Genomic DNA, 113514 nt, shown 5'->3' on the forward strand with positions numbered 1-113514 from the left:
TTCATATGCCTGCCTTCATCCTAATTTCTGGATATTTTTCTAAGGGGTTTCAAAAGAAAGGTTATTTCTTAAAAACCATTAAGAAGATATTATTACCTTATTTGATATTCCAAGTGATTTATTCTATTTTTTATTATTTGAGCGGACAGGAATCTACACTTAAATTTGACCTTCTAGAACCTCATTGGACTTTATGGTTTTTACTTAGCTTATTCAGTTGGAATGTACTGCTATATTTCTTTGCGAGATTAAAATGGTTTGGATTAGCCATAGCAGCCGTTATCGGGATAGCCATCGGTTATTTTGATCATGTGGGAAGTTATCTATCGATCTCCAGGACTTTTGTATTTTTCCCTTATTTTCTTTTAGGATTTTTAATGGAACAAAAACACTTCAAACTAGTTAAGAAAGTAAAGTATTCAACTTTCATTGGGTTTGTGGTTCTCTTGAGTACCATGTTTTTAATTGGTACTTTATTTCCAAAGGATGCGATACCATGGTTACTTGGGGATACTTCCTATGCTGATATGGGTTCGAAGGAAATTACAGATGGAATAATTCGGGCTTCTCAATATGTAGTAACAATCATTGTTATTTACGGTTTCTTGGCCATCGTTCCTTCACAAGGATTTACAATGACAGTGATTGGTCAAAGGACCTTATACGTGTATCTTCTTCATGGATTTATTATTAAAACGATTCAAACAATTGTCTCTGACGATACCTTGAGTGGTATATCCGATCATTATTTAACATTAATGGTATTTTCATTAGGGGTCTGTGTATTATTAGGTAATTATTTAATACAAAAATATACTCGTCCATTGATTGAATTAAGACTATAACGAAAAAAAAGAGAGTTGGGTTCGCTAACTCTCTTTTTGCAATGTTTATTAAAAATATTTACTCTTATTTATACAAACATTTCATAAACTGTATTTGGCAATTAAGAAATGTCGCTAATGGCAGTATATTTTTTGAATAGAAAATAAGGTTTAATATACAAATTATGCATAAACTCTTGTATATTAAGCCCTATTTAAATACATATCCTTATTCCATTAACGCACCCTTTAGTTTAAGTACAAACATTCACAAGGTTTAAAGATTTATTGCCTTATAAATTTCCCATTTCGATAATCGGCATATGCCTGTACTATTTCTTCCTCTGAATTCATAACGAATGGTCCTCTTGCAAAGACAGGCTCTTTTAATGGAACTCCAGCAAATAATACTATGCGTAATTTATCGGTTGCTGATACCTTGATAAAACTTAGTTCTGACTCATCAGCAGCACCTAACCATAATACTTGTCCTTTTTTCGCATGGAAATTATTTTCTCCGAAAGAACCACTACCTTCCAAAACATAGATATAACCATTGTAGTTGCCTGGTAAGTCTTGACTAATCGAAGCACCACTTTCGATAATCATTTCCACAAATGTTACGGGGACATAGTTAAGAGTGTTTGACACTACAGAACCCGATGAACCGGAATATACTCGAATTAGGGCTCCTTCTTCTTGACGAACAGGGGCATCTTCTTTATGAATGTTTTGGTAACGTGGCTTTACCATTTTATCCTTCCGTGGTAGGTTAACCCAAAGCTGTAGGAGGTGTACACTTTCCCCTTCCCCTGGAGATTCATTATGGACAACGCCACGTCCTGCGGTCATAAATTGAAAATCACCTTTTTGGAGTTTTCCACCTTCACCAGTTACACTATCATAATGATTAATACTACCGTCTATAACATATGTGATTGTCTCCATACCACGATGTGGGTGAATATCAAATGCTCCTTTTTCAAATTTATCTTCCATTAGCAATAAAAACGGGTCATAATCTTCCCAATATCCAGGTTCTAGGACTGCCCCAGCACGATGAACCGCACTTATTTTTCTTTCCTGGACTATCCAATCCTTTTGTATATCACGAGAATGAACTCTGTTCATGCAATTTCCCCCCTGTGTTCTTTTTTAATAGCAACCAGAACTACTTGATGAATCACTGTTCCATTTTAAAAATTATATTTCTCTTCTTTTTCCTTGCGAATTTTTGTATATGTTTCCGTTAACAAGACGGTATCCTCAACTAAACGGTCTATTCGAAAGAGGACATCATCATTTACAATTTCCTTACGGTGAAAGTCTTTTTCCTCAATAAATACATAAGTTTGAACAATTTGCGCTTTCATATAAGCCAAAATAGGCTTTAATTGTTGTTCTGCTATTAAGTAATGCTTTGGAGTCCCAGCAGTCACAAGCATACTGACAACTTTATCGCGAAATGCATTTACAGGCAGTAAATCAAATATATTTTTTAATGTAGCTGGTATTGATGCCTGAAAAACAGGTGTTCCAATAATGATGGCATCAGCTTCCATTATCGTTTGTGCTATATATTTTGTATCTCCTTCATATTCCCTATAGTTACGACCATCACTGAACTGAACGTTATATTCAGCTAAATCAATTAATATCACATCAGCCTCTGGATAATTTTTTGTAAGGGCTTTTACTGTGTAATTCATAGCTGTTCTTGTTTTCGAGCCGACTTTTGAACCAGATAAACCGACAATCTTCATTTTCTAACCCTCCTAATTTTTTGAAGTATATTTTTTTATTGCTGGTAAAATTTCAGTTGCAATAAGTTCAATATTCTTCTTTAAGTTATCAAATGTCACACCGCCAAAATCCATTTGTGCAATATAACGCTGATGACCAAATAGTTCGTACTGATAAAGTATTTTTTCAATAATTTGCTGTGGACTACCGATATTCATTACATCTCGTGGGTCTGCTCCCTGGGCAAATTGACGCTTTGGATAGCTTTGACCGTTAATCAATTGTAGTCCCTGATTAACGTGGGGATAGGCTTCTTTCTGAGCCTGCTGTGTCGTTTCAGCTACATAAAAGAAACCAGCAGTTGCGACAGGAAGCTCTGATGGTTCAAAGCCGCTCTGTTTGGCTGCCTCACGATAGGCATCAATAGAAATTTTAAAAGTAGATGCTGGACCACCTAAAGTAGCTAGAAACATCGGTACTCCTGACATTCCAGCCTTAATTGCACTAGCCGGCGGTCCACCCACTGCACGCCAAATTGGCAGGGAGCCGTTAAGCGGACGTGGGATGACCTTTGCATTTTTCAAAGGAGCCCGAAATTTTCCACTCCAATTGACAACTTCCTCTTTATTAATTTTCAATAATAACTCAAACTTTTCTTCGAACAATTCTTCATAATCTCGAAGGCTATAGCCTAATAATTCAAAGAGACCTACCCTTGATGCCCGTCCTGCAATTACCTCAGCTCGACCATTCGATATTAAATCGATTGTTGCAAAATCCTCATATACACGCACTGGGTCCGATGTACTGAGAATCGTTGAAGAGCTTGCAATTTTAATTTTTTCTGTTGCCTGAGCAATTGCTGCCAAAACAACCGAATGTGCCTGCGTAGTAAAATACTCCTGATGACTTTCACCGACACTAAAAAAATCAATACCTGCTTGCTCGGCAAGCTTAGCTAATTCAATGATTTCCTGAATTCTTTGTCGAGCTGAAATACGCTCTCCTGTATAAGGATTGGGTATATGGTCTCCTAGCGTATAAATTCCAAATTCTAGACCCTTACTTTGGTCGATTCGATATTTTTCCATATTAGTAAACCACCCTTTATATATATAGTTGTTTTCTTTCTCTATTTATAATGTTATTATTACTCATAATCACCATTTTAAGAAGTACGCACTTTAAAGTGGTATAGTATACAAAAGGATACTAAAGGAGTATAAAGGATGGAAAAAGAGCCAGAATTATGTCGGGTGGATGATGCTTTAGGTATTTTAGTTGGGAAATGGAAACCAATTATTTTATTGCATCTATTGAAGAACGGTACTCAAAGATTCAGTGAATTAAAACGAAGTATGCCTGGAATTACCCAAAAGATGTTGACTAACCAATTACGGGAATTAGAAGATGAGGATATTATTCAGCGTGTTGTATATCCCCAAGTACCTCCTAAAGTGGAATATTCCATTACTGACTATGGAAGGAGCTTGGAACCAATCTTAGAAGCAATGCACGAATGGGGAACAAAGCATACTTTGCATAAAATGGTGAAATTGAAACAAAAGAAAGGATAACAAAAAGCTACCTGTATGGTAGCTTTTCTTCTTAAACTATTCTGCCCCGTTAGTGCAGTAAGCATCGCTTCACAAATATGAATAAATATTAGTGTTTATACGGGTTTACCCTTAAGTAATGATTCATAAAGATTAATAAACATACTGCCAAAACATACATCAGTTAATTGCCAGAAACACATAAACACCAATCATTATTAATAGGAACCCAGCGACAATATTCGAGTATTTGCCAATTTTTTTCCCACAAATCTTATTTCCAAGTTTTAATCCACACCAAATGGAGATTACCGAAAACAATCCAATCGGAAATGTTGTTAAAGCTGTGGAAACTCCTGTTATTCCTGCCCCTAACCCCATTGCTAAACAATTTATAGCTAACGCAAATCCTAAAAATATCGACTCTTTTAATGAGATGATCTTATCATCATTTACATCCGCTAAAACGGAATGAGTTATCACTTATTCCTAGATTATCAAGATTGGAGGCAATATCAATTAATAAAACAGATAAAAGGTGCATATTTTCCTCCTATGGCTTGTAGTGTAGCTTCAGTACATTCTTTTACAATCTAATTATGAAGTAAAAAAAATATCCCTTGTTAAAGCCTCCAGGACACAAAAATCCATCCTTTGAGGGGGAGTTCCCTTATTTTATATAGCCAAACATAAACAAATAGAACAATGTAAAGATTATGGATAAGATAATTGCCCATATTGGCTTTTTATAGTGAAGTCTTAGCATTATGAACATAGTTAGATCAAACAAAGCAGTCCATCCCAAATTCCATCCATGATAATAGCTAACCTGATTGAATTTAAGCAGCGCTACTTCAACTGCAATAAAAAGTGCGACCCATTTTAGAATATAAAAGCATTTTTTTCTAAGCTGTCCCTCTGGAAAATTAGATAAATAAATAAAAGTAAATAATGTATTAATGATAAATATATGCCATAAAAAAATGCCTATGTGGCTTTTAAAGAAAAAATCCTGTGAACTAAATTCCCATAAATGAAATTTGCTTAAAGCGAAATATTTGTATAGAAGGTTTGAAGCAACAATATACATCATTGTTGGATAATAATTTTGCCATTCTTTCCACTTTGCCCATATCAAAGAAGCTGCTATAAGTAATAATCCAATCGTAAAATGCATATTAATTTCTTCCTTCCTACCAACTCTTAACAAAAAATTCCTGATATTTTTATAGATTCTAGGTTGAAGATATTTATATTCACAAAATGCTTATGAGGAAATTATACCAAATGGAAAACGTTTTCCAATTCATTTTCACAAAATTGTAATAATATTGGATTTATTTACCACATATGTTATATGTACATTAGCCTGCTATTTACTGATTAAAGACCAATAAAAATGGACTGCCCTGGAATATTAATATAAGTATCTCTCATAATGGAAATCAATTTTCGTTGATGAGTTTCTTGATCATAATGGGCAATCATGATTGAATCTGTTCTTGCATGTTCTTCCCCACGTGTATCACTACCTAAGAGGAGCACATTTATTCTACGAATATCGGCTTATTGTGATCCCTCTAGTTTTATTGAATAACCTGCAACCAAAAATAACTCTGATATAGGGACATTTAGATAGTCTGCAAATTTTTGTAAATGTCCAGGATTGGCCTTGCGTTTGCCAATTATAATACGTGAGATAGTGGCTGTGTCAATATCCGTGAGTTCACTAAATTTTTTGTCAATGAATTTCAAACATTAATTAATGGTAAAAAAATAATCCCTCTTAAAAAAGAGGGATTTACAGTTAAGCGTGTGCTTCTTGATTTGAAGTTTTTACAATTTCTAATGACTTAATATGGTAGCCGTCTACCTCAATCATCTTAAACTCATAATCGCCATGATAAAGTTTTTCACCTTCGGCAATATCCATTTTTTGTGTCAATATCCAACCACCGATTGTATCAATTTCCGTATCATCAAGTTCAAGCCCGAATAAATCATTCACTTCTTCAATTAGGACCTTTCCATCTAAGATGGTCTTATTTTCATTAATCTTATTGATTTCAGGGACCTCATCCGCATCAAATTCGTCTCGAATTTCCCCTACAATTTCTTCAAGAATATCCTCGACAGTTACTAATCCTGCTGTTCCTCCATATTCATCCATTAGGATGGCCATATGAATGCGGTCTTTCTGCATTTTAAGCAACAAATCGTGTATGGCAATTGATTCAATCACCTGGATGACAGGGCGTACATAATGTTCGATTGGAGTTTCTAGATTTTTGTTGATAATATAATCCGTGAGAACCTCTTTCATATTAACCATACCGACTATATTATCTTTTTCACCATCGATGACTGGGTATCTTGTATAATTTTCATTTTTTACGATTTCAAGGCATTCCGCTAACGTTTGGGATTTATCAAACGCAACAATCTCCGTACGTGGCACCATAATTTCCTTTGCAATTCGATCATCAAATTCAAAAATGTTGTTCACATATTTAAATTCTGATTGATTAATTTCTCCACTCATATAACTTTCATTGATAATTAATTGAAGTTCTTCTTCTGAGTGGGCAACTTCGTGTTCTGAAGCAGGCTTCAATCCAAAGATGCCGACAATCAAACGAGCTGAGCCGTTTAACGCTTTAATAAAAGGATACATAATTTTATAAAAAAGAATCATGGGTTTAGCGAAAAACAATGTAACCATTTCTGCTTTTTGAATAGCAGCAGTTTTGGGAGCAAGTTCCCCTACCACCACATGAATAAATGTTACGGAAGCAAAAGCAATAATAAAGGAAACAATACTTGATACTGATTCAGGCAAGTTTAAACTAACCAACAATGGGTGAAGGATATGTTCTACCGTTGGTTCACCTAACCAACCTAAACCCAATGCAGTTACCGTTATACCTAATTGACAAGCTGATAAATATTCATCTAAGTTAGATATAATTTTTTTAGCTGAAATGGCATTTTTATTGCCTGCACTAACCAGTTGGTCAATTCTGGTACCACGGATTTTTACAATTGCAAATTCAAAAGATACAAAAAATGCTGTTAATGCTATTAGAATTGCAATTACCATCAAATTAATGACTATCAATTAGTCTCCTCACTTTTTGTTATAAAGTGAGGAATACACCTCCTGGTTGTTAAAAAAATTTAGTTATTACTTTAAATGATATTGTTAATCTTCCTGTTCTTCCTTATTTCCTTGACAGAAAATCATCACAAATTTTAATAGTTCAAAAACAGAAAACAGTGCTGCTGCCACATAAGTTAAGCAAATAGTAATAACAATGATTGAGCTAATGTAACTCCCTGTAAGGATAGTTTATTTACGAGCATTTCTTTTTCATTACTGTTTAATTTTTGTAGAACAGGCTCCATCGCCTTTATTTCCTCTTTAAGATGCTCCATGAGAACAGCAATCTGTTCACAATGTTTTTCCACTATCTCTTTATCTATTGACTTTTCTGAATGAATCATTTTAATGTAGAATTTAATTTCCTCAAGTGGAATATTAAGAGTTTTATAGTGTTCAACCAATTCCAAGATATGAATGGAATCTTCTCCATACATCCGATAATTTGATTTTGTCCTTACAGGGGTTAGTAAGCCTATTTGGGTATAGTAATCAATAGTTCTTTTTGATATGTTCATTAAACTGGCTATTTCTCCAATTCGATACAACTTCCCAACTTACTCACCCCTTCCTAATTAATTGTTAACTATAACACATCCCCAACCATACAGTCAACGTTACGGTTTATATACCCTTAAACATGATATTAGAAAACTAATATCCAATAAAATGATAAGAAATCTTTTAAAATAAAAAAACTCTACTCGTTTCATGCTAGGCTTTGAGAGAATGTTATAATGATATACGATACATTTTAAAAAAGGTTTCAAATTACTGCACGAACACCATTTTTACTATCCTCGAAAAAAATTAGATGGAGGCTTCAATGAATATTAGCAGAAGAAAGAAAATCCTAAATATTTTCCTATTCTTTTAGTTTTCTGCTCAAGGAATTTTTTGGCTATATAGCACAAATATGCAAAAAGCAACTGATAAACAACTTATTCAATATGAGCCTGAGATTTCGAACGAGCTCAATAATTCAGTATTTACTTATTTTTAAAAAATAGTTAATAAACAAAAAGACCGAAATGTTCAGGATTTATCCTTAAGTACACTCATCGCAGCAATAAACAGTATTACCTTTTAAATCCTTTTCTACATATAAGAAATAAGGTTCATTTTGATCTATCGGAAGTCCACAGTGTACACAAATAATGTTGTCTTCATAAGGTCCATTGCTTAATTGCTCCAAAATATCACCTCTTAAATTGGTATTTATCCATTAGATTCAGTAATTAAAATGAGTTGAAAAGTGGTTGTCCTAAATTTCCATCTCTAAATAATAAGAGGAGCTCACTATATTTACTATTAATATAATCTATGTAAAAAACACAGCATAGAGAATAACATATCTCCTAGTTTTTCTATTATATTTTACATATGTAGAGGTTGTGAAGGAGTGTACTTTAACTCCTTCAGTTTAATATGATTTTCTCTTAAATACTCCATAATTTACTAATCTTTCTTCAAAACGAAAACTCTCTTCTTTGCTTTGCTTTGCTTTACTAAGTTATCCAAATCAAAATTTAACAGATTATCTATATGCTTTACCTGATATTCCCCATCCTCTTCCCCTCCGAATTGCATAAATTATTGTTAAACTTTTCTGCCATTCACTTTAATAAGGAAAAAACGATATTTAGCTGCAAAATCCATTCATGTCAAAGAGGTATCTTTGTCCATACAACTGACTCGAGACAAACATATACTGAATAAAACCTTTGATTATAATAGAGAGGAGAAATCAGCTTTGACAAGATATCGTATTATCTCCTTTGATGGAGGTGGCACCTTAGGTGCATTAACTTTACAACTTTTGAACAGACTGGCTCGACAAAAACCACAATTAATTCGTCAAACCCATGTTTTCGCGGGGAATTCAATCGGTTCATTCACTGCCCTTGCGTTAGCAAGTGGAAGATCGCCGAAGGAGACACTTCAGTATTTTAGGGATAAAATCCTACCGGCATACAGCGTTTCCCGACCAGGTGGACCTGTTTTTAATCAACAATTACCCTATTCCGGTTTTATCGAAGCGGTAGAAGCATTCTTTCCACCAGATCTTCGTCTCAAAAACTTAAAAAAACGAATTGTTGTCCCTTCATTTCAACTATTCTCACCGGAGCTGAATCGTTGGACTCCTGTGTTATTCCACAACTTTCCTGGCTCTCCCTATTTAAATGAGAAAGCAAGTGATGTGATACTACGGAGCAGTGCTGCTCCCGCTTCGCAACGAGCCTATCAAAACTACGTGGATGGGTTTGTCATAACCACAAACCCTAGTACAGCTAGTATCTCGTTTGCAGTGGATAAAGCCAAACAGCCGTTGGATCAAATTGCCGTTTTATCAATTGGAACAGGTGAAGCCCCACTTCAGTTAAGAAGAGATACGAAGGGTTGGGGGATGGTTAGTGCAGATAACCTACGCCCCGAAAATCTGAACGACCTTCCTCCAAATTGGGGAGTCCTTTTCGACCGATCGCCCAATGAACCCTTACTGCCATTTCTTCAGCTTGTCAGTAATGGAACCGGTTACTATGAATCTATTGTCAGCTCCCAACTTTTAGGAGAACGTTTTTTTCGGTTAAATCCAAGAATCCCTAATTTCTCCAAAACAGATCCTTCCGTGTATCCCGCTCTGATTGAAATTGCTAACAATACCCATTTATTACCTGCAATTCAATTTATCGAGAAAAATTGGAACTAACTTTTCGTTGAAGAACAAGCATTTTTGTTTTACGTACTCAAAAAATGGTGAAAATCATCAGACAGTTTGTCCACCTCAAATTATAAAATGTCACATAAAATATTATTAGTTGGAAATGGAGGTGAATATATTTTGTCTGAAATTTTTACCACTGGCCCAATTATTGTTCCAGCAAAAATAACAGGTGACCCCGTTGGCGGCCCTCCTGATGTAGTTCGTGTTACCATTGTTAACCCAACCACCAAAGTTTTTAAGATCCGATTAGTTGGAGAAGTTTATGATCGTGTTCAAGGAACTGTGGAGATTGTTTCTGATTGTGAACAAACAATCCCTCGAAATAGTTTTTTGAGAAGAACATTTATTTTTTCTGCACAGCCAGGGGATTTTCTTCGTTTTTATGTGAAAGGAGACCTTGATGAAGAGGCAGAAAAACTCGAAGTCGCCTTCATCGGTCAAAGAAGTAGTGATCAAATGGATGAACCAACAATGTTCTTCCGGCACGCAGATCTTATTGAAGTAGAAAATCTACGTATCCATCCTATCGCTGAAGAACCTGATTGTAGCAGCAGTTCATCTACATTATCTGCATCTACCCATTTATGGGAAGACTAATCGTGAAATGAAAAATGTCCAAAAGGAAACGAACAGGGTTTAATAGAATCTGTTCCTTTCCTTTTTTAATAGATTTAAAAAATTGTTAGTCCTGTTAACTCAATAAAAACAACACCCAAAATTGCAACTGTTAGACGAAGAACAATCATTAATGATTTTGTAGCTTAAAAGAATGTATTCAATGCCCCTTTATTTTAGTACTAACAAGTTTGCACTTAATCAATCAAATTGCTCCTTCTTTAAACAACTGCCAGTTACTTTAATAAGAAAAAAACGATTGTATTTATTCAAGTAATGCCACCGTTACTTTAAGTAAAATATTTCACAATCTTTCTTGGAACATTAGAGCTTTATATACTTTTCAGTATCTTAGCTGGATTTCCCGCCACTATTGAATTATTAGGTACATCTTTCGTCACAACAGAACCAGCAGCAATAATTGAATTATTACCAATAGTGATTCCAGGTAAGATAACACAACTGCCACCAATCCACACATCATTTCCTATTGTTATTGGAATCGCATAACCACTCTTGTTTCTATCTTTAGGTTGAATTGAATGACCAGCAGTGTATAGTCCAACATTAGGACCAATCATACAGTTTTCACCAATCCTTACTACTGCCATATCTAATATCGTACAGTTATATCCCGCATAGAAGTTGTCTCCAATGTGGATGTTGTATCCTAAGTCACAGTGGAAATTATGCTCAATACTCGGATTTACTCCAACACTTCCGAATAACTCCCTTATAATTTCCTCTTTTCTTTCTGAATCTTCGATTGGACAATTGTTAAACTCTTGAACAAGTTTATGGGCAATCATATTTTTCAACCTTAGTTCATCCTTACCACGTTCATAGTAGATTTTCTCTTTATCCTCCATATCTAGTCTCCTTTCTTCAGTTATTTATAAAATACCACAATTTCTTAAAGTAACCTGCATCTTTAGTTGATCAATAAGAACCACTGTATTTAATAACCACTTTCGATTAAATGTTTTAATAGTTCTTTTTGAATACGAAGTAAAGATTGAATATCCTCATCAGACATATTTTCTAATGCAGAAAGCATAGCTTTATAAGATATTGAATTCCTACTTGATTTCTTTGACACTTCTTCCCCTCTGAATGTTAACTTCAACTTTACCTCTCTTCGGTCTTCATCAGAAAATTTTCTTTCTACCAAACCCATATTAACTAATTTATCAACCCCAACGCTTATAGTACTCTTGGAAGATATAAGCCTTTCAACCAGTTCTTGCTGTGTTAATTCAGGAAATGCGAATAAAGTATTAAGTATTGATAATTGTTGTAATGTCAGACCAAAGCTTTCAGCATTTTTTTTTGTAAATTTAGCTGTGGTTTTGTTAATAGCCCATAATGATTGATAAACTTCCTGAACTTGTTTAACTTTCGGGTCCTTGAAATTCATGTCCATTTACGTCACTCCTTAATAAAATAGTTCAATTATAAACTGTTCGATAATAAACTATTTTATCTTAGAAAATAAAAAAAATAAACTATTAACTGTTCAATAAACCTCCCCTTTAGCAGTTCTTCACAACCTTAATAGCGAGAGCCTATTAAGACACAATCCAAACACCTACAAAAATAGACTTCATAATGTCTCAAATGTCTTGTATCAGAATGCTTATCGTTGTAAGTTTACTTAACGCTATATTGTAAAGAAATGTACTTAAAGTAACAGGTAGACTTTTTATTATTTATTTATAAAGAAAAAACGCATCGAATCAAATGACTCGATGCATTCGTTTTATAAATTATTATTCGTGTCATCATTAACAGGTTCTAACCATTCAGTTTCGCCTGGTGTCAATGCTAAGTGTACAAACCAACTGTCTTTTGTGGCACCATGCCAATGTTTTACATTCGGCGAAATGTTGACCACATCTCCCGTTTTGAGTATACGAGCTGGTTTTCATTCTTCTTGGTACCAACCCTCACCACCAGTAACTAACAAAACTTGTCCAACTTTATGGGAGTGCCAGTTATTGCGAGCTCCTGGAGCAAAGGTTACATTACCGATTGCAGTATTAAGTGGCGTTGGATCGTTAAACACCATTTGTAAGTATGCATCACCGATAAAGTTTGCTTCAACTTTTTGTCCCAATGGGAAGATGGTGCTATTACTCAATTGTTCACTTTTCAATTTTAATACCAACCTTTTTTATTAATTGTCTAGAAAAAAGGAGCTTAATCCCGTTTTGTTACATACTTCAACCATAGCCCACCATCTTCCAGTTTTTCTATGTCCTTTAAATAGAAATTTGCTGGTTGTGTTCTATTTAAAGAAGAACTCGTTTCAAATAGTGTCACAGAGTTAGATGCAGCATCTGCAATTGGGACTAAAATCAGGCTCAATTCATCAATTAATCCTTCATTTAAAAAGGAGCCGTTTAGAAAACCTCCACCTTCTAACATTAACTTATCAATGGAAAATAGCTTTTTTAGCTTCTCCACTACTAGACTAAAGTTTATTTGTTCTTTTCCGCCGAAAATATAAGAAATACCTATCTTTTTCAGATGAGCTAAGTATGCATCGGATACTTGTTCTGTAAGGACTTCTACTATGTGGTCCTCCGTTCTGTACTCATTCCATGGTTCTATTGAATTTTCAGTCCATCCTAATTTTCCAGACGGGTCTAATGCTATGACATAAGTTTTAGCATCTTTATTTGCTACGTAATCAATTCTAGGGATCGTCTCAATGTTTTCTTGTGCTAAATCTAATTTATATCCGAAAGTAAAGTGTTCCTCCATGGTAACCCTGCCACACATCCATGCTTTACAATCGTATTGTCCATGAATTTTTTCGTATTCGTTTGTAAAATATGCTGCTCGTTCCACTTTCAAATAATCTCCAATGATTTTCCCATCCAATGAAGTTAGCATGTGACAGATTATATATGGTCTTTCCAATGTCATTACCCCTTCTTCAGCTTTCCAACTAGTGATGGTTAAAAGCTCACACCATAATAAAAGGTTGATTGAAATTTACCTTATTATTCTGGGGCCTTAAATGCCTGATTTCTATTTGAGACAGCATTTTGAGATTCCTTTCATTATTCTGCTGGTTTTAGTGGTCCGTAAAAATAGGAAGCCGTCGCTCCACCGTCAATAAGGAAATCAGACCCTGTGATGAAAGCTCCCTGAGGCATCATTAGTAGCTCAGCCACATTTGCAACCTCATCAGCTGTTCCTGGCCGTCGGGCAGGGCACTTGGCAAACATATTCTTATAGAACTCTCCTCTTGGACCATTGAACTCGTCTATAGCTAATGGCGTTACGATAATTCCAGGAGAAATGGAATTGATCCGAGCGTCTTTTTCTCCCCAGCGTATAGATTCAAACATAACACGCTTTACATTGCACCGTTTAGCGATTTGATAAGCGTGCAACGTATCCTTGATATTTTCTGGCCGAAGGACTTCCAAACTAAGGAGTTCTTCAGTTGGTGTCGTTGCTAGTTGTTCATCAATTTCAACTCCCAATTGAGGCATTCTGTGTCCAGACTGACTGGAAATTGTCACACCAACGCCTCCAGGAGCTATAACCTTTCCTACTTCCTCCAGCAATACTGCCGTTCCATACAAATCCACCTTCAAAATGGTTTCAATAGGTGCCTGACTAGGTGATACGCCAGCTGCATTGATAAGAACAGCGATTTCACCATACTTCTGACCTTCCGCAATCAAATTTAAAACAGATTCTCTGGAAGAAATGTCCGTTTCTACAGGTACCACATCAAATCCAGCTTCTATCATAATTTTTGCAATAGCCTTGGCATTATCTAGGTTTTTATCACCAACAATAATTTTCTTGCCAAAACCGATTCTTCTGGCTATCGCCATGCCAATCTGCCCTGCACCAGTCCAAAGTACAACTTCTTTCATTGTATATCCTCCTTATTTTTATTCTAGGATCAAATTACTTTAAAAATGTCTTACCGTTCCTGTGATGTTGGACGGATGATCATTTCATTTATTGCTACATCAGCTGGCTGTTCAATAGCAAAAGCAATGGCACGCGCAATCGCATCAGCATCAATCGCACCTTCATAGATTTTATCTATTCCTGGTTTTAGATCCATATCTGTAATTGAATTGGTTAATTCAGTCGTTACTGCTCCTGGTGAGATAATGGTGGAACGAATATTGTTCCCAGCCTCTTCTTTACGAAGACCTTCCGAAATCGCACGTACAGCATGCTTCGTTCCAGCATAGACAGTACTACCAGCTCCTACAACGTGTCCTGCTACAGAAGAAACGTTAATAATATGACCTGATTTTTGTTCCCTCATCGTTGGAAGAACAGCAGCAATACCATAAAGTACGCCTTTGATATTTACATCTATCATCTTGTTCCAATCATCCACTTTTTTCTTATAAAGAAACGAATGTGGCATGACTCCTGCGTTGTTTACTAACACATCTATTTTTCCAAACTCTTTAAGTGCCAATTCGGCAAGCTCTTCCATTTGTTCATGAGAAGTGACATCTGTTACCTTATAAATTGCTTGACCACCACCATTTTGAATCTCTTCTTGCAATTTATTTAAACGGTCTTCACGACGAGCTACTAAAACCAATTTCGCACCTTTAGTTGCAAGTTTCTTTGCTGTAGCCTCGCCAATCCCACTAGAAGCACCAGTAATGATAACAACTTTTTCTTGAATATTAGACATATTACTTACCATCCTTTCAACAAAAAATAAATATTAATACATTAATGAACTCGCGTCTATTATAAATTGATATTGGATACTTTCAATTGTTAAATTACCGCATTTTGTTAATTAATGAACAAAGCAATTGAAATTGTTAAGTATCTTATTAAAAAGTTAAAATTAACTAGCTAAAAGCACCACATGATTACGTGAATAAACCGCCTCTACTGAAGCGGTGAAAATGGTACCTCCCACCGAATTATATTACGCAAGGAATGGAATAGATAAACCAGTAATCATTAGATAAGTATTTGCACTTCCTGCGTACTTCATCGGGAATCTCTACCAAATAGTCCATTTAAAATTATTGGTTTGATTAGATAGGTAATCAGCATGATGATAATGGAAATTAAATATTGATTCATTAATGAACAACTGTATATAATTATAAACGGATATAGGATGCCTACAATTGTTAATTCAACTCAATATGACTAGTAATGAACAAATCAATTAAAATTGTTCATTATCTTTTAAGAAAGTTTGGTGAACCTTAAAATGCCTAAAGTAGATAGAAGAATAGCCAAAAGCCAAGAAGCCATAAAAAAAGCCTTAATTGAGCTAATGGCTGAAAAAAATTTCGATGACATAACCATTCAAGACATTTCCGACTACGCAAATGTTAGCCGAGGAACCATCTATCTTCATTATCTGGATAAGTTTGATCTGCTCGATAAGCTTATTGAAGAACATATTAACGAAATGGGAGAAATCTGCGAAGCAACCTCCGCTGCAGAATATAAAGATGCAAATCTGCCTTGGTTCGAATACCTTGAAAATCACTTTTTATTCTTTTCAACCATGTTAAAGAGTAAGGGAGCTCCTTCTTTTCGTAATCAGTTCCATGAGTTTCTTATCGATGAGTTTAGGGATGAAGTTGATACTTCACAAGGAAAGAACCATGAATTAAATGAAGATGTTCTTCTTCAATTTATTGTCACTTCATATGTTGGGATTGTGGAATGGTGGATCACTAATGGGATGCCTTATCCACCTCAAGTCATGGCAGAACAGGTGGGAATTTTGTTAGAGAGGAATCTATAATAAGCATTGAGTAATTCCCCCTAAAAAATGACTATATCGAGTTTTTTAAAAAAGAAAAACCTAAATCACAAAATAGGAGACTTCAAAAGCCTCTCTTATTTAGCGATTTAGGTTTTGTCTGAATGACCAGTAACAATCGATTTGGTTTTGCCTGTGTCGACTCAGTATTTTGAACTTCTGTATATAATTATAAACAGAAAAAAAATGCATGCAATTGTCAAATAATCTTGATTCGTTAAATAATGTACAAATCAATTAAATTTGTTAATTATCTTTCAATTAGCTTATTTTTATTTAGAAATGTGTTTCGTCAATATCGATCTTAGATAAAGCTAAATTCAGGCTATCTAATTCTTCTTTTGTTAATTCTATGTCAGCACCGCCTAAGTTTTCTTCCAGTCTGTGTAATTTTGTAGTACCTGGAATTGGAATGATAAATGGTTTTTGAGCTAATTCCCAAGCTAATACAACTTGGGCAGATGTAGCATTCTTACTTTCTGCAACTTCTGCAATTAAATTTAATAACGCTGGGTTTTGGTCAATGATTTCAGGTTTAAATCTTCCCATGAAGCTTCTAAAGTCGCCTTTTTCATATGTTGTATCTTTTGTATATTTACCGCTTAGGAAGCCGTTTCCTAATGGACTGTAAGCGACAAAAGCGATCCCTAACTCTTCACATAGTTCAAATAATTCCTTTTCTGGTTCACGCCACATCATGGAGTATTGATTTTCAATGGCAGCAATCGGACATACGGCATGTGCACGTTTCATATAATCAATGGGTGCATTCGATAATCCCCATGCTTTAATTTTTCCTTCTGCCATTAATTCTTTCATCGTTGCTGCAACAGCTTCTGGTTCAACATTAGGGTCAATACGATGTTGATAATATAAATCTATGCAATCTACTTTCAATCTTTTTAACGAACCCTCGACTTGTTCTTTAATCGATTCTGGTGTGCTATTTAAAATATGTTGAGGACGATCATTTACAATTTCTGTTCCAGTAATTCCAAATTTAGTGGCAATCACAACTTGATTTCTTACTGAAGCAAGTGCTTCGCCCAGTAATTCTTCATTGGATTCTCCATAAACAACAGCCGTATCAAAGAAATTGCAACCTAGTTCAACAGCTCTACGAATTAATTTGACCATTTCAACACGATCAGCTGGCTTTCCATAAGCATGATCCATTCCCATACATCCTAAGCCAATCGCAGATACTTTTAAACCACTTTTTCCTAAATCTCTCATTTTCATTCTACTAATCTCCTAAAGAAAGAAATATTTTCTGCATGCTTCCTATTCTTAACCTCACTAATGAAAAAGGAAGCATATTTGCCCCCTTTATCTAGGATCTATATGGTTTATCTGACGAGTCCTGTTAAGAATTCAACCGTTTCTGGATTGTAATGAGAGAAGAATAAGCTTTGTTCTTGATCTAGTTTCGCTATTTTATCCATGTCTTCGTTTGTTAATGCAAAATCAAAGACATCAAAATTTTGAACCATTCGTTCTTTCGTTACCGTTTTAGGAATGACAACAACATTCCGTTGAATGAGATAACGTAAGGCCACTTGAGCAACCGATTTACCATGTTGCTCACCAATCTCTTTTAGGGTTTCATTGTTAAAGAAATCATTTCTTCCTTCTGCAAAAGGTCCCCAAGATTCAATTTGAGTCCCGTATTTTTCCATTATTTTTTGTGCTTGTTTTTGTTGGTTAAATACATGTGTTTCGACCTGGTTCACCATTGGAGGGATTTCACTAAACTTAGCAATATCAATGAAACGGTCAGGGTAGAAATTACTTACACCAATTGCTTTGATTTTTCCCGCCTTATAATACTCTTCCATCGCACGATAAGTACCATAGTAATCATTGAATGGTTGATGAATTAACAGTAAATCAATGTAGTCTGTTTGCAACTTTCGTAAAGACTCTTCTATTGATGCTTTAGCTTGCTCATAGCCAGCATTAGAAATCCAAACTTTGGTTGTAATGAAGAATTCCGCGCGGGGTATGCCACTTTTACGAACTGCATTCCCTACAGCTTCTTCATTTCCATAAGCTTGAGCAGTATCGATAGAACGATACCCCACTTCAATGGCTTCACTCACAACACGTTCACATTCTTCAAGCTCAGGAATTTGATACACTCCAAAACCTAAAATTGGCATCTTAATTCCATTAGATAAAGTAACAGTTTCCACGTAAATTCCTCCTTATGAATATACCCTTTGAAGCATTAGGTAACAAATGTGTATAATTTTAATCAATAACTGAGATGTTACAATGATTAAATGAGTACGGTTTGTTTATTAATTCACAAATCCAATAAAATTGTGTAATAAATTCTTTATATTTAATTACTTGTTGCTATTGCATTTACTGGACACCAATCGACTCCACGTTTCTCAAAATGCATTTCCATCCTCATACCCCAAGTAGTTCTAAAACCATAAATTCTAGCATCAAGTTTAGTACCACAAATAAGAGTAGCAGTATTTCCTTCTATTGTAATTGTGGTTTTTTGCGGCATGGTTTTGTAGTATTTCATTTGTTCATTATCTATTTGTTCAAGCCATTCTCGCTTAGGTTGATGATAACCAGTCATGTGAACTAATACATAATTGTCATCAAGGATGTTTTCCAAGCCTTGAGTATCTTTATTAACCATTGCAGCATCAATCTGTTGATAAATTGCTAGGATTTTTTGTTTATCTTCACTCATTTTTATCTTGCAACCTCCTCAATAACGTTTTTATATCTTTTAAGACACTTTAAAACAATAATTTGCTCAGCTATTTCCAGAAAAAATGACTGGATAGTATTTTACTATTCCCAGTCATTTTCAGGTACTGTTGGTACTGCAACCAAACATTAATCCTTAATCTTTAAACAACTTAGCATTGTGATTTTCGTTTATAATTAATCGTAGAGTGAGAAATAAGTGTCTTGACTATGCTTATTCAGGTTTATTTACACCCAAGCTGCTACGAACTTCCAATCCTGGTGTTACAGCCAATTTAACAATCAAATCTGCAATACTTTTTCGTGATACATCATGCCCTTTGAATGGTTCGCCTTTTTGAGTTGTCTCATAGTCAATTTCATCCGTATTGGTAAACCATCCAGGTCTCAAAATCGTATAGTCAAGGTCTGAGGCTTCAATGACCGCAGCTGATTTTCGATATGGATTTAAGATGCTACCATGACTTTCTCCTGGGACTTCATTATATATGCCCATAGAACTAACCCAAATGAGACGTTTAACATCTGTATCGCCCATTGCATCCACAATTGTTTTTGCCATTTGTTCCAGATTACCTGCAAGATTGGCATAGACAACATCCTGTCCAATCATCGCCTCTTTTAGTTTTTCAAGATCCATAACATCGCCCTCGATTACTCGAATACGATTTGAATCGATGTTTCTAAGTCTTCGTGAATTCCTCAAATAAAGCGTCAACTGTGCATCGGTTTCTTTAAGGAACATATCAATAGCTATACGAGCAAGTGACCCGTTTGCTCCAATGATTAAAACATTAGTCATGTATAAAACTTCCTTTCTTTTTAGTGTCCGTCCAACTAATATATTTTTGCTGGAGAATCCCTCAAGTAAAAATGAGGATTCCCCTTATTGATCTAGTGTCATTTTACTTATCTTATTTTTGCCTTCATAAACCGTATGAATTAGAAAGTCATACCTAGCACTGGATGTGGAACATATGGCTCTTCAAGCTTCGTAATTTCTTCAGGTGTTAATTTAAGAGAAACCGCTGCTACCGCATCTTCTATATGGGAAATTTCAGTCGTACCGACAATTGGAGCTGTTACTGGTTCCTTCTGAAGTAACCACGCAAGTGCGATTTGTGACATAGGTACACCACGTTTTTCAGCTATTTCAGTTAGACGTTCAACAACTTGTCGGTCAGCATCTGCTGTTACAGAATAAATAGCTTTTCCGATGACATCTACTTTAGAACGCTCGTCCATTTCACCCCAAGGCCTTGCCAATCTTCCTGCGGCCAACGGGCTCCATGGCATCACACCGATTTTATCTTCCTTACAAAGTGGCAGCATCTCTCTCTCCTCTTCACGGTATAAGAGGTTGTAATGGTTTTGCATGGTTACAAACTTGGTCCATCCGTTACGCTCAGCGACATTCTGTGCTTTTAAGAACTGCCAAGCAAATATAGTAGATGCTCCTATATACCTTGCCTTACCAGCTTTCACCACATCATGCAATGCTTCCATGGTCTCTTCAATCGGGGTATTGTAATCCCAGCGGTGGATTTGATAAAGATCTACATAATCAGTTTCCAGTCTTTTAAGTGTTTTATCAATTTCACTCATAATATGCTTTCGGGAAAGACCAGCACCATTTGGACGATCATTCACTGGGTAAAAAACCTTTGAAGTGATGACAATTTCATCCCGATTGGCATATTCTTTTAATATTTTTCCAGTAATTTCTTCGCTCGTTCCAGCTGAATAAACATTCGCTGTATCAAAAAAGTTGATCCCTAACTCAAGGGCTTTTTTAATCATAGGACGACTTTGCTCCTCATTAAGTGCCCAAGGAAAATCTCCCCGTTCTCCTATACCAAAGCTCATACAGCCAAGACAAATCCGAGATACATCCAAGCCCGTATTTCCAAGTTTCACATATTCCATTTAATTGTTCCTCCCTTTCCTATCCATGTAAAATTGAGTTAAGAACAGAAAATTGTTTCTTATTCCTCTATCATGATGCCATCAATAATTCTCATTGATGAATTATGTGACATCTGTATATAATTATAAACAGAAACAGAATGCCTACAATTGTCAATTAACCATGATTCGTGAAATAATGCACAAATCGATTAAAATTGTTCATAATCTTTTAGAAAGTTTGGTGACTACCTAATGTCTAAGGTGGATAGGAGAATACTCAAATCTCAAGAAGCGATAAAAAAAGCTGTTATTGAACTGATGTCTGAAAAAAATTTTGATCAGATTACCATACAAGAAATTTCCGACAGAGCAAATGTCAGTCGAAGAACCATCTACCTTCATTACCTGGATAAATTTGATTTGTTGGATAAACTTATTGAAGAACATATCAACGAACTAAAGGATTTGGCCGAATCAGCATCTGATATGGATTTTATCGATGGGAATCTGATATGGTTTGAATACTTTGAAAATCATTATTTATTTTTTTCAACAATGTTAGCCAGTAAAGGGGCCCCTTCTTTTCGTAGGCAGTTCCTTGAGTTTGTTATCGAAGGTTTAAAGGGAGAAGTAAATGTAACAGAAGGAAGAAATCACGGTATAAATGAAGATATAGTTCTTCGATTTATTGCAGGTGCTTATGTGGAATTAGTGGAATGGTGGTTTATGAATGGAAAGCCTTATACGCCCAAAATAATGGCGGAACAGGTGGGGATTTTAATAGAGAGAATTGATAGTTTAAAAAATCCAATAACATAAAAAACCCTAATCTCCTACTTTAGTTAGGAAATAAGGGTGTTTGCTTTTAAAAAAGCTATTATTGAAACAATATTACTTAGAACTTAACGCACCAACCACAGGATGTGGAACATAAGGCTCTTCCAAGTACGTAACTTCTTCAGTGGTTAACTTAACCGATAGAGCACCCACGGAATCTTCAAGGTGAGAAATTTTTGTAGCACCAATAATAGGAGCTGTGACTGGTTCTTTCTGCAATAACCAAGCAAGAGCAATTTGAGATCTTGCCACACCATGTTTTTCCGCCAATTCCGCAACTCGCTCTACAACAAGACGGTCGTTATTTTCAGTGGCACCATATTTAGATTTTTGAGTTTTATCTGTTTCGGAACGAAGAGTGTCTTCCGACCAATCACGAGTTAGTCTACCTGACGCAAGAGGACTATATGGGATCACGCCGATTTTTTCTTCCTTACATAACGGCAGCATCTCCCGTTCCTCCTCACGGTATATGAGGTTAAGGTGATTTTGCATGGAGACAAATCTAGTCCAACCATTTTTCTCAGCCACATGGTTCGCCTTTAAAAACTGCCATGCGTACATAGCAGAAGCACCTATGTATCTTACTTTACCAGCCTTTACTAAATCATGGAGGGCTTCAATCGTCTCTTCAATTGGTGTATTGTAATCCCAGCGATGAATCTGATACAGATCCACATAATCAGTCCCAAGACGTTTCAGACTCTTATCAATTTCTCTCATAATATGTTTTCGGGATAATCCTATACTGTTCGGACCTTTGCTGTTTAAGTCTTTGCCCAATGGAAAATAAACCTTAGTTGCAATGACAATTTCATCTCGATTTGCAAAATCTTTAAGGGCACGTCCGAGAAATTCTTCACTCGTTCCATCAGAGTAAGTGTTCGCAGTGTCAAAAAAATTGATACCTAACTCAAGAGCTTTTTTAATAACTGTACGACTGTTCTCTTCATCAATTACCCACGGATGCATCCAACGTTCCTTTTCTCCAAAACCCATACAGCCAAGGCAAAGTCTAGATACATCCAATCCTGTATTTCCAAGTTTCGTATATTCCACGTGAATAGTCCCCACTTTCCAATAGATATAACATATTTAATCTTTGATCTTAAGTATATAAATAAACGTTATTTTTACATATCAATCGATTGACATTATGATCATGTTTACATGTTCCAATCATTTCGCCAATTTTGAGGGATTTAAGTTTTCCAAGATTATCGCTTTAAAAAAAAATCTATTTTTTCAAACACTTTTACACCAGAATTAATTATGACCAACTATTGAATGAGGCACATACGGCTCTTCTAGAAAAGCAACTTCTTCAGGTGTTAACTTGAGTGATAGAGCACCTACCGCATCATCAAGTTGAGAAATTTTCGTAGCTCCGATAATAGGAGCTGTTATTTGTTCTTTTTGCAGCAACCATGCGAGTGCTACATGAATACGAGGCACACCATGTTTCTCTGCAATTGATGCAACTCGCTCAACGACTAATCGATCTAAATCCGCAGATGGTTCATATTTAGATTTTAGAATCTTGTCTGTTTCTGACCGATGAGTCTTTTCCGACCAATCACGTGTCAATCTTCCTGATGCGAGTGGACTATATGGAGTCACTCCTATTTTTTCTTCCTTACATAAAGGCAGCATCTCCCTTTCCTCTTCACGATATATGAGATTGAGATGATTTTGCATGGAGACAAATCGAGTCCACCCATTTTTTTCTGCTACATGTAAAGCCTTTTGGAACTGCCATGCGTACATAGCAGAAGCACCTATGTATCTTGCCTTTCCAGACTTCACCACATCATGTAATGCTTCCATTGTTTCTTCAATTGGGGTATTGTAATCCCAGCGGTGGATGATATAAAGATCTACATAGTCTGTTCCAAGTCTCTTAAGACTTTTATCAATTTCACTCAGGATGGCCTTTCGAGAAAGTCCAGAACCATTGGGGCCTTGATGCATACGCCCCCAAACCTTTGTAGCCAGCACAATTTCATCCCGATTGGCATAATCCTTTAATGCCCGTCCAACAATCTCTTCACTGGTTCCACCTGCATAAATATTTGCTGTATCAAAAAAATTAATACCATAATCAAGGGCTTTTTTAATAATAGGACGGCTGCTCTCCTCATTAAGTACCCATTGATGTCCTCCAGGCTGTACCTCACCAAAGCTCATACAGCCAAGGCAGAGTCTAGATATATCTAAACCCGTGTTTCCAAGTTTGGTATAATCCATTTGCAAGTCCTCACTTTCCAAATGTTTTTAATCTTCAATTATAAGTATAAAAATAAATGTGAGACTTACAATTGTTAAATGATCAAAATTTGTTAATTAATGAACAATTCCATTAAAATTGTTGATTTTTTTTTCAAAGGACAATTTATGAAATCTCCCCCCAAGTGGCTGAGCACTAATCCCTTCGCCAATCGCAAACTTCTCCGGATCTAAAATATAATTACTCCAAAACAATATAGAGAGAAACATCATTTTCTAGGAATACAAGATTGAAAACTTTTCCCTATCTACTGTTAAGTTTTACATATAAAAAATATGCAGTTTCTACTTAATAGAAACTGCATATCTTTTATATTAGTCAGAAGGTACAAATCCACCTAATACTTTTTCCTGTTCTTCTAGTGACATATTGAAAAATCTTACATTCATTACTTAGATAAATTTGATCTTTTGGATAAAATGATCGAGGAACATATTATCCATCTACGAAAAATGTTTGAATCATTATTAGAAACGGACATTATAACTGCTGGACAGGCATTTTTTGAATATTTTGAGAGCAATTATTTATTTTTTTCTACGATGATGGTTGGTGGAGGTGCGCCGCATTTTCGTGCTCAATACCTTGAATTATCCATTGAGTTGTTAAAAACTGAAGTCAATGTCGCCGAAGGGAAAAATAAGGGATTAAATAAAGAAATCATTCTTCGATTTGCTGCAGCAGCTTATGTTGAAATAGTGGAATGGTGGCTTAAGGAAGGAATGCCTCACCCTCCTCGTGTTATGGCCGAACAGTTGGGAGAATTAGTAGAGAGAATATTATAATTACTACAATAAAAAAACAGCCAGATAATAATTACGCTCATTAAGGAAAACAATATGAATTATCTAACTTTTTGCCGAGGACAGTGGAATTAGAGGGATATACTTCCCCAGTACCGCAACTACACAACCAAATAGTGACTGACTGCTCCACAACCCGCTGCACCTAAGCCAACCGTACATCCTAATGCAATAGATTGGAAATACCCTGGAAATACCCTGCAACCCTAGATAAATGTATTCATGTAGAGACTTCTGATTTCATTATCAAAATGTTTATTTATATAGGGGTTTTCAAAAGATAAGCAATATAGCCTAAGCATATTCTCGCTCTATATGGGAATGCTTAATTCAGATACAATCTTGGTTTTTGATTTATTAGTTTTAAGGAGTGTACCGTATGCAGGTGAAAAATAAAACCGTTCAGCAGCGTGATAAAGAATGCGAAACTAAATTTTGCCAAAAACGAATAAATATCGAAATGAACAAAGAAGAAGAACGAAAAGAAATTTTAGAAATGTTAAAACGAATATAAAATTTTCTTTAAAAAGTATATATAATAATTTAAAGAGGAAAAAGTAAATTTTATCTTAAACCAATAAAAGCATACATCAAAAGCCTGGTGGACATTAGGCTTTTTGTATGAAGAGATTTTCTAGTTTCACAAGGTCTTCCACTCGCTTATATTGTTTTTCACCTGGTTGATCTATTGGAAGAGATTTAATTATTGCTTCATCTTCAAAAAAATAGTACAGTTTCGTACCCTGCCTTAATTAAGTGGGATTGTAGAAACCCCCTTGTAGGAATATTCCAAGGGGGTTTGTCGAGTATATCTTGGTACTCAAAAAAATTTAAAATTCTATACATAAATTACTCATGGTACCAAATTCATAAGTTTGGTTTATCACCACTGGCTTCTTACTTTCGTCCGCGCTTCCCATTGCAATAAATAGAGGTACAAAGTGTTCTGGTCTAGGTACTGCTAATTGTACGTGCGGAGCTAATTCAAGATAATGGTCTAGGGAATCTAAATCTCTTCTTTGAACATGTTCAATGATCCAATTATCAAATTCTACTGCTTCCTTTTTTGGTTCAGTAGCATCAGGAAAAAACCATCGTAGATTGTGCACAGTTGTACCACTTCCAATAACCAAAATATCTTCTTTGCCAATCCCTTGTAATGCCTTTCCGATGTTATATTGTTCTTTAGGTGACAAGAAAGGATGAACAGATAATTGAATAACGGGTATGTCCGCTTATGGATACATATGGCTAAGTGCGACCCACGAGCCATGATCTAAACCTCTTTGTGCTTCTCTTCTCGTATTTATTCCTGCATTCTTAAACAGGTTTTCGAGAGTTTGAGCAACTTTAGTTGAACCCTTCGCTGGGTATTTAATTTGGTACATCTCCTCAGGAAAACCATAATAGTCATAAACAGTGTCAAGTGTAGCGTCTGTATAAGTTAAAGAAAGGGTTTCACTTTCCCAATGTGCACTAAAAATAGCAATCGCTTTTGGCATAAAGCGTTTACCCAGTTGAGATAAGAACTTAGAATAATCATTTTTTTCAATAGCTAAATATGGGGACCCATGCCCTATAAATAAAGACGGCATCATATTTCCATACTCCTCCTTTAAACATTATTTGATTCTTCCTTATATAGATTAGCGTCCATTAGTTCAATAATGTCAATTATCAAAGATAGGATAAGTTAACGAACTTTTTTTCGTTAACACTTTTCCTTACTACCTTAAAATATTTTTTATTAGCTTCTGATTATATGCTGCTCGAGTTATTGTTCCAAATTTATTAATCCATTATCAAAAGAAAACACATGAATTATTGTTTTACACATTAACACTCAAAACAAAAACAGAGTACTGCTGCACTCTGTTTAAAGGATAAATAGATATCACTTCTCTCTTTTACGGCTTCTTTTACTCTATTCTTAATAATGTACATGCATACCATTACCAACTGGTATTAATGGACCAGGATACGCATTATAATAATGATGGGTATAACCGTCTTCAAACATTACATAACCTGCTGTATAATGAATATGGTTTCCATTCTGAGTTTGGACTGGTGGAGACGTTACATCTAAACATTGATGAACATGCCCATCCGCTAACGAAGTGTAATCAACTGATCCATGAGTATGATGCGGTACAAAACCGTTTACAAAATCATCTGTACCTACCTTTAGTCAGTTGCACACTCCCCCACTAAAGTTGTTCCTAAATTATATTAAACCATATCTATTAAAATCTTGAATAAAATAAAATGTGATCTACTGCTTAATAAAGGCCCCGTTTGAAATAATCCTTCCTAAAATATTCTGTTTTACTTCAAAGTATGTTATTTCTGTTCCCATAAATATTGAACTACTGCATCATATTCTTCTTTCGTTAAGGAGCCAGGTGCTGACTGTGGCATATTCTGTGAAACAAATGATAAAAGATCATCCTTAGTTTTAAAATCTGAATGGATTTTCGTACCATTAATGTTTATTTGTCCCCCCGTAATGTCTCCTGAGCTGTGGCAAGTGATACAGCTTTTTTGAAAAATTTCACTTCCTGAAACAGGAGATGCCTTATCCACTCCATCTCCCTGCTCGGCTACTGGTGCATTTGCTTGATTTGCAGGTTCCTTATTATTGCATGCGGCCATTACAACTAACACTAATATGAACAAGGCAATTCCAAAAAATTTCTTCAAAGCGGCACCCCTATCGTAATAATGCTTATTCTTTTGTCCCTTTAACTCAAATTCCTCCTTTCTTTAGTACTTTTTCACTACTAATGATATTTAGTAGATGATGAGATTATGTTTTGAATGTGATTTGTATTTGGCAATTAAAAAATGCATGCAGTATGGTACTTTGAATGTCTAGATCTTCCAGTATCCACTACCCATGTAGCCTCTTGTTCCACTTTAGGTATAGGTTCTGCTAAGCGTTTTCGGGGTGTTAATTGGGGAGTAGCAAGAAGAATGATTGTTACTTGGGTCATCACATTACCTATATCTGCTGCTATTGCTGGCAGAGTCATATTGATAATTAAAATTTTCTCCTATTAAACAAATGGTGTATAAGTTGAGTCCTATGCGAAAATAACTTACTTACAAAATGAACATTTAACTAAAATTCAGAAATTATTTAGTGCGTTTTTCCTATTGATAATCATAATAAAATAATCGATAATGATAATCAATATCACTGATAATTATTATCAATTACTTAGGAGGTTCTACTATGTTTATTCAATTTTTAAAGGAAAATCGCTATGTATCGCTGCTACTAACTGTTTTTCGACTCTATCTTGGATGGCAGTGGATAAATGCTGGATGGGGAAAAATCTCTAGTGGAAAATTCGATGCAAGTGGCTTTCTTTATGGAGCTGTAAAAAACATGTATGGTGGACACCCTGCGGTTCAACCTTGGTGGGGTAATTTTATAAAAGATTTTGCAATACCATACGTAGATCTTTTTAATGTCATCGTTCCTTGGGGAGAATTTTTAGTAGGCCTTGGTTTAATTTTGGGAATCTTTACTTCATTTTCTATCCTAATGGGTATTACTATGAACTTTGCTTATATGTTATCTGGAACAACAAGTACCAATCCCCAAATGGTTTTACTAGGAATGTTTATTCTTGTGGCAGGAGTAAATGCTGGAAAAATTGGATTGGATCGCTGGTTCATACCAGTACTAAATAAATTGATATTTAAAAAAGGTGGCAATGAACAATTGTCCCAAAGTGCTTAGTGAAAATAGCCCTTCTCATAATCTGAGAGGGTTTTTTCTAATTTATGAGTAACCAAATGTTTAAATAGTAATAAACCAATTTCGTGACAGTTTCTCATATTAGTTCTCCTTTCAAAATTCACACTACATTATTTAGTGTAAAAATATATAAAAAACCTAGACACGGGATCTCTAGAAATTTATTATTAAATCGAAAAGCAAATAGTTTTTGACTTGCACTAATTAATCAATTACACTACACCTTGTAGTTATAAGATTTTTTTCGTGAAGTAAAACACCAATTTCAGGAAAGGAAGTCCTATTTTTGTACTATTTCTTTATTACTTTTGTTATATTGATCGATCAATTATCAAAATATTGGATTCGTACTCATTTAGAAGTCGGAAGTTCTTTTGAAGTCTGGAAAGGTGTTTTGAATTTTAGCCACATTGAAAATAGTGGAGCCGCATTTAGTTCTTTTCAAGGGTATGGACGATACTTTGTTCCTATTGCTTTTTTTATGGCTTTTATACTGATTAAATATCGTAATGATAATAAAAATAGGAGGTTTTTAATTAATTTAGGCACCGGCCTTATAATTGGAGGAGGAATCGGAAATGCGATTGATCGCATTTTATATAATCAGGTTACGGATTTTATAGCCTTTCATTCAAACCACGGTATCCTAAACTTCGCAGATTATTTCATTAATTACGGTATGATTATTTTATTAATTGATTTGATTTTTAACCATTTATTAAATAGAAGAGTTCATAAAAAAACTTAGCGGATTGTCCTTTATTGGACTTCCCGCCTTTTCTTTATTCACCTACATCTAATAATGCGATGTATATTTAGCATCAGTCTCCTAAGTAAAAAAGAATCTAAATAAAAATTTATGGAATTAAAATAAAATAGACCTTCAATAAGAAGGCCTAAATCTTATATTCAGTTAACGATATATAACCCAATATGTTATGGTTTAGAACAGACCGGCTTCTTTTGCAGCAGCAAAACTAGCTCTAGCAAACTCTTCCGGGGTCATACCAACATTCTCCCAGTGCATATACATTAACCGTGGTTTATCAAATAGCCAGTGGTTATGGAAAGCAGTAACCGTAAGTCCTCTTTTACGTAATGCAGTTAGCATTGGGTTAACTTCCTTTTGACGGAGTACAGATTCACCAAGGTTTAGGGTTCTTCCATTTACATTGTCTTCAAAAGAAAGCATAAATGGAAGTGCAAGAGGGGATTGGGTACGGCGTCCCAAAATGGTGGCGTTTATATCTTCTCGAAGGCGCATGATTACACATACAGGAGTCGCTTGAATTACTTCGCCCCCGATAATATCTGCAAGTCTTTGACAAGTTGATGACATATTTCTCCTACCTTTCATTAGTTTATCACTATAATTTATGAAAGATATGAAAGGCTTGTCTGGGTTAATTAAATGAAATTGTTTGAATACTGGAAAAGTTGTGCGCTAAGGATAATTTTGTATACAAAGTGAAAAAACAAGTGTATCCCTTTTAAGATAAATTGCCCTTTGAATTTCAAAAAAAGACCGCCGCAGCGATCACTTTTGTAACCTTGTACCCATTAGATTAATAAAAGAAAATTTATATTTTACCATTCTCTCCACTCTTCGGTGAGATCCTCCTCGGATTCTAAACCAGCTATCCTTGCCGCTGTATCGATAAACTCATAAAGGTCTTCTCTCTCCACCGTTTCAATGAAATAGTCGTATTCATCATTTAATTCATTTATGCTAATGCACACTTGTTTAACAGTTTTAATTATCTCGGCTTCAGAAGGATTTGCCCCTAGTTTCTTTAAATCATCAATGTAAGAGTCATGAACCTTATTTGTAGCAATGATATTTTCTTCAGTATAAAATTCGCCCTCTTCATCATTTTCAATCCATTGGATCGTAGGCTTGTTATTTTTCAATTCTTCAAAGTTCATATTATCCCTCCCGATATAATTTTTCTTGAATACTAGTAACTTCGCCTGTTTTCACTAAAAATCCTTCTTCAAGTAAACTGCCACGTTATCTCAATAAAACCAGTACCCAATATTGAAGCTGCATTTGATTTGTGAGCACTGTGATATAGTTCAAATTTAATTATCTTATAGCATCATTGTCATCAAGATGTTCAATTTGCTCTAATATCCAGGGATTATCTCCTATTTTTGAGTAACTTGAAAAATAAGTTTTCTTAACCTCAATCAAGTTCCAGACCATTGGTTCTTGGACCATTATTTTTATTTTCTTCTTTTCTGTAATCCTGTTAGGGTCATATGCTATTATCCAAGCTTCTTTATCATCCTTTGAATGTGCCTTTTTAACTACATACAAATCGGATGATGTTGATGTAAAAGGACCTCCACAAGCAGTCACAATCAATAGGAAAATAAAAGAAACTAATAACCAGGAGATCTTTTTCATTGTTCACCACCAATAAACAATCTTTGTGATCAAAATATTACAGTAAAATCCTTTCATTAATGATTTTGTAGGCTAAAAAAATGTATTCAATGCCCCGTTATTTTAGTACTAACAAGTTTGATCTCTATTCAATCAAATTGCTCCTTCTTTAAATAACTGACAGTTATTTTAAAAAGAAAAAACGATTGTATTTATTCAAGTAATGCCCCAGTTAGCACAATGGTTCACAATCTTTTTTATTTAGAGGGTTCCAACATAGCAGTATATTAGAGCAAAGATAAAAGTAAACGTTAAGACTGCTCCTAAAATATTTTGGTTATGAGTGCTTTTTCCATTCTTTAAGTTCCTCAAAAAAGTAGTAAAATTTAAAAACCATAAAACTCCTAATAACGGTACGACAAGTAAAAGCATAAATAACATAAATTAGTCCTCTCCTTCCCGTTTACAAAACCTTGTTCAACTCCCTCAGTTTAATACGATTTTCTCCCGAATGCTCGCTAACCTGCACCCTTAGTTCAACAAGTAAAAAGCAATGCAGTATTATCATTGACCCCTAATGCTTAAATTCTCCTTTAACTCTATGATTAATTTATGTATTTCAAAGATACTATCGTTATTCCAATTCTTATTCATGATTGCCATTACCAACTGAAGTAATAATTCCTTTCCTTCTTTATTTATGACTTCAGAATCACCAATAGAAAAATCATAACAATGTACCAACTGCTCAAAAGTTGGGTGACTTCCTGACAACAGAAAGTCCATTTTAACATCTAGAGCTTTAGCAATATCCTGTAGAATGAATACACTCGGATCTTTTCTCTGACCCAACTCGATTTTACCTAGATAACTAGCATAGATGTTGCTTTCTTTAGCTAACATTCGTAAGCTAGCACCCTTTCCCTCTCGTAATCTCTTGACTATACTCCCTAATTCATCCCTTCTCGCAATTGTGTTTTTTATCACTTTTATATGCTCCTTTTGTCTAAGATTATCTCAATTTGAATATTAGACATTAATTTTAAAAATTCCCATCATTATTTTTTAAAGTGTTGAACATTTTAAGACTTTTTAACTAAAAAGACCTATCTAATTGGATTGAACTATAACCCGAATAATGGACACTTAAAAAAAAGTCCATTATTCGGGTTTTTTGTGTCCCCCGGACTAAAACCCGTCTATAATCATTTAGAGGATATAACCGGAGGAAAGTTAAGATGAGTAAAATTATATTTAATGAGATACAGATTAAGTTATTAGAGAGTAATCCCAATGTGGATCATGTGTCAGATCGTTCCATTTCATTTACCCCCGACTTTAAAATCAGAGCTGTAAAGGAGAATTTTAATGGAAAAGGCCCTGTACTGATCTTTATTGAGCATGGGTTTGACCTTCAAGTGATTGGTTCAGAAGAACCTAATCAATGCTTAAAGCGATGGAGGAAAACTTTTAATCAGTTCGGAGAAGTGGGATTCCTTACGGAGCGCAGAGGAAAAGGCAGTACTGGCAGACCCTCTTCCAAGCAGCTTACAGTTGAGGAAAGCCTAAAGAAGGCTGAGGCACGGATTAAGTATTTAGAAGCGGAACTAGAATTCTTAAAAAAGTTAGACGAACTCGAAAGGCAGGGATCGAAGAAGAAAAAGTAACGAAAACAGAGAAGTTTATGCTTATCCAAAAGATTATCACAAAGTGTGGAAATACTAGGATGGTAAAATACCTCTGTACGATGGCAGGAGTTAGCCGGAGTGGATATTACGCATGGATTAAAGCTGAAAATCGAAGGAATTTAAGACAAGAAAATGATTGGAAAGATTATGAGTTAATCAAAAGAATCTTTGATGAAAAGAAGGCAAAAGCAGGTGCTCTTGTTATCAAGATGATTTTGGAGAACGATTACTATGTCGTAATGAACCATAAAAAAATTCGAAGGATTATGAGGAAATTTACTATGCTCCATAATAAAGCCTCATGTTTCTTAGGCTTTCTATAATCCTTCAACTTGTATCACTCAATTCAACATTTGATTGCGTTCTTCCATTTGAGGTGGTTCTTCCATCCAACCATTTTTAATCATTATTTTTGCACCTTTATGAGCATATTGAAATATATCTTTCATAAAAATAGTCATTTTAGCTGGTAAATCATTTCGTAAACTAAAAGCGGTACCCAATGAGCCACTACCCATAGAAAAACTGCAAAAAAGACTTGTACAATACATCATCAATTTATCAGAGAATGGGGCTATTGTAGAACGTGTTGCATTACCACCTGATGTTTGAGGAGCTTGTATATTGTTTTGAAGTAAGGTTTCACTTAATTCCTTTATAATACTTTTAGCAAGTTCAGCTCCATCATTAAAGTAGTTTTTAACTTCTCCTTCATTTGCACATTGAGCAAAACCTGTAACCATTTGAAGACCAAAGATATTTGATTCGATTGAATGATGAATTTGAGCAACTTCAACCGTATTTAATGAACGCTTTTCGCTAAATGGGTTTATGGAGAGTCCACCCAAGTAGTTGTTATCTTTAACAAATTCAACTGACTTTGGCATTGAAACATGAGGAGCTTTAACAAGAAACCCCTTTTCAAACAAATATTGTGTGCAAAGGTTGTAATACTTTTGAGTAATAGCAGTTAGCTCTTTAAAAATCATTACTTTATCTTCTCGATAAGCCATAGTTATATTTAATGAGTGAAGCCCCATACTAATTTCTTTTAATAGGCGAACAAACATGATGTCAAAACCATTATCATATAACTTTGGCACCTCTTTGTTAACATCTTGAGCAGTATATCCAACTAGTATTACAGCCCCTTCATTTTGTAAAGTTTCTGTGATAATTCCAACATAACTGTCAATTTCTTCATATAAATTAGTCATAATATCCTTGGCTTTTTCATCATCTGCTTTCTCTATAAAATATTCTAATATACGTAAAATCATCGTCTTTTCCTGATATGTAAGCCATAATACACCTAATTCAGATGAATAAGAAGTTCAATAAAAAGTGCGCTAATCCTAATTGGATCAACGCACCCGTTATATACGTTTAGCGTGACGCTATTGGCGGTTGGCACACGTCACATTTACGTTGGTTATTATTTTTAAATTTCGTAAATGTTTTTTCAAAGTTGCTACCACATGCACATTTAAACAGTAACTTTTGAGAAAAACCGTGATATTCCGTCGATAGCAACTTACTTTCCGAATTGTTCTCAACAAATTCTTTAATTTTACCAATCGTCCATCGTTTATTCATTCTCTTACACCCTCTATTTTTTCGCTAGTCGGAGGCTTACTTGCCATCCGTTCAATTATGAGTAAAAGTCGTAATTATCCTAAGTTCCTCATTATAACATGAGCAGGTAAACAATTAAACTAATGGAAGTATCTTATTAATACAGATAGGTAAGGCTTTGAAGTTATCGCCACCCTTTCCCCCTGTTCACACCGTAGGTACGACTTTCACCGCATACGGCGTTCCAATTCATTCAATTATATTACATCATATGGTAAAATGTGGAGTTCTTTATTACTCCTTTATTTCACTATGCCTTCACGAAGCCATATTGGTCTTAATTCATTACATTTAAACCGTAATCTACTACCAAGGGTTAAGAAATCCTGCGAATTAGCGAGCATTTGCGAGAAAATCGTATTAAACTGAGGGAGATTAAGTACAAAACTTCACAGTTTTAGCCACTTTCTACAATAACACTTTAAAATTGTAATTAGGAGAATTCGTCATTATGTGATACACTGTGTTTACCATTTGATTTACTTGTTTACATGTGCCCTACTCATTCGTGAGTGGGGCTCCTTGTTTTTAAAAGAATAATAATAAAAAAGCAGACTCTATAAAAGAGTCTGCTTTTTTATTATTATTACGAAGCTTTACGCACGTTAGCTGCTTGAGCTCCACGTTGACCTTGCTCAACGTCAAAAGTAACTGCTTGACCTTCGTCTAAAGATTTGAAACCTTCGCCTTGGATCGCTGAGAAATGAACGAAAACGTCTTCTCCGCCTTCACGTTCGATGAATCCGAAACCTTTTTCTGCGTTAAACCATTTTACTTTACCTTGTTCCATTTTGTTTCCTCCTGCTGTGTGCTTTGCACACAATGTGTTACTATCCTTGCACTCAGTGATCATCAAGACGAATAGTTAATCTTATATTATCCTTTACACCGAACAAAAATAATTCTTCTAAATTTTAACACTTTTGAAAAGTATTTGCAAGAACATTATTTTTATTTTCTTTTAAAATCGTTAGCACTTTTTAGTCTGATGTTTATTTTGAAAGCATTAAATATTTTTTATAACGCCGATTAATCCTTAAGCTATATTGTTCAAACATAGTTAAATCTAGAGGGAAAAAAAGGCTATTATGAGGACGATAGCTACTATAATCCTCCTTGCATTATTTTCACAATCCTTACTTTTTCTGTGAGGTCATGGAAGTTTTTTTTCGTTTACCATTTCCCGCCTTTCCCCCAAATTCCCTATTCCCTCTATAGTTTTTCCTTGATTTCTCTTGTACCCTTATTTTAGGCTTACTGGCATATCGCGGTGTTTCGGAAGTCAACTGAACAGGAATATCCCTCTGTTCCTTCGACAACAATTTCAAGGCAATTGAAACTAACGCGATCGAATCGAACTGATCGAGCAATTCACTCGCTGCATGTTTAAACTGTGAGTACTGCTCCTCTTCAACCAATTGAATCATCTTTTCTACTGCGTCTTTCTGTAAAGACTCCCTTGCCTCTGCTACCGTTGGTATTGACTTGCGCTGTATCTTTCCTTTCGAGGCTTGTTCAATACTGTGGATTTGTCTGGTTTCCCTCGGTGTAGCAAATGTAATAGCTAACCCTGACTTACCTGCTCTCCCCGTTCTGCCGATTCGGTGAACATAACTTTCCGGGTCTTGAGGAATGTCAAAATTGTAGACGTGGGAAACCCCTGAAACATCAATTCCCCTCGCAGCCACATCGGTCGCAACTAAAATATCTATGTTCCCCTCACGAAATTTATTCATCACAACATCTCGCTGTCGTTGATTTAAATCTCCATGCAATCCGTCAGCAAGATACCCTCTTTTATTCAATGCATCACTTAATTCATCCACGCGTCTTTTTGTTCTCCCAAAAATCACCGCTAATTCTGGGTTATCCACGTCTAGCAGACGGCAAAGCACTTCAAATTTATCTCGTTCATTAACCTCATAATAAACTTGCTTTACATTTGGAGCTGTGACTTCCTTCGCTTTCATCTTTACTAACTCTGGATCGTGCATAAACCTTTCGGCAAGATTTTGAATCGGTTTAGGCATGGTTGCGGAGAACAGCAAGGTTTGTTTTTCTTCAGGGGTCTCTTTTAGGATTCGTTCGATATCCTCCAGAAAGCCCATATCTAACATTTCATCAGCTTCATCCAAAACCACCAATGAGATACGGTCTAATTTTAGCGTTTTACGTTTAATGTGGTCCAAAAGTCTTCCGGGTGTTCCCGTAATGATGTGAGGTCCCTTTTTTAATGCCTTAATTTGGCGATCTATCGACTGCCCTCCATAAATAGGGAGAGAGGTTATACCCATGTATTTAGCCAGTCGATTGATCTCTTCTGAAACCTGAATAGCTAATTCTCTCGTAGGTGCGATTGCAATCGCCTGAACGTATTTTTTACTCGTATCCACTTTCTCCAAGATCGGTATGGCGAAGGCAGCCGTCTTTCCGGTACCTGTTTGTGCTTGACCAATAATGTCCTTTCCCGACAAAGCTATGGGAATGGCTTTCTCTTGTATAGGAGATGCTTCTTCAAATCCCATATCCGTAATCGCTCTTTTTATGGGCTCACTAATGCCCATTTCCTGAAATGTTGTCATACTCAAAAACCCCTCCTAAGCGTTTACTATTTTTTATATTGTCTATACCCTTGATTGAATGCACATCTGTACTGATTTTTACAAGCTAATTAGGTAATTAAGGCATCCACCCATCGGGTGCTAAGGGAAATACTGACAATAGGCATCACGGTGATATAAGTGTCGACTCATCCCACTGAAGTGACCTGCAAAAAAAGAATATTGTTTTCAGGACATATGATACACTGAGTTTACGATTTGATTTATCGATTCAAGTACCTCTTGAATTAGTCAGTAGGTTTTTTTGGTTTAAAATAAAAAACAGACCCTTAAATAAAAGTCTGTCCTTATTCGTTCTTCTTATAATTAAGCTTTATGAACGTTTGAAGCTTGGGGTCCGCGTTGACCTTGTTCTACGTCAAAAGTAACCTCTTGACCTTCTTCAAGTGATTTATAGCCTTCGCCTTGGATCGCTGAGAAATGAACGAATACATCGTCTCCACCTTCACGTTCGATGAATCCGAAACCTTTTTCGCTGTTAAACCATTTTACTTTACCTTTTTCCACTTTTAGTTGCCTCCTATTGTGTAAATTGCACACAATTGTTGATGGATTGTAACATGACCAAGATGTTTAAGGAATCTTGGTATGGTCATATTATTACCTTGATGAATGAAAGTTTATTCAGTATATATGTTTAATACGAAACCATCCAAGAATATGATTAAAAATATGGCTTGTTTTACTGCTTTTAATCCCCTAAAAAATGCTATAATAAAATAGGAGCTAATTAATACTTTGATGTAGAGTAGACCCTGCATCTAGTAATAAGCTTGGCTTTCTTTTACTTTATTCTGTATAAAAAAATTTAAATAACCCAAGTTAAAAGTACCAAGAGCGCCAAAAGCTTGGAACTTTTTACTGTCAACTGCCATCCTGTCCCCATAAGATGGTAGTTCTATTCTTTTTATTCCCTAAAAAAACACCCTTTTTTCATGAGCGCTTCTTCATATTTTCCTACAGCAGTTTTTCTTCTTCGATGAATTCTTCCATCCATTTTGACTTGCACTTACCCCAGGCAAACGATTGGTAGAACCTGTTGATGATTTCCAAATGTTGACGTCGGCTTTTTTTCTAAACTTTGTGAAAGGTTGTACTTAATCTAACCTGCTAGGTTATTTCAATAACCTGCAGGGGTATGCGGTGAATCTTTCTCATTTAACAGTTTGAAACAATACGCCATTCATCTGCTACAAATTTTTCTATATAGTCAATGAGACTAATTTCTTAGTATCTTCTTGTGGAGAGTGGGTGGTTCCTTTGTTCTTCTAGATGGCAACTTACTCGTTCGAGAAAAGTTGCTAGGGATAGAGTATTGGACAAATAGTCTCATGGGACAAGGGACCTGTTCCCTCGTCCCATTATTCGGGGAAAACATTGAAGTAAAAGGAAATGACAAAAGTATACTCAAGTACAAAGAGGTGATTATGCTGGGTCCCCCCTATGATCAGAGTTCATATTTACAAAGGGGTAGGAGATCAATTAAATTTTAGAAACGTTTTCTGCTTGAGAGCCACGTTGTCCTTTTAGTATATCAAATTGTACGCGTTGCATATAAAACCATCACCAGTAATCTTTACTATTGTTATGTAAATAAAATAAAAAATGGTTTCCTGTCTGGAAACCATTTTTGTAGTTGACGATATGGTGTTACCAATTCGTTTTTCTCTTTTACGTAAAGAAGATAAACAATTACTATTCACTGTCTCAGTAGATGTAAAAAATTCTTAAAGATAGAGGTGAGATTGATTATTTCTTCTTCTAGAAAATAATGACTTAAATAATAAATTGTATACCTAAAACAATGAAAGCCCTACCTCTCTTTCATCCTTACGGCTCCTTGTCCGTGCCAGTGTGAATCAGGACTATTTTATCGAGTTATTTGATAAAACTTCAAACGTTCGTAAAAGAAATTTAAATAATAAAAATGGATTAGGTTGTAGAAATAACAAAAGAGGTTAATGCTCTAAAGGTGAGTTGGAGAAGTTGAATGTCTTTGAAAAGATTTACTTTTAATAATATTCCCCCAAAATTCAGGATATTTTCGGGAGATGTAAAACATTATCATAAATTAACCTTAACAGAAACTTTTTATTTGATTTTCAGTAATCCCATTAATTAATCCCAGTTCACTAATCAAAAATTCATGTGCTGTATCTAACATTTTTTTTTCGCTTGTATTAAGTGCTTTTTCTTTCTTCATACGCATTAAATCACGTACAACTTCAGTGCATTCTTGTATTTTACCTGTTTTTATTTTGTCCGTGTTCACTCTATACCTTTGTTTCCACGGCAGTAATCTATCTGATTCTCCATGATGAAAAATGTTTATGATCTGTTTTAATGCAATTATGTCAGTAACAGGGCGTATTCTTGAACTCAATATTTTACCCGTAGGAATCATGACTTGCATATTACCGATTAACATTTTTATGACATAATACTGTTGTTTTTCCCCTGAGATTTCCTTTTCTTCTATCGCTTTAATTATTCCTACTCCGTGCATTGGATAAACAATGTTATCGCCAATTTGAAACAAATAATCCACCTCCATATATTATAACCTTCTTAACCTTAACATATCTATTGTTTTTTATCAAATTTTTAATAATATCATAAATTTATTTTCAGTGTCAACTACTTTTACTTTAAAAATCAAAAAAAGCAAAAACAATAGGAATCGTGTTGATTACCAATAAAGGGAAGGTTAATATTCCCGCGTATATTCTGAAACCTCTACTAACCTTAATAGTATTATTCTATATAAAACCTACTCCTCCTGTATGTTATCACTAAGGTTTAATTGCCTTTCTAATCTTTTTATCAAACACTCCACCATAACGAGCATAAACTCGAACAAACGATGGAAATAATTGAAATTTAGTGCAATTCTTTCATCTAAACCCCCAATAAAAATTTTACCCTCTTAACCATAAATAAAAACAGTATCGCCGCAGCGATCCTATCATTAACATATAAATTGCACCTTGATAGCTTGTTAATAATCTAAAACCGATTATTTCCCCTTATTTAATAGTTCACTAGATTGAAATGGAAGTTGAATGTGAAACGTAGTAGCTTCCCCTAAAACACTATCAACCTCTATAATTCCACCGTGTTCATGGATGGTTGTATAAACCTGGGTCAAAATTAAAGTGCATAATTTTTATGGTATATAATATTACGTTATATGGAGAAACGAAGAATAATACCCTTCAAACGTAAAATAATTTATTTGGGCACACTTAATATTCATTTAGGACAAATAAATCGGGTTTTTTGATAAATTAGAATCGAGAGTGGTGCAGCACCTTACTCTTCGAAGATCTGTATTAAGATCTCTTTATTTCCTTATTCAAATAAAACTGAGCATCCTATTCATTTGATGTTCATAAGTTATGAATGCAATTGGCTCAAACCTATTTTTCTTAATGAATTAAACAGCTAAATAGCTAACAAGGATTGATGAGATAAAATCAATTAATAATAAAAATTTTAATTAATTTAATCCTATGATAGATTAATATTAACGCTGTTTGCTTTAAAAGAAATATAACTCAGGAAAATAAGATGAAAACCAAATTTAGTGACCTTGGAAACGAAGGTCTTAAAAAATTCTTTAAGAACTTTATATAGTTTCCAGTTTTAAAATTCAACTAAATTAAGAGATTGAGGGTGTTGAAATTGAAGAAATGGTTTCCTCATGGGAAATGGACAAAGTATTATGTATGGCTTCACCATTATTCCATTATTTCTTTTTTGGGTCTCATGTTAACAGGACTTGTTCTTTATATCCCTTTTTTTCATGTAAGGCTTATACGGTATTTATCCTTCCTTTATGATGCTCATATTTTCCTTGGTATCGTGTTCTTTCTGTCGTTATTTTCTCCCATTGTGAAGAAGTTGCCAAAGATGAACCGTATACGAAAAGTCGATTGGTTTATGCCGATTTTTTTTGGTATGGCGATTGTTTTAACCGGATTTACTTTGTGGAAGGTCAATTGGTTTCCCGCAAGCATTAGAGAGGCAGCCTTCCCTTGGCATGGGAATTTGTCTTATCTACTAGGCATATGGTTTATCTTGCATGGATTCTTCAAAGCAACAGGAAACCAATATTCCCAAACAATCGTAACGAAAAAAATGGATTCAGAACGTAGACAATTTCTGCGTTGGGGAGTTTCAGGGTTTGTGATCGGTGCTATTGTAATGACTCCGTTTCAGAAGCTTTTCACTTTCCGTCAGACAGTATCAACAAATTCGAAACCGGGTGTACATGTGTTTCCGGAATATTTTACAGTGACTGACAATTATCCAAAAGTCTTGCTCGACAAGTACCAATTCATAATTGATGGTCTAGTGACTACTAAAAAATCCATGACTATTGAACAACTTAGGTCTTTACCTGTTACCAAACAAATCAAAAATTTCCAATGCGTTACAGGATGGACCGTAGCCGATGTTGAATGGGAAGGGATTCTCATCCGCGAGCTTGTTTCATTGGTAAAACCCACTTCAGAAGCTTCATTCATTACCTTCTATTCTGCCGATGGCGTCTATACAGAAAGCCTATCCCTAAAAGAAGCGATGGAATCCGATGTTCTTCTTGCTTATAAGATGGATCGACAGCCGCTTCGCGTTGAACAAGGTTTTCCACTTCGATTAGTGGTGCCAAGAATGTATGGGTACAAATCAATCAAATGGGTAAATCGTGTTGAATTTGCATCCACTCGTGTTCAGGGATATTGGGAACAACGAGGCTATCCGGCTGAGGCGACGTTTTAATCAAGTAAAAAGGAGGAAAAAACATGGGGGAGGTTCGATTAAACTGCGGCTTAATTGCTAAATTTGGTGAACGGGAAAAATGTAGTAAATATTTTATTAAATGCCTCAAAATCCCTAAAAAAACTTCCGGGGTGTGATATTTTTCATACTAAAGTTTCCAAAGAGATTACCTCGGTTGAATATTCCCTTTGATACAGTTCATTGATCAAGAATACTAAAAGTAAAAAAAAATGTGGCAACCTACATAATGATAGGTGCCACATTTTGTTATATAAGACTTTAAATCAAAGTTTTAATTTTCATAAAAATAGCTACTTATACTGTATGGTGGATGCTAAATACTTTAACTTTTGCAGTATCTAGGCTATCGGTTACCGCCTGTAAGATGTGCGTCAAACATATCAATGATTTCTAGGAACCTATCAGCTTCCCGGAAAACATGGTCTGCTAATAAAGGATGAATAATGCTCTTGATTTTACATTGCTCAATTAAATCACGGGCTGTTTTCTTGAAGTCCCTAAGAGATACGACCGACACCCGATTTTGATCAAGGAATTGATCTAAAAGTGGGACTGTTTGAGATTGTGGCTTCATAGATTCTAGATCCCTTGCTTGATACAGCAATTGATCAAAGTCATTGCTGAAATTCCGTGCTAGATCAACTAGTTTCCTTTCTGACGGATCAAGAAGATGACCAATAAATTTAGCATGGTCTGCCATAATCCTTAAGAAGAAGACATTTTCTTTAATAATGGCATCTGGAAGCGATTGTAACTTTCCTTCATTTAATTCAATTAATCGTTTTCTAAAATAATTAGCTTCCCTACTTATATGGTCAACCAATAGTGGGAAATTATTGGCACCTGGCAATTTGCATGTAAGAATTAGACCTAATACTTTCCGTTTAAATACAAAAATATTGGTTGCAGCTTGTTGTACCTCTGAATTAAATCTTCTTATTTGTTCGGGGTCTGTTTGATTATTAAAAGAAAGGGCCGTTTGTTCGATGTGTTCAAATAAGCGATAAAATTGATTAGCCTCTTGAATTAGTTGAGTATCCTCTGCTCTAAAACCCAATCGAAGAAATAAAGAATGTTCTTTCATGATCCTTGCCCAAAAACGAATTTCATTTAAAGAGCGCTCAACAAACAATCCAGATGTAACACCTGTATCAGCATGCAAAGGTGTATGATCCCCGTTCATTCTATACCCCCTCGAAATAGTCCTTTTGATATATTCATATTTACATTTTCATTTGAATATGCCTTAAAGTATACGTTCCGTTAGTGTGGAGCTCAATTAGAAAACAAAAACAAATGTTATAGAATTTCTTGAGTACCGTTTTTCTGTACTAATGTTCCTCCCTCCTATTAGTGTTCTAAACATATAGGTGACTCCTAGAATATGATATAATCATATTCTAGGAGGTGAATTATGGAAGGATTTCAGGAGGATACTGAAAAATGGTTTGATGACCCCCGAAACAAAGTCATTTTAAAAATTTTTGTCCCTATTATTCTTGCAATTCTTCTACTAATTGTTAAGGAATTTTGGGGTGACTCCCTCCTCTCCTTTACCCAAGAAAACAAGTGGTTTATCTTGACTGGTTTTGCCGCTGTCATTCTCTACATAAGTTGGGCCTTTAAAGATTTCTTTACAAACCATAAACAAAATTTGCGGAGAACCTGGTATTTCTTGTTTATTGTTGGGATCGTATTGCTGCTAACTCAAACAGGATTTACTGTGAAAGAATGGCAGCGATATACTTTGTTGGCAGCGATGTTTATCTTTGTAGATTTAGCCTTGTTTCTTACTCCATCTATAAAGAAAATCGGCGGAGCTGAAATGGAACAAATCAATGAAGTGGAAAGCGTCAATGACGAAATGAAGAAGGTTATTGTCCAAACGCAAAATAGAAGCTTACAATTTACCTATATATTGGACATGATGCAAATAGCATCCTTTAAAACCCAAGAATGGGATGAAATCGAAGTTTATCAGGAGAGTTTAGAGGATTTTTTGTTTTCATACGGGGAAACCTGCAGACAAGAGATTACGGTCTTTAAGAAAGACAATGATCATTTTTTTAAACAAGAAGTGGGCACCGTACTCGGAGTGAATCTTACCGAAGTACAAATGAATTTGTTAAATGACAATATCGTAGTTCATATTGATAAACAAACAGTTCTTATTCCCTACTTCGAAAAAGTGTTTCCTGTTGTCATTTCGATTCAATCGGAAAAGGAACATGTGTTGGATATAGATATTGACCATATCATTAACCTATGTTTGATTCATACTTGGTTAAAAAAGCCAGAAGATGAACAGCCAACTTGGCAAACCTTGTAGATAAAAAATTGTTAGTTTGGTAGAATAAGGGTAATACATAGGAAAGGAGTGGATCCAATGCCAGAGCGTACAAACAAAACAGATGGAAATGTAGTCACTATGGTTGGAAGACGCAAAGGTAGAGTGAAGTCGCCTTTTTTACAAGAGAAGGCTACTCGAACAGTTCCACAAACTTCTCCATCATTGTATACTAGGGAATTATTTAAGAGAAGTGATGAAGCTGTAGATCGCTTAAAGGATAGCCATTACGGTGAAGTGCGACGATAAGACAGGATTTTATTCCTGTCTTTTTTTATTGGGTGAAATAAACGATCATTCCCCCATCTTCTTCGGCTTAAATTTCAGACCTTTATTTTGAGCAAACTCTCAACCAGATCTTTATAGCTTTTTGATTAAAACCAACATAATTAGACCATACAGACAGTATATATGTACATAGAGACAGTATATATGTACAAGTAATTGTATGGGAGATGATGTTGTGGCTGTAAGAAAAAAGAAAAGCCCCTTTTTAATGGACCAGCCCTCAGGTTCCTTACCAAAGCGGGATAAGGATCATAGTTTACTTCTAAATTTGCATAAGAAAATGAAAGACAATATTGATAAATTAAAGAAAAACAGATAACCTTTGACTTCCCTTAATCCTCCTTTATTAAATACGTAAGCACTTGAAGGTCTTAGTGAATAGGTTACACTTAAGCCTTATCGATTAACAATTCACTATTTTTGATTTTTAATGCAAATGTAATTATAGTCCTTTTTGACATTTTACCATTATAAATTTAAATGGAGGTTTATTTTCCATATTCTTATGTGGTTCAACAATTTCCGAAAACTCTATCAGGCCATATTTTCCGAATTCTTGTTTTATCGAGTCAGAATCATAAAAAAACATTTTTACCCCTTCCATTATCTCATAATAGTCTTTACCTAATTGTTTGCCCTTTCCAAACATTGGGGCTTCTTTTGAAATAGTAGTAAATATCATATAACCGTTGGGATTTAATTGATTAAAGCAATCATTAATTAACTTAGCTCTCTCACCATTATTCAATAAGTGAATAAGTGCATAACAAAATATACCTTCATAAAGTTTGTGATCAAAAGGCATATCGGTTACTGAGCCATGAAAAATACTAATATTTAGTCCATTTTGCCTTGCCAATTCAATCGCTGTTTTTGAAATCTCAATACCTGTAACCTTTATTCCGTTGTCAATAAAAACCTTGGCATTTCTACCATATCCAATACCAGGAATCAATATATCCTTAACTTTCTTTTCAAGGAAAAAATCCTTTGTCAAGATTGCAGAGTCTGAAGGTTCAAATCCCCACATCATTTGATTTTTTAAAAAACTTGATTCCCAAAATTCAGTCATCCCACAATCTCCTTTACAAACATTGGCTTTCTTTCTTTAAAATCTACTGTTTTTGAATAAGTATAGGGCTTAGATTACATAGAACATCAAGTTCTACCTTTATTGTTTCGCCTCCTTACTTCAATAAAATCACCAAATCACAGTTAAAATTAATTGTCTCTCCCAGGCTTGTAATTATAAAGATCGCTTTTATGTGCAGTAACTTCATTATTATCTATGAACAGCTGTCCGTCTTCTTGGTAAGTTGCTAAGGTAATGTTCTCTATTTTTTCGCCCTTCTTTTCAAGTTCACCTATAAGCCAACTTCGGTCTAAGTCTAGATATTTTAAATTATGATAAACAACCTGACCGTCCATTATCAGCGGGATAGGAAGGTACTCTTTTTTTACATGTAAATTTAAATCGTTTGGTTGAACGGGACGATAATCCGACTTAGGGATCACACTAATACTTCCTGTGGCCTCCATCACTGCAATAGAGATACTTTGAATATCTGTGTACCCTTTTACTCGTAAATGTGATATTAATTCATTCATTGGCATACGTACCTTTTTTAACCCTTTTCTGTCTATGTCACCATTATGAATTAATACGGTAGGACTTTCATATAACATCCATCTTAGTTTATTATGTAACGATAAGCGGATAAAAATTTTATATAAAATGACGGTGATTCCAGCATAGGTAATCGCTTTTCCCATATTTGTTACTTCCACAGGGCTACTAATAATATTGGTAAGAATTAATATATACAATAAATCAAATGTGTGCATCTGAGCTACTGCCTTTTTTCCTGTAATCCTTAAAAACAAATAACCTACCACAAAAACGATGAATGTCCGGTAAAATGTTTCCAATTTGGCATCTCCTCTAAAACAAAGGTTTAACAATGTTAGAATTACCTTTAGTATTAGAAGTTTCACCCCCAACTAAACAATCCAACATATTTATTTAATTCATATATCGAAACAAACATATCATTTAATCCATAACTTTCTCAATAAAAAAACACGTAGATTTTTTAGATAAACTTTTTTGTGTAATACTTTTCAAATCAATTGTTTCCTCAAAGAAACTTTTTTTCACCTCTATTACTTAGTTAGCACAACGACAAAAGGTTTCTCTAGACCCACTTGATCCTTATGATTCATAATGTAAAAGGATAGAAACGTGGGGGAAGTAAAATGGAAGAACAAGCATATTTGGACTTGAAACGCGGAGAACGTGGCGCAGTAATAAGTATTATTGCTTATATTTGTTTGTCTGCATTAAAATTAATCGTTGGATATTTGGCAAATTCTGAAGCCCTAAAAGCAGATGGGTTAAATAATGCTACTGATATCATTGCCTCAATCGCCGTACTTATCGGTTTAAAACTATCTCAGCGACCTGCTGATGATGATCATCCATACGGCCACTGGAAAGCGGAAACGATTGCCTCCATGGTCGCTTCGTTTATAATGGTGGTAGTCGGAATACAAGTGACATATGAAGCGATTTCTAGTATTTTTCATGGCCGTAATGAATCTCCTGATTTAATCTCTGCATGGACAGGCATCATTTGTGCCGTAGTTATGTATTTTGTCTATCGATATAACAAAAAACTGGCCAATGAAATTAATAGCCCATCTGTTATGGCAGCGGCAAAGGATAATCTGTCAGATGCCTGGGTAAGCGTAGGAATATTCATTGGTATCATGGGTACCCAGTTTGGTCTTCCTTGGCTCGATCCGTTAACTGCCATTATAGTGGGTTTACTAATCTGTAAAACCGGCTGGGAGATTTTTAGAGAAGCATCCCATAACTTGTCGGATGGCTTCGATGAAAATGTAATAGAATTATACAAAGAAACCATCCATAATTGCTATGGCGTAAAAGGTGTAATGGATATTAAAGCCAGAAATTATGGTAATAACGTAGTTGTTGACATCGTCATCTTAGTCAATTCGCATTTAGATGTTCGTGGAGCTCACGATATTGCAACTGATGTGGAGCTGAAATTAATCGAAGTCCATCATGTTTATGATGTTCATGTCCATGTAGAACCTAATTAAGTATTTGTGATATAAAAGGTTCAAATATAAGAGAACAATTTAAATCACAGCAAAAAAGAGACCTTTTGAAGAGTCTCTTTTTTGCTGTTCCATTTCATTTACTTCGTTTTTTCATCCAATTCTTTCAACGCATCAGTAAGTTGGCCGTTTAAGTTTCCTAATGCTCCTTTATCTAACGTTGCTGCTTCTGAACCTGCAATGGTTGGGTCTAGATAAGTTTCAATTTTTTCGTATAAATCTTTGTTATCCTTCTTAACCTCATCTTCAAAAGAAGACCATTGATCCTCTAATTGCGGTCCAACTTCCTTTACCTTTGCCTGATCGCCGCTATCAATTGCTTTTGACAATTCTTCAGTTGTATCCAACATTTTATTGACACCATCGGAAACTTTATGGTCAGTTGAACTACAACCCGCTAAAACTAATGCACTTCCAAGACCAAGGGCTAAAACTAGAGATGTTATTTTTTTCATGACAGCTTCCTACTTTCAAAGTTTGTATTTTTTTCCGTAATCAGTTTTTTGTTTTTCAATCGTTTAGATAAAAGGATTATAACGGCAGCTACAATAAGGATTGCTTGTGGAATAGTGCTTTCCCATGAAGGATAGAGTGCAAAAAATCCTATACTTGGAATACTTGATGAATTCGTTGTTTGAATAAAACCTGCTAGCTGAAGACTGTGTATTCCCATACCGGTAAACTTAATACAAAGGTAAAATACGATGATACTAGAGACCATAAAGAATGGACGTAACGGCAGTTTTAAACCGATAAATACCATTAAGTAGGCCAAAATCCCAAGGATCACAGCTCCAATTAGAAAACCAATTAATAAGGACTGTAGATTTATTTGACTAGCCATTCCGATGTAAAATAGGACTGTTTCCGTTCCTTCACGAAATACCGCCAGAAAGGCAAGTACTCCCAAGGAAACAAGTTTACCCGTGGTTAAAGCGGTTTGGCTTTTTTCACGAATATATCGATTCCAATCAGCAATATTTGATTGACTATGAAGCCAATAACTCATGTACAGTAACATGACTGCTGCAAAAACCCCTGTCCATCCACCTATAAGCGCATTATTGTTACCAAAAGCTCCGGATGAAATAACGAATTTGACGATGATGGCAAGGATTACACTAACGGCAAGTCCTGATAACACTCCAGACCAAATCCAGCCTTTTCCTTTACCTTCACCCGACTTTTTCACAAAGGACAGAAGCGCAATAACGACCAATAATGCTTCCAAACCTTCACGAATTAAAATCATCGCTGCATCCCAGTAAGTGTAGTGAGATTTATTCGCTAGAGGTGTTAAATAATTAACCATGTTTTCTATGACTCTATTAGCTTGGTCGTAATTTGGTGGATTAGCAGATAGCATGGCCTGAATGGTAACCAAATCTCTCTCAGAATCACTATATACAGAGGCTGATTGGGCAACCACAACCCCTTCAACGCTTAACCAACTATCACTAGCATTTTTTATTCCCTCAAGTGCTTTTGATTGATTGTGTTCCTTTACTTCATTCTTTGTTTGTTGTAGAAGTAAAATAAAATCATCTAAAGATAGATCTTCTTTCTTAAATGCTGCTTCTTTTGGATAACCGCCGTTTGCAAATTTCTCGTTCACAGCTCTTAAATCTTGTAAAGCCACTAAAACTTGATCTGGTTTTTTAATGGTAAAGGCGTAAATGACCTTTCCCATATTCGATTCAATTTCCCGATAGGCAGTCGCCGAATCAGCTTTTATCCCTTCTTCGATTTGTCTCCAAGTTTTGTTAAATTGATCATAAGCCTTTTCAGCTCCCGAAAGGTCCCCTTTAGAAGCTAAATCAATGGCTTGATTAATTGATACGTTCGCCTTCTTCATCTCTTCTTTTGAATTTCCAACTGCTAACGCAGGATTATGTACCTTTATTCCAAAAATTAATAGAAGGATAGATATCAAAAGTAATAATTTCTTGCCCATAGGGTCCCCCTAATTGTCTAAGAATTTTAATTGATAATGAATTTCAATTTCAACTAAGTATATCATATTTCACGTGAGAATGATTGTCAATTAGTGTTTTTATTATTTTGACAATAATAATAGCTTTACCTATACAGGGTAGCTAAAAAAAAATCGCCGCAGCGATTTCTAGAGAGTTTAAACACTCATTAATACAAAAAAACACCTATTGTAATCTAGGCATAGAGACTGGAAAAACCATAGGCCTTTTTCCGAGACTGTTAAATATCTCCTGTCTGAATCTCCCCTTCATTCAGACAACCCTAAGAATTCTCTCTCAAGCCTCTGTCCGAATCTTTTCACCATATAGACAAACTACGCCCTTTTTCTGATGATCCAGTCCGAATCCACCCTACATTCGGACTACCATAACCCTCTTTCGGAAGCACCTGTCCAAATTAACAAGATCAAGTTAGAACGTGTCTTCTTTATTTTTTAAATGCCTGAACAAAGACAAATGAATTAAATGCAAAATTAAAAGAACTGGATAGGTTAACGCCGAGTAGTACAATTTCCATCCACTGTAATAAAAGAAACCACTCTTTAAAGCGGTCCATTCGTAGAACAAACAGAACGCCGTCCAAAGAAGAATATAGATGAATTGTTTCAGAATCGATTCTTTAGCAGGATAAAAGTTTAAATACAGAATACCTGCTGCGGGAAATAGACCAGCAATAGCTATAAAGCTTTTCATTTGAACTCCTGCCGCAAAATATCCATAAAGCTGGTATTTCAAAGCAATAATCACATCTATAGTGAGACCTAATAGAAATGAAAATAAGGCAGTAGAATATATTTCTTGTCTTCTCAAATGTTTAGGTACAAAATAAGCGGCTGAATTTAATATTAGGACTGAGCTCAATAAGTAAACCATAAATTACTCCTTATTAGTTTGTAATTGTGTCTCATTCTTTACTATTTCAAGGGAATGGAGTTAATGAAAATAAGAATAGTTGTAACAGGTATGGATAATAACATAGTCCATAATGGTTTCTTAAAATGCAGCCGCAGCAGTATAAACAAAAGAATATTAAACATAAACGAATGAAAGATGGTCCAGCCATGTTGATAAGAAAAAGTCCCCGTCCATAATAGGATTACTTCATTTACTGTATAGATCATCACCCATATAGCAGTCCACCGAATAGAAATAAAATGATTGGGTGGATACTTTCCCATATAGATTAAGATTGTACAGGCAAAAACGATAAACTCCCCTGCTATACAAGTCACTTCATTTTTAAGTGGCCAAGTCGGCTCAAGTGACCAAAGTCGATGTGTATAACTGACATAGTAATATAGTGCGTCGCCGAGAAGAAAATAAAGGATGGTCGAATAATATCTTTGCCAATTTCTCCAATCTCCCCACCGTAATGCTGCTATTAACCATGTACATACCCCTATTATTTCAGCCATTTTTTCTCCTTTTAAAAAAAATAAATTAAGCAAACCTTTATTAAGTAGTAATCCCCATTACAGGTAAAACTTAGAACATAAAAGATATTTCTTAATCAACAAAAATCAAGTTTTTGAGTTCCTGAATATTTAATTTCCTTTTTACACTTGTTTACCCCCAAAACTGTATCTCTTAAAATTTCAGAAAAAAAAATAAAAAGACCACCATAGTAAAGAAGCCCTTTTTTGAATAAACAAAAAAAGCACCTTAAATAAGTGGTCTCCTGACCTCCTTCGCTTTAGCCTACGAAGTTAGCTGACGGGTAGGATGGCGAAAAAGAGGAATATTAAAGCCACAAGTTAGGATCACTTGTGGCTCTTTATTTTTTTATCATTTTTCTCTTATTATTAATGTATTATTTGTAACTTCTTAAAATATCATCCACTGTGGTTTTCATAGCGTATATCACCGTTTTCTTGTATCGTGCAGCTATAAGTAAGACTTTAATTTGTTCCGAACGGGAAAGGTTTTTAAAGCGAGGCTCTTGTTTCAAAAAAGACCGAACAATTGACCAACTGGCTGGTATTAACGGAAAATCATCTAGGGGTTGTTTGTTTCGTATACGGGGAAGCCAGGATACCATCCGTGGGGAATTACTTTTATCAACTATACAAGGTGCATAGATGTTTTTGGTATGTTTTTTTATGGATTCAAATCGATCTTGACCGCTAACAATAATGTAACTGCCATCCTTCCTATTTTTTCTGACAACCAACACAAACATACAATCCCACATTAATCTCTGCAGTTTTTTTATGTGTTCTGTAATTTTCATTGATACATCAGGTTTGATTTTATTAAGAGGAATATACTGTATTGTGAATTTCATACTTAGTCCCTCCATATTTATACTTGTACCCTCTTCATTTCCATAAGAATTTCAAATTCGCGATGTATCAAAATTCTATAAATCCCTATTTCAGTGAATTATAAAGGAAACGACATATTTGTATATTTTTATGAAATAGACGCATGTCACATTCGAATTTATTACGAATCATGCATTAGAATTTAATTAAATAAAACACTTTAATGCAGCCCCATTGTGTCAAAGCGTTTCATGTGGACGTTTTTGTACTACTCCCCCTCTATCGCTTGAACTTATGCTAAACCACTTACCTGTTGATATTACTTTTATCGACCAAGATGATGTTGTCCGCTATTTTTCACACGGTAAAGAAAGAATCTTTGCTCGAACCAAAGCGGTGATTGGCCGAACTGTTCAAAACTGTCACCTGCCAAAAAGTGTGTATGTCGTCGAACAATTATTACAAGACTTTAAAACAGGTATCAAAGATTGTGAAGATTTTTATAGCCCTTACCCACTGAATTGGAAGTGGTGAAGTAAAAACCACTAATTTAGGCTATTATCCAATCATGATTAGGTGATTACTCATAATCTACTGTAACTTATAAATGAAAGGATGATATTTATGTATCCTTACATATATATTCATCACTACCATCCATGGTATAGCCATTTTGCAGTACCAATTATTCCTCCACCACCTGTACCGCCCGCTGCCGTTACCTACCGAACTTTATTAGTACCCTACTCAGGGAAAAATATATATTCTCTACGAATTTAAATCGCCCTTTTGAACATAGTAGTAGATAGGTTATCAAGGTAGGGAGAATCTTATGCTATTTATTATGTAATCACTATAATCATGAAGTAAAAGAAAGCCTATTCTTAATCAAATGACCTTACTTCAAATTTGAACTACAATAAAATAACAGGACAGCCACAGCCATCCTGTTTTTTATTCGTGTCCTATTGAGACAAGTTAGTTTCCTCTTGCTGAATGCTTAATAAATTTCCTGATTACTTTGAAGTTTATCACCAGTATTAGAAAAATAAGAGGATACAATAACGCTGAATACCACCATTTCCATCCATGGTAATAAAACAGCTCCGTCGATTGGGCTATTTTTTCATAGATAATAGCAAATATTGACCACGCTAGAATATAAATCATTTGCTTTCTGTTTCCCTTTTTAAAGGGAAAGTAATTTAAATAAAGAAAATTGACAGCGCTATATACAACGATTATGTACGGAGTTGTAGCCCATTCAACACCTTTGCCAAAGTATCCAAAAAGATCATATTTGAGGACTAAATAGACATCTGTAATTAAATCAAAATACAAGGCAAAGAAAGTGGAAGAGTAAATTTCGATCTTAGTTAAGTTTTTTGGAACAAAAATCATTGCTAAAATTGAAATAATCATTGTAATGATAGCCAGTAACATTTTAGGAGCCTTTTCGATTTAGTTGTTATTCCCTTTTATATTCACCATATACTCTTCACGATATACTAAATGAAGAACCCCATTTTATTAAAAATTAGTCAAACCGTATTGGCGGAGCTTTTATAGCTTCGCTTTTTAATTTTCGTTCTAAGGATAAGGTCCTTTATAATCTAATGAAATTTTTTCTGTTAGATTGCCTCTCAATATCAGATAAATCCATTCAATTATTATTTAGACTTAAGTTGATTTTTCCGAAAAAGGGTACAAACCTAAAGCCTGTCTCATTCGTGATACATATAAATACAGTACAAACTCACAAGATGGATAGATGGCAGGGAGGGATAATAGCACAGTAGCATGGGAGGTAGTGTCGTCTCAGGGATCATCCTGAATGAACAGCTAGATGGAAGGAGATTATCATGATTGATTTAACCGTTTGGATAACCATCATTACCTTTTTGGTTACCCTCGGATTTATTCTTTGGAGACCTAAAGGCATTAATGAGGCTATACCTGCCGCAATAGGGGCCTTTATTGTCGTGCTTTGTGGAGGTGTCTCGTTATCAGACCTGGGTATCATTGCAGAAACGATAAGTGGTGCCGCCATCACGATTATGGCAACAATTGTCATGGCGATTGTTCTAGAAAGTTTTGGTTTCTTTAATTGGGTCGCGGAAATATTGGCTGCCAAGGCAAAAGGATCAGGAATTCGTTTGTTTTGGTATGTCAATCTTTTATGTTTTCTTATGACGCTTTTTTTTAATAACGATGGAAGTATCTTAATTACAACCCCTATACTCGTCATGTTATTAAACAACATGGGCTTAAAAAATCATCAAAAAATCCCGTATTTACTTTCAGGTGGGCTAATTGCCACCGCTTCGAGTGCCCCAATCGGTGTTAGTAATATTGTTAACTTAATTGCCCTTAAAATTGTGCATATGAGTTTGTATCTGCATACAGCGATGATGTTTGTACCAGCAACACTAGGTCTGCTCTTGCTAGTTGGGCTACTATTCTTACGGTTTTACAAAGTTCTGCCGAAAACCATTCCAACGAAGATTACAGGCTTGTCGTTTAAATCTTACCATCCACTCAAACCAGTCCTTGAGCATAGTTCGGACAAAGACCGTTCAAGATTTATGCGAAATGTTCTATTATTCGTATTCGCTGTCCGAGTCAGTCTCTTTGTCGCCTCGTTTGTGAACATTCCCGTTTCTCTGATGGCCGTTTTCGGATCACTTGTCCTGTTAGCTTGGAGATGGGCTTATTTAAAAATACCGCCTGTCGATATGCTGAAAAAAACGCCTTGGTATATCATCGTTTTTGCTTTTTGTATGTATGTCATCATTTACGGTCTGAATAACATTGGGTTAACTGACTGGCTAATCACGTTTATGCAGCCAATTGTTTCCGGAAGCCTGTTGCATGCGAGTGTGATGATGGGTGTACTTCTATCGGTACTCTCTAATATTTTTAATAATCACCCAGCGCTCATGGTAGGAACGCTCACATTAACGCACATGCATCTAGATTTACTCTCTTTGAAAATTGCTTATCTGGCAAACGTGATTGGCAGCGATATGGGAGCATTATTGCTGCCAATGGGTACACTCGCTACGTTGATGTGGATGCACATTGTGAGAAAAGGAAAAGTGAAAATTACTTGGTGGGAGTATGTAAAAATTACCAGTGTAGTGATTCCCCCTACTGTATTATTCACATTAGTCGTTTTGTACTATTGGGTTTCATGGCTTTTTGGCGGTGTACTTCAACAATAGGACGATGGTGAAAAAAGGAGAATGAAAATGTTCAACATACAACTATGGTAAAACGAACAAAAAGTGAATAGAAAGAGTGATGTACATGTTGAATCAAAAAAAATCCACCTCGTGTGGCAAACGAGGATGGATTTCTGACTCACCTATTATGTTGGTTTTTGACCGTGTCGTTCCGAGACACGGTCTCTTTTTAGTGTTTCACCTATGGTTAGAATATGTTTTCTCGGAAAATTGGTTCAAGGTATAAAAAAATTTTGTGATATAGGCTTGTGTTTATACCAGTTCTTTTTGATCAACATTTAGTTCAATCAAATTACCATCAGGGTCGGCACAGAAAATTTGGGCGAATCCGCTTATTCCGTCTGGTTTTTCAAGGATTTCAACTTCATTCTGTTTTAACCAATTAAGAGTTTCAGCATAGTTCTCGACCCTAAGCGCAAAGTGACCTTCTCTGCTCGATATGCTTTTATCACTACGAATCGTCTGTGAAGTGGGATCGACTATCAAGTGGAGCTGCTGGCTCCCTATCCCTATTTCATACCAGGCACCTGGAAAATCAAAATCTGGACGTTGTATTTCTTTTAAACACAAAGTGTTACTGTAGAAATCTTTTGCTCTTTCTAAATCAGTAACTGTCAGACTTATATGATGGAGGCATTTATATTGAATCAATTCCTTCACTTCTTTCATTTGAACTTAATTAATTTTGAGTCTATTCTATTTTTGACTAATATATGAAAGGATTTATTTCTTTAGTCAAGTATTACCTAACAATTTAATATTTTATGGCAGCGGAGTTACGAAGGAGTTAAAATTTTTTCTTAAGGCTGAGCCTTTCTTCATAATGTCTGTTATTAGACTCACTGCCAAATACTCTCGATGGGTTCACTAGTTTTTGCCTTGCCTGCATGAGATAACCCGTAAATATCTTCTATAGTTCTTAATAAATTATAGTGATTAACATTTTCATTGTATACTCCTGGTTTTACCATTGGTCCCACAAAGAAGGTTGGTATAACATTTTTCTCTGATCCTTCATCTTCGTCCCATGTAACGATCAAAAGGCTATTATGTGTGTTTGCCCATTGCACATACGGATCAATGTTGTCTTTTAACCATTGATCTGCATCCTGGATAGTACCGTCATGCATATCATAGTCAAGATTTGGGATGACAAATGAGACGGTTGGTAAGGTAGAAAAATCCTTCGGAAAATTTTTAAATGGTTGATTAGACTCTTTAGGTACATTAGTGAAGTTTGTCCAAGGGTTGTGCTTCCGGGCATACCCGTTTCCAGCTGACTCCTTATCATAGCCGACAGAAGGCAGTCCCTCTGAATACCCCTTAAATGAGTAATTCTTCTCGATTAGCTCACTCGCTAAGTTATCGGCAGAGAATTTAGATCTTGGCATTTTATCATTCGTTACCCCTTGATTGGACCCTGAAAACAAAGCCAAGTAATTGGGCTGGCTAGGATGCTGGATCGCGTGATAATTGGTAAAATTAGCACCCTGCTTCATTAAGGAATTCATATAAGGCGCGGATGAGTTATTGGCAATCTGACTTTTAGAATGGTTTTCCTCAACCACAATTAAAATATGATCAATTTTCGGAAAGCTCGCTTTTTCTTCCTCTTTATGTACGGTTTTATCTTGAGTAGTTTCCTTCTTGTGCTCATTTTGATTACAAGCCGTCAATAACAGCATGATCCCAACACATAAAAGCTTCCAGTTCTTCCACAATGATTTCTGCATCTCCTTTCAGTTCTAAAAATGAAAATTACCCGTGGCCCCTCTTATCTATATTCTACTATATCACCAGGCTGGCAATCCAAAACCTGCAAACTGATCAATATTATCTTTCAAATCTTAATCTGACCTAATGTTCATACAGTATTTAAGTAAAAAAAGCTGTCCCAATGACCATTTTGATCATTGATACAGCTTTTTTTCCTTCCGTTTCACTGACTTGTTCTACCCTCGAATAAATCCACCTTCTGAATTTATAACTTGACCAGTTATCCATTTTGCTTCATCACTAGCAAGAAAAGCGATAATCCGCGCGACATCTTCTGGTAATCCAATACGTCCCATTGGAAATTTAGGCAGCAGTTGCTCTCTTATTTCATCCGTCATCCAAGTTGAATCTGTTGGTCCCGGATTTACAGCATTAACCGTAATTCCTAATGGTGCAAGTTCTTGTGAAATCGACCTGGTAAACGCTGAAATAGCACCCTTAGTTGCCGCATAGGCCAGCTCCCCAGGCATTGGTCCTAAATCTTGTCCTGATGTTAAATTAATGATTCTACCTGTCTCTAAATCCGATTTTTCAAACCGGCGGGCAAATTCCACAGATAGCAGAAAAGTGGATCTCATATTTACCGCATAATGTTCATCAAGTGTTTTCGCATCGAAGCCTAAATACCCATCACTTTTTGAATGGGCCGCATTATTTACCAAGATGGAAGGAAAACCTAGTTTCGTTTCCACTGAATCAAGGATTTTAAAGGCAGCTTCAGCATTTGATAAATCCATTTTTAAGCTTTCACAACGGACTCCCATATTGGTAATCGTTTGTACGAATTCTTCAATCCAAGCAGTCTCAGAATTCCAATAAGTAAAGAAAATATGTAAACCTTGTGAAGCGAATTTCCTGCAAATGGCTGTACCAATATCTCGTGGACTGCTTGCTCCTGTGACGAGTGCAATTTTATTTTGAACTTGTCCCATAACACCCATTAGAGTTGCCTTGTCTCCAGTTTAAATCCTTCAACGATCACATCTTCATCGATTTCGATTAATAGGCACCGTTTTCCATTGTAAGTAATATATTGAATATTTTTCAATTCCTTCGGGCTAACCGATAGATCTGCCACCTTTGTATTAATCTTAATCGATTTTGGAAGGATATTAGTGGCTTTAATTTCATGTTTTTCATCGTCTACGACACTTTTAAAGGCATGTTCCACTTTGGCGGTATCGACATCCTCCACACCACTGATTTCTAAAATATGTTCAATATCCCGAGAATCCAACATCGGCGATTCACTTTCATCGCTTTCTTCATTTTCTTCATATTCCTGGACGATCTTATCGATTTCTTCATAGACATTTGAAATGACCCTGGAATCCACTTCGTCACCCATGACGATCTTTAAAATTTGTTCGAAGCTGTCCTTATCCTCCACCGCAGTAATAATTTCTTCGCAGTTGAGAACCTGCTCGATAAAGGAATCATCCGGTTGATTTACTTTTCCTCCATAATAGAGAATATGGTTCACATCGGCAGAATTTTCATTAAAGGCAGGAAAAAGAAAACCAGATAACGGAGCAGTTAAATTAATAATCGGATCAACGGCGTTATTTGATTTGAATTCTTTCTCGATGTAATCAAACAGCAAAGCTTTTTTAGGCTGATCGGTTTTATTAAGACTGCAGAGGATAAACTCGCTGGAATAAACCTCATCATCCCCGCCTTCCTCCGATTCTAAATTCCGTTTCTTAGTTGCCATTCGATATTCACCGCGGATAAACGTCACTACGGTATCAAATTCATAAACCGCATGAGCAAACATTTTTTCGACGATCCGCAGCATGCTTTCTTGCCACTCATCAGGTGAATCTGTCCGTAATCCCTCGAACAGGATGGTCTGTGTGCTGTCTTCCACATCACGTCTGAATTTCAGCTCAAACAGTTTGGCATCAAGATGACCTGATAAAACCTTTTTAAAGTTTGTTAAAAACAATTCCTGTGCTTCATGCTCTAACATTTGAAAGGGCTGGCTAATTTGGTGGTAGATCTCACCGGTTTCTTTTTTTACATACACATTAAAGATTTCTTGAATTTGCAATTGATAATTGTCTAGTTTAAATTGTTTTCGGATATTAGCGATATCTTTTTTGTTCATTAGTTTCAACTCCCATTTCTGATTATACTGTTCAGTTAAGAAAATAGTAATACTTGACATTTATTTTACTAACAGAAGAACTAAAAAGGCTATTCTAAAAGTCCCCTAGTACCTGACTTTTGAATAGCCTAATAGACAACTAATCTAACAATGCTAGTTTTAATGACTCTAGATTTTTTCTCATCACATCTACATAGTCTAAACCTTGTTTTTGTTCTTCCTTTGTTAATCCTTCTAAAGGATTTAACACTTCTGTTTTGGCCCCTATTTCATTAGCTAACGTTTCTGCTACTTTTGAAGAGGTGAGCTGTTCGAAATAAATAATCTTTACATTTTTCTTCTTTGTTAAATCTGTTAATTCAGCTAATTTTCCTAGTGTGGGCTCCACATCAGGTGATAATCCAGCAATCGGAATTTGAGTTAAGCCATATTGTTTGGCCAAATAGCCAAAAGCGGCATGCTGGGTAACAAATTCTTTATTCTTTGCTTTGTCCATGGTCGCTTTATATTCGCGGTCTAAATCAGCAAGCTGCGAATTTAAAGACACAGCGTTTTTTTGAAACTGGTCTTTATTTTTGGGATCTGCTTGTTCCAAAGCTTTAGCGATATTGTCTACCTCCCGTTGAGCTAACACAGGAGAAAGCCAGACATGAGGATCTTTACTAGCGGCATGTTCGGAATGATGACCGTCGTCTTCCTCTGAATCTAGTGCATTCATCAATTTTATTCCATTTGAAGCCTCAACAACGTTTAAATTGGAATCATTAATACTCTTCATTACCTTTTCGGTCCAGGTTTCAAAGTAACGGCTATTGTAGATAAACAAATCGGAATCTTGAATTTTGGCCATATCCTGTGCGGTTGGCTCCCAATCATGTGGTTCTACCCCATTTGGTATTAATAGTTCAACGTTTGCTGAACTGCCAGCTACCTTTTTAGCAAAATAATACATGGGATAAAAAGTAGTGACGATATGCAGTTTCTTGGAACCTGCACTCGTTTTTTCACTATTTGTTGAAGCTGCGTTGGAACAGCCACTTACCAACATTAGAAAAATTAGTAAAGGAATAATAAGTCTTTTCATGATCAATTTTTACCTCCATTGGTATCTATAATTAGGAATTATTACGATTTAAAGAGGATAATTATTTTGCATTGTTGAAGATAATAAGTGATTAACAAATCGTAATTGTTACGACTTAAATCTTATAACGATTATAATTTTATGTCAATCATGAAATTTTTATGAAATCGATTGAACTATAAGTGCCTGTTAATAGATTGAAATGAAAAAATTTTTTTGAAGCCCGAATGTTCGTAACCCTTCTAAGCCAGCCTACCTAAAACTTTACGTGCAAAAAGAAAAGCTGCCACAAGGACAGCTCTCTTTTACTACTATTATACATATTGATAAATTAAGAGATAGTATACTCCACTTCAATACTAGCCCGGTACTAACTAGCACCTTATCATATTCAATGATTAAAAACCTCTGTTGTTGTCCATCCGAGTGGTAACTGGATCATTGTAAGTGATCCCCGTATTAGTTGGATCATCTGATGTCAGGTTTCCATCTGGAAGATGCACGTTGGTACCTTCATTAAAATGACCATCACCTACAAGGTTTTCACGTCGTTTTACTACAACAAGGATTTTACCTTCTTTCACATAGCCTTCATAACGGTCTGCCTCTTCATCAGGAATACCCATTCCAATTAAAGCGCCTGCTAATCCGCCTGCTCCTGCCCCGACAGCTGCCCCTGTTAGGGTTGCGGCAATTGGTCCTGCTGCTAAGATCGGCCCGACACCTGGTATCGCAAGGGCCCCTACGCCCGCCAGTAGGCCGACAAGCCCGCCAAGCGCGCCGCCTGTTGCCGCTCCGGCCGCCAGACCTTCTTCCGTCTTCGTACCAGTGGCATCATTAATATCGTTTACTGTGTCTTTGTTTTTCCCGATTACCGAAATGTCCTCGGGTGCATAACCCTGCCTTTTTAGGTCTTCGACCGCCTGGATGGCCTCATTTTCAGTATCGTAAACTCCCACCAGGTTCTTTTCATGTTCATACATTGAAATTCCTCCTTTGGACGAGTAGTCCTTATTAACAATACCCGCAAGGAGGAGCAATGAAACATTTGTTTTTTCAACATGCAATAAAGCAGATAACTGAAAAAACGAAAAAGCCCTAGAGGGCTTTTTCTCATTTCAGCGAGATGAAGTTGATTGCTTTGAATTAATAAAAGACAGTTGCTCCAATGATGATTAACAAAATGAACAATACTACGATTAATGCAAAACCGCCGCCGTAACCAAATCCGCCGCCGCCGTAGCCGAAACCACCGCCTCCACAGCCGCCACCAAATCCGCCGAATCCTCCGTAACCGAACATAAGAAAATCCCCTTTCTATTGTTGTTTTTTATTAATAAAATCCTCCGCCGTAACCTCCGCCCATAAAGGACGCACCAATAATAATTAGAAGAATAAACAGTACAACCACTAAGGCGAATCCTCCGCCGTATCCTGCTCCATCCATATTAAAAACCTCCTTTGCAACTACTCCATACAATGTATGAATTAATTCAAAAGATGTAAGGGCTTTTCCAAATGTGTCTTATCGTGTTTTTTGTATGAGAATACAATGGTTTCACCAATTTTTACCCCCGGATATCCTTAAAATAACGATGGCCCATTTTTCGAAAAGTGGAATAAAGTCTGAAAGTGGGCACTTAACTTTGAGTTTAGCTTAATTAAGATCAGCAAAATCAATCTCGTCCGACTATTCTTTTCAGATGCAAAAAAAAACTCCCAGTTATGGGAGTTCACTTTATAGTTTGATAAAAAAATAGTAAGAGGAAACAACAATAAGGACTACGCAAATGATAATTACGGACAAAGCATAAGTTGATTGGATGGCAGCTGGTACAACGGGGGCCAATAACAGTAATAAACCTGTTATCACAAACACCTTTCCCCCAAACCGGTGCGTTTTTTTTCAAACATCTTCATTGGCTAAGGTCCATGGTGTTCGGATCCCAACGAAATAATTAGGCTTGAATTTGGGGCTTAAGTTGCCAATAAAGATAAATAATAATCCTATAAGTTGGGGAACCACGTATTTTGGATTGACGATTCCTAATCCGCTGGTAATTTGCACAATCTGAACTAAGAACAGAAATAATAAAATTCCATTCATAATTCGAAAATAGGGACCTTGAAAGCGTTGAAAATTACTTTTCTTTGGATCAATTTTAGGTAAGACACTCGTCAGAAGATACAAAACTATCATGATTCCAGGTAATAGAAATAAACCGAAGGATTTATGATCATAGTCATCTGGTACACCTTTAAAGTTCCAATGCACAGCGATTTGGTCTGGTAAATAAGGATAAGAAATAAACGTTACAATGATGCTCATTAGTAAGACAGCCAATCCAAACCCGTATTTTTTCATTTCAAATCCCCCTCTTCATCCTTTCTAAGAAAGTCCATAAACCACGTGACAACATCTTCAAACACAGTTGTATTGAGAGAATAGATAACTTGCTGGCCCTTTTTTTCCGAATCGACCAGATTCGCTTGCTTTAATAAATTCAAATGGTGAGAAATGCTTGGCTTGGTCATATTAAAATGGTCAGCAATTTCTCCTGCAGATAAGTCATTCTTTTTTAGTAAGTGAAGAATTTTCCTTCTGCTCGGATCGGACAATGCCTTAAAAGCATCATTCATGTTAAAGCCTCTTTTCCTGTTAAAAATCCCAGCCCTACTTGTTAGGTATTTAGATAATTTTCTAAATATATAATATTCCTAGTGTTACAAAAGGTCAATATTTTATCTTCAATATTTAGATGAATTTCTAAATATTTATTTCTGTTTTAGGATACTAAAAAATAATGGCATACGGATTACCGTATACCATTAAAGAGTAATTGTTCAGTTCTTGCCCAAAGCACTTTTACCCTGCATAGTTTTCATTTTCTTCAATAATCGCTACACCATGAATGGTTGCGTTTGTTTGTTGTGCTTGAATCTGATTCCTCGCGTCTTCCTTGCTTGCAGCATTTACATTCTTATAAAAAGTGACCCCACCTAACTCATATTCAACAGAGAACGTCTTTTGTTTGCTTTGATCCATCTTACATCCTTCTTCCTAAAGATACTTTGACGAACGTTAGCTTATTTCCGGTAAACCATAATCACGTTTATTTCATAACCGTCTTAATTATCTCCATTTCTCTTTTATTTATGTGGCCTCCGGATATGAACTACACCGATAAAAATTATCTTCTTAATAACATTTAAATGAAACCTTACATCTAATGGAGCTACTCTAATATGTTAGGAAGAAGACTTTAAATAGAACGTTTTTTCAATTGATTAAACCGGCAGGAAAAATCAATTCGTATGTAGAAAGTTTATAACATTAAGTTTTAAGGGGAGGTTTCAAAAATATAGCCAACATAATTGTTATTAGCTAAATAACATTCACGGGAGAAGACTGAACATGAGAGTGAAAGACATTACAGTTAAAAAAAACCTATCGGTAGATGAATTAATCAAGTTTATTGAAACGGCCAATAAATTTGAAAGCGATATAAAAATTAAAAGAGCGAATTTCACGGTCGATGCCAAAAGTATTATTGGTGTCCTTACCATCGTTAGAGCGGGAATTGAAGTGACCATCACGACGACAGGTGATGACGATGAAGAGGCATTGAAGGCAATTGTAAATTTATTGATATAAAAAGTACAGCCAACTCTAGGCGATTTCTATGATTGTATACAATCTTTCCAATAAAATAGCAGAGGATTCATTGATGAATCAGCTCTGCTATTTTTTTATTTGCAGGAAAATGACCGCTCTTATTAGAATTACAGTCCATTAGGATACTTTCGGATGTAAATGATTAGATCTCCGTCTTTTCCTTAAGATTCGCTTTTCTAGATAGTAAGTCGGAATAATAATCGCTGCCCAAATGGCAAAATAGTTAAGAACAACGAGGAACGGATTGCTGTTGCCACCATGTCCTTCTTTTCCGCCTCTTCCATCATGATCGAACTTTTCCCTTTGGAAATCTCCGTTAGGTGGATTTTGGCTGGTTGTACCACTGCCCACATTAGTGGTTGACTGGCCGCTTTGCTGGATTGGTTCCTTAGGGAAATCACCCACGCTTGGAGTTGCTGTTGAAGCAAACCACTGTATTCCACCAGCTAAAATCGCAAGAGATAGAACAACAGATGCAAGAACACCCTTTCTAAATTTTCCTTCCTTCGACTTAAACGCTCTTTTACAAATACTCATGATCCATTGCCAATGGACCCCGATGTGAAGTCCCACTAACGCAAGTGTAGCGTCAGCTGAGAGACCATGGATACCGCGTATCGAGTGTCCCCCTTGAATCGCAAGGCTTGGAAAAACAACCCTTGAAATGAGAATTCCAGTTATAATAACGGTTGCCATCGAAATTAATAGCAGGATATTTAGCATAAAACTAAATCGAGTTTTTTTAGGCAGCTTCGGGTCAACGATCTTTTTGGTTGTCGTTATCACCCAGCGAAAGTTTAATCCGATGTGGACTAGAATGGCTGCCCCGATGATCACACCCGCGATTTCATGAAAGGGTAACCCGTCTAATACTCTTGGATTCATTAGTAGCACAAACGTGATTGCCATCATTAAATCGAGTACAATCTTTGTATAATTTTTTTTCATATCAATTCCTCCATATAATAAGTCACCTGAACTGTTTCAAATTTTAGGGGGAAAAGCTTAAGAAAACCTTAACTAATCGTTAAAAATGGCTATTATTTCGTAAATAATATCGTTAATATCCCCGTTCCTTCATAAATAATAGGTCCAGGTGTGACTGTCTAGTTAAACAACCATACAACAGACACGAGACAGACATATACTGAATCATACTTTAAATCAGATTAAGGAGAAATCAGCTTTGACAAAATACCGGATCATGTCCTTTGATGGAGGCGGCACAGCTGGTGCTTTAAGTTTACAACTTTTAAACAGGCTGGCTAAACAGGCACCACAATTAATTAGTCGGACCCATGTTTTCTCGGGTACTTCAATCGGTTCATTCATTGCTCTTGCGTTAGCAAGTGGAAGATCCCCGAAGGAGACATTCAAGTATTTTAAGGAAAAAATCCTACCGGCATACAGCATTTCTCGACCAGGCGGACCTGTTTTTAACCAGCAATTACCCTATTCTGGTTTTATTAAAGCAGTACAAACATTTTTCCCACCAGACCTTCTTCTCAGAAACGTAAGAAAACGAATTGTTGTCCCTTCATTTCAATTATTCTCACCAGAGCTGAATCGTTGGAATCCTGTGTTATTCCACAACTTTCCTGGCTCTCCCTATTTAGATGAGAAAGCGAGTGATGTAATCCTACGGAGCAGCGCTGCTCCCGCCACACAACGAGCCTATCAAAACTATTTGGATGGGTATGTAGTAGCAAGTAACCCTAGTACAGCAGCAATTTCGTTTGCAGTAGGTAAAGCCAAACAGCCGATTGATCAAATTGCGGTATTATCCATTGGGACAGGTGAAACCCCGACTCAGTTAAGAAGAGATACGAGGGGATGGGGGATGGTGAGTTCCAATAACATACGCCCCGAAAATCTTGAGGATCTTCCTCCAAATTGGGGGGTTCTGTTCGACCCAGGACCCAATGAACCCTTACTCCCCTTTCTCTCGGTTGTCGGTAATGGAAGCAGTTTCTATGAATCCATGGTCAGTTCTCTATTACTAGAAGATCGGTTTTTTCGGTTAAATCCACGGATCCCTAACGTCTCCAAAAATGACCCTTCTATAGCACCCGCTCTCATTGAAATCGCTAACAGAACCAATTTACAACCTGCAGTTGAATTTATAGAGAAAAATTGGGACTAAATAAAAATAATCTGATTGCATTTTGGGTTTTATTACAAGCATTTGGATTTTTTATAAAAAGCAGCCAACCTGGCTGTTTTATTTATTTATTTATTCAGTTCTTCTACAATACAATAACTAATAATACCGTTGAAAATACTAAAGAACCCTCCTTTCTCTGGATAACTTGTCTAATCATCGTCAGAAAACTCGCATACATTATAGTAATATAAGGAAGGGAGAAATGTTTACCTATGCCAGAGAACGATAAAAAAGATTTAAAAGAAGAATCTTCTGATAATCACGATAAAGAAAAAATGGTTATTAATATCAATATTGAATACAATATAAATTTTGGAAATAAGGAAATTCATATTGAACAAAGAGCAGAAGGCGGTGGACAGATCAATAGGAATGTGGGTATGAATGCCAATCAAGGTGGGCAAAACGCCAAAAACCATAGTCATACCGCAAATAAACAATCACAATTTGCAGATGGAAATGGAAGAAGTGGAATTGCCGGGCAAAACAATGATGAATTAGGGGGACAGCAAGGAATAAAGGTAAGGGACAGCGAAGTGAAAAACAGCATTATCGCTTCAGCTTCTGAACATGTCGAAGAGTCTGATAATGAGGATTCGGAGATTAATAAGGATTATTCAGAATAGAAGTTTCATAAGAGGTGCTTTGGGAAGGGCTAATGACACCACCCTTCTTCAGAGGAGGGTGAAAATCAGTGAACGCTAAGTACATCCTAACCCGCCTAAAACGTATGGATAAAGAACTCTTGATGACGTGATATTCGCGGATTGGAGTCTTTTTTTATTTATTCCTAAAAAAGGAACCATTTGGCTCCTTCTCCTTTAATTAGCTGGTTTTTTGACTGCCTTTACTTCGTATTTCCCAACTTCTGTATTTAAAATATAGGCTGGTTTTGGCTTACCGAGGTTTGCTTTATGGTTTGCGATATGGGCATCACTCTTTTCCCATTGTTTCCAGTATTCCTCAGATTCCCAGCGAATCAGGACGACGACTTCTTCTTCCCCTTTTCGGACCTTTTTCTCCATGACCGTTAAATCAATAAATCCTTCCTGTTCTTCGATCATCCCTTTTCCACCAAACTGTTTGATCACTTGTTCGGCATTTCCTTCTGCCACGGTTACTTTTCTTAATTGAACGAACATAAATACATCCCCATTCTTTTTGGTAATAACGACAATGGACAAGAATTAGTCCATTTTTTTCTCACTGCTATCTAAAGATTCTGTATCAGGTATGGAAGACATTTCTTCTTCCGTATGATGAGGTTCTGTTTCCGCTGCTTCTACTTCGTGAAGTTCAAATAATTGCGCAAATTCGCTAATGACCATTTCAATCGCTTTTAATTCACCGATTAAGATGGGCTTAATGGATTCAAATTCCGGAGCATCGAGTTGACTCTTTAAAGTAGATCGTTTCAAGTTCATCACCTCTAAGAACGCAATGGCTCTACCTCGCCGGAACGTTTTTGCACCACGATGGTGATGATCATGGTCTTTTCTACGACGTTTCCCTCTAGGGTGGAAGTCTTGATTAGGATCCTGAAATTCATCGTTTTTCATAAAAGCAGCTCCCTTCGGTGTATACAATCGTATACACAAGTTATATTTATAATGTATACGATTGTATACATTAAGTCAAATGAAACTTCAAAAAATTTTAGGCGGTTTATAACTATCTATCCTGAGAATTAAAAAAGCTACCAAATTTGGCAGCTTCAACTCAATCTTATTTACTTTCCTCCATATGCATCGATAGTTTCCTTGATTAGGATACTTTTTTGATTTCTATTGCTTTACCTTCTTTACGCCATTTTTTAAATTCAGCGGTTGCGGTAAATAGGACATCAGTAGAAGAATTTAAGGCCGTTTCAAAAGAATCCTGTAACACACCAATGATAAAACCGACTCCGACTACTTGCATGGCAACATCGGCTGGAATGCCAAATAAGCTGCATGCCAATGGGATCAATAATAGTGAACCGCCAGCAACCCCTGAGGCACCACAAGCACATACAGCAGATAAGACGCTAAGGATGATCGCTGTTGGAATGTCTACATGGATGTCTAATGTATGAACCGCAGCAAGTGTCAGAACCGAAATCGTAACTGCTGCCCCGGCCATATTAATGGTTGCTCCTAATGGAATCGATACCGAATAAGAATCTTTATCCAATTGCAGGTCTTCACATAATCGCATATTGACTGGAATGTTGGCAGCCGAACTGCGGGTAAAGAAAGCGGTAATGGCACTTTCCTTTAAACATTTAAATACCAGTGGATATGGATTCTGACGGATGTTCACAAACACGATGATTGGATTGACTACAAGTGCAACAAAGAGCATACAGCCAATCAATACAGCTAGTAATTTACCATAACTTAATAAAGACCCGATTCCATTTGCGGTAACCGATTCGATGACCAGCCCCATAATACCAAATGGCGCGAATTTGATGACCCATGTCACCATTTTGGATACGGCATCTGAAAAGTTAGCAATCAACGTTTTTGTTGTATCGGAGGCATTTTTTAAGGCCATTCCAAGTAGGACTGCCCAAGCCAAAATACCGATATAATTGGCATTATAGATTGCTTTAACAGGGTTATCGACAACGTTCAACAATAATGATTTAAGAACTTCGACAACACCGCCAGGAGCCGTTACATCCTCCGCACCCTTTGCAAGGGAGATACTGACAGGAAAGATAAAACTGACAATCACGGCAATTAATCCCGCTAAAAAGGTTCCTAAAAGATACAGGATGATAATCGATTTCATGTTGGTTTGATGCCCCTTTTTGTGTTGCGCGATCGCTGACATAACCAAGAAGAGTACGAGTACGGGTGCGATTGCTTTAAGGGCACCTACAAATAATGAACCAAGGATGGTAATGGGTTTTGCTGTTTCAGGAATGGTTACGGCTAGAATGATACCGATAATCAAACCGATAATAATTTGCTTAACTAAACTAATTTGATTCCATTTTTTGATAACATTGTTCAATGATGGTTCCCCCTAATAGTAGTAAAATTTTCATCAGTCCGTTGCCGATTTATCTATGTATATCGGCCTGCTTCACTGGTGTGTTCTTACCTGATGAAACAGAAATCTGAACAATTAAATGTAATTATGACATGAATGTTCGGATTTTGTGAATATGTTAAACTTCTTTTTTTACTATTATAATGAATATATATTTATATTACAATATTATTGTTGAATTCGTTATTTTGGATTATATAAGGTAAATAGTAAAATACGAACGTTCGGAAATAAATTCAATTCGTTTGATAGGGGGGTTACTCGGTATGGGGATTGGACTGATTGGTAAGGAAAACCACCTTTGTTTGTAACTCGGGAGGTGGATTCTGTTTGATAGGAGATTTTAGTCAATTAAAAAGCAAGAGGATGAACAGGAAATCCTGTACCATTCTCTTGCTTGTTTTTTGCATTTTTACTTAACAGCTGTAGGACGTTCCTTGGCTTTGTCGGATTCACCAGCAACCCGGTTGGCTGCTTCTCTGTCTTGGGCCATTTCCTCGACGGTCTTCACACGAAGTCTTGCCGCACCTTGGTTCTGCTTAGTCGGAATAAGATTTCCTGAGGCAAGCCTTGCTTTTGCTTTTTCAATAGCCTCTTTATATTGCGGAAGCCATTTTTCCTGAGCGACTAGCATTTCATCTGTTAGCTGCCAAATTTCCTTTGGATTACAAACCGCACCAACAAGCGGATCCATCATCATCGCTTGACGCAGGAGCATGTCATCCCCATTAACAGCTGCTTCCACGGCAAGCCGCTGAACGGAAATACTTACATTACAAACGGCTGCACAACCCATTGGCAGGTCACCCACCCTTGGGATGCTAATTCCGTTTCCATCAACATATCCTGGGGCCTCGATAATCGCATCATCAGGCAGATTCGAAATGACTCCGTTATTCACAACATTGAAATGTCCCCGATAGACTCTGCCCGTTTCTAATCCTTCGACAATATAAGAGCCATGTTCTTCACTGCGATTCTCTTGTTTATATTCAAGAGCCGGATCTTTCATCCAGTTCGGAAAGTCTGTTTCAAACCAGTTTCTACTCTCGGTACAGACTCGTAAATACCCTCCTGTTTCCCCGTTAATCCACACACCAAGGTCGATCCATTCGGCAATTTCTTCTGGACGTTTCCGGTACCACGGTAAATATTCGCTTAAATGCCCATTAGACTCGGTGCTGTAATACCCAAATCGACGAAGCATATCAATTCGAACCTTTTCGCTTTGACTGTAATCGGGATGGTTTTCAAAACCTTCCAGTAACTTACCGGTCAGATCCTCCCCGTTGTGTTTCACTTGAACATACCAGGTTTGATGGTTAATCCCGGCACAAACAATATCCACTTCTTCTTTGGTTAACCCAAGCACATCAGCTATTTGTTTATGGCCATGCTGGACACCATGGCAAAGTCCAATCGTCCTCACTCCGCCATATTTATTGCAAGCCCATGTCATCATGGCCATGGGATTAGCATAGTTCAAGAGCAGGCAATCTGGTTCTGCTACCTCGCGAATATCTTTACAAATGGTTAGCATTTCGGCGATTCCACGCTGGCCATACATGATCCCGCCTGCACAAAGCGTATCGCCAACACATTGATCAATCCCATATTTTAATGGAATATCCACATCGGTTTGAAAGGCCTCTAGTCCGCCAATTCTTACGACGGAAAAAATGTACCTTGCATCTCTTAAGGCTTCGCGCCGATTAAGGGTAGAGTGAATTTGGATTTCCAACCCGTTTTCATTAATATCACGCTGACATAGCTCGGTAACCATCTGCAAATTACGCTCATTGATATCCGTGAAAGCCACTTCGATCTGGTTAAATTCTGGTACAGCAAGCAGATCCCGTAACAGCCCTCTTGTAAAACCAATACTCCCTGCTCCAATAAACGCTACTTTAAATGACATCGGCTAACTCTCCTTTAATGATAGATTTATAGAAATTTTAACAGTTTCATAGGTGTAAACGTTACCAAAATCGTAACTTCCTTTGAAAGCGGATTTATAAAATCCTTACTTATCTGAACAAACGGACTTATACTCTTTCCCATGAAGCGAATTCCTTTTTTCGCATCGCCGCTTTTCGATATTCAACCGGGGTCTGGTGCGCATATTTTTTAAAAAGAGAACTGAAATACTGCCTGCTGTTAATCCCGATGTAATCCGATATTTCAATTAAAGGGATGTCCGTTTCCGATAATAGCATTTTAGCTTTTTCCATTCTGACAGAGGTAAGGTATTCCATCACGGTTAAGCCGGTATGATTTTTAAAAATTCTATGTAGATAACCTGGATGAAGATTCACATCTGCCGCGATATCCTTCATCTGGATATCACAATCATAATTCTCATGAATATAAGTAAGCACTTGTTTGACATACACATTAGCTTGCTGCTGCGGTTCATTTGCCCTTGTTTCATCCGCTAATCTTGCAATCCAATTAGCAGTTGGGAGAGCAGAAGATGCACCATTAATAGATTCTCTTTGCCCCTTTCATCCATCTCCAATACTAGGTTTTTTAAGACAAAATAAACCTCATTTGGATCCTTTAAGAGAAGATAAGGCGCATTCATTTTCAATAGACGAGCAAAGGCCTGGTCCTCTTCCGCAAAGTCTTTGATTGATGGGAAAAACCCTTTTCGTTCATGAAAACGAAATTCAATGTTTAGCATCCGGCAAGGGCTTCCCTTCTCTACTACCAGGCGATGGGTCACTTCAGCATCGATAATGATGAATTCCCCTTTTTTCATAGAAAGTGACTCTCCCTCAATTTCGACACAACCATGGCCCTCAATGACATACATAATTTCGACCTGATTATGAGCATGAAATGGCATGTTATAGTTATCCCATTGTTTATAATAATAGGCAACAACCTCTGGAAGAAACTCCCCTCGTGTCAACGCGCTCTCGTATAGACTGCTTGTCTTCATTTCGGCCTCCTCTTGGTCAAAAATCTTATAGTCAATTATTTGCCAGCACCCATCGTAATTCCTTTAACAAAATGCTTTTGCATAAAAATGAACAATAGTAAGATCGGTAAGGAGGACAAGATAATTCCAGCAAAACCAGTGTTAAAATCAGTACTGAAGGCAGAAAATAATTGCGATTGCATAACGGTTAAAGTTTTCATATTGTTTTCCGATAAAAACAACAGCGGCATGAGGTAATCGTTCCAGATTTGTAAGGATAAAATGATCGTTAGGGCAGCCGCTACTGGTTTTAACATCGGCAGGACAATCAGCCAGAAGGTTCGCAGCACTGAACAACCATCAATCGCCGCCGCTTCCTCCACCTCTTTAGGGATCGTCTTCATAAATCCAGTCGTAACAAAGACAGCAAATGGTAGATTTGTAGCCACATAAAGAAAAATAACTCCAGCAAAATTATTCATAAAGCCTAAATTACTGCCTAACGTAAACATCGGCACAAAGATGACTTGGTAGGGGATAAGAATCCCTGCTAAGAAAAAAACATAGGCAGAGTTAAAGAATTTCGTTGCTCCCCTGGCAATCGCATAAGCAGCCATACTGCTCAAAAGGATAATCAAGACAACGGAACAAATCGTCAAAAGGGCTGTGTTGCCAAGGCTTTGCCAGAAGTTTAACGCTTCTAACGCTTTTGAAAAATTTCCCCACTCAATATGGTTAGGCAATGAAAGTGGAAAAGATTTAGACGTTTCCTGTTGGGATTTTAAGGCGTACAGGAATACAATCAAGGATGGAATTAAATAGACGATCGCCACAATGGAAATAAATACTTGCAAAAGAATGGAACCGAACCGGTATTTACCAGCCATTATAATTCCACCTCTCTTTTTCTTAGTACTTTCAATTGAATAAAGGCAAAGACTAATAAGACGATAAGGAAGATCACCGACATCGCAGAAGCATAACTTGCTCTTTGGGAGGTAAAGGCACTGTTAAAAATATACATGACCAGTGATTGTGAAGAGTCACCTGGTCCGCCATTTGTGGAGGCCACAATTAACTCAAATACTTTCAAACTGCCCGTTGCAATCCCAATCGTACAGATGGTGATAGATGGCCCTAACATGGGAATGGTAATGTGATAAAACTTTTGCCACCAATTTCCCCCATCAACTGTCGAAGCTTCGTATAATTCTTTCGGAATCGCCTGCAGTCCAGCTAAATAAATTAACATCCAATAACCAATCCATTGCCAGTTATTCGCAATCAATAATCCACTTAGCACGCTATCAGGACTTGAAAATAATGAGAAGTTAAGACTGGTTCCAAGGATATCATTCAAACTTGGTAAGATATCACCATACATTTTGGTCCAAATTTGGCCGACTAAAATCGGACTTAATAAGACCGGAGAAAAGATAATCACCCGGTAGAGATTTTTGGCTTTAATGCTGCTATCTAAAATTACGGCAAAGAGCAGAGCAGCGACATTTTGAATCATCGTGTTAAAAATCATAAACAGGAAGGTAAATTTAAAAGCTTTCATAAAGATATCATCTTTAAAAATTTCTACATAGTTGGCTAACCCGACCCAGCTTTTAGTCAGGCTGATTCCATCCCAATCGGTAAAAGAATTATAGATTCCCATCCCGAGTGGAATAATCATCCCAATGATAAAGACGACTAACGGGGGCATCAATAACAAGAAATATCCTTTATTTTTAAACCGTGTTTTTCTAGTAGCCCGCTTTGTCTGAATCTTTTCGTTTGTTAATAGTTGCGGCTGTGGATCTCCTTGACTAATATTCACGAGAACACCTCCGAAGGCTTCATTTAATGAATGGAAAAGAGAAATTAATCCCTTTTCCATTTACAATCTCTATTTTGTTTGGAATTTAACCTTTGATTTGAAATCATCGGTTGCCTTTAACGCTTGATCCAATGTCTTTTTCCCTAAGAGCCACTCGGCAATATACGTTGTATATTGTTGTTGGTACGGCCATGGAATTTGGACATTGCCGATATTCGCATCGATAACACCAGCGTTTTTATATTGATTAATATCATTCACATAGTCACTTTTCACATCTGGAACGACAACCGTAAGCAAGCTCTGAGTTTGAACTTGGTTAATGTATTCCTTTGCTAGATTCTTATCTGTTGCGAGTATTTCCAATACTTTTTTCACTTCTTTAGGATGTTCCGTTGTTTTGCTGGCCGACCAGGTATAATCAGATTGCATGATTAATTTCGTATTCTCGGCATCAACAGCAGGTGTCGGGAAGAAACCGAGTTTAAAGTCAGGGTTATTCTTGAAGATTTGGGCAGGAGCCCATGTCCCAATAATCCACATCGCTGTTTTTCCATTGGCAAACATATCAGCTGCTCCGGTAAAATCTACTCCGAATGGATCTTTTTCTGTATTTTCATAGAGGTCCTTAAAATGTTGGAAGGTTACTTTATATTCTGGTGATTTGGCAAAGGAAACATTTCCTTTTTGTAAATCAGATCCCCATTCTGGATATTTAGAAAATACTTCTAAAGTAGCAAACTGGTTCGCTGAATTACCCATTTGATAGTCTTTATAGTGAGAGGTAAATGGAGTGATTCCCTTATCTTTTAACGTTTTGGCAACTTCCATTAATTCTGCCCAAGTTTTAGGAATCTGGATATGGTTGTCGTCAAAGATTTGTTTATTGTAAAAAACCCCTTGGAAATTGGCTGTGTATGGTACAGCGTAGTCTTTCCCATCTACTTGAAGAGTTTTACGGACATCATCTGGAAATTCTTTCATAAACGGTTCATTGGATAAGTCCATTAAAAACTGAGCATATTTGGGATGATCGCCGCCCTTAATCATGACAATATCCGGAAGTTGTTTTCCGGCAATTCTTGTTTGCATGACAGAGTTGAAATCCTTGTCCCAATTAATATTTTCAAATTGGAGTGTTACGTTCGGAAGTTTCTTTTTGACTGCCTCAACCAGGGCCTTTTGAGCTTCTTTCTTATTGGTTGTATTCCAATCTAGGACCTTTAAGGTAATCTTTCCGTCCGCACTTGAACTGGACTTTGAACTACAAGCGACTAAGGATAACATCAGTACAAACACAACTAGTATACCAGCTGCTTTCATGAAAGCTTGCTTCATTCGATTCTCTCCCCTTTAATGGTATTATCTTTCAGACAATAAATGAATGAGATCTAGAAACATGTGTTTCTCAAAAATAAATAAAATTGTAAGCGGTTACAACTTCTGGATTATATATTTCATTTATGTACGATTAGTCATTCACCACCTTTTTTAATGTTAGAATATTTTTAATCTTAAATCTATTCACTATTATACTTTTTGATAAAAGTGTACTTCAATAGACAATCCTAACTTCCTGACACCATCCATGTATAAAATCCTAACCTTTTAATAAAATGAAAAACAAAAAAACAGCACAAATGTTGTGCTGCTTCGGTAGATATCTTCAAAAACCTTGGCCTTAAGCGAAATTTTTCCCATTTAAATAATAGGCAGACTCCAAGAATATTGAAAAGCCAACTTCTAGTTCAGAAATACCTATGGATTGGAGATGTTTTCTAATGATTCCTGCAAATTGATCTTGTATGTCCTGACCTCGGTCAAACCATTTTACCTCGATAAAAGGAAAACCCTCGACCTCATTTTGATTAAATACGAAGGTAGACTGGATGATTTCTAAGGTGAAATTGTCGGTTTCACACTGACAAAGATTAGCTAAATTCCATAACTAGCGGAGTACTGATATTTTTGACTTTATCTACTGAAATCCCTTTAAAAATTAATTGTGGCATAACATTTCCTCCAGAAGCTTGTATAGGTGTAAGTAACGTTAATCAATCACCCTTGTTACCGCATGTCCGCATTTTTTACATTGACCACGCAATACAATGCCATGAGGTGAGTCTTCAACGATATATTTTTCAATGGTAACTGCTTCTGAACAAGAACTGCACCAAACATTCTTTTCCAGCATTCTACGTGTTTCTTCAGGGATTTCCAGCCATTTTTTATTGGCACTAAAGGAAATGACATCTTTATCACTGTTCATTTTAACAACTCCTTTTCTACTTTTAGACATTTGACTCAATAGTAAATTCTGGTTGTCGCTTTTATATTTAATCATTTTCGATGCTTAAAGTAAAAGAAAAACGCTAAACTCATTGAGAGTCTAGCGTTTTTCTGTTTCGTCCTATGTAATAGTCCACACAATTTCACTAGTTATGGCTGCTGCGTTCCCGCCCTGACCTGTTCCCAGTGTCTTTGTTGGACTATGACTCCGCAGGTAGGACTCGAACCTACGACCGATCGGTTAACAGCCGATAGCTCTACCACTGAGCTACTGCGGAATATTTTGCTGGTGCCGGCTAGAGGACTTGAACCCCCAACCTACTGATTACAAGTCAGTTGCTCTACCAATTGAGCTAAACCGGCAAATAATTTGAGAAGTTAAAGGTTTGAACACGCTGGATAGTTAGCGTCATCCTGACCTCAGAATGCTTATGCAAGCAGTAGCTCGGTCAGTATGCTGAAGGCTATTCAAGCAGCCTATTCGGTCGTGCTCTACCAATTGAGCTAAACCGGCAATGTTCCATTCGTCATGAATATATTATACAAATTACACGAAATCTAATCAAGATTTTTTTAAAAAAAATTAGTGGAAATGACGGGAGTTGAACCCGTGTGCAAAGATATTGCCACTTATACTTCTACGAGTGTAGTCAGTAGTATTAATTTCGATGACTTCTTTAGCCTACTGACAGGCATGGAAGCAGCTAGTCTGATTGTTCTCTTCCTTCATCCTCAGACAGCGGAATCCGGCGTAGTCCACTAAAAATGAGTCCCTTACCCTACCACATGGACGATGGAGAGAGGAACCGCTATCGGCTGTTATTAGGCAGCGAAAGCGAAGTTGTTGTTTTGTTTGCCAGTTATCGGCTTTATCGTTTTTACGAGGCCGAATCCCTCGACTCGCAATATAAGCTCAAACTATCCCTGTCGATACCAAGACATTCCCATAGTAATATGGCAGAGAAGAAGGGATTTGAACCCTCGCGCCGGTTACCCGACCTACACCCTTAGCAGGGGCGCCTCTTCAGCCTCTTGAGTACTTCTCTGTGGTAAAAATTTCTGTTAGCCAACTTACAAGAACAACTATATCATCTCTTCCATTTGAAAGCCAGCTGTAAATTTTGGTAGTCCAAAAGTCCTGGTATGTTGATTTTTTGTCGAAACTGCATGAAAAATCCACCATCTCGCTCTTTTGGCTTTGCCTTGTCCGATGTTGGCACGACTTCGGACACCATCTCGCACTTTTGGCTCTTCCTTGTCTGAAGTTGGCTTGACTTCAGACACCACCTCGCTTTTTTGGCTTTGCCCTGTCCGAAGTTGGCTTGACTTCAGACACCACCTCGCTCTTTTGGCTTTGCCTTGTCCGAAGTTGGCTCGACTTCGGACACCATCTCGCTCTTTTGGCTTTGCCTTGTCCGAAGTTGGCTCGACTTCGGACACCATCTCGCTCTTTTGGTTTTGCCTTGTCCGAAGTTGGCTCGACTTCGGACACCATCTCGCTCTTTTGGCTGTTCCTTGTCCGAAGTTGGCTCGACTTCGGACACCATCTGGCTTTTTTGGCTTTGCCTTGTCCGAAGTTGGCTTGACTTCGGACACCATCTGGCTCTTTTGGCTTTGTCTTGTCCGAAGTTGGCTCGACTTCGGACACCATTTGGCTTTTTTGGCTCTTCCTTGTCCGAAGTTGGCTTGACTTCGGACACCATCTGGCTCTTTTGGCTTTGTCTTGTCCGAAGTTGGCTCGACTTCGGTCACCACCTTTCTAATAATGGAAGGAAATAGTGGTTTTGTTCCTATATTAAGTCCATGCTTAACCATTTTTTACTGAATCGACTTCCGTTTTGATTAATTTTTGTTTTGCTGTTGCTAGATTCCCTATCATATTGTAATCTTAACTTTGTGTGAATTTATTAGCACTACTTGAATTATAGTTCTTGGGATACTATATTTCATTTTGCAGAAGATGAAATTTTTTGTATAATTTTAGAGAAAATTGTATCTTTTTGATGCAAAAACAAATAACAACATTTAAGGGAAGAAGGAAAAACATGAGTGAACATATTATAGCCTTTATTTTAGGAATTGTAGAAGGCTTAACAGAATTTTTGCCTGTATCCTCTACAGGACACTTAATTTTAGTGGGTCATTTATTGGGGTTTACGGGGCAAAAGGCAAATACTTTTGAGGTCATTATCCAACTTGGGTCTATGCTGGCTATTTTGGTACTGTATTGGAAAAGATTCCTGTCACTTTTAAATTTCAGTACGATTGGAAAGCCAGTAAAGAAATTAGACGTCATACATATTATCTTAGGGGTCATCCCTGCTGCTTTCGTAGGACTAGTGTTACATGACTTTATCAAAAATCAACTTTTTTCACCTAATGTCGTGGTAGTCAGCCTAATCGCTGGTGCAATATTAATGATCTTTGCAGAAAAAAAACATGGCAATTTCACTGCTAACACAGTGGATGAATTAAGCTATAAGCAAGCGTTAGCGATTGGATTATTTCAATGCTTAGCAGTTATCCCTGGTTTTTCTCGTGCTGGTTCCACTATATCTGGGGGATTACTAGCTCGTGCTAATCATAAAACCTCTGCTGAATTTTCCTTTTTAGTCGCCCTGCCTATTATGGTGGGTGCCACAGGATTGGATTTTGTTAAAAGTTTACCTTTCTTACATTCAAGCGACATTCCGATGTTCGCGATCGGTTTTATCACTGCCTTTGTGGTGGCGTTGTTAGTAGCCATCGTTTTCATTAAATTGATAGAAAAAATTGGATTAACCGTTTTCGCCTATTACCGAATTGTATTGTCTGCCCTATTCATTATCTTTGTTATTCTCTAAGAATGAATGAAGCCTGTAATTGTTAATCTGTCAGGATTAACGATTACAGGCTTCTTTTTTATGTTTCTTTTTTAAAAAGAGAATTTATTTACAAATTTGCTCGGATATTAACAAAAATTTGAGGATATTAACAAATTTAGGTGGCTATTAACAAAATTTGATACGATATTAACAAATTTTTGGATATATTAACAAATCACCAGATTACCGTCTCAAACTGGATAAATGTTAAGTTCCTCTAGCCCATGATTAATTAGTCCTATTTGAAGAATCGAATAATTTTGATTTGGTTAGAATGACATAGACAGAGAAAATGGTAAAAGGATGTTATTATGGTAGGTCTGATCATTGCAATCATTGTTTTTAATTTAATCGCACTTAAAATCAAAAAACGATTATCTCTAATCCAAATGGTCCATATTTGGGCTTTTACGATTGCCTTTCAAACAGTTTTTGATGTTTATATTGATTTTAAATATCATGGGTATTGGTATTTCTCAAAAAGTGTCGATTGGAATTCATTTATCGCACTCATCTTTTTAGTTCCGCCCGTTAATGTTATTTTTTTAAATTTCTTTCCTTATAAGAAGACACTGATGATGAAAATTATCTATCTGGCCACTTGGGAGGTTGCTTTACTACTTTACGAAGTAATTACGTTACTACCGGAACCGTGGGGGTATTTTCATTATGGCTGGTGGACATTATGGCATTCGCTAATCATAAACCCCATTCTTCTCTTGATTTTGTTAGGATACTATAAATGGATGGTGAAATTAGAAAAAAGGTCAACTCTTGCCAGTGAATTTTAAATATTAATAGGAACTCAGCTAACTTGGAAACGCTAGGATTGGTGGTAAATTCAATTGCCCCCTCGCCAGCGTTTCCTATTTTATTAAAATTCAATAACCTACCAAGAAAATCTGTTATTTAACTGATAAAATGCATATTTCTCTAGAGGAAATTAATGTTCTAATTCCATGATTTCTTCGATCGTTGCACCGCGTTTAAGTAGAGGTTTCCATGTGTAGCAAAGCATTCATCGTACGGGGCTGACTATTGATAGGGGCTAATCCCTTAATGATGTACTTATCCTAACTGTCGTTTATATGCTTACTGGCGAAGAAGTAAGCGATGACCATGAGTCCGACACACCAGGCAAGCGCGATCCAGATATCGTTGCCAACAGCTCCTTCATACAAGAGGGCTCGAACCGCATTCACGATTGAAGTCACGGGCTGATTCTCTGCGAACGCACGGACTATTTTAGGCATGGTTTCGGTAGGGACAAAGGCCGAACTAATAAACGGCAGGAAAATCAGCGGGTACGAGAAGGCTGTCGCACCTTCCATAGACCCCGCTGTCAATCCGGGTATGACCGCAAGCCATGTCAGCGCCAATGTAAACAGCCCGAGAATCCCAGCTACCGCAAGCCAATCTAGGATACCGGCACTTGAACGGAAGCCCATCAAGAGGGCGATAAGAATAACGACCACGACAGTAAACGTATTGGAAACAATCGAAGTTAACACGTGAGCCCACAATACCGATGAGCGCTTGATGGGCATGGTAATGAAACGCGACATCAGTCCACTCTTTACATCGTTAAACAGTCGCAAGGAAGTGTAAGCAACGCCGGAAGCGATAGCCATCAGCAAGATTCCTGGCAATAAATAATTGACGTAGTTTTCCGTTCCCGTTTCTATCGCGCCGCCAAATACGTATACAAACAGCAGCATCATCATAATCGGTGTAATGGCCACCGTAATAATCGTATCCGGGCTGCGCATGATGTTGCGCAATAATCGTCCTAGTAATACCCATGTATTCATTTAAATCTCCTCCTTTTTGCCGATGATCGCGAGGAAAATTTCCTCCAATGTTGGCTGCTTCTCGATATACTCCACTTTCGCTGGCGGGAACATCTCTTTGAGTTCTGTAAGGGTACCTGTTGTGATGATTTTTCCTCCATGCAGGATGGCGATATGGTCAGCCAGTTGTTCGGCTTCCTCCAGATACTGGGTCGTCAGCAAGATGGTCGTGCCTCCGCCGGCAAGCTCCTTAACGGTATCCCAGACTTCAATCCGCGCTTCGGGGTCAAGCCCTGTCGTCGGTTCGTCGAGAAAAATGACTTCTGGTGTCCCTATCAGACTCATGGCGATGTCCAGCCGACGCTTCATCCCGCCGGAATACTTATCCGCCCGGTGGTTGGCCGCATCGGTCAGGTTGAATCTTGCGAGCAGATTGTCAGCGACTTGAGCGGGATTGGAAACTCCCCGCAACTTGGCGATCATTATCAGGTTTTCTCTTCCTGTAAGCATGCCGTCTAAAGCTGCGAACTGTCCTGTCAAGCTGATGCTTTTGCGAACTTGATCCGGTTGACGCTGGACGTCAAAGCCGCAAATTTTGACTTCGCCCCCCTCATGCTTCATAAGTGTCGAGAGGATGTTGACCGTCGTCGTCTTCCCCGCTCCATTTGTGCCCAGCAGGGCGAAGATTTCGCCACGCAGCACCTCAAAATCCACCTCCATTAAGACTTCCTTATCTTTAAAGGATTTTTTTACCCCTTTTACAGAAATCGCGACATTACTCATCCCTTTTTCCTCCTTCTAATAAGCGGATTAAGCCGCTAGTTTGGCTATACCCCCACTACTCTGTCTGACTGATATTCTGTATTACTTACTAGTTGATTAAAAATATAACTGAATAGTGAAGGTGACACATTTCATTTTGTAACCAGCTATTCAGTCGAATTTATCTATTGAATTTATTTTTTTCCAATCGCTTCATGCTACGCTGATTCGAATCTTCACGATACTTGTCGACATAGGTTGTAGCGGTAGCCACTAGTTCGTCGATAAGGAAGCCAAGTCGTCCCCAGTGACGGTTTGCTTGGTTATTGCCGATGATAGGCGAAACTCCACTTGGAATTCACCGTTAACCACGACCAATCGTATCGTTCAATTTCTTGCGATATTTGTCCTTCCAAGTTTGCTCATCCTTCACCAATTCGTCGCAAAAAGCAGCTACGTCCTCGCCCGTTAGGTCAGTGACTTTCTTGCCTTCCGCTGCTCCTTCCTCAAAGAGGTCGAGAATGCCGCCAAAGATACGGCTGCTGTCCTTCCAGTCGGTGGGTCCACCACCAGCAGTCCACATATATTTTTGAATAGCTTTGTAAGCGTTGCGGTACTCACTTGGAAGTGCCTTCGCACGCGCCTCCATCTCCCTCCATTCCCGTTTGTCATCCAGGCTTCCAATAATTTTTTCAAAAAAATTCATTTTACCTCTCTCCTTTTTATTTTATTTTAGTCTTAAGTTCGTTAATTTTACTTGAGACGAAATCCCATTTTTTCCAAAAGAATTTAAGCTGTTCTTGACCTGCCGCATTGAGGGTGTAAAATTTTCTCGGCGGTCCCATAGTGGATGGCTTTTTCTCGATGTCCACTAGATTGTTTTTCTCAAGCCTCATGGTAATCGTATAAACTGTGCCTTCAACCACATCAATGAAGCCAAGTTCCCGCAGCTGTTGCGTGATTTCATAGCCGTAAGTTTCACCGCGGCTGATGATCTCAAGCACACAACCTTCAAGCACCCCTTTCAGCATTTCCGTGATGTTTTCCATTCTTTCCCTCCATTTATATTTTACTTATATTTTTTCAGTACTCTATAACACAGGTATTTTGTATTACAGATATTCAGTACTACTCACTACTAGTATATAGTATTACTGAATAGCGCCATTTGTCAATAAAACTTTACGTCAAAAAAGCCCTTTTACGACTTCAAGGTATTTTTATCAAATTTGACAGCTTGGACTTTTAATAAATACCTTTAGCTCCCTAACAACAATAATGATAAAACACCAGTTGTCGAATGGGAGCTTTCTTATTGGGCTAAAATTATCCTCCCAATATTTCCATCTCACATTTTTTGAGATAGCTTTCGAATTGTCTTTCTTAAGCTAACCTGCCCGTTTCTACAATAAGAAATTTTTCCTTCTTGAAGAAACGCCCTCGTTTGTTGAAGAAGCAGATTACTATCTACAATTACTTTATCGCTTGATCAATACAGATAATTCACCTTCAAAAACTTTTTTTTCTTTATCATTAAAGGTAGATAACAATACGGTAAGGATACCTGTTTCATTTTTAGTTGCTTTCTTATCAATAACTTCAACAATGATATGCAATTCATCTTCGGGATACACAGGCTTTATAAATTTAATATTATTCATCTTTGTTCCAGCAACGACATCCTCACCATAGAAACCTTCTTCAACCCAAAGCTTAAAAGAAATTGCTAATGTATGTATACCTGAAGCAATGATACCATTAAACCTTCCCCGATTTGCCTTTTCCTCATCCAAATGCATATATTGGGGGTCAAATTCTCCTGCAAACCTCATAATATCCTCTTTTGTTATTTTTAACGATTTAGTTTGGAATACTTGTCCAATTTTAAACTCATCAAACTTCATGCTAACTCTCCTATATTGTTGTTAATGTACTTTTTTATTTTAGCACTACATACCAAACAAGGGAAAAAATGCGTCGAGGTTGGGACTTAGATCTCGTATAACAAGCGAAGCAGTGACACTGCATGGAGGAATTAGGGGTACTGGAAAATTACTAGTTTAGGAGGAGGATTTAGAAATGAATCCAGTCATTGGTCTGGATTTTTCAAAAGGGGAAAGTCACTTAAGTTCGTTAATTTTACTTGAGTCGAAATCCCATTTTTTTTAAAAGATTTCAAGTTGCTCTTGACCTGCTGCACTGAGGTTGTAAAATTTTCTAAGCGGTCATATAATGGATGGCTTCTTCTTGATGTCCACCAGCGATACTTCTTATTGAAGTATCGCGCCTGTTAGCATATAAGAAGAACCTGATGTATTTGTATCATATAACTAAATCTATAATGAAAAGTTAAATTTAGTATAAAGTAACATAATTGTTAGACTTTCCTTCTCCTGATATTAACTCCTCTTTTTACTGAACTACCAATTTTTCCATGTAGCAAATAGTAAACTCCAATCCCTGCAAGAACGAAGAAAGAGCTATAAAAGTATAATGCACTATACCCTACTTTTACTGTTGCGAGACCGAATAAAAAGGAGCCAATTCCAAATCCAAAATCAAATGTTGATAGGTAGGTAGCCGTAGCCAAGGCCCTTTTATCGGCTGGAGCAATTTCAATGGCAATGGTTTGAAGACTTGGAAAGATAGTTCCCCATCCTAAACCAATAAGTGCAGCTGAAAGAAGAAATAACGGTAATGATGGTGAAATGCTAAGTAAATATGTCCCAACTGCAAAAAGTATAATTGATGGGTAGATAATGTTATTCGCCCCATATCGATCATACCATTTTCCAGTAAACGGTCTAGAAATGAAAAGGACAAAAGCATAAACTACAAAAAAATAACTGGCTGCCTCAACTAAACCAATTTCCTTGGCATAAATCGATACAAAGGAAATAACTCCAGAATAAGCCAAGGCGAAAAATCCAGCAATTAATGAAACGGGAATAGCAGAAACCTCAAATAAGGTCTTTATTCCTTTATTTGATTCTAAATGTTTGACTTTTTGGCGTACTGTTTCTTTAGGAATCCGAACAAAAAAGACAAAAATTAGAGCAACTAAATTCAATAAAGCATTAATGAAGAACAATTGATTTGTTCCTCCAAGATGCATAATAGTTAATCCTAAAAATGGTCCAGCGACCATACCGAGATTTAGTGTTAAACCGTAATAACCCATCCCTTCCCCTTTGCGTGATTCAGGGATAAGGTCTGCTACGATGGCTCCTGTAGCTGTAGTTGCCATTCCAAATCCTATTCCATGGATACTTCGAATAATAAGGAGTAGCGTAATCGATTGAGTTATAAAATATAGAAATGATGAAGCAAATACAATTAGGAAGGCTGTCAAGAAAATAGGATATTTTCCATACCTTTCGATCCATTTTCCCGCGAATGGTCGAGTAATGATAGCTGCAATTAAAAAAAATGTAACGATGAGTCCAACTTCAGACTCGTTACTATTTAATTCTTGCAAAGCATATATCGGTAAAGAAACTAATAGATAGTAAAAAGTAGTAAAGGTTAGAAAATTTGCGATTGCACTACTAATGAAATTTTTTGTCCATAATTTTGGCTTGGTCATTTTATTCCTCCTAACTAAAAAACTTTTTTAGCAGCTGCCTCTATCCCTAATTGAACTATTCAATCTATCATCCAAACCTTTATAACTTTTATCGAGAAGAAATAAAATTTCCGCGTCAAACAAATTTAAACCGCCCTAAATCTAAAGGTACGTGCGGTGTTGTAGGAGGCCGGGGGGCAACCACCCCCGCCTACTACCGTTATAATTAGTGATATAGATGTTTGTTGAGATTAATTATTTTCAGTTGCTATATTCCCCATCGAAATAGAGATTCTATTCCAATTGTTTATTTGATTGATTATAAGTATAAGGTCAACATATTGTCTCTCGTCAAAATGTTCACGTACTCTATGATAAAGTTCATCCGGTACACGTTTTGTAGGGATTAACGTCACGTGCTCTGTCAACTCAAGAGCTACTTTTTCTGCATCTGTGTAAAATGTGCACTCACCCCAAGCACTGATACAATATAAACGTTGTTCCGTTTCTCCCATTTTTCTAGCATCAGCTGTATGCATGTTAAGACAATAAGCACAACCATTTATTTGGGAAGCTCGTATTTTTATAAGTTCTCGAAGATTCCGGTCTATACCTGTAGTTTTCGTATACTTCTCCATTTCCATCATGATTTTAAGTGCTTCTGGTACTACCTTGTAATAATCAATTCGTGGTTCCAAATTAATTACCTCCCTAATAAAAAGTCTATTTAAATGCCCTGTAAAAATAAATTTCAACGCTTTCCGCTAAGATCGTATTAATTTAGGTGCTAATCTTGATGCAGCTTCTTCAGCTTCTTTATATGCTTGTTGCAAAACTTCATTTGGTTCTTGTAAAGCAACTCCTTGTGCCCTAATGATTTGATAATCTTCAATACCAAGGAAATTGAACATTGACTTCAAGTATTTATTAGAGTAATCCACTTCTGTATACCAATCATTATTGGTATAGATTGCACCACTTGCTTGTATGACAAGCATTCTTCGTCCGTCTTTAAGTAGTCCTACTGAACCATTTTCAGTATATTTAAAAGTTTCACGAGCAATCATGATATTGTCCATGTAATCTTTTAACTTGGATGGAATATTAAAATTATGCAAAGGTAATACAATGACATACGTATTTGCACGTTTAAATTGTTGTAAAATCTCGGCCATTCGCTCTGTTACTTTTTGTTCTAGGCTAGTTAGCTCCTGTTCTTGTCGTTGTTTTTCCCATGCACTTAAAACCGTATTATCTATCATAGGCACTACATCACTATACAAGTTAATCTGTTCTATTACTCCGCTATCAGGAATTAATTCTTTATAAGTTTTCAAAAAGTGGTTAAAAACCTGCAAGCTAACTGAAGAAGTGTCATCAATTTTTGGATGTGCGTTAATGATAAGTGTTTTATTCATTTTTATTTCCCCTTTATAATAAATTTTTTACCTGAATTACAGATAAGATTAATCGACGATTAACTTTGTCTATAATATAAGCTATGATTATTTTTGTCAAATGAATAGGATTTTCCAAAAAAGTTTTCTTTTATTTGACTAACACCCTAAATACTCATATCATACAATTTGATAACCTTTAAAATTAAAAGCAGGTGTGTTTTTATGCAGTATAGTGTAGGAGTTGAATATGCTTTACATTGTCTCGTTTATTTAATTGATGCTCCTTCTAGTGAAAGTATTGGGATAAAGGACTTGGCAGAATTTCAAGGTATTTCTGAGACATATCTATCAAAAGTTTTCGGTAAATTATCTAAGGCGGGAATTGTCATCTCTGTCCCTGGTGTGAAGGGAGGATATAGGCTTTCTAAGTCCCCTGAGGATATTTCCTTTTGGGATGTAGTTGAAGCTGTTGAAGGTCCTAAGCGTATTTTTCAATGTAAAAATATTAAAGCTAATGGTTATTTGTATAGAGAAAACTGCTGTTCAGCCCCCTCCTCTTGCACCATCAATTTAGTTATGCTTTCTGCGGAAGAAAAAATGCGTGAATATTTGCAAAGTAAATCGCTTTCATGGTTAAACGAAGAACTAGACCGTGTCTTGCCAAAACAAATGCGTGAAAATACTCGGAAATATTTTTCAAATAGTAACTTATAAAACAAACCTCTCGTGAAATCACTTAAATAAGAGAGACTTAAAGAGTGCTTTAGATGAAAAAAATAGAGCAACTGGTAAAAGAAAAGGATACTTTCTAATCCTTTTTTGACCTAAGATTAAACATTCCTATGATTCATCTCCCAATAATGAAAAATAACCCTTCTCATAATCCGAGAAGGGCTATTTTAATAATTTTCGATATCTTATTTTCTTTTTACCAGGGGGTATATGCTAGGAAGAACAGAACGATTAACACGTTGAGTAGTTAAAACAGTTATATCGTAAATTTCTGCTAGTTGCTCAGCAGTAAACTCCTCAGCTGTACACGACCATAGGTCTAGTACTATGGATCAAGATATCATGCAAGGCCGCCATTAGAAAATATTACTTGCCCATTAATCCAGCGCCCTGAAGTGGCTAAATATAATACTGTTTCGGCAATATCCTCTGGGGTACCTAGACGTTCGATTGGCGTTGCTTTAGCAAAATTCTCAATTGTTTTTTTATCTTTACCATCTAAAAATAATGGTGTCGCTGTTGGACCGGGAGCTACGGTATTAACTGTGATATCTTTACCACGTAATTCGCGAGCTAATATCAAAGTCATTGATTCAACTGCTGCTTTACTTGCGACGTATGGAGCATATGTTGGTAACTGTGTTCGAGTGACAGACGTAGAAAAATTGATAATTGCACCACCTTGGCGAACACGCCGGGCCGCATGTTTGGATATCACAAAAGTTCCCCGAATATTTGTGCGGTACATTTTATCTAAATCATCCAAGTTAACGTCTGCGATCGAGCTGAGAATCATGATTCCTGCTGTATTGATAACAACATCAATAGCACCCAACTTTTCTTCAACAATATCGAAGGCTTCTTGCATACATTTTTCATCTGCGATATCTCCCCCTACACTAAGTGCCCTTCCACCTTTCTCTACAATCTCGTTTACTATAGTATCTGCTTTAAGCTTATTACTGGAATAATGCACAGCGACAGCGAATCCATTATCGACTAATTTTTTTACTATGGCATGCCCAATACCACCTGAACCACCTGTTACCAGTGCAACCTTCAAATCGTGTGTTTTGTTGGAATTTTTTTCCATGATATCTCTCCTCGTTAGTAGATAAGTTACATTTTTTATTTTTTGTAACTTTTGACAACATCATTATACATCACTTGGTTACAAAGTCAACATTTTGTAACCAAGTGATAATGATGTATAATAAAACGGAGAAAAGACTAGGGGGATCACTATGGCAATACTGAATAAAGAAAAGATTTTTTCCGTTACGGAAGAAATCATAATGAGGAAGGGGGTAGAAAAAACCACTCTCTCAGATATTGCAAAGGAACTCGGAGTTACTCATGCTGCATTTTATAAACATTACAAAAATAAAGAAGACCTATTACAGCAACTTGCACTCAGGTGGTTAGAAACTACTTCTAGAGAATTATTAGAATGGGAAGCCCCAAAAGGTGTAAGTTCCGCGGTTGCACTTCATGATTGGCTTTGGCTTCTGGCTACTACAAAGAAAAAACTCTATCATGATGATAGAGGTATGTTCCGGTTATATACAAATTATTTAGAGAGTAGTCAAACCCTAATTAAAGAGCATTTGCAACAATTAGCGAATAAAGTTGAGTCCATTAGTGGACTAAAACATTCTGGCAATGCTATTATTACGGCATTTGTATATTTCCATAATCCCTATTTTGCAGACCGTTGGGATAATGAGATTTATCAGGGAATGTTTGAAGATGTGTGGAGGTTAGTTGCTAACAAGCTCCTATAAGTTACGAATAGTAAGTATGTGAACATGAATAAAGAAGAACCAGAAGGAATTTTGTTGGCTTACTTTCGGACTCTACCTCACTCTTTTAGCTCTTCCTTGTCTGAAATTGGTTTGACTTCGGACACCATCTCGCTCTTTTGGCTTTGCCTTGTCCGATGCTGGCTCAACTTCGGACACTACCTCTCTCTTTCAGCTCTTCCCTGTCTGAAGTTGATCTGACTTCGGACACCATCTCGCTCTTTTGGCTCTTCCTTGTCTGAAGTTGGCTCGACTTCGGACACCACCTCGCTCTTTTAGCTCTTCCTTGTCTGAAGTTGGCTCAACTTCGGACACCATCTCGCTCTTTGGGCTTTGCCTTGTCCGAAGCAGGCTCGACTTCGGACACCATCTCGCTTTTTTGGCTTTGCCTTGTCTGAAGTTGGTTTGACTTCGGACACCATCTCGCTCTTTTGGCTTTGCCTTGTCCGAAGTAGGCTCGACTTCGGACACCATCTCGCTCTTTTAGCTCTTCCTTATCTGAAGTTGGCTCGACTTCGGACACCACCGTTCTAATAATGGAAGGAAATAGTGGTTTTGTTCCTGTATTAAGTCCATGCTTAATCAATTTTTACTGAATCGACTTCCGTGTTGATTAATTTTTGTTCCGATATCCAAAACCGAACCCGTTAGCTAATTTCCCATCGCTTTCTTTTTTAAAGACAAAGAGGATAGGGCAGATTCATTGAATCCTTTAACGATAAGCCATACGGCTAGGATCATTTCATTAGCTGCTACTGGCAGCGCCAAAATACCACCCCAAACAGAAATTTGTTCAATGACACCAAACATTACGAACAAGGCACAGATAAACACACAAGTTGCTCCAGTCATACCCAAGATTGGTATAAACCTTGGTACAAGCTTGGATTTATAAAAGATGTAACTGTACATCATTGTATTTATACCCAGCATGAAAAGAGGGCCAAGCATAAACGTCCAGTCATGGATAGCTTTTAATACGATCCCTGAAGCTTGAAAAGAAGCGGGATCCGGGGTTCCTGCTGCTACAAATTCCCGGCTTAAGGTCAAAAGGGACAATACGCTGATTATTCCAATAGTAATGATAATCGCTTCAAGAAACCGGAAGCAAACATGCCAGAGAGCGATCGTTTCATTATATTTTCTTAAAATCGGAAACATCGTTGTTGAAGTACCAATTGCTGAAACGACAAGAATTAACTCCATAACCGCTCCAAGTATCACTTGGTTGGCGTGTTTGGAACCATTAATCAGGTAATCAGGACCTTTTAAGATAGGATTGTATAAATTGAGACCGACTACCGCGGTAACGGCTGCAAGGATAAACAGTACTCCCACAATTTTCGCTGCTGTTTTGTATGAATTCATCCATGTTCTCCCCTTCTATTAATAAATTGCCCTACTGTTTTGGCTTCTCCCCATAGAAAAATACCTGTTCCAACGGTAAGTCAAAGGCGTGAGCAATTCGAAAAGCGAGTTCTAGAGATGGAGAGTAGTTTCCTTTTTCGAGAGCCACGATGGTTTGTCTTGTTACACCTACCTTGTCAGCTAACTGCTGCTGGGTCATTTCATCATGGTTGAATCGTAATTTTCGAATGTGATTGCCGACAAGTTTTTTGCCCATATTAGACTCCTTTCCGATAATGATAGAGTTTGGTAACGGAGCCAGTCACATCAGAAATGAATCCAAAAATGATCAGGATCATGAACATCAATTGTGACGGCTGAAAGAGGATTAGCGATCCCATTGCTACTAGAAAACCGACGATGAACACAAAAAAAGAATTTCGGTGCGCCTTCAATTCTATTAACTTATCTAGTTCATCTGCAAAGGTTGGTTGCTTTTCTCGGGTCGTAATTCTAAAGACAATGTTAAAAATAATGCTGATAATGATATGTGCGACGATTGAAAACAGTGTCAGATTGAGAACGAAGGAACCCCAAAAGCGAAAGGTTTCTGTGGACTCTATCCCCCCATCGGGTAATCGTGGATACATGTACAAGCAATAAGCAGCGAAAATGAGGATAGCGCTGATCAAGGTTACGATGCTCTTCTTTTCTTGATAGGTCATGGTTTACACCTCCTGTATGGTCACTTTTACATTGGGTAAAGTATTATATGCATGATGTAAAGTAAAGTATACATTAAGTTATGTGTACTTTACTTTTTTATTTTGAAAAATTTTCCAATGATGAATGTCACGAAAATAGTAAACTATTGAAACAGAATTGAAACATTACTTTGGTATTATTTTAATACCGTAGAACAAAGGAGTTTTAATAGTGAAAAAATCCCTGGTAACGATTTCAACATCTCTGATGCTTTTATTTGGAATTAGTAGCGGTGCATCTGCTGCATCTAATACATATACCGTAAAAAAAGGCGATTCTCTTTCAAAAATTGCCAAGACTTATCATATTACCGTCAGTAATTTAAAACAATGGAACCATCTTTCGTCCGACTTGATTAAAATAAATCAAAGTTTAAAAATAGTAAATCCTGGAACTCCAGTGAAAAGTACACCTGTGAAGACAACTCCTGTAAAGGCGGTAAAAGAAATCACAGTCAGTGCCTCTGCTTACACGTTAAACTTTGCCCGTTGTACAGGTATAACAGCGACCGGTATAAACTTAAAGAAAAACCCGAATCAAAAGGTCATCTCCGTTGATCCGAAAGTGATTAAGCTGGGTTCTAAGGTGTATGTCCCTGGTTACGGTTATGCAATCGCGGGAGATACTGGTGGTGCCATCAAAGGAAATAAGATTGATGTATTTATTCCTTCTCAAAAAGCAGCCATCCAATGGGGCCGAAAAACGCTAAAAATACAAATTTTGAACTAAGTAGCTTCCTACTCTATCAAATTTTCATCCTTATTGGTCTATAAAGTGAAAAAACTCGCCAAAGTATATTTGGCGAGTTTTTTATATTAGTTATACTAGAACGTTACTTAACTAAGCACCTCTCCCCTTCTTCATCAAATGCTTGCTTTAAATCAAATGCAAAAGCAGTAGGTCCATTTTGAATAAAATAGTTGTATCTCTTGAAAGCCTCATCCCACGAGACATCCTTCAGCTTCTCTGCCCACCATACTACATAGGAAAGGTGTTTTTCTTGATAAGGTTCCATCCATTTGTTCCTCTCTCTCAACGCTTGCCTGTGCTGACCAGAATAGGTAAAACGATATAAGGATTGAAGGCTTTTCCATACGGTTAGTGTAAGAACAGGAACACCCTCCCCCTTTTTGGCTTCTTCAGGTATTGGGACGCCATCAGGTGAAAACGCCTCTATAAGTTGTCCTGATTTAATTGCCTGGGTAAAAACTTTATTTCCTACTTCAAAAAATTCACGAGAGGCTGGGTGGTCATGGGGGTAATTTAGCCTGCCAACAGTATAGATTGAAACTATAGCCATAAACAGCCCTCCATAGATAATTTTTACTTATTTATATTCAAGTAAGTTTGGACCTCATAACTAATTCTTTGGCGATCAGTATTGGACCGTATTTGCTTTAGTTATCTACAGCTATGAATAAGCAACGGAGCTAATTTCACCAAAGATCCCTTCTGCTGACCCTCCATACCAAGTCGCATATGCTCCCGCCTGTTCTTTAAATGAAACTGATATTGCTGAACAGACACTAAAATATAATTGACATGAAACCTTTTGGTGTTATAATAAAAAGCGAAACCAAATGGTGTTACAATTTTAATTCTAGGAGGAAAAAGGAATGGACAAGCAAGGACAAGAAATGTTTTTAAATTTTATTTTACATAGGGTTCAAGAGGGTAAGGAGGATGAAGCAAGAGAAATACTTACAGAAAACTTCAGGAAACAAGCTGAAGGTACTTTTTCACAAGAAGATATTCAAGAGTTTATCCCTAAGATGATTAGTCTAATAAAACCAGAGAAGCTAGAGGAAATACAAGCCGTTGTGAAACAATTTTCTGGAGATTTCGGGAATAAATAATATAAAAAGAGCCTTAAATATACAAGTGGTGTATAAATACTTGCATAAATAAGGCTCGTTTTTAATTAATCTTACTTCTGTAAAGCACCATTTAGTGAAGAACTTCTGTCTGTAAATATCAATGTGTCTCTAAAGGTATTTTATGAATCTTTGAAACATCTACATGGTCATATTTAAGCACTTTAAAGCTAGGAATTTCTAATGTGATTGTATCAAAACCAAATGGAATATTATGTGCACCTTCAAAAGTTACAATTTGAACAGTCATTTTGTATTTATCATATGATTCATCTTGGACAATATCAATAATCCTTGGAGAATCATATAGCCTTCCTTGAGGGTAATGAGATTTGGTTGCATTTAATATCTCTTTTCCGATAGCCCTTAAAAAAGCCTGTTCAAGGATTACGTTACTTCCCACTGTAGGTAGTTTCTTTTTCTCAATTTTGATGACTTTCCAACCATTATTTTCTTTTTTTAATGTATATAACAGATTTAATCCATCTAACTTGACTGCATGTATATAGGCAAAGCTTTCTTTAACATATATCCTTGGTTCTCTAACCCAAGTCCCAATATCCCCTTGTAAGACAGTTAATACTGTCCTTCCTAAAGGTGTAACCTGCCCTTTATCATCATAAAAAGGGAATTCACGAAAGAAATATATATCTTTAGCTTCAAGTCCTTTTAATTCAACATCAAAGTAATACTTATTTACAAATTCTTGACTTGGTGTTACTGACTTTGCAAAAACATTGGTACTGTTTATAAAAAAGAAAGTACAAAAAATCAGAAAGAGTTTATTTTTCACCACGAACCACCTACTTATAAATTTGTAGGTATCTTGCCCAGAACCTTATTTAACTAAACTGCTATGTTACCTTTAAGTACGTTCTGCACAATGTAAAAAAATCACCGAATCCCAATTAAAAAGACTTTCTATTCGTCTCTTATCCGCAGTTGTTTTGCCCTGCGCAAGTTGGAGGCGCTTATCCGCAAATTGGCTCTCTCTTTCCGCAAGTTAGTACTTAATTATCCCGTAATTCCCTAAGTAATTGGAAAATCTGTCCCCTATGATGTGATTCGTGCTCTACCAAATGATAAACAACCCATTCGGGGGTTACTTCATATTGTTCCAGTACCCGAGGTTTTCGCCAATCGTTTAAGTCCATTGAACGAAAATAGGTAAGAAATTCTTCACGAACTTTATTTAGGCGGTAAAAATGTTGTTCTAAACTCTCTCCCTCAAAGTGGGTTAAATTACTCTCAGTTCGACTTTCTAATGGAAATAATGAGCTAATTTCAGGATCCCAATCGGTTCCAAGCACTTCCACATATAACCAATCTGCCTCGACTAATGCAATGTGATACAAAAGAGTACCAATTGAATGTCTTTGACCTATTTTTCTGTCTAGGAAGCTTGGGCTCATTCCTGTTAATTCAGTTATAAGAGTACGACGAACATCCTCTAAACACCATAACCACCGGCCAATTTCTGCTTCATATCCTGTTAATGAAGAAACAAGTAACGATTTTTTATTCAATTATTCATCTCCTTTTAAAGTAAGAAATCTTTAAAGTTGAATATCTAAAGCATTTAAAGTCCATTCAATATTTAGCTGATTTTTTCCGCCAACTCTAAAATAATTCCCTCTGGTCCACGAACGTAGCATAACTTATAACTTTCTTCATATTGCTGTATCTCACTAAAGATTTCTGTGCCCTTCTTTTTCAATTTCGCCACAATAGCTTGAATATCTTCAACAGCAAAGCAAATATGTCGGATACCCAGCGTATTTGCAAAAGGTTGCTGAATATCTTTTTCATCTGACGGCGTATAAAACTTGACTAGCTCTATCCATGTCTCACCATCTGGCATCCCCAATCCTACACATGCCGTTTTAACATCATTAAGACCAACTATTCTGTCCAACTGTTCTCCTTCCAATTCCCATTCCGCTTGCACTTCAAGTCCTAAATCAAGAAAAAACGCTTTAGCCTCTGAAAGATCATTTACGTTTATACTCACATGATCTATTCTATTGATCTTCATACCCATACCTCCTATGTTCCTATTATTTCAAACCTGTTTTCGTTTAAGGCGTGGTTTGTAATTCTAATTCTAATTCGCTTAAAACAGAAAATATCCTTCTTCAACAAACCTGCCACTTCGTGCAGCTAGCATATCCTCACAAATATGTATAAATACTACAAGGACAAGCTTTCAACGTAGAGGTAGACAATGATTTGTAATAAGAGAACCGAGATTGTGTTATTAAACAATCTCGGTTTTCTTATTTTATTTATTAGTCCTTTTTTCAACTGTTAACATAAGATGAAAGGTGCGCTACCGGCATCCACTATTGGTAATCTCCGTACTCTACAGAGAATCGAGCTTCATCATTACCATGTTTTAGGGTGTGCAATAATTAATGTATATTCTTATTAAAAATTAATAAACCTAAAGGAATGCTTATGGATTGAAGAGGGTGATCATTTTGGCAAGTAAAGACAGCATTATCAGGATGCAGGATAAAAACTTTTATAATATTGAAGAATTAATGGACCAAAAGATAGAAATTTGGCAGGAACATGTTCTTTTTTCTCACTTATGGTGGTTTGGTGTTGCCCTCTCCATTCTCCCGTGGATAATCTGGTTTCTTATTAGAAAAAAGCAAAGTACCGATCGAATAATGTATGTGGGGTTTTATATTATGGCAATTTCAACCCTGCTTGATATTTTAGGAGACCAAACAGGCATTTGGCATTATCGGTTTCATGTTATCCCAACACTTCCTACCTATTTGCCATGGGATATTACGCTCATGCCTGTATCGATAATGATCCTCTTGCAGATTTTCCCAAAAATAAATCCATGGGTAAAAGCGATATTTTTCGCACTATTAACTTCCTATATTGCAGAACCATTTTTTGACTGGCTGGGTATTTATGAACCGAATGCCTGGCGTTATAGTTATTCTGTCCCGATTCAGATTGTTATTTTTATGAGTGCATATTGGCTTAGCCAACGGACTAAGTTTTCTCCATTGTATGAAGAAACATAAATAGTTTTTCATTGGATATACTCCGCTCTTCGCTACTAGAGGGGCGTCTTATTTTATTACAAGCGATTATCCTTATTTAGTTTAATAAGAGCTTTTTCATTTGCTCTCACATTTTTTTCGTCGTGTGACTCCTTAAGTATCCTTTACTTTAAGTAAACTTTTTCATTTATATTTATCTATTAATTACAGTACATCTCATCGCTCCTTTATGACATCCATTTTCGCGGCAATGGCCAAATTACGTAAATATTCTAGTAATGGCTGTACTTCTTTCGGAGCTGTTACATCCGTATATGAAAAAGCAAATTTTTCCATTCCATTTTCTATTTTTAATAAATAGATAAAAGCATCTGCTCCTGAAGTTGGAACATTAGCTTCATTCATCGATTTGATTTCCAGCATTCTGGATTCCTTAAGTAAGTCCAACAACTTCTCCGCTTTTTCGTTAGGCAGTTTCTGAATTTCACATTCATACTTTAAGTTGAGATTGGCGATTCCACCTGTACAACTAAATTGAATCTGCATGTTAAGCCTCCAATTCAAACAACCAATCAGATTAATAAGGTAATCCAACTGTTTTAAAAGCAGATTTTACTGTTTTTGCCGCTGTTTCGGGAACCATTCCGCTGTTAGCAAGTTTTTGTGCTGCAGTCTCAACAATGTCAACGAATTGATTGAAATTTGCTGTTGCAAATAAGCTTTGGATCGCATGGTACCAGATTAACGCTGCTTGTTCAGTTCCAATTTCCATTGAAACAAGATAGAAGACTTTATTTGGTATACCGCTGTTGATATGGACTCCATTATTATCGTCTTCTCCCTGATAATAATTTTTCATGTGGTCAGGCTGCAAATCCTTCCCCATTAATTTATTATCAAACGCAGTACCGGGAGCTTTCATTGAACGGAGGGCTTGTCCTTTTAATGAAGGACCCATAATATCCGCGCCAATCAGCCAATCCGCATCTTGTGCTGTTTGTTTTAAATAGTTCTGCTTAATGGCAATTCCAAATACATCTGAGATATGTTCATTTAGCGCTCCAGACTGGCCTGCATACTCTAAGCCATTCGTAAACTGAGTGACACCGTGTGTCAATTCATGTCCAATAACATCGATAGAATTCGTAAAGTTAATAAAAATCTCCCCATCTCCATCTCCAAATACCATTTCATCGCCATCCCAAAAGGCATTCATAAAATTATGCCCGTAATGAACGTTTAGAACAAGGTCAAGTCCATTATTGTCAATCGAATTGCGCAATAATACGTTCTTGTAGTAATCACGGACAATCCCTGCATAATCGTATGCATGATTCACTGCAGAATCCTGAGAAGTTGAACGGTCTCCTTCTTTCCTAACCTCCATCGCTCTGAGGTTTGTTCCGCCTTCACAATCGTATACATGACGTGCGGATTCTGAGTATGGTCTAACTATTGCATCTGTGAGCTCAACAATACCCGTAATATCGAATTCCTTTAAATTTCTACGTACTCTTACCTGGCGGCTTTTGGATAAACTAATCCTTGCTTCTTCAATATTGTTTTTGGCCAAATTTTCAAGAATATAGCTAGGAATTATAAAACATTGACAATGATTATGTGAGCAGTAATTTGTTTTCATATTTTCTCCGCCCTTTCATAAAACATATTTTATAACTATTAATTCGTTTTCTATGAAGCACAGTTTCTGCTGGGGGATCTTTTGACTCGCTCTTTTTAATGAACATAAACTAGCTGGCTGCGTTTTTAGTTCATTAATGATCGATCATTTTTAATTGGTAAATCCGTGCTTCATAAGGACTTAAAGTGATCTCCTGTAAATCCTCTTTTTTTGACTGGTAATTTGAGAGCAGCAGCTCTGCAGATAGATTGTTTAATTCTTTGGGCAGTTCAAAAACCGGCGTACGATCAAAGAAATTTAAGATGATCAATAGCTTCTCTTCTCCCAACGTACGGGTGTAGACGTAAAGGTCGGGGTCGAGAGGCAGCAGGAGCTTGTATTCTCCGTACACTAATGCTTCATGCTTTTTCCTTAAGGCAATTAGCTCACGGTAATAATGATAGATTGAATTTTCATCTTTTAATGCTTCTTGGACGTTAACTTCCTGATAATTAGAATTCACCTGGACCCAGGGCGTACCTGTCGTAAATCCTGCAGCATGAGAATCATCCCACTGCATAGGAAGACGCGAATTATCACGGCTTTTATTCCAAATTGCCTCCATAATCGTATCGAGTGGTATATCACTCTCGACCGCCTGTTGGTAATAGTTCAGCGTCTCAATATCACGATAATCTTCAATGGACTGGAACTTAGGATTTGTCATTCCAATCTCCTCTCCTTGATAAATAAAAGGAGTTCCTTCTAAGGTCAAAAGGAAGGTTGCTAACATTTTAGCCGATTCCTTTCGATATTTGCCATCATTTCCAAAACGGGAAACGGAACGCGGCTGGTCATGATTACAGAGATAATTGGCGTTCCAGCCTTTTCCATGCAGGACTGTCTGCCATTTACTCATCACATTTTTTAAATCGAGCAAATTCCAGGGCGTCAATTCCCATTTCCCCGTACCTCCTGTTGCGGAATCCAACTGCATATGCTCGAATTGAAACACCATATTCAATTCGTGCCGTTCATTACCAATATAGTCTAACGCCTGCTCAGGACCCAGCCCGGAGGTTTCACCCACAGTCACGATATCATACATGTTCATCACTTTTTCATTCAATTCTCGCAGTAGTGTATGTACCTTTTCCAGGTTGGAATATAGCGTATAGGCTCTCACATAGGGAAGATTGGTTGGATTAGGAGCATCAGGAAGGTTCTCAGCTTTGACAATGTGAGCAATGGCATCCAACCGGAATCCATCTATCCCCTTATCCAGCCACCAGCGGACCATCTTTTCCACCTCACTGATTACATTTTCATTTTCCCAATTTAAATCCGGCTGATTTTTGGTATAGAGGTGGAGGTAGTATTCGTCTGTCGTTTCATCGTATTCCCATACCGATCCGCTAAAATAAGATTCCCAGTTATTGGGCGGTCCGCCATTCTTCCCTTTTCGCCAAATATAATAATCTCGTTTGGGATTATCATGAGAAGAACGAGATTCTATAAACCATGGATGCTCGTCAGACGTATGGTTCACCACTAGGTCCATGATGATTTTAAGACCCCGTTCATGTGCTTGTGCAAGCAATTCATCGAAATCCTCCATCGTTCCGAATTGATCCATAATGGCATGGTAATCACTTATGTCGTAGCCATTATCGTGATTGGGCGACTGATAAATCGGACAAATCCATAGCGCGTCGATACCCAGATTCTTCAAATAATCCAATTTTGAGATAATCCCCTGCAAATCTCCAATACCGTCACCGTTAGAGTCCATGAAACTCATAGGATAAATTTGGTAAAAAACACTTTCCTTCCACCATTTCTTTTTCATCTATTGAGAATCCCCTTTCAAAATCATTGGTGAAAAACAATCTACTTTTTAACGAGGGCACTGAAAAAGCCCCTTAAATTTTAGTTGTGTAAGTAATTTGTCTGTTGATTTCCGCTCCAGGCGGCTTCGCTTTCCGCGGGCGTGCCGGGGAGCCACCTTGACGCTAGCGCCTGCGTAGTCTCCGCTGTCCCGTACTCCCGCAGGAGTCTTCGCCGCCTTCCGCTCCAATCAACCGAGTTCTTTTACTTAGTCTAAATTTAAAAAGGTATTCTTATCGTTAAGAGGAAATATACCTTGATTGTTGTTACTTTAGGATTCTTAACAAACTGACGGTTTTTCAGTGCCCTACTTTTTAACTACCCCATGTTTTCATGATAAAAACGTGCGGATTTATGGAGGGAAAATTCTATGTTTTTTTATGAACTATGCAAATCGTACTAGAAAGTGTTTTTTCGCCTTGTTTTTCTGATTTAATTGGTGGAATCATCTCTGAAACGTTTTTCGAATAAATGACTTCATTTAACAAACACTACCACTAAAAGGTGGTGGCAGAATGAGCAAAGATAACCATACTCCTCAAGAATTTCAAAATGATTTAAAAGGGGATTTAACGGGGAGAGCGAATCAGAAGGACATAAGTAATGTATCAGAAAATGACCAGTACACAGACAGCTCCGTTATTATTGGAGGAGGCGACCCAAATCTTTCGCCAGATGCAGGAAAACCTTTAATTTAAGATATTGGGCGTGGTTGTTCTCCTTTCATGACGGAGAACAACCACGCCTTTTTCGTTTCAACTGAAAAAAATGACAAATATTGCTTCATCTCCAGTGATGATAGATCCCATCTTTAGTGAATGAAGAAATTACTTTTTCAAAATACCTAAATATTCATTCCAAGGACCAACGTCCGCTCTGTATCTTTCAGCCATCACCCTGACAATTTGGGAAATGTGTGTTAAATCATGAACAACCCACGCAGAAAGCAATTCTCTTAACTTCACTGCACCAAATGCAGGGTGTGAACCTGTTATTTCAAGATGCAATTCAGGTTGAATTAAAACGTTAAGTTTGGTTATATTTTGTGTTCTAAGCGTTTTAAATTCCAGCAACTTTTGTTCAATCGATCTATCACGCTTTTCATTTAAGTGCGAGTAACGGTCAAATGGAGGAAATGGTTTACGTTCACCTTCCTGAAGAATGAATTCTAATCTTGGAATCCAATTATTTTTCTCTCCCTCAATGAGGTGCTCAATCACTTCGGAGACATTCCAGGTTCCTTCCCCTTCATTACAGTGCAACCATCCTTCTGATAAATCAGATAAAAAATACTCTAATGTTTGTGGTGTACGCTCAAGAACCTCGATAGCTTCTTTCATATTAAAATGCATTTAAGCTGCTCCTTTACAGGTAATGATCCAACAATTAATAAGAAGATCTAATGATAAATTAAGATCAAAATACATAATAATACCAATCTCAAGGGTTATATAAGTATGCTTGATCCAGATAAAATATCGATAACAGGAAAAATATAATAAAATAAAATATTCGCTTTGGCAGGCTTATAGTTTCTTTATTTTCTGGTACCATTTATTGATTAATATCAGTATCAGTATCAGCATTCCTTGCCAACAATAATGATTGAACTACCTACTAAAATAAACATCTTTTTCAACAATCCAATCCTGTTCGATGTCTTTTCTCCTGCAACTATATACTAAATTTTACTACATAACGTAGACAACATGTTAAGTTTGCTTTCGCCGGTTTTAAAAAATGTGCGCGCCTCATAATGGAGAAACCCCCGCAATAGATTTTCTAACCCATTAAACTCTGTATAGTGAAAACAGTCAAAGCAAACAATAAATCGAATCTATTAAACGACATCTTAAGGAGGAACATTATGAAATGGATTTCCCGAGCGTTTATTTCGGTTTTGATCCTAAGCTTAATAGGATGTACAGGAAACCAAAATGCAAAAAATAATAATCTTATCAATACAAAGAATGATGGCAGCCGAAATAAAACTACCCACAATCTCAATATCAATGAGACTAATAATCGCGGCGGGCAAAATCAGAAGCTGAACGCTCAAGGTTTATCAGAAGAATATCATGGACATATTTCAAATCGTCCAGAAGTTAACAACCAAGAAAACAAAGGTAATCCCCCTGCTGCGGATAATCGGTTCATTCAGGTCCAATTATTAGGAATAAATGATTTACATGGACAATTAAATGTGACAAGAAATGTCGCAGGCAAACCCGTTGGCAGGATCGACTATTTAGCTGCTTATTTAAAACAACGAGCGGCACAAAATAAAAATACAATTATGGTCCATTCAGGTGATATGGTTGGGGCAAGCCCGCCAATTTCTGCCCTTCTACAGGATGAGCCGACAATTGAAATCTTAAATAAATTAAATTATGGAATCGGAACAGTTGGTAATCATGAGTTTGATGAAGGAGTAAAAGAACTGCAACGGTTAATAAATGGTGGAACAAGTGAAAAAACAGGAGATTTTGCCGGGCAAGATTTCCCTACTCTCGCTGCCAATGTCATTGATCAAAAGTCAGGGAATCCGATTTTGCCTCCTTACAAGATTATCAAAGCTAATGGGTTCAATATTGGATTTATTGGGGTGGTTACCACAGAAACACCCTCAATCGTTATTCCAAGCGGCGTCGAGGGAGTAAAATTTACCGATGAAGTAACGGCAATTAATCGATATGTTCCAGAATTGAAGAAACAGGGTGTCCGTTCTATCGTCGTTCTCGCTCACGACCCAGGTACCTCCGGGATGAAGGGGGAAAATCCAACAGGTAAGTTAGTCGACATGGCTAATGGTGTGGATGATGAAGTAGATATCATCTTTGGCGGGCATAATCATGCTTACATGAATGCTACGGTTAACAATAAGCTGGTCATTCAAGCTTATTCTTATGGAACTGCTTTTTCAGATGTCGATCTTCAAATTGACCCAAAAACAAAGGACATTGTGACCAAAAAGGCAGAAATTATCACTACATTCCAGGATGGTATCGATCCTGACCCGGAAATTCGGAAAATGGTCGAAGGTTATGAAGCGAAAGTGGCTCCTCTTGTTAACCGGGTGATCGGCTCTACCTCTGTTCGCCTTACTGCATTGCAAAATGCAAATGGAGAATCTGTACTGGGAGATTTAATCGCCGATTCTCACAGAAACGCAATGAACACGGATTTTGCCTTTATGAATCCAGGCGGAATTAGAGCAGACATTGATGCGGGAGATATCACATGGGGTGCAGCCTATACTGTACAGCCCTTTAATAACACGCTGACAAAAATGACTATGACAGGACAACAAATCCGTGACGTCCTCAACCAACAATGGGGCGCCAATTATACGACGATGCTTCAAATATCCGGGCTGACATATACGTGGGATTCGAGGCAGCCGGTTGGGCAAAAGGTAATCAAAATCCTTCTTCCTGACGGCTCAGAATTAGACCCAAATAAAACCTATACCGTTACAGCCAATGTCTTTCTTGCTGGCGGCGGCGATGGCTTTACCGTATTTGCCAAAGCGCAAAACAAAGAAACCGGTCCTATTGATTTAGATGCATTTGTTGATTATGTAAAAACCTTAACTAAGCCGTTCGCTTACAGTATTGATAATAGAATTGAACAGGTTCGATATTAGAAATTGGATTAGAGGCATCAACTCGTGATGCCTCTAGTTTTTTGTTGAAGTATCGCAACTTGAACAGCTTATTTATTCTGAAGGTATAGGGTGTAGTAATATTTCCTATTTTGTGCATTGTAAAACTCCTCTAGAGGATAAAGTTTTCTGTTTATTTTGACCGCATTCACTTCCTTTTTGACTTGGCGGGAACTATTGTTATTTTTTTGACCGAGCCCGCTTCCTTTTTATCGTAGCAGGCACTATTCTATTTTATTTTGACCGCACCCGTGTCCTTTTTAGCGTGGCGGGCACTATTCTATTTTATTTTGACCGCACCCGCTTCCTTTTTATCGTAGCAGGCACTATTTATTCTATTTTATTTTGACCGCACCCGCTTCCTTTTTATCGTAGCGGGCACTATTCTATTTTATTTTGACCGCACCCGTGTCCTTTTTATCGTGGCGGGCACTATTCTATTTTATTTTGACCTAGCCGGTTCCTTTTTTGAGGTTGCGGGCACTATTCCTATTTATTTTGCCCGCACCCGCCTCCCTTTTTACATGGAGGGCACTATTCTAATTTATTTTGATTATGTCCGTATAATTGTTTAAAAAAATAGGTCATCCTCATGACCCGTGTTACAATGTTTTCGACCAAGAAACCATTTTATACGGAGGACATGATGATGACCCAAATAAATATTACTATAAATTTAGAAGATCTCAAAGGGAAAATTGAAAATAGCTCTTTAGAATCACCCGTCAAAGCGTCACTTGCACTTATCTTAAATTCGTTAATGGAAAAAGAGAGAGACGAATATATCAATGCTCTTTCCCATGAAAGAACAGAAGAACGTAGAGGCTATCGAAACGGATATTATGAGCGAGAATTGATGACTGGGGCTGGTTCACTTAAGTTAAAAGTGCCTAGAACTAGAGACGGTGAATTTTCTACTACTATTTTTGAAAAGTTTAAACGCTGCGATCAAGCATTAATTCTATCCATGGTTGAAATGGTAGTAAACGGTGTTTCTACACGTAAAGTTACTAAAATTGTAGAAGAATTATGTGGGAAAAGTGTCTCCAAATCTCTCGTCTCTAACTTAATTAAAACTTTAGATCCTGCCATTAATGAGTGGAGAAACCGACCGCTAAACGTACACTATTACCCTTATATTTACGTGGATGCCATGTACATTAAAGTCCGAGAAAACAAGCAAGTGGTTTCAAAAAGTGTTCATATTGCTGTTGGCGTAAACGAGGGTGGCCATAGAGAAATAATTGGTCTAAAGGTCAATCACACGGAGTCCACAGAAAGCTGGTCTGCCTTCTTTGAATATTTAAAATCCAGAGGACTTCAATCCCCTAAAATGGTCATTTCTGATGCTCATGGTGGATTAGTTTCATCAATTAAAGAATCATTTCTAGGCACTTCATGGCAACGCTGTACTGTCCATTTTATAAGAAACCTCTTGGATTCCTTGCCGAAAAAAGGAACTGCTGAAGCTCGCCAAGAGCTAAAAGATTTGTTTAAAAACTCAGAAATGGATGTTATTAGGGACCTAAAAAATCGGTTTGTAGAAAAGTATCAGGATACCAAAGGTTTTTCCAAAGCCATAGAAATCTTAGAAAATGGGTTTGAGGATGCTATCCAGTTTATTGCCCATCCGGTCGAATATCATATAAGCTTACGTACCACTAATATGCTAGAACGATTAAACCAAGAAGTTCGAAGAAGAGAAAGAGTTATTCGTATTTTTACAAATGATCAGTCTGCAATAAGAATTATTGGTTCAGTATTAATGGATATTAATGAAGAATGGACGAGTAAGAATTACCCTTATTTAAAGAAATCAAAAGAAAACTAACTCGCTATCAATATAGAGTGTAAAGCCTAATTTCGAATTGACATTGAGCCTCCGGTGGGCATGAAGAACAGCCAGGAAGCCAGGAGTTTAACAACCCCTGGCTTGCCCTCCAGGCTATCATGCCCACCCCTCAATGTAAATTCGAAATAAGCTTGTTCACTATAATTGTACTTTTTAAATTGGTGTGAAAACATTGTTGATACTTTTACACAATTAAATGGACTTGACTTTTATTTTGACCGAGCCCGGTTCCTTTTTTGAAGTTGCGGGCACTATTCCTATTTATTAGACTGGTCGTGTCACACTACTGTTCTTCTTGAACTTGCCTGTTATATAAAAAAGGAAAAGACGATCCTTCATATGGAAGAATCGCCTTTATTAAAATAAAAATCAGTTATTGATTTAGATAGGTCCAAGCATATTGAGCGTACAGTTCTGCCCCTATCGCTAATGCATCTTCATCAATATTGAATTTGCCATGATGGTGGGCCCATTCTGTATCTTTGTCAGGATTACCGCTACCCACCAGAGCGAAGCTGCCGGGAACACTAACTAGATATTCACTGAAATCCTCTCCGCCCATCGTTGGCTTTTCAAAATAGACCGCATTCTTACCAAATGCTTCTTTTACCACGCTTTGAACCAATGTTGCACTGTATTCATCATTATTTACTGCTTGGGTCCCTCTTGTATACTCCACAGTAGCAGTCGCACCATAGATCGCTGCAACATGCTCGGCATAATGCTGGATTTGCTTTTCGATGTGGTCTCTTGTTTTGGGATCGAAACAGCGAACGGTTCCTTCAATGACTGCATTTTCGGCGATGACATTAAAACGCGTTCCGACCACCATTTTTCCAACTGTCACCACAGCAGGCTTTTGCGTATCAACCGTTCTGGAAACCACGGTTTGTAAATTCATAACGAAGGAAGAAGCTACAATCGCTGCATCAATACAATCATGTGGTATCGCGCCATGACCGCCTCTACCCTTGAACGTTACTTTAAAAAGATCAGCCGAGGCGAAGGAAGGCCCTGCTGGACAAGATACTTTACCAGTTGGCATTTGTGACCAGATATGGATGCCAAAAACGTTGTCCACTCCCTCAACAGCACCTTGTTTCACCAATGCTTTGGCACCTTCTGCAACTTCTTCAGCAGGCTGAAACAATAAACGGACAGTTCCAGGCAACTCATCTTTTTGTTCGACTAATGCCTTGGCAGCGACGAGGAGCATGGCCGTATGCGCATCGTGGCCACAAGCATGCATCTTCCCTTCTTCTGTTGATGCATAAGGCAAATCTTTATTTAATTCCTCTACCGACAATGCATCCATGTCCCCTCTTAATGCGACCGTTTTTCCTGGTTTTCCACCTTCAATGGTGGCAATCACACCGGTGGGCTCTGTTCTTCGATAAGGAATACCCAGTTCTTCTAAATAATCACACACAAATGCAGTTGTTTTTTCTTCCTCCCAGGAAAGCTCTGGCTCACTATGGAGCTTTCTACGTAAGGCGGTCAATTCTTCACTATAGTTTTTGATCGATTCTTTAATTTTTTCATTTATCATTGTTCTTCTGCCTCCGTTAACTTCTTAGCTGTCTCGTAGAGTATTTCAACAGCTTTCGCGATATCCCGTGAATCAGACCATTCTTCAGGGCAATGGCTTAATCCCTTTTTACTCGGAATAAAAATCATCCCTACATCTGTAGAATCCGAAAACACCATGGCATCGTGTCCAGCCCCGCTGTTGATGGAACAATACGGAATGTGTAAACGAAGGCTTGATTGTTTCAAATGTTCAATAATTTCCTGATTCATTACCTTTGGTTTCATAAATAAACGCTGCTCAGCTGAAATTTGAATTCCTTCTTTACTAGTCGAGTCGATCAACTTATTCATTTTCCGAATGACATTTTCGATATGCTCTTCCTTGCTGGAACGTAAATCTACCGTAAAGACGACTTTATTTGGGATGACATTGGCACCGTTTGGATAGACCTGTAATTGTCCCGTTGTCATCACCGTTCCCTCGCCTTCATCGATTGCAAGATTCGGAAATTGAGCAATCATCGACGCTGCGGCAACTAACGCATCAGAACGGCGATTCATTGGTGTGGTCCCAGCATGCCCGGCCTGTCCCTCTACAGTGATTTCAAATTGAGTCAATCCAACAATCGCTTCGACGACACCAATCGGGATTTTCTTTTCCTCTAAAATAGGACCTTGTTCGATATGTAATTCTAAAAATGCTTTCATCGTCTTAGGGTCTCTTTTTTTAGGAAGCGATGGATCTAAGCCGATTTTTCGCATCGCTTCTACGGTAGAAATGCCGTCTTTATCTTTTAAATTTTTGAAATCTTCGTCACTGAGTAAGCCGGTGATCCCTCTGGAACCCATTAATCCCCCGCCAAACCTTGCACCCTCTTCTTCAATAAGTGCAATCACTTCCAAAGGATATTTCGGTGTGAGCTTGTTTTTAGCAAAAAGACCTGCTACTTCCAACCCTGCGACTACACCAGCAGGCCCGTCATACGAACCCCCATTTGGTACCGAATCAAAATGGGAACCAATGAGGACGCTAGGCGCATCCTCGAGAGTCCCTTCGAGCTTGCCAAAGATGTTGCCGAAACCATCTTCGCGAACCTGTAAGCCGTATTCTCTCATTTTATCCTTTATATAATCCCGTGCCTGCCTGTCCTCTTTGCTATAGGTAAGTCTGGTTGTCCCGTTTCCAGGCGTTGCCGTAAATTCACCTAATGTATCAATATGCTGTTCAATTCGTCTTTGAAGTTCTTCCATTCCTATCCCCTCCGATATTTTACAAGAATTTCACAAAGATACCTGCCAATATAACTGAAACAATCGTAACCGTGATAAACCCGCCAACGAGCATTGGAGGCAGCATGTGGCTTGTTAGTACTTCTCTTTCTTTCTCATCATTGGTTAAGGACTTGATTACTTCATTTGTAATGATGTAGTCAGCTGGAAATCCGTATAACGCCGTTAATGACACGGCAAAAGCCATTTCTTTGCTTACTTTTAAGGCTTTCCCTATCACGAACGAGAAGATATACATCCCAATCACACCGATAACAATCGTTCCAATCAGCGGATAAAGAATTTCAAGCATCATGCCTGGCGTTGCTTGTTTTAAACCATCGAAAATGAAAAGCATAAGTGCCATGATGGCTAAACCGAAACCATTCGCTTTTTGTAACACCTGTTTTTCTAAGAAACCGATACTTTTTGCGATTACTCCAAATAATAAACAAAGAACAAAAGGACTGATCGAAACAACTGGTGCTAATAGAGTTGAAACTTCATAGGCAAGAAACCCTACAAATGCGAGTCTTAAAAATTTAAAGAAATCCGTGTTATACTTCTCTGGCATGGTTTTAAAAAGCTTTAACTCGACCGTTCCTGCTTCTGTCGTTGCGGCCACTTCTTTCGCTGCTTCTTGTATATGCTTTTCCACTAATTGTCCATTACGGTATTGGGTAAGCAGTCTTTTCCCTTCTTTTTTCAACATGATCGATGTAAGTGGATATCCAGCAAATCCCTGCATAACGTAGATGACAATTGCGAAAACAGACAATGATGCGAGACCTGCTTCCTTTGCTCCTTCTGACATGATTAAGGCAGATACTACACCGCCAACTAAAGGAGGGATTGCTACAACAATCGTTTTAAAACCGAAAATAAAGGTGCCAACTCCAAGCAAAAGAGCAATGATCCCAATGATTCCCGAAAGAGCGATAACAACGGTCTTCCATTGGTTTTTTAATTCTTGAAGCGATAATAATGTTCCCATGTTCGTGATTAAAAGGTACATCAACATCGTTGCTACAACTGGCGGAATACCTGCGATTGAAACGATATCCTTAGGAAAAAAAGACCAATACCCCGCAAGGAACAGGACCGCACAGATAAAAATGGATGGTACCCATGCTTTAGTTCGTACTGCTACAAAATCCCCAATAAATAAAATTAAGATGATAATGACTAATGCTAGCATTTGAGACATAACTACACCTTCCCCCTCAATGATGATAAATATCTTTTCGTAGGACGAAATAGATTTATTTATTAGAATAATAATATAGTTTTACTTTTCAGTCAATTGTAAATTTTAAAAACATTATGTAACCGGTTGCATAGAGGGTTTATCATTGCTATTCAGTTGTTTTCTTTATAATGGTCAAATAATATTATTATTCTATAAATAATAAAGCTGTTGGTTATAATCCAGGCAAAAAAAACAGTGCCAAAGAAATTCTTGGGCACTGCTTATTTAATCGTATTTAACCTAGGACTAATATGATAGTCTATCCCTGAATTCGCTCTTGGTGGGTATAGACATTGAAGCCTCTTCCGCGAATAAAACCAACTGCCGTAATGCCAAGATCCGCTGCTAGATTTAAGGCAAGATTAGTAGGAGCTGATTTGGATAGGATGATGCCCACACCAATCTTGGATGCTTTAAGCAGGACTTCTGAGGATATTCTGCCGCTGAAAGCAAGGATTTTCTCCTTTAATGAAATTCGTTGGATCAGGCAGTAACCAAATAGTTTATCTAACGCATTATGCCGCCCAATATCAATCCTTGAAATCACGATACCGTCCTTGGTACACAAGGCGGCATTATGGACACCACCCGTTTGCTGAAAATCAACTGAACACTCCTGGAGCTGCATCATTAATTGCTTGCACTGGTCAGGTGTTATCGTTAACTTCGTCAAAATCGTCTTAGCGGTGATCACATCATTATGAAAATAAAATTGCCGTCCTTTTCCACAACAGGAACCAATGAAGCGCTTGGAATGAAATTCTTTTTGGATCGATTGCTTCTTAACCAGATCCACATACGCGAATCCTTTTTCTTGATCGATTTGAATCGATTGAATATCATGAAAAACGCGAATAACGCCCTCCGAAGCCAAGAAACCAACCACCAATTCTTCTAACTCGGATGGTGTACATACCATGGTTGCAAACTCTTCACCATCAAGAATAATCGTTAATGCCGATTCCACGGCAATATCATCCACTTCTTCGATAAAGGTGAGTCCATTATACTTAACAATGCTTTGAGAAGTCGTGATTTCATTTAACATCGTCTTCACCCCTCTCATCGTTTTTTAAGTCCAGAAATTTATCATCTTAACGATCTTGCTTCCTTCAATAGATTTATAGACGATGGTCGGCATTGGCATGCTGCGCCTGATGTTCAGGCAGCTGGGTGTTCCGTTCTAAATGTCCTGTTTCGCTTCCCATTCCTTTCAAAAATTCAAAAAATAAGGCAATCGAACGGTTAATTTCTGGATCCTTCAAGGACCTGACGATATCAAAGTACCCAATTGTGTCATCATCATCCTTGCTTTCTGACACTCTAGCAATACCGGCGTTCAACTTGAGGAGGATCGGTTCAAGCTGTTTTACATTTATCGTCCCAAGAACGCCAACCATCAACAGAAGATTTTTTAATGTATTGGCAGTTTCCTTCGTGTCAGCCTTTTTTATGAGGATTTGCAGGACTTTGTCTCCCTCTGCAAATAATCCGCTCAATAAAGGAATGATCCCCCGATCATGCATATGCTTGACCAGATCAAGTGTATCGAGTAACACCTCCTTATTTTTTAATAAGGAATCCTCTATTTCTCGTAAATCTTGTTTACGCTGTTCCTCTTCTGAAATCTCGATTCGCTGGATTTGCTTGATTGCTTTAGCCATTCGTGGATCGCTCCCTTTCCTTGACAAGATCACCCGGGAAGACATAATCCTTACGGGCCCATTTCTTCTCGACTTGAACACCGATTTGCGGCTGGGGATTCCCATACCGGAAATTGATGATTGGCAATGGATTTATCCCTTCTTGCTGTAAAATCTCCATTTTAACCCGAGTATCCTTGTAAGCTGGTGTATCGGTATCTTTATCTGCTGCACTGCTGGTCAGGAAATTGACAGCCCCGTCCCCTGTATCATTCATTGGCAGATACACTTCATTGCCCTTGACGCGCGCGGTGATGGTACATTTGACTTTAATATTACCAAACGGTGAAGTCAGGCGGACAAGCGTTCCGTCATTAAGACCGCGTTCTGCAGCAAGCTCAGGGGATACTTCAAGAAAAACCTCCGGCGTCTTTTCTGAAATCCCTTTTGATTTGTAAGTGAGATTTCCTTCATGAAAGTGCTCCAATAAGCGGCCATTGTTAAGATGGAGATCATATTGTTTTTCAAAAACAAGCGGCTTTGTCCATTGTACCGGATAAAGCCTGGCCTTTCGATCCGGGAAATGAAATCCATCCGTGTAAAGCAGCGGTGTATCGGTCCCATCCGGTTTTACCGGCCATTGCAAACTCTTATAGCCTTCTAATCTTTCATATGTGACACCTGCATAAATCGGCATCAGCATCGCGGCTTCTTCCATGATGTCACTTGGATGCTGGTAATTCCAATTAGCACCAAGCCGGTTTGCAACTAACTGAATAATTTCCCAGTCAGGCTTGGAATCTCCTAGCGGTTCAAAGACCTGATACAGTCGTTGTATACGGCGTTCCGTATTGGTAAAGGTTCCTTCTTTTTCAAGACTTGGGCTTGCTGGCAGTACGACATCCGCATATTGGGCAGTCCGGGAGAAGAAAATATCCTGAACGACAAAGAAGTCGAGTTTTTCGTATGCCGCATGGACATGGTTGATGTTGGAATCAACCAATCCCATTTCCTCTCCCTTTACATACATGGCCTTTACCGTGCCTTGGTGTATTCCCTCAATCATTTCGTGATTATTAATACCGGCTTCCGATGAGAGCTTAACGCCCCAGGCCTGTTCAAATTTTGCCAGTACTTCAGGGTCGTCCACACGCTGATATCCCGGAAAGTTATCCGGCGCGCTGCCCATGTCGCCTGCACCTTGAACGTTATTATGGCCACGGAGCGGGTACGCTCCTGCGCCTGGCCGTGCATAGTTGCCCGTAACCAGCAACAAGTTAGAAATGGCTGTACTTGTGTCACTTCCGCCCAGATGCTGCGTCACACCCATCGCCCAAAGAATCGCTGTTCCGTCGGCATCACGGATCATTTCCGCGATTTGCATGAGTGTCTCTTTGGAAAGACCTGTCACTTCTTCGGCATAACCTAACGTATAGGGAGCGAGGCTTACCCTGTATTCTTCGAAGCCATTTACATGGTTTGCGATAAACTCTTCATCTGCCCAGCCCATATCGATGATATATTTGGTCACCGCCGATAGCCATACTAAATCGGACCCGGCTCTTGGGTGAATGTACAGGTCTGCACGGGCTGCCATCTCGTGCTCACGAAGGTCGGCCACAATCAATTTTTGACCGTTCAATTTATGGGCGCGCTTAACCCTTGTGGCTAACACAGGGTGTGCTTCCGCTGTATTCGAACCGACAATGATAACAAGACCTGCGTTTGCAATGTCCTTAATCGATCCAGCATCACCGCCATAACCAACCGTTCTGTGCAGACCAACCGTTGCCGGTGTCTGGCAATAACGGGAACAGTTATCGACATTATTTGTACCGATCACTTGTCGGGCCAATTTTTGCATTAAATAGGATTCTTCATTTGTGCATTTGGAAGAAGTAATAAAGCCCAGCGATTGCGGTCCATATTGACTGCGAATCTTGCGGAACCGGTTGGCGATTAAATCGAGGGCCTCCTCCCATTCTGCTTCACGGAAACTGTCACCTTCCCGGATCAGCGGCTTCGTCAGCCGTTCTTGACTGTTTACAAAATCCCAGCCGAATTTCCCTTTCACACAAGTGGAAATTCCATTTGCCGGTGCTTCTGCATTTGGTTCGACCTTTAAAATCTCACGTCCTTTTGTCCAGACGTCAAAACTGCAGCCGACACCGCAAAAAGTACAAACCGTTTTGGTGCGTTTCACTCGCGCCTCACGCATCGCGGATTCCATATCGGACACGGTCAGGATCGAACCATAACCGGTCTCCACTCCTTTGGTCAATTCGATCATCGAACGAAGCGTTCCACCTTCAATGCCCGTCAAATATCCGGCTTCCCCGAGCATCCCTTTTTCCATCATCGCGTTACAAGGACAAACAGTCGAACAATGCCCGCACGATACACAGGAGGATTCGTTTATAGGAACGTCATTATCCCAGATAACCCGTGGATGCTCTCTATCCCAATCAATTCGCAGCGTTTCAGTGACCTGTACATCCTGGCAGGCCTCGACACAGCGTCCACACAAGATACACTGGTCAGGATCATAGCGATAAAAAGGATTCGACATATCCTCCTGATACGGTTTCTGCTTCCAAGGAATACTCTGATGGTTAATGCGCATCTCCTTCACGGTATTATGTATTTCGCAGCCACCATTGTTATAATCACAAACCGTACAATATAATTCATGATTACGGAGAATGTTGTCCATCGCCGCTGTTTGCGATTTTTTCACAAGCGGGCTCGTCGTTCTGATGACATCCCCCTCGTTTAAAGGGGTCGAACAGGACCTGACAAGTTCCC

At 37.3% G+C, this 113514-nt stretch carries 118 protein-coding genes, 3 tRNA genes, 2 other RNA genes and 12 pseudogenes (2 of these 135 cut by a window edge); 33 read left to right on the forward strand and 102 right to left on the reverse strand.

Translation table 11 applies throughout. The annotated features are described in order from the left end of the window. Positions 1-845 carry the 3' portion of an acyltransferase family protein gene (locus tag ACZ9EE_RS30510; RefSeq protein ID WP_476032347.1) on the forward strand. 142 nt of this gene lie to the left of the window's left edge, so only the last 845 of its 987 coding nucleotides appear in the window; its start codon lies beyond the left edge, outside the window; it ends in the stop codon at positions 843-845. Positions 846-1109: 264 nt separating this feature from the next. On the opposite strand, the gene ACZ9EE_RS30515 is transcribed toward ACZ9EE_RS30510, so the two are convergent. The 3 genes from ACZ9EE_RS30515 to ACZ9EE_RS30525 all read right to left on the reverse strand — a co-directional run bounded on the left by ACZ9EE_RS30515 (position 1110) and on the right by ACZ9EE_RS30525 (position 3658). Beyond that, positions 1110-1955, reverse strand: a complete 846-nt coding sequence (locus tag ACZ9EE_RS30515) for a pirin family protein (RefSeq protein WP_476032348.1) — start codon at positions 1953-1955, stop codon at positions 1110-1112. Positions 1956-2020: 65 nt separating this feature from the next. After that, a complete protein-coding gene (locus ACZ9EE_RS30520) occupies positions 2021-2587 on the reverse strand; it encodes an NADPH-dependent FMN reductase (RefSeq protein ID WP_476032349.1) in 567 nt (188 codons plus the stop codon). A 12-nt stretch (positions 2588-2599) separates the two neighbouring features. Then, the gene (locus ACZ9EE_RS30525; protein WP_476032350.1) at positions 2600-3658 is read right to left on the reverse strand and encodes an LLM class flavin-dependent oxidoreductase; all 1059 of its coding nucleotides are present in this window, start codon (positions 3656-3658) and stop codon (positions 2600-2602) included. 138 nt (positions 3659-3796) lie between these two features. On the opposite strand from ACZ9EE_RS30525, the gene ACZ9EE_RS30530 reads away from it, so the two are divergent. Further along, positions 3797-4144 carry a winged helix-turn-helix transcriptional regulator gene (locus ACZ9EE_RS30530; protein WP_476032351.1) on the forward strand — a complete coding sequence of 116 codons (348 nt, stop codon included), beginning with the start codon at positions 3797-3799 and terminating at the stop codon, positions 4142-4144. Between the two features lie 159 nt (positions 4145-4303). Here ACZ9EE_RS30530 and ACZ9EE_RS30535 read toward each other — a convergent pair whose 3' ends face one another. The 7 genes and pseudogenes from ACZ9EE_RS30535 to ACZ9EE_RS30565 form a co-directional block, all read right to left on the reverse strand. After that, the gene (locus ACZ9EE_RS30535; protein ID WP_476032352.1) at positions 4304-4606 is read right to left on the reverse strand and encodes a manganese efflux pump MntP; all 303 of its coding nucleotides are present in this window, start codon (positions 4604-4606) and stop codon (positions 4304-4306) included. A gap of 187 nt (positions 4607-4793) precedes the next feature. Then, a complete protein-coding gene (locus tag ACZ9EE_RS30540) occupies positions 4794-5300 on the reverse strand; it encodes a CBO0543 family protein (protein ID WP_476032353.1) in 507 nt (168 codons plus the stop codon). 230 nt (positions 5301-5530) lie between these two features. Further along, positions 5531-5674, reverse strand: a pseudogene (locus ACZ9EE_RS30545) (LCP family protein); the annotation flags it as partial. Between the two features lie 36 nt (positions 5675-5710). After that, positions 5711-5863: pseudogene (locus ACZ9EE_RS30550) on the reverse strand (helix-turn-helix domain-containing protein); the annotation flags it as partial. Positions 5864-5930: 67 nt separating this feature from the next. Next, entirely contained in the window at positions 5931-7241 is a 1311-nt protein-coding gene (locus tag ACZ9EE_RS30555) for a hemolysin family protein (protein ID WP_476032354.1), read from the reverse strand. 84 nt (positions 7242-7325) lie between these two features. Further along, positions 7326-7424: pseudogene (locus ACZ9EE_RS30560) on the reverse strand (zinc metallopeptidase); the annotation flags it as partial. Further along, entirely contained in the window at positions 7418-7801 is a 384-nt protein-coding gene (locus ACZ9EE_RS30565; protein ID WP_476032356.1) for a MerR family transcriptional regulator, read from the reverse strand. The gene ACZ9EE_RS30565 and the pseudogene ACZ9EE_RS30560, both read right to left, overlap by 7 nt. A 1235-nt stretch (positions 7802-9036) precedes the next feature. On the opposite strand from ACZ9EE_RS30565, the gene ACZ9EE_RS30570 reads away from it, so the two are divergent. Both ACZ9EE_RS30570 and ACZ9EE_RS30575 read left to right on the forward strand, forming a co-directional pair. After that, complete coding sequence (locus ACZ9EE_RS30570) at positions 9037-9993, forward strand: patatin-like phospholipase family protein (protein WP_476032357.1); 957 nt, start codon at positions 9037-9039, stop codon at positions 9991-9993. 132 nt (positions 9994-10125) lie between these two features. Next, positions 10126-10605 carry a hypothetical protein gene (locus ACZ9EE_RS30575; protein WP_476032358.1) on the forward strand — a complete coding sequence of 160 codons (480 nt, stop codon included), beginning with the start codon at positions 10126-10128 and terminating at the stop codon, positions 10603-10605. Positions 10606-10955: 350 nt separating this feature from the next. Here the strand turns inward: ACZ9EE_RS30575 and ACZ9EE_RS30580 are convergent, their stop codons facing one another. The 6 genes and pseudogenes from ACZ9EE_RS30580 to ACZ9EE_RS30605 all read right to left on the reverse strand — a co-directional run bounded on the left by ACZ9EE_RS30580 (position 10956) and on the right by ACZ9EE_RS30605 (position 15313). Next, the gene (locus tag ACZ9EE_RS30580; protein WP_476032359.1) at positions 10956-11492 is read right to left on the reverse strand and encodes a sugar O-acetyltransferase; all 537 of its coding nucleotides are present in this window, start codon (positions 11490-11492) and stop codon (positions 10956-10958) included. Between the two features lie 89 nt (positions 11493-11581). After that, complete coding sequence (locus ACZ9EE_RS30585; RefSeq protein ID WP_476033162.1) at positions 11582-12040, reverse strand: MarR family winged helix-turn-helix transcriptional regulator; 459 nt, start codon at positions 12038-12040, stop codon at positions 11582-11584. 342 nt (positions 12041-12382) lie between these two features. After that, positions 12383-12778: pseudogene (locus ACZ9EE_RS30590) on the reverse strand (cupin domain-containing protein). A gap of 44 nt (positions 12779-12822) precedes the next feature. Beyond that, positions 12823-13521 (reverse strand): dihydrofolate reductase family protein, encoded by a 699-nt coding sequence (locus ACZ9EE_RS30595; protein ID WP_476032360.1) that lies wholly within the window; start codon positions 13519-13521, stop codon positions 12823-12825. A gap of 170 nt (positions 13522-13691) precedes the next feature. Next, entirely contained in the window at positions 13692-14522 is an 831-nt protein-coding gene (locus ACZ9EE_RS30600; RefSeq protein ID WP_476032361.1) for an SDR family oxidoreductase, read from the reverse strand. Positions 14523-14572: 50 nt separating this feature from the next. Then, positions 14573-15313, reverse strand: coding sequence for an SDR family oxidoreductase (locus ACZ9EE_RS30605; RefSeq protein WP_476032362.1), 741 nt, complete (start codon positions 15311-15313; stop codon positions 14573-14575). A gap of 540 nt (positions 15314-15853) precedes the next feature. Between ACZ9EE_RS30605 and ACZ9EE_RS30610 the strand changes: the two genes are divergently transcribed. Further along, entirely contained in the window at positions 15854-16399 is a 546-nt protein-coding gene (locus ACZ9EE_RS30610) for a TetR/AcrR family transcriptional regulator (RefSeq protein WP_476032364.1), read from the forward strand. 294 nt (positions 16400-16693) lie between these two features. Here ACZ9EE_RS30610 and ACZ9EE_RS30615 read toward each other — a convergent pair whose 3' ends face one another. From ACZ9EE_RS30615 to ACZ9EE_RS30635, 5 genes are all read right to left on the reverse strand, one after another. After that, positions 16694-17659, reverse strand: coding sequence for an aldo/keto reductase (locus ACZ9EE_RS30615; protein WP_476032366.1), 966 nt, complete (start codon positions 17657-17659; stop codon positions 16694-16696). Positions 17660-17766: 107 nt separating this feature from the next. Then, positions 17767-18612 carry an aldo/keto reductase gene (locus ACZ9EE_RS30620; RefSeq protein WP_476032367.1) on the reverse strand — a complete coding sequence of 282 codons (846 nt, stop codon included), beginning with the start codon at positions 18610-18612 and terminating at the stop codon, positions 17767-17769. A 152-nt stretch (positions 18613-18764) separates the two neighbouring features. Continuing rightward, entirely contained in the window at positions 18765-19133 is a 369-nt protein-coding gene (locus tag ACZ9EE_RS30625) for a nuclear transport factor 2 family protein (RefSeq protein WP_476032369.1), read from the reverse strand. A gap of 234 nt (positions 19134-19367) precedes the next feature. After that, on the reverse strand, positions 19368-19955 hold the full coding sequence (locus tag ACZ9EE_RS30630) for an SDR family oxidoreductase (RefSeq protein WP_476032370.1): 588 nt from the start codon (positions 19953-19955) through the stop codon (positions 19368-19370). Between the two features lie 140 nt (positions 19956-20095). Beyond that, positions 20096-21079 carry an aldo/keto reductase gene (locus tag ACZ9EE_RS30635; RefSeq protein WP_476032371.1) on the reverse strand — a complete coding sequence of 328 codons (984 nt, stop codon included), beginning with the start codon at positions 21077-21079 and terminating at the stop codon, positions 20096-20098. 234 nt (positions 21080-21313) lie between these two features. On the opposite strand from ACZ9EE_RS30635, the gene ACZ9EE_RS30640 reads away from it, so the two are divergent. Then, complete coding sequence (locus ACZ9EE_RS30640; protein ID WP_476032372.1) at positions 21314-21880, forward strand: TetR/AcrR family transcriptional regulator; 567 nt, start codon at positions 21314-21316, stop codon at positions 21878-21880. 72 nt (positions 21881-21952) lie between these two features. Here the strand turns inward: ACZ9EE_RS30640 and ACZ9EE_RS30645 are convergent, their stop codons facing one another. The 3 genes from ACZ9EE_RS30645 to ACZ9EE_RS30655 form a co-directional block, all read right to left on the reverse strand. After that, the gene (locus ACZ9EE_RS30645) at positions 21953-22957 is read right to left on the reverse strand and encodes an aldo/keto reductase (RefSeq protein ID WP_476032373.1); all 1005 of its coding nucleotides are present in this window, start codon (positions 22955-22957) and stop codon (positions 21953-21955) included. A 207-nt stretch (positions 22958-23164) separates the two neighbouring features. Further along, entirely contained in the window at positions 23165-24145 is a 981-nt protein-coding gene (locus ACZ9EE_RS30650) for an aldo/keto reductase (RefSeq protein ID WP_476032374.1), read from the reverse strand. A 96-nt stretch (positions 24146-24241) separates the two neighbouring features. Then, positions 24242-24397 carry a hypothetical protein gene (locus ACZ9EE_RS30655; protein ID WP_476032375.1) on the reverse strand — a complete coding sequence of 52 codons (156 nt, stop codon included), beginning with the start codon at positions 24395-24397 and terminating at the stop codon, positions 24242-24244. A gap of 240 nt (positions 24398-24637) precedes the next feature. Here ACZ9EE_RS30655 and ACZ9EE_RS30660 point away from each other — a divergent pair, with 240 nt between their 5' ends. Together ACZ9EE_RS30660 and ACZ9EE_RS30665 are read left to right on the forward strand one after the other, a co-directional pair. Next, complete coding sequence (locus ACZ9EE_RS30660) at positions 24638-24970, forward strand: TetR-like C-terminal domain-containing protein (protein ID WP_476032376.1); 333 nt, start codon at positions 24638-24640, stop codon at positions 24968-24970. Positions 24971-25367: 397 nt separating this feature from the next. Then, the gene (locus tag ACZ9EE_RS30665; RefSeq protein WP_476032378.1) at positions 25368-25502 is read left to right on the forward strand and encodes a hypothetical protein; all 135 of its coding nucleotides are present in this window, start codon (positions 25368-25370) and stop codon (positions 25500-25502) included. Between the two features lie 316 nt (positions 25503-25818). Here the strand turns inward: ACZ9EE_RS30665 and ACZ9EE_RS30670 are convergent. From ACZ9EE_RS30670 to ACZ9EE_RS30680, 3 genes and pseudogenes are all read right to left on the reverse strand, one after another. After that, a pseudogene (locus tag ACZ9EE_RS30670) lies at positions 25819-26586 on the reverse strand (DODA-type extradiol aromatic ring-opening family dioxygenase). Positions 26587-26921: 335 nt separating this feature from the next. Next, positions 26922-27176: pseudogene (locus ACZ9EE_RS30675) on the reverse strand (YmaF family protein); the annotation flags it as partial. A gap of 155 nt (positions 27177-27331) precedes the next feature. Next, positions 27332-27691, reverse strand: coding sequence for a c-type cytochrome (locus ACZ9EE_RS30680; protein WP_476032379.1), 360 nt, complete (start codon positions 27689-27691; stop codon positions 27332-27334). A gap of 171 nt (positions 27692-27862) precedes the next feature. Here ACZ9EE_RS30680 and ACZ9EE_RS30685 point away from each other — a divergent pair. The 3 genes and pseudogenes from ACZ9EE_RS30685 to lspA all read left to right on the forward strand — a co-directional run. Beyond that, positions 27863-28051: pseudogene (locus ACZ9EE_RS30685) on the forward strand (inorganic phosphate transporter); the annotation flags it as partial. Between the two features lie 175 nt (positions 28052-28226). Next, positions 28227-28739, forward strand: a complete 513-nt coding sequence (locus ACZ9EE_RS30690) for a DoxX family protein (RefSeq protein ID WP_476032380.1) — start codon at positions 28227-28229, stop codon at positions 28737-28739. 304 nt (positions 28740-29043) lie between these two features. Then, positions 29044-29505 (forward strand): signal peptidase II, encoded by a 462-nt coding sequence (lspA, locus tag ACZ9EE_RS30695; protein WP_476032381.1) that lies wholly within the window; start codon positions 29044-29046, stop codon positions 29503-29505. 195 nt (positions 29506-29700) lie between these two features. Here lspA and ACZ9EE_RS30700 read toward each other — a convergent pair whose 3' ends face one another. The 4 genes from ACZ9EE_RS30700 to ACZ9EE_RS30715 all read right to left on the reverse strand — a co-directional run bounded on the left by ACZ9EE_RS30700 (position 29701) and on the right by ACZ9EE_RS30715 (position 32133). Continuing rightward, a complete protein-coding gene (locus ACZ9EE_RS30700) occupies positions 29701-30096 on the reverse strand; it encodes a DUF1259 domain-containing protein (protein ID WP_476032382.1) in 396 nt (131 codons plus the stop codon). Between the two features lie 248 nt (positions 30097-30344). Continuing rightward, positions 30345-30683, reverse strand: coding sequence for a hypothetical protein (locus ACZ9EE_RS30705; RefSeq protein ID WP_476032383.1), 339 nt, complete (start codon positions 30681-30683; stop codon positions 30345-30347). 160 nt (positions 30684-30843) lie between these two features. After that, positions 30844-31167 (reverse strand): hypothetical protein, encoded by a 324-nt coding sequence (locus tag ACZ9EE_RS30710; protein WP_476032384.1) that lies wholly within the window; start codon positions 31165-31167, stop codon positions 30844-30846. A 543-nt stretch (positions 31168-31710) separates the two neighbouring features. Further along, positions 31711-32133 carry a helix-turn-helix domain-containing protein gene (locus tag ACZ9EE_RS30715; RefSeq protein WP_476032385.1) on the reverse strand — a complete coding sequence of 141 codons (423 nt, stop codon included), beginning with the start codon at positions 32131-32133 and terminating at the stop codon, positions 31711-31713. Positions 32134-32384: 251 nt separating this feature from the next. Here ACZ9EE_RS30715 and ACZ9EE_RS30720 point away from each other — a divergent pair, with 251 nt between their 5' ends. Further along, positions 32385-32813 carry a transposase gene (locus tag ACZ9EE_RS30720; RefSeq protein WP_476032386.1) on the forward strand — a complete coding sequence of 143 codons (429 nt, stop codon included), beginning with the start codon at positions 32385-32387 and terminating at the stop codon, positions 32811-32813. Positions 32814-32893: 80 nt separating this feature from the next. Beyond that, the gene (locus ACZ9EE_RS30725; protein ID WP_476032387.1) at positions 32894-33157 is read left to right on the forward strand and encodes an IS3 family transposase; all 264 of its coding nucleotides are present in this window, start codon (positions 32894-32896) and stop codon (positions 33155-33157) included. 18 nt (positions 33158-33175) lie between these two features. Here ACZ9EE_RS30725 and ACZ9EE_RS30730 read toward each other — a convergent pair. The 6 genes and pseudogenes from ACZ9EE_RS30730 to ACZ9EE_RS30755 form a co-directional block, all read right to left on the reverse strand. Then, positions 33176-34159, reverse strand: a pseudogene (locus ACZ9EE_RS30730) (DUF3231 family protein); the annotation flags it as partial. Between the two features lie 61 nt (positions 34160-34220). Further along, positions 34221-34430: a hypothetical protein gene (locus tag ACZ9EE_RS30735; protein ID WP_215039890.1), complete on the reverse strand. Its 210-nt coding sequence runs from the start codon at positions 34428-34430 to the stop codon at positions 34221-34223. A 625-nt stretch (positions 34431-35055) separates the two neighbouring features. After that, positions 35056-35259: a cold-shock protein gene (locus ACZ9EE_RS30740; protein ID WP_160723167.1), complete on the reverse strand. Its 204-nt coding sequence runs from the start codon at positions 35257-35259 to the stop codon at positions 35056-35058. Positions 35260-35605: 346 nt separating this feature from the next. Then, positions 35606-37051, reverse strand: a complete 1446-nt coding sequence (gene cshA, locus ACZ9EE_RS30745) for a degradosome RNA helicase CshA (protein ID WP_476032388.1) — start codon at positions 37049-37051, stop codon at positions 35606-35608. Positions 37052-37396: 345 nt separating this feature from the next. Beyond that, entirely contained in the window at positions 37397-37597 is a 201-nt protein-coding gene (locus ACZ9EE_RS30750) for a cold-shock protein (protein ID WP_160723171.1), read from the reverse strand. Positions 37598-39167: 1570 nt separating this feature from the next. Beyond that, positions 39168-39629: a CarD family transcriptional regulator gene (locus ACZ9EE_RS30755; RefSeq protein WP_215039902.1), complete on the reverse strand. Its 462-nt coding sequence runs from the start codon at positions 39627-39629 to the stop codon at positions 39168-39170. 1145 nt (positions 39630-40774) lie between these two features. Here ACZ9EE_RS30755 and ACZ9EE_RS30760 point away from each other — a divergent pair. Further along, entirely contained in the window at positions 40775-41872 is a 1098-nt protein-coding gene (locus tag ACZ9EE_RS30760; protein WP_476032389.1) for a molybdopterin-dependent oxidoreductase, read from the forward strand. A gap of 364 nt (positions 41873-42236) precedes the next feature. Here the strand turns inward: ACZ9EE_RS30760 and ACZ9EE_RS30765 are convergent, their stop codons facing one another. Next, positions 42237-43076: a DUF2935 domain-containing protein gene (locus tag ACZ9EE_RS30765; RefSeq protein ID WP_476032390.1), complete on the reverse strand. Its 840-nt coding sequence runs from the start codon at positions 43074-43076 to the stop codon at positions 42237-42239. Positions 43077-43307: 231 nt separating this feature from the next. Here ACZ9EE_RS30765 and ACZ9EE_RS30770 point away from each other — a divergent pair, with 231 nt between their 5' ends. The 3 genes from ACZ9EE_RS30770 to ACZ9EE_RS30780 all read left to right on the forward strand — a co-directional run bounded on the left by ACZ9EE_RS30770 (position 43308) and on the right by ACZ9EE_RS30780 (position 44847). Next, positions 43308-44222, forward strand: coding sequence for a type II toxin-antitoxin system SpoIISA family toxin (locus tag ACZ9EE_RS30770; RefSeq protein WP_476032391.1), 915 nt, complete (start codon positions 43308-43310; stop codon positions 44220-44222). Positions 44223-44279: 57 nt separating this feature from the next. Beyond that, entirely contained in the window at positions 44280-44489 is a 210-nt protein-coding gene (locus ACZ9EE_RS30775; protein WP_476032392.1) for a hypothetical protein, read from the forward strand. 214 nt (positions 44490-44703) lie between these two features. Beyond that, positions 44704-44847: a hypothetical protein gene (locus ACZ9EE_RS30780; RefSeq protein ID WP_476032393.1), complete on the forward strand. Its 144-nt coding sequence runs from the start codon at positions 44704-44706 to the stop codon at positions 44845-44847. 123 nt (positions 44848-44970) lie between these two features. Here ACZ9EE_RS30780 and ACZ9EE_RS30785 read toward each other — a convergent pair whose 3' ends face one another. Both ACZ9EE_RS30785 and ACZ9EE_RS30790 read right to left on the reverse strand, forming a co-directional pair. Then, positions 44971-45600 (reverse strand): class I SAM-dependent methyltransferase, encoded by a 630-nt coding sequence (locus ACZ9EE_RS30785; RefSeq protein ID WP_476032394.1) that lies wholly within the window; start codon positions 45598-45600, stop codon positions 44971-44973. A gap of 149 nt (positions 45601-45749) precedes the next feature. Continuing rightward, positions 45750-46457, reverse strand: a complete 708-nt coding sequence (locus ACZ9EE_RS30790; RefSeq protein WP_476032395.1) for a DUF421 domain-containing protein — start codon at positions 46455-46457, stop codon at positions 45750-45752. Between the two features lie 327 nt (positions 46458-46784). On the opposite strand from ACZ9EE_RS30790, the gene ACZ9EE_RS30795 reads away from it, so the two are divergent. After that, complete coding sequence (locus ACZ9EE_RS30795; protein WP_476032396.1) at positions 46785-47654, forward strand: cation diffusion facilitator family transporter; 870 nt, start codon at positions 46785-46787, stop codon at positions 47652-47654. Positions 47655-47752: 98 nt separating this feature from the next. Here ACZ9EE_RS30795 and ACZ9EE_RS30800 read toward each other — a convergent pair whose 3' ends face one another. The 5 genes from ACZ9EE_RS30800 to ACZ9EE_RS30820 all read right to left on the reverse strand — a co-directional run bounded on the left by ACZ9EE_RS30800 (position 47753) and on the right by ACZ9EE_RS30820 (position 51950). Then, entirely contained in the window at positions 47753-48127 is a 375-nt protein-coding gene (locus ACZ9EE_RS30800; protein WP_476032397.1) for a hypothetical protein, read from the reverse strand. Continuing rightward, positions 48124-49626, reverse strand: coding sequence for an FTR1 family iron permease (locus ACZ9EE_RS30805; RefSeq protein ID WP_476032398.1), 1503 nt, complete (start codon positions 49624-49626; stop codon positions 48124-48126). The genes ACZ9EE_RS30800 and ACZ9EE_RS30805 overlap by 4 nt, the downstream gene beginning before the upstream one ends. A 451-nt stretch (positions 49627-50077) precedes the next feature. Then, positions 50078-50539, reverse strand: a complete 462-nt coding sequence (locus ACZ9EE_RS30810; RefSeq protein ID WP_476032399.1) for a CBO0543 family protein — start codon at positions 50537-50539, stop codon at positions 50078-50080. 41 nt (positions 50540-50580) lie between these two features. Further along, positions 50581-51081: a CBO0543 family protein gene (locus ACZ9EE_RS30815; RefSeq protein ID WP_476032400.1), complete on the reverse strand. Its 501-nt coding sequence runs from the start codon at positions 51079-51081 to the stop codon at positions 50581-50583. Positions 51082-51476: 395 nt separating this feature from the next. Continuing rightward, the gene (locus ACZ9EE_RS30820; RefSeq protein ID WP_476032401.1) at positions 51477-51950 is read right to left on the reverse strand and encodes a hypothetical protein; all 474 of its coding nucleotides are present in this window, start codon (positions 51948-51950) and stop codon (positions 51477-51479) included. Between the two features lie 265 nt (positions 51951-52215). Between ACZ9EE_RS30820 and ACZ9EE_RS30825 the strand changes: the two are divergent. Beyond that, a pseudogene (locus tag ACZ9EE_RS30825) lies at positions 52216-52434 on the forward strand (PAS domain-containing protein); the annotation flags it as partial. A gap of 474 nt (positions 52435-52908) precedes the next feature. Here ACZ9EE_RS30825 and ACZ9EE_RS30830 read toward each other — a convergent pair. Further along, the gene (locus ACZ9EE_RS30830) at positions 52909-53373 is read right to left on the reverse strand and encodes a CBO0543 family protein (RefSeq protein WP_476032402.1); all 465 of its coding nucleotides are present in this window, start codon (positions 53371-53373) and stop codon (positions 52909-52911) included. Between the two features lie 419 nt (positions 53374-53792). Between ACZ9EE_RS30830 and ACZ9EE_RS30835 the strand changes: the two genes are divergently transcribed. Then, positions 53793-55154, forward strand: coding sequence for an arsenic transporter (locus ACZ9EE_RS30835; RefSeq protein ID WP_476032403.1), 1362 nt, complete (start codon positions 53793-53795; stop codon positions 55152-55154). 273 nt (positions 55155-55427) lie between these two features. On the opposite strand, the gene ACZ9EE_RS30840 is transcribed toward ACZ9EE_RS30835, so the two are convergent. The 11 genes and pseudogenes from ACZ9EE_RS30840 to ACZ9EE_RS30890 all read right to left on the reverse strand — a co-directional run bounded on the left by ACZ9EE_RS30840 (position 55428) and on the right by ACZ9EE_RS30890 (position 63191). Further along, a complete protein-coding gene (locus ACZ9EE_RS30840; RefSeq protein ID WP_476033163.1) occupies positions 55428-55826 on the reverse strand; it encodes a VOC family protein in 399 nt (132 codons plus the stop codon). 188 nt (positions 55827-56014) lie between these two features. Next, a complete protein-coding gene (locus ACZ9EE_RS30845) occupies positions 56015-56908 on the reverse strand; it encodes an alkaline phosphatase family protein (RefSeq protein ID WP_476032404.1) in 894 nt (297 codons plus the stop codon). A 219-nt stretch (positions 56909-57127) separates the two neighbouring features. After that, a complete protein-coding gene (locus ACZ9EE_RS30850; RefSeq protein ID WP_476033164.1) occupies positions 57128-57883 on the reverse strand; it encodes an SDR family oxidoreductase in 756 nt (251 codons plus the stop codon). Between the two features lie 8 nt (positions 57884-57891). Further along, positions 57892-59061: a DUF4317 domain-containing protein gene (locus tag ACZ9EE_RS30855; RefSeq protein ID WP_476032405.1), complete on the reverse strand. Its 1170-nt coding sequence runs from the start codon at positions 59059-59061 to the stop codon at positions 57892-57894. A 139-nt stretch (positions 59062-59200) separates the two neighbouring features. Continuing rightward, complete coding sequence (locus ACZ9EE_RS30860; protein WP_476032406.1) at positions 59201-60145, reverse strand: metal ABC transporter substrate-binding protein; 945 nt, start codon at positions 60143-60145, stop codon at positions 59201-59203. Positions 60146-60543: 398 nt separating this feature from the next. Then, positions 60544-61128 (reverse strand): general stress protein, encoded by a 585-nt coding sequence (locus ACZ9EE_RS30865; protein WP_476032407.1) that lies wholly within the window; start codon positions 61126-61128, stop codon positions 60544-60546. A gap of 163 nt (positions 61129-61291) precedes the next feature. Continuing rightward, positions 61292-61447 (reverse strand): YjcZ family sporulation protein, encoded by a 156-nt coding sequence (locus ACZ9EE_RS30870; RefSeq protein ID WP_476032408.1) that lies wholly within the window; start codon positions 61445-61447, stop codon positions 61292-61294. A gap of 31 nt (positions 61448-61478) precedes the next feature. Further along, complete coding sequence (locus tag ACZ9EE_RS30875; protein ID WP_215042535.1) at positions 61479-61592, reverse strand: YjcZ family sporulation protein; 114 nt, start codon at positions 61590-61592, stop codon at positions 61479-61481. Positions 61593-61883: 291 nt separating this feature from the next. After that, a pseudogene (locus ACZ9EE_RS30880) lies at positions 61884-62510 on the reverse strand (SdpI family protein). Next, entirely contained in the window at positions 62507-62785 is a 279-nt protein-coding gene (locus tag ACZ9EE_RS30885; protein WP_476032409.1) for an autorepressor SdpR family transcription factor, read from the reverse strand. Before ACZ9EE_RS30885 ends, ACZ9EE_RS30880 begins: the two are co-directional and overlap by 4 nt. Before the next feature lie 226 nt (positions 62786-63011). Then, positions 63012-63191: a hypothetical protein gene (locus tag ACZ9EE_RS30890; RefSeq protein WP_476032410.1), complete on the reverse strand. Its 180-nt coding sequence runs from the start codon at positions 63189-63191 to the stop codon at positions 63012-63014. Between the two features lie 369 nt (positions 63192-63560). On the opposite strand from ACZ9EE_RS30890, the gene ACZ9EE_RS30895 reads away from it, so the two are divergent. Then, a complete protein-coding gene (locus ACZ9EE_RS30895; protein ID WP_476032411.1) occupies positions 63561-63800 on the forward strand; it encodes an HPr family phosphocarrier protein in 240 nt (79 codons plus the stop codon). Between the two features lie 138 nt (positions 63801-63938). Here ACZ9EE_RS30895 and ACZ9EE_RS30900 read toward each other — a convergent pair whose 3' ends face one another. Further along, positions 63939-64769, reverse strand: coding sequence for a DUF4405 domain-containing protein (locus tag ACZ9EE_RS30900; protein ID WP_476032412.1), 831 nt, complete (start codon positions 64767-64769; stop codon positions 63939-63941). A gap of 238 nt (positions 64770-65007) precedes the next feature. Between ACZ9EE_RS30900 and ACZ9EE_RS30905 the strand changes: the two genes are divergently transcribed. Together ACZ9EE_RS30905 and ACZ9EE_RS30910 are read left to right on the forward strand one after the other, a co-directional pair. Then, positions 65008-65964, forward strand: coding sequence for a patatin-like phospholipase family protein (locus ACZ9EE_RS30905; protein WP_476032413.1), 957 nt, complete (start codon positions 65008-65010; stop codon positions 65962-65964). A gap of 233 nt (positions 65965-66197) precedes the next feature. Then, positions 66198-66611, forward strand: coding sequence for a hypothetical protein (locus ACZ9EE_RS30910; RefSeq protein WP_476032414.1), 414 nt, complete (start codon positions 66198-66200; stop codon positions 66609-66611). A 195-nt stretch (positions 66612-66806) separates the two neighbouring features. Here ACZ9EE_RS30910 and ACZ9EE_RS30915 read toward each other — a convergent pair whose 3' ends face one another. The 17 genes and pseudogenes from ACZ9EE_RS30915 to ACZ9EE_RS30995 all read right to left on the reverse strand — a co-directional run bounded on the left by ACZ9EE_RS30915 (position 66807) and on the right by ACZ9EE_RS30995 (position 77882). Next, positions 66807-67127: an antibiotic biosynthesis monooxygenase family protein gene (locus ACZ9EE_RS30915; RefSeq protein ID WP_476032415.1), complete on the reverse strand. Its 321-nt coding sequence runs from the start codon at positions 67125-67127 to the stop codon at positions 66807-66809. A 45-nt stretch (positions 67128-67172) separates the two neighbouring features. Further along, on the reverse strand, positions 67173-67544 hold the full coding sequence (locus ACZ9EE_RS30920) for a hypothetical protein (RefSeq protein ID WP_476032416.1): 372 nt from the start codon (positions 67542-67544) through the stop codon (positions 67173-67175). A gap of 205 nt (positions 67545-67749) precedes the next feature. After that, the gene (gene sstT, locus ACZ9EE_RS30925; RefSeq protein WP_476032417.1) at positions 67750-68988 is read right to left on the reverse strand and encodes a serine/threonine transporter SstT; all 1239 of its coding nucleotides are present in this window, start codon (positions 68986-68988) and stop codon (positions 67750-67752) included. A 451-nt stretch (positions 68989-69439) separates the two neighbouring features. Beyond that, positions 69440-70945 (reverse strand): alpha-galactosidase, encoded by a 1506-nt coding sequence (melA, locus tag ACZ9EE_RS30930; protein WP_476032418.1) that lies wholly within the window; start codon positions 70943-70945, stop codon positions 69440-69442. A gap of 127 nt (positions 70946-71072) precedes the next feature. Continuing rightward, a complete protein-coding gene (locus ACZ9EE_RS30935; protein ID WP_476032420.1) occupies positions 71073-71420 on the reverse strand; it encodes a helix-turn-helix transcriptional regulator in 348 nt (115 codons plus the stop codon). A 41-nt stretch (positions 71421-71461) separates the two neighbouring features. Continuing rightward, positions 71462-71971 (reverse strand): cupin domain-containing protein, encoded by a 510-nt coding sequence (locus ACZ9EE_RS30940; RefSeq protein ID WP_476032421.1) that lies wholly within the window; start codon positions 71969-71971, stop codon positions 71462-71464. Between the two features lie 35 nt (positions 71972-72006). Continuing rightward, on the reverse strand, positions 72007-72837 hold the full coding sequence (locus ACZ9EE_RS30945; protein ID WP_476032423.1) for a carbohydrate ABC transporter permease: 831 nt from the start codon (positions 72835-72837) through the stop codon (positions 72007-72009). Beyond that, positions 72837-73838, reverse strand: a complete 1002-nt coding sequence (locus ACZ9EE_RS30950) for a carbohydrate ABC transporter permease (protein ID WP_476032424.1) — start codon at positions 73836-73838, stop codon at positions 72837-72839. The genes ACZ9EE_RS30945 and ACZ9EE_RS30950 overlap by 1 nt, the downstream gene beginning before the upstream one ends. Before the next feature lie 9 nt (positions 73839-73847). After that, on the reverse strand, positions 73848-75116 hold the full coding sequence (locus ACZ9EE_RS30955; RefSeq protein WP_476032425.1) for an ABC transporter substrate-binding protein: 1269 nt from the start codon (positions 75114-75116) through the stop codon (positions 73848-73850). Between the two features lie 343 nt (positions 75117-75459). Beyond that, positions 75460-75790 (reverse strand): annotated as a pseudogene (locus ACZ9EE_RS30960) (DUF1904 family protein). 38 nt (positions 75791-75828) lie between these two features. Next, a complete protein-coding gene (locus ACZ9EE_RS30965) occupies positions 75829-76047 on the reverse strand; it encodes a hypothetical protein (RefSeq protein WP_476032426.1) in 219 nt (72 codons plus the stop codon). Positions 76048-76189: 142 nt separating this feature from the next. Beyond that, positions 76190-76274, reverse strand: an RNA gene (gene ffs, locus ACZ9EE_RS30970) — signal recognition particle sRNA small type. Next, a tRNA-Asn gene (locus ACZ9EE_RS30975) sits at positions 76274-76345 on the reverse strand. Before ACZ9EE_RS30975 ends, ffs begins: the two co-directional genes overlap by 1 nt. 9 nt (positions 76346-76354) lie before the next feature. Further along, positions 76355-76430 (reverse strand) — tRNA-Thr (locus tag ACZ9EE_RS30980). A gap of 221 nt (positions 76431-76651) precedes the next feature. Beyond that, positions 76652-77013: a transfer-messenger RNA gene (gene ssrA / locus ACZ9EE_RS30985) on the reverse strand. Between the two features lie 9 nt (positions 77014-77022). Continuing rightward, positions 77023-77113 (reverse strand) — tRNA-Ser (locus tag ACZ9EE_RS30990). A 37-nt stretch (positions 77114-77150) separates the two neighbouring features. Further along, entirely contained in the window at positions 77151-77882 is a 732-nt protein-coding gene (locus ACZ9EE_RS30995) for a hypothetical protein (RefSeq protein ID WP_476032427.1), read from the reverse strand. Positions 77883-78112: 230 nt separating this feature from the next. Between ACZ9EE_RS30995 and bacA the strand changes: the two genes are divergently transcribed. Together bacA and ACZ9EE_RS31005 are read left to right on the forward strand one after the other, a co-directional pair. After that, the gene (gene bacA / locus ACZ9EE_RS31000) at positions 78113-78910 is read left to right on the forward strand and encodes an undecaprenyl-diphosphate phosphatase (protein ID WP_476032428.1); all 798 of its coding nucleotides are present in this window, start codon (positions 78113-78115) and stop codon (positions 78908-78910) included. A 332-nt stretch (positions 78911-79242) separates the two neighbouring features. After that, the gene (locus ACZ9EE_RS31005; protein ID WP_476032429.1) at positions 79243-79722 is read left to right on the forward strand and encodes a hypothetical protein; all 480 of its coding nucleotides are present in this window, start codon (positions 79243-79245) and stop codon (positions 79720-79722) included. Between the two features lie 277 nt (positions 79723-79999). Here ACZ9EE_RS31005 and ACZ9EE_RS31010 read toward each other — a convergent pair. The 8 genes and pseudogenes from ACZ9EE_RS31010 to ACZ9EE_RS31045 form a co-directional block, all read right to left on the reverse strand. Beyond that, positions 80000-80742 (reverse strand): annotated as a pseudogene (locus ACZ9EE_RS31010) (ABC transporter permease). Beyond that, positions 80743-81504 (reverse strand): ABC transporter ATP-binding protein, encoded by a 762-nt coding sequence (locus ACZ9EE_RS31015; protein WP_476032430.1) that lies wholly within the window; start codon positions 81502-81504, stop codon positions 80743-80745. A gap of 343 nt (positions 81505-81847) precedes the next feature. After that, positions 81848-82189, reverse strand: a complete 342-nt coding sequence (locus ACZ9EE_RS31020; protein WP_476032431.1) for a DUF1048 domain-containing protein — start codon at positions 82187-82189, stop codon at positions 81848-81850. Between the two features lie 16 nt (positions 82190-82205). After that, positions 82206-82532 (reverse strand): PadR family transcriptional regulator, encoded by a 327-nt coding sequence (locus tag ACZ9EE_RS31025; RefSeq protein ID WP_476032432.1) that lies wholly within the window; start codon positions 82530-82532, stop codon positions 82206-82208. A 429-nt stretch (positions 82533-82961) separates the two neighbouring features. Further along, on the reverse strand, positions 82962-83387 hold the full coding sequence (locus ACZ9EE_RS31030; RefSeq protein ID WP_476032433.1) for a MaoC family dehydratase: 426 nt from the start codon (positions 83385-83387) through the stop codon (positions 82962-82964). A 473-nt stretch (positions 83388-83860) separates the two neighbouring features. Further along, complete coding sequence (locus tag ACZ9EE_RS31035) at positions 83861-85069, reverse strand: MFS transporter (RefSeq protein ID WP_476032434.1); 1209 nt, start codon at positions 85067-85069, stop codon at positions 83861-83863. 230 nt (positions 85070-85299) lie between these two features. Continuing rightward, positions 85300-85746 carry a carboxymuconolactone decarboxylase family protein gene (locus ACZ9EE_RS31040; RefSeq protein ID WP_476032435.1) on the reverse strand — a complete coding sequence of 149 codons (447 nt, stop codon included), beginning with the start codon at positions 85744-85746 and terminating at the stop codon, positions 85300-85302. Between the two features lie 66 nt (positions 85747-85812). After that, positions 85813-86466 carry an FMN-dependent NADH-azoreductase gene (locus ACZ9EE_RS31045; RefSeq protein WP_476032436.1) on the reverse strand — a complete coding sequence of 218 codons (654 nt, stop codon included), beginning with the start codon at positions 86464-86466 and terminating at the stop codon, positions 85813-85815. Positions 86467-86670: 204 nt separating this feature from the next. Here ACZ9EE_RS31045 and ACZ9EE_RS31050 point away from each other — a divergent pair, with 204 nt between their 5' ends. Further along, positions 86671-87162 carry an RrF2 family transcriptional regulator gene (locus ACZ9EE_RS31050; protein ID WP_476032437.1) on the forward strand — a complete coding sequence of 164 codons (492 nt, stop codon included), beginning with the start codon at positions 86671-86673 and terminating at the stop codon, positions 87160-87162. Positions 87163-87520: 358 nt separating this feature from the next. Here the strand turns inward: ACZ9EE_RS31050 and ACZ9EE_RS31055 are convergent, their stop codons facing one another. Then, on the reverse strand, positions 87521-88273 hold the full coding sequence (locus ACZ9EE_RS31055; protein WP_476032438.1) for an SDR family oxidoreductase: 753 nt from the start codon (positions 88271-88273) through the stop codon (positions 87521-87523). Positions 88274-88424: 151 nt separating this feature from the next. On the opposite strand from ACZ9EE_RS31055, the gene ACZ9EE_RS31060 reads away from it, so the two are divergent. Then, entirely contained in the window at positions 88425-88964 is a 540-nt protein-coding gene (locus ACZ9EE_RS31060) for a TetR/AcrR family transcriptional regulator (protein WP_476032439.1), read from the forward strand. A gap of 319 nt (positions 88965-89283) precedes the next feature. On the opposite strand, the gene ACZ9EE_RS31065 is transcribed toward ACZ9EE_RS31060, so the two are convergent. The 4 genes from ACZ9EE_RS31065 to ACZ9EE_RS31080 form a co-directional block, all read right to left on the reverse strand. Then, complete coding sequence (locus ACZ9EE_RS31065; protein ID WP_476032440.1) at positions 89284-89568, reverse strand: hypothetical protein; 285 nt, start codon at positions 89566-89568, stop codon at positions 89284-89286. A 65-nt stretch (positions 89569-89633) separates the two neighbouring features. Further along, positions 89634-90350: a DUF4386 domain-containing protein gene (locus ACZ9EE_RS31070; RefSeq protein WP_476032441.1), complete on the reverse strand. Its 717-nt coding sequence runs from the start codon at positions 90348-90350 to the stop codon at positions 89634-89636. A 31-nt stretch (positions 90351-90381) separates the two neighbouring features. Then, positions 90382-90606: a helix-turn-helix transcriptional regulator gene (locus ACZ9EE_RS31075; RefSeq protein WP_476032442.1), complete on the reverse strand. Its 225-nt coding sequence runs from the start codon at positions 90604-90606 to the stop codon at positions 90382-90384. 1 nt (position 90607) lies between these two features. Next, positions 90608-91054, reverse strand: coding sequence for a hypothetical protein (locus ACZ9EE_RS31080; protein WP_476032443.1), 447 nt, complete (start codon positions 91052-91054; stop codon positions 90608-90610). A gap of 211 nt (positions 91055-91265) precedes the next feature. Between ACZ9EE_RS31080 and ACZ9EE_RS31085 the strand changes: the two genes are divergently transcribed. Next, entirely contained in the window at positions 91266-91823 is a 558-nt protein-coding gene (locus ACZ9EE_RS31085; RefSeq protein ID WP_476032444.1) for a 3D domain-containing protein, read from the forward strand. 103 nt (positions 91824-91926) lie between these two features. Here the strand turns inward: ACZ9EE_RS31085 and ACZ9EE_RS31090 are convergent, their stop codons facing one another. Then, complete coding sequence (locus ACZ9EE_RS31090; RefSeq protein WP_476032445.1) at positions 91927-92394, reverse strand: DUF3291 domain-containing protein; 468 nt, start codon at positions 92392-92394, stop codon at positions 91927-91929. A 316-nt stretch (positions 92395-92710) separates the two neighbouring features. Here ACZ9EE_RS31090 and ACZ9EE_RS31095 point away from each other — a divergent pair, with 316 nt between their 5' ends. Next, positions 92711-92950, forward strand: a complete 240-nt coding sequence (locus ACZ9EE_RS31095) for a hypothetical protein (protein ID WP_476032446.1) — start codon at positions 92711-92713, stop codon at positions 92948-92950. Between the two features lie 118 nt (positions 92951-93068). On the opposite strand, the gene ACZ9EE_RS31100 is transcribed toward ACZ9EE_RS31095, so the two are convergent. The 3 genes from ACZ9EE_RS31100 to ACZ9EE_RS31110 form a co-directional block, all read right to left on the reverse strand. After that, the gene (locus ACZ9EE_RS31100; RefSeq protein ID WP_476032448.1) at positions 93069-93761 is read right to left on the reverse strand and encodes a DUF3888 domain-containing protein; all 693 of its coding nucleotides are present in this window, start codon (positions 93759-93761) and stop codon (positions 93069-93071) included. Positions 93762-93978: 217 nt separating this feature from the next. Further along, positions 93979-94494, reverse strand: coding sequence for a DinB family protein (locus tag ACZ9EE_RS31105; RefSeq protein WP_476032449.1), 516 nt, complete (start codon positions 94492-94494; stop codon positions 93979-93981). Positions 94495-94565: 71 nt separating this feature from the next. Then, the gene (locus tag ACZ9EE_RS31110; RefSeq protein WP_476032450.1) at positions 94566-95003 is read right to left on the reverse strand and encodes a VOC family protein; all 438 of its coding nucleotides are present in this window, start codon (positions 95001-95003) and stop codon (positions 94566-94568) included. Between the two features lie 445 nt (positions 95004-95448). Here ACZ9EE_RS31110 and ACZ9EE_RS31115 point away from each other — a divergent pair, with 445 nt between their 5' ends. Beyond that, the gene (locus tag ACZ9EE_RS31115; RefSeq protein WP_476032452.1) at positions 95449-96015 is read left to right on the forward strand and encodes a CBO0543 family protein; all 567 of its coding nucleotides are present in this window, start codon (positions 95449-95451) and stop codon (positions 96013-96015) included. A gap of 195 nt (positions 96016-96210) precedes the next feature. Here the strand turns inward: ACZ9EE_RS31115 and ACZ9EE_RS31120 are convergent, their stop codons facing one another. The 3 genes from ACZ9EE_RS31120 to ACZ9EE_RS31130 all read right to left on the reverse strand — a co-directional run bounded on the left by ACZ9EE_RS31120 (position 96211) and on the right by ACZ9EE_RS31130 (position 99464). Beyond that, positions 96211-96540 carry a protealysin inhibitor emfourin gene (locus tag ACZ9EE_RS31120; protein ID WP_476032453.1) on the reverse strand — a complete coding sequence of 110 codons (330 nt, stop codon included), beginning with the start codon at positions 96538-96540 and terminating at the stop codon, positions 96211-96213. Between the two features lie 31 nt (positions 96541-96571). Beyond that, entirely contained in the window at positions 96572-97636 is a 1065-nt protein-coding gene (locus ACZ9EE_RS31125; protein WP_476032454.1) for a M4 family metallopeptidase, read from the reverse strand. 133 nt (positions 97637-97769) lie between these two features. After that, positions 97770-99464 (reverse strand): glycoside hydrolase family 13 protein, encoded by a 1695-nt coding sequence (locus ACZ9EE_RS31130; protein ID WP_476032455.1) that lies wholly within the window; start codon positions 99462-99464, stop codon positions 97770-97772. Positions 99465-100017: 553 nt separating this feature from the next. Between ACZ9EE_RS31130 and ACZ9EE_RS31135 the strand changes: the two genes are divergently transcribed. Then, complete coding sequence (locus ACZ9EE_RS31135) at positions 100018-100200, forward strand: hypothetical protein (protein WP_476032456.1); 183 nt, start codon at positions 100018-100020, stop codon at positions 100198-100200. Positions 100201-100329: 129 nt separating this feature from the next. On the opposite strand, the gene ACZ9EE_RS31140 is transcribed toward ACZ9EE_RS31135, so the two are convergent. Further along, positions 100330-100854 carry a DinB family protein gene (locus ACZ9EE_RS31140; RefSeq protein WP_476032457.1) on the reverse strand — a complete coding sequence of 175 codons (525 nt, stop codon included), beginning with the start codon at positions 100852-100854 and terminating at the stop codon, positions 100330-100332. Between the two features lie 515 nt (positions 100855-101369). Between ACZ9EE_RS31140 and ACZ9EE_RS31145 the strand changes: the two genes are divergently transcribed. Then, positions 101370-103148 carry a bifunctional metallophosphatase/5'-nucleotidase gene (locus ACZ9EE_RS31145; protein WP_476032458.1) on the forward strand — a complete coding sequence of 593 codons (1779 nt, stop codon included), beginning with the start codon at positions 101370-101372 and terminating at the stop codon, positions 103146-103148. Between the two features lie 667 nt (positions 103149-103815). Continuing rightward, positions 103816-104997, forward strand: a complete 1182-nt coding sequence (locus ACZ9EE_RS31150) for an IS256 family transposase (RefSeq protein WP_476032459.1) — start codon at positions 103816-103818, stop codon at positions 104995-104997. A gap of 394 nt (positions 104998-105391) precedes the next feature. Here ACZ9EE_RS31150 and ACZ9EE_RS31155 read toward each other — a convergent pair whose 3' ends face one another. The 6 genes from ACZ9EE_RS31155 to fdhF form a co-directional block, all read right to left on the reverse strand. Next, positions 105392-106567 (reverse strand): M20 family metallopeptidase, encoded by a 1176-nt coding sequence (locus tag ACZ9EE_RS31155; RefSeq protein ID WP_476032460.1) that lies wholly within the window; start codon positions 106565-106567, stop codon positions 105392-105394. Then, positions 106564-107799 (reverse strand): allantoate amidohydrolase, encoded by a 1236-nt coding sequence (locus tag ACZ9EE_RS31160; RefSeq protein ID WP_476032461.1) that lies wholly within the window; start codon positions 107797-107799, stop codon positions 106564-106566. Before ACZ9EE_RS31160 ends, ACZ9EE_RS31155 begins: the two co-directional genes overlap by 4 nt. Before the next feature lie 19 nt (positions 107800-107818). After that, positions 107819-109024 carry a hypothetical protein gene (locus ACZ9EE_RS31165; protein ID WP_476032462.1) on the reverse strand — a complete coding sequence of 402 codons (1206 nt, stop codon included), beginning with the start codon at positions 109022-109024 and terminating at the stop codon, positions 107819-107821. 301 nt (positions 109025-109325) lie between these two features. Beyond that, on the reverse strand, positions 109326-110114 hold the full coding sequence (gene fdhD / locus ACZ9EE_RS31170; RefSeq protein ID WP_476032463.1) for a formate dehydrogenase accessory sulfurtransferase FdhD: 789 nt from the start codon (positions 110112-110114) through the stop codon (positions 109326-109328). Between the two features lie 73 nt (positions 110115-110187). Further along, complete coding sequence (locus ACZ9EE_RS31175; RefSeq protein ID WP_476032464.1) at positions 110188-110730, reverse strand: helical membrane plugin domain-containing protein; 543 nt, start codon at positions 110728-110730, stop codon at positions 110188-110190. Next, a protein-coding gene (gene fdhF, locus ACZ9EE_RS31180; protein WP_476033165.1) for a formate dehydrogenase subunit alpha crosses the window boundary here: on the reverse strand, positions 110723-113514 show its 3' portion. It continues 154 nt past the right edge of the window; the window shows 2792 of its 2946 coding nt (coding positions 155-2946); the start codon falls outside the window, past its right edge; the stop codon is at positions 110723-110725. Before fdhF ends, ACZ9EE_RS31175 begins: the two co-directional genes overlap by 8 nt.

This window comes from Bacillus sp. URHA0034, from assembly GCF_056280405.1.

What these genes read in the sequence shown, in the direction of transcription:
- ACZ9EE_RS30515 (WP_476032348.1), bottom strand. Translation starts at nt 1,955, where the DNA reads ATGAACAGAGTTCATTCTCGTGATATACAAAAGGATTGGATAGTCCAG.
- ACZ9EE_RS30520 (WP_476032349.1), bottom strand. Translation starts at nt 2,587, where the DNA reads ATGAAGATTGTCGGTTTATCTGGTTCAAAAGTCGGCTCGAAAACAAGA.
- ACZ9EE_RS30525 (WP_476032350.1), bottom strand. Translation starts at nt 3,658, where the DNA reads ATGGAAAAATATCGAATCGACCAAAGTAAGGGTCTAGAATTTGGAATT.
- ACZ9EE_RS30530 (WP_476032351.1), top strand. Translation starts at nt 3,797, where the DNA reads ATGGAAAAAGAGCCAGAATTATGTCGGGTGGATGATGCTTTAGGTATT.
- ACZ9EE_RS30540 (WP_476032353.1), bottom strand. Translation starts at nt 5,300, where the DNA reads ATGCATTTTACGATTGGATTATTACTTATAGCAGCTTCTTTGATATGG.
- ACZ9EE_RS30565 (WP_476032356.1), bottom strand. Translation starts at nt 7,801, where the DNA reads ATGAACATATCAAAAAGAACTATTGATTACTATACCCAAATAGGCTTA.
- ACZ9EE_RS30580 (WP_476032359.1), bottom strand. Translation starts at nt 11,492, where the DNA reads ATGGAGGATAAAGAGAAAATCTACTATGAACGTGGTAAGGATGAACTA.
- ACZ9EE_RS30585 (WP_476033162.1), bottom strand. Translation starts at nt 12,040, where the DNA reads ATGAATTTCAAGGACCCGAAAGTTAAACAAGTTCAGGAAGTTTATCAA.
- ACZ9EE_RS30595 (WP_476032360.1), bottom strand. Translation starts at nt 13,521, where the DNA reads ATGCTAACTTCATTGGATGGGAAAATCATTGGAGATTATTTGAAAGTG.
- ACZ9EE_RS30600 (WP_476032361.1), bottom strand. Translation starts at nt 14,522, where the DNA reads ATGAAAGAAGTTGTACTTTGGACTGGTGCAGGGCAGATTGGCATGGCG.
- ACZ9EE_RS30605 (WP_476032362.1), bottom strand. Translation starts at nt 15,313, where the DNA reads ATGTCTAATATTCAAGAAAAAGTTGTTATCATTACTGGTGCTTCTAGT.
- ACZ9EE_RS30610 (WP_476032364.1), top strand. Translation starts at nt 15,854, where the DNA reads ATGCCTAAAGTAGATAGAAGAATAGCCAAAAGCCAAGAAGCCATAAAA.
- ACZ9EE_RS30615 (WP_476032366.1), bottom strand. Translation starts at nt 17,659, where the DNA reads ATGAAAATGAGAGATTTAGGAAAAAGTGGTTTAAAAGTATCTGCGATT.
- ACZ9EE_RS30625 (WP_476032369.1), bottom strand. Translation starts at nt 19,133, where the DNA reads ATGAGTGAAGATAAACAAAAAATCCTAGCAATTTATCAACAGATTGAT.
- ACZ9EE_RS30630 (WP_476032370.1), bottom strand. Translation starts at nt 19,955, where the DNA reads ATGACTAATGTTTTAATCATTGGAGCAAACGGGTCACTTGCTCGTATA.
- ACZ9EE_RS30635 (WP_476032371.1), bottom strand. Translation starts at nt 21,079, where the DNA reads ATGGAATATGTGAAACTTGGAAATACGGGCTTGGATGTATCTCGGATT.
- ACZ9EE_RS30640 (WP_476032372.1), top strand. Translation starts at nt 21,314, where the DNA reads ATGTCTAAGGTGGATAGGAGAATACTCAAATCTCAAGAAGCGATAAAA.
- ACZ9EE_RS30650 (WP_476032374.1), bottom strand. Translation starts at nt 24,145, where the DNA reads ATGGATTATACCAAACTTGGAAACACGGGTTTAGATATATCTAGACTC.
- ACZ9EE_RS30655 (WP_476032375.1), bottom strand. Translation starts at nt 24,397, where the DNA reads ATGATGTTTCTCTCTATATTGTTTTGGAGTAATTATATTTTAGATCCG.
- ACZ9EE_RS30660 (WP_476032376.1), top strand. Translation starts at nt 24,638, where the DNA reads ATGTTTGAATCATTATTAGAAACGGACATTATAACTGCTGGACAGGCA.
- ACZ9EE_RS30665 (WP_476032378.1), top strand. Translation starts at nt 25,368, where the DNA reads ATGCAGGTGAAAAATAAAACCGTTCAGCAGCGTGATAAAGAATGCGAA.
- ACZ9EE_RS30690 (WP_476032380.1), top strand. Translation starts at nt 28,227, where the DNA reads ATGTTTATTCAATTTTTAAAGGAAAATCGCTATGTATCGCTGCTACTA.
- ACZ9EE_RS30700 (WP_476032382.1), bottom strand. Translation starts at nt 30,096, where the DNA reads ATGTCATCAACTTGTCAAAGACTTGCAGATATTATCGGGGGCGAAGTA.
- ACZ9EE_RS30705 (WP_476032383.1), bottom strand. Translation starts at nt 30,683, where the DNA reads ATGAACTTTGAAGAATTGAAAAATAACAAGCCTACGATCCAATGGATT.
- ACZ9EE_RS30710 (WP_476032384.1), bottom strand. Translation starts at nt 31,167, where the DNA reads ATGAAAAAGATCTCCTGGTTATTAGTTTCTTTTATTTTCCTATTGATT.
- ACZ9EE_RS30720 (WP_476032386.1), top strand. Translation starts at nt 32,385, where the DNA reads ATGAGTAAAATTATATTTAATGAGATACAGATTAAGTTATTAGAGAGT.
- ACZ9EE_RS30725 (WP_476032387.1), top strand. Translation starts at nt 32,894, where the DNA reads ATGGCAGGAGTTAGCCGGAGTGGATATTACGCATGGATTAAAGCTGAA.
- ACZ9EE_RS30735 (WP_215039890.1), bottom strand. Translation starts at nt 34,430, where the DNA reads ATGAATAAACGATGGACGATTGGTAAAATTAAAGAATTTGTTGAGAAC.
- ACZ9EE_RS30740 (WP_160723167.1), bottom strand. Translation starts at nt 35,259, where the DNA reads ATGGAACAAGGTAAAGTAAAATGGTTTAACGCAGAAAAAGGTTTCGGA.
- cshA (WP_476032388.1), bottom strand. Translation starts at nt 37,051, where the DNA reads ATGACAACATTTCAGGAAATGGGCATTAGTGAGCCCATAAAAAGAGCG.
- ACZ9EE_RS30765 (WP_476032390.1), bottom strand. Translation starts at nt 43,076, where the DNA reads ATGAACGGGGATCATACACCTTTGCATGCTGATACAGGTGTTACATCT.
- ACZ9EE_RS30770 (WP_476032391.1), top strand. Translation starts at nt 43,308, where the DNA reads ATGGAAGGATTTCAGGAGGATACTGAAAAATGGTTTGATGACCCCCGA.
- ACZ9EE_RS30775 (WP_476032392.1), top strand. Translation starts at nt 44,280, where the DNA reads ATGCCAGAGCGTACAAACAAAACAGATGGAAATGTAGTCACTATGGTT.
- ACZ9EE_RS30785 (WP_476032394.1), bottom strand. Translation starts at nt 45,600, where the DNA reads ATGACTGAATTTTGGGAATCAAGTTTTTTAAAAAATCAAATGATGTGG.
- ACZ9EE_RS30795 (WP_476032396.1), top strand. Translation starts at nt 46,785, where the DNA reads ATGGAAGAACAAGCATATTTGGACTTGAAACGCGGAGAACGTGGCGCA.
- ACZ9EE_RS30800 (WP_476032397.1), bottom strand. Translation starts at nt 48,127, where the DNA reads ATGAAAAAAATAACATCTCTAGTTTTAGCCCTTGGTCTTGGAAGTGCA.
- ACZ9EE_RS30805 (WP_476032398.1), bottom strand. Translation starts at nt 49,626, where the DNA reads ATGGGCAAGAAATTATTACTTTTGATATCTATCCTTCTATTAATTTTT.
- ACZ9EE_RS30810 (WP_476032399.1), bottom strand. Translation starts at nt 50,539, where the DNA reads ATGGTTTACTTATTGAGCTCAGTCCTAATATTAAATTCAGCCGCTTAT.
- ACZ9EE_RS30815 (WP_476032400.1), bottom strand. Translation starts at nt 51,081, where the DNA reads ATGGCTGAAATAATAGGGGTATGTACATGGTTAATAGCAGCATTACGG.
- ACZ9EE_RS30820 (WP_476032401.1), bottom strand. Translation starts at nt 51,950, where the DNA reads ATGAAATTCACAATACAGTATATTCCTCTTAATAAAATCAAACCTGAT.
- ACZ9EE_RS30830 (WP_476032402.1), bottom strand. Translation starts at nt 53,373, where the DNA reads ATGTTACTGGCTATCATTACAATGATTATTTCAATTTTAGCAATGATT.
- ACZ9EE_RS30835 (WP_476032403.1), top strand. Translation starts at nt 53,793, where the DNA reads ATGATTGATTTAACCGTTTGGATAACCATCATTACCTTTTTGGTTACC.
- ACZ9EE_RS30845 (WP_476032404.1), bottom strand. Translation starts at nt 56,908, where the DNA reads ATGCAGAAATCATTGTGGAAGAACTGGAAGCTTTTATGTGTTGGGATC.
- ACZ9EE_RS30850 (WP_476033164.1), bottom strand. Translation starts at nt 57,883, where the DNA reads ATGGGACAAGTTCAAAATAAAATTGCACTCGTCACAGGAGCAAGCAGT.
- ACZ9EE_RS30855 (WP_476032405.1), bottom strand. Translation starts at nt 59,061, where the DNA reads ATGAACAAAAAAGATATCGCTAATATCCGAAAACAATTTAAACTAGAC.
- ACZ9EE_RS30860 (WP_476032406.1), bottom strand. Translation starts at nt 60,145, where the DNA reads ATGAAAAGACTTATTATTCCTTTACTAATTTTTCTAATGTTGGTAAGT.
- ACZ9EE_RS30865 (WP_476032407.1), bottom strand. Translation starts at nt 61,128, where the DNA reads ATGTATGAACATGAAAAGAACCTGGTGGGAGTTTACGATACTGAAAAT.
- ACZ9EE_RS30870 (WP_476032408.1), bottom strand. Translation starts at nt 61,447, where the DNA reads ATGTTCGGTTACGGAGGATTCGGCGGATTTGGTGGCGGCTGTGGAGGC.
- ACZ9EE_RS30875 (WP_215042535.1), bottom strand. Translation starts at nt 61,592, where the DNA reads ATGGATGGAGCAGGATACGGCGGAGGATTCGCCTTAGTGGTTGTACTG.
- ACZ9EE_RS30885 (WP_476032409.1), bottom strand. Translation starts at nt 62,785, where the DNA reads ATGAATGATGCTTTTAAGGCATTGTCCGATCCGAGCAGAAGGAAAATT.
- ACZ9EE_RS30890 (WP_476032410.1), bottom strand. Translation starts at nt 63,191, where the DNA reads ATGGATCAAAGCAAACAAAAGACGTTCTCTGTTGAATATGAGTTAGGT.
- ACZ9EE_RS30895 (WP_476032411.1), top strand. Translation starts at nt 63,561, where the DNA reads ATGAGAGTGAAAGACATTACAGTTAAAAAAAACCTATCGGTAGATGAA.
- ACZ9EE_RS30900 (WP_476032412.1), bottom strand. Translation starts at nt 64,769, where the DNA reads ATGAAAAAAAATTATACAAAGATTGTACTCGATTTAATGATGGCAATC.
- ACZ9EE_RS30910 (WP_476032414.1), top strand. Translation starts at nt 66,198, where the DNA reads ATGCCAGAGAACGATAAAAAAGATTTAAAAGAAGAATCTTCTGATAAT.
- ACZ9EE_RS30915 (WP_476032415.1), bottom strand. Translation starts at nt 67,127, where the DNA reads ATGTTCGTTCAATTAAGAAAAGTAACCGTGGCAGAAGGAAATGCCGAA.
- ACZ9EE_RS30920 (WP_476032416.1), bottom strand. Translation starts at nt 67,544, where the DNA reads ATGAAAAACGATGAATTTCAGGATCCTAATCAAGACTTCCACCCTAGA.
- melA (WP_476032418.1), bottom strand. Translation starts at nt 70,945, where the DNA reads ATGTCATTTAAAGTAGCGTTTATTGGAGCAGGGAGTATTGGTTTTACA.
- ACZ9EE_RS30940 (WP_476032421.1), bottom strand. Translation starts at nt 71,971, where the DNA reads ATGAAGACAAGCAGTCTATACGAGAGCGCGTTGACACGAGGGGAGTTT.
- ACZ9EE_RS30945 (WP_476032423.1), bottom strand. Translation starts at nt 72,837, where the DNA reads ATGGCTGGTAAATACCGGTTCGGTTCCATTCTTTTGCAAGTATTTATT.
- ACZ9EE_RS30950 (WP_476032424.1), bottom strand. Translation starts at nt 73,838, where the DNA reads ATGGAAAAGGGATTAATTTCTCTTTTCCATTCATTAAATGAAGCCTTC.
- ACZ9EE_RS30955 (WP_476032425.1), bottom strand. Translation starts at nt 75,116, where the DNA reads ATGAAGCAAGCTTTCATGAAAGCAGCTGGTATACTAGTTGTGTTTGTA.
- ACZ9EE_RS30965 (WP_476032426.1), bottom strand. Translation starts at nt 76,047, where the DNA reads ATGAACAGTGATAAAGATGTCATTTCCTTTAGTGCCAATAAAAAATGG.
- ACZ9EE_RS30995 (WP_476032427.1), bottom strand. Translation starts at nt 77,882, where the DNA reads ATGGTTAAGCATGGACTTAATATAGGAACAAAACCACTATTTCCTTCC.
- bacA (WP_476032428.1), top strand. Translation starts at nt 78,113, where the DNA reads ATGAGTGAACATATTATAGCCTTTATTTTAGGAATTGTAGAAGGCTTA.
- ACZ9EE_RS31005 (WP_476032429.1), top strand. Translation starts at nt 79,243, where the DNA reads ATGGTAGGTCTGATCATTGCAATCATTGTTTTTAATTTAATCGCACTT.
- ACZ9EE_RS31015 (WP_476032430.1), bottom strand. Translation starts at nt 81,504, where the DNA reads ATGAGTAATGTCGCGATTTCTGTAAAAGGGGTAAAAAAATCCTTTAAA.
- ACZ9EE_RS31020 (WP_476032431.1), bottom strand. Translation starts at nt 82,189, where the DNA reads ATGAATTTTTTTGAAAAAATTATTGGAAGCCTGGATGACAAACGGGAA.
- ACZ9EE_RS31025 (WP_476032432.1), bottom strand. Translation starts at nt 82,532, where the DNA reads ATGGAAAACATCACGGAAATGCTGAAAGGGGTGCTTGAAGGTTGTGTG.
- ACZ9EE_RS31030 (WP_476032433.1), bottom strand. Translation starts at nt 83,387, where the DNA reads ATGAAGTTTGATGAGTTTAAAATTGGACAAGTATTCCAAACTAAATCG.
- ACZ9EE_RS31035 (WP_476032434.1), bottom strand. Translation starts at nt 85,069, where the DNA reads ATGACCAAGCCAAAATTATGGACAAAAAATTTCATTAGTAGTGCAATC.
- ACZ9EE_RS31045 (WP_476032436.1), bottom strand. Translation starts at nt 86,466, where the DNA reads ATGAATAAAACACTTATCATTAACGCACATCCAAAAATTGATGACACT.
- ACZ9EE_RS31050 (WP_476032437.1), top strand. Translation starts at nt 86,671, where the DNA reads ATGCAGTATAGTGTAGGAGTTGAATATGCTTTACATTGTCTCGTTTAT.
- ACZ9EE_RS31055 (WP_476032438.1), bottom strand. Translation starts at nt 88,273, where the DNA reads ATGGAAAAAAATTCCAACAAAACACACGATTTGAAGGTTGCACTGGTA.
- ACZ9EE_RS31060 (WP_476032439.1), top strand. Translation starts at nt 88,425, where the DNA reads ATGGCAATACTGAATAAAGAAAAGATTTTTTCCGTTACGGAAGAAATC.
- ACZ9EE_RS31070 (WP_476032441.1), bottom strand. Translation starts at nt 90,350, where the DNA reads ATGAATTCATACAAAACAGCAGCGAAAATTGTGGGAGTACTGTTTATC.
- ACZ9EE_RS31075 (WP_476032442.1), bottom strand. Translation starts at nt 90,606, where the DNA reads ATGGGCAAAAAACTTGTCGGCAATCACATTCGAAAATTACGATTCAAC.
- ACZ9EE_RS31080 (WP_476032443.1), bottom strand. Translation starts at nt 91,054, where the DNA reads ATGACCTATCAAGAAAAGAAGAGCATCGTAACCTTGATCAGCGCTATC.
- ACZ9EE_RS31090 (WP_476032445.1), bottom strand. Translation starts at nt 92,394, where the DNA reads ATGGCTATAGTTTCAATCTATACTGTTGGCAGGCTAAATTACCCCCAT.
- ACZ9EE_RS31095 (WP_476032446.1), top strand. Translation starts at nt 92,711, where the DNA reads ATGGACAAGCAAGGACAAGAAATGTTTTTAAATTTTATTTTACATAGG.
- ACZ9EE_RS31110 (WP_476032450.1), bottom strand. Translation starts at nt 95,003, where the DNA reads ATGAAGATCAATAGAATAGATCATGTGAGTATAAACGTAAATGATCTT.
- ACZ9EE_RS31120 (WP_476032453.1), bottom strand. Translation starts at nt 96,540, where the DNA reads ATGCAGATTCAATTTAGTTGTACAGGTGGAATCGCCAATCTCAACTTA.
- ACZ9EE_RS31125 (WP_476032454.1), bottom strand. Translation starts at nt 97,636, where the DNA reads ATGAAAACAAATTACTGCTCACATAATCATTGTCAATGTTTTATAATT.
- ACZ9EE_RS31130 (WP_476032455.1), bottom strand. Translation starts at nt 99,464, where the DNA reads ATGAAAAAGAAATGGTGGAAGGAAAGTGTTTTTTACCAAATTTATCCT.
- ACZ9EE_RS31135 (WP_476032456.1), top strand. Translation starts at nt 100,018, where the DNA reads ATGAGCAAAGATAACCATACTCCTCAAGAATTTCAAAATGATTTAAAA.
- ACZ9EE_RS31140 (WP_476032457.1), bottom strand. Translation starts at nt 100,854, where the DNA reads ATGCATTTTAATATGAAAGAAGCTATCGAGGTTCTTGAGCGTACACCA.
- ACZ9EE_RS31145 (WP_476032458.1), top strand. Translation starts at nt 101,370, where the DNA reads ATGAAATGGATTTCCCGAGCGTTTATTTCGGTTTTGATCCTAAGCTTA.
- ACZ9EE_RS31150 (WP_476032459.1), top strand. Translation starts at nt 103,816, where the DNA reads ATGACCCAAATAAATATTACTATAAATTTAGAAGATCTCAAAGGGAAA.
- ACZ9EE_RS31155 (WP_476032460.1), bottom strand. Translation starts at nt 106,567, where the DNA reads ATGATAAATGAAAAAATTAAAGAATCGATCAAAAACTATAGTGAAGAA.
- ACZ9EE_RS31160 (WP_476032461.1), bottom strand. Translation starts at nt 107,799, where the DNA reads ATGGAAGAACTTCAAAGACGAATTGAACAGCATATTGATACATTAGGT.
- ACZ9EE_RS31165 (WP_476032462.1), bottom strand. Translation starts at nt 109,024, where the DNA reads ATGTCTCAAATGCTAGCATTAGTCATTATCATCTTAATTTTATTTATT.
- fdhD (WP_476032463.1), bottom strand. Translation starts at nt 110,114, where the DNA reads ATGTTAAATGAAATCACGACTTCTCAAAGCATTGTTAAGTATAATGGA.
- ACZ9EE_RS31175 (WP_476032464.1), bottom strand. Translation starts at nt 110,730, where the DNA reads ATGGCTAAAGCAATCAAGCAAATCCAGCGAATCGAGATTTCAGAAGAG.